The organism is Yoonia litorea (genome assembly GCF_900114675.1).
GTDB lineage: Bacteria > Pseudomonadota > Alphaproteobacteria > Rhodobacterales > Rhodobacteraceae > Yoonia > Yoonia litorea.
This window is the reverse complement of the sequence record NZ_FOZM01000002.1, coordinates 400671-515026: the sequence shown is the minus strand read 5'-3', so window position 1 is coordinate 515026 and position 114356 is coordinate 400671. Positions and strand designations below refer to the sequence as shown.

The window sequence follows — 114356 nt, the reverse complement described above, 5'->3', positions numbered from 1 at the left end:
ACTTATGACGGGGCGGCGTCGATCGGTGTGCGTCCGATGTTCGGCGAAAATGTCCCGAATTGCGAAACGTTCATTTTCGATTTCAAGGGCGACCTCTACGGCACCCATTTGTCCGTCGCATTAGTCGAATTTCTGAGGCCGGAAATGAAATTCGACAGCCTAGAGGCATTGATTACCCAGATGGACGCGGACTGCGATGAGGCCTGCGATATCCTGACCGATGTCCGCTGAAATCCCCCGTGAGGGTTTGAAGGACCGGTTTTGGGAAACCAAACCGATGGCCGATCTGACCCGTGCAGAGTGGGAAGCGCTTTGTGACGGCTGTGGCAAGTGCTGCCTGAACAAGCTGGAAGACGAGGAAGGCACCGTTGCCCTGACCCGTGTGTCCTGCCGGTTGCTCGACGGCAAGTCCTGCCTTTGCAGCAATTACGCGAACCGCCACAAATATGTGCCCGAATGCATCGTGATGACGCCCGAGACCATCGCGCAGCATATGTACTGGCTGCCGCGCACCTGCGGCTATCGCCTGATCTACGAGGGCCGCCCGCTTTATGACTGGCATCCGCTGATCTCGGGCGATCCAAACTCCGTCCATGAGGCCGGCGTCTCGATGCGCGGGATGACCGTTTCCGAGACTGACGTCGACGAAGACGACTGGGAAGATTTTATTATTCAGGAGCCGCTTTAATGTTCTTTGCCTCTGACAACGCCGGACCTGCCCATCCTTCGGTGATGGACGCGCTGGTGAAAGCCAACGAAGGCTACGCCATGGGGTATGGCGCTGATCCGATCATGGATGAGGTGCGTGAGAGCATTCGTGAGATTTTCGAAGCGCCAGATGCAGCGGTCTATCTGGTGATCAACGGCACATCGGCCAATTCCATCCTGCTCGGCACCATGTCACAGCCATGGCAGACAATTTTTTGCAGTGACTGCGCCCATATCCATGAGGACGAATGCAACGCGCCGGAATTCTATACAGGAGCGAAGCTGACGCTGGTACGAACTGTGGACGGCAAGATGAGCGCCGCCGACCTCAAAACGAAAATTCTGGCAGAAGAAAATCGGGGTGTGCATGGTCCGCAGCGCGGGCCGCTGTCGATCACGCAGGTGACTGAGAAGGGAACAATCTATCAATTGGACGAGCTGCGCGCGTTAACTGCGACCGCGCGAGAATTCGGTATCAAGACCCATCTCGACGGTGCGCGCTTTGCCAATGCACTCATGGCCCTTGATTGCACGCCTGCTGAAATGACTTGGAAAGCGGGTATCGACACTGTCAGCTTTGGCGGCACCAAGAACGGCGCAGTCGGCGTTGAGGCCTGTGTGATCTTTGATCCGGATCTGGCATGGGAATTCGAGTTGCGGCGAAAACGTGGTGGGCATCTGTTGTCCAAGCATCGCTATCTCTCGGCACAGATGCAGGCCTATCTGAAAGACGGGCTGTGGCTGGACATGGCGCGGGCGGCGAATGCGCGTTGTGCGCAACTGGCCGAAGGTCTGGCAGGGCACAACGGGGCACGGATGCTTTACCCTTCAGAGGCCAATATCATCTTCTTCGAGATGCCACGGTCTGAGCACAAACGGATGCTGGACGGGGGCGCGGTTTATTACGTGATGAACGGCGATCCTGAGACAGGCGACCCAGATGAACCGCTGACAGGGCGTCTTGTCACCGACTGGTCGGCAAGCGAAGAGGCCGTCAGCCAGTTCCTGTCTCTGCTGCGCGGATAATCCGCGCAATTTCTGGGATGAACCGGTCACGGATCGGCACCATGTGCCCTGCCCCCGCGACGACGTGATCGGCAGCATGTGGCAGGCGCGCGCAGAGGCTTGCGTGGATATCCGCGATAATCGGTTGTGTCTGGTCGCCCCGGATCAGGGTCACAGGCACGTTGACCTCTGACAGCCGCGCGGGCGAGGTGATGCCGTCGCTATCCTCTTCCAGATCGGCGCCCGTTGCGACGATCAGGTGGATGCGCTCTGTTAGGTAGGCCCTTTGCGCAGCCGGGATGCTGTCCCAGCGGGATGTGCTCCAGACGCTGTTGAAGATCTCGGCGGCGCGCGCTTCATCGCCTTGCAGCATGGCCATCACAAAGGGCCGGAACGTGCGCAGGTAGTCGCCATGCGCTGTGGTCCCTTTTGCTGCCGCAAAGAAGACAGGCTCGATCAGGGTAAGGCGGTTGACCAGATCGGGGCGCTCGACCGCAAGGCGCAGAGCTACGGTCGCCCCGAAAGAGTGCCCAATCACATGGGTCGGCCCATCACAGCAGGCTGCCGCCATCCGTGTCGCCAGCGCCTGATAGGGGGTGCGCCCGTCCCAATCGGGGCTTTGCCCGTGGCCGGGCAGATCCATCAGCTTACCACCGCCCAGCGCTGTGGCCAGCGGCAAGAGCAATTCATGCCGCGCCAGCATACAATGGATGAAAAGCCGCGACGCGTCACTGCCGAGCGTGACGTGGTGTACCTTTGGGGAATTCACTTCAGATGCGGCCAGCCAGATGCGCATCCAGATCGTCGATCCGGTCCTCGCCCCAGAAGACCTGTCCGCTATCAACCACGAAGAATGGCGCACCAAAGACACCGGCGCTGACCGCATCTTCCAGATTCTTGCCGAAGGTTTCGGCGCTGGTCAGCATGTCCTTGTCAGCCAGAGCAGGATCAAGACCACATTTCTCAAGCGCCGCACGCACCACATCGTCCTGACTGATATCCTTTTCTTCTGCCCAGATGGCGGAACCGATCGTCGCGACCAGTTCGGACACGTCGTGGCCTGCATTCTGGGCAGCGATTATGGCATAGGCAGACGGGGCACTATTTGTCGGCCAGAACATCGGCTTGGTGTTGAGTGGTTTGCCGAGCAGCTTGGCCCGCCGCTCCATGTCCTGCAGGCGATAGGCCTGTCGGTTGGGATGCCGGTCTTTTGGCGGCACGCCTCCTGTCCGTGAAAACAGCCCCATGATGTCGCAAGGTTTGTAGGTGATCGTTGCGCCATGCTTCTTGGCAACTTCGGATGGACGTGTGCCGCTTAGATAGGTGTATGGCGAGATCGTCGCGAAGTAGTAATCAATATGCGGCATTTGCCTCTCCTTAGGGCTGGTCATTCTTTGCGAGACGGTAAGCTTGTGCTACGCGGTGTCAACGCCACGAATCTGATGCCGTCCGTGTATCACGCCTTCTGCCAAAGGACCTTTCCATGCCCATCATCAACGAACCCAAGCTGATTGCCGGCAACGCCAACCAGCCACTTGCCAAGGCAATCGCGCGACGCATGTCGATGCACCGCGGAATGGACGTTGGCCTTTGCGATGCGCGGGTTGAACGGTTCAACGATGGCGAGGTTTTCGTCGAGGTTTTTGAAAACGTCCGTGGCGAGGACATGTTTATCGTTCAGCCCACATCTAATCCGGCAAATGACAACCTGATGGAACTGCTCATCATCGCGGACGCCCTGCGCCGCTCGTCTGCTGCGCGGATTACGGCAGTGATCCCTTACTTTGGCTATGCCCGCCAGGACCGACGCTCGAAAGCCCGCACGCCAATCACGGCAAAGCTTGTTTCCAACATGATCGTCGAAGCTGGTATCGAGCGCGTATTAACCCTGGATTTGCACGCAACGCAGATTCAGGGTTTTTTCGATATTCCGGTGGATAACCTTTACGCCTCCCCCATCTACGCGCTGGATGCGATGCACAACTTCCGGGGCAAAATGGACGACGTGATGGTCGTATCGCCTGACGTGGGCGGCGTGGCCCGTGCACGTGATTTGGCCCAGCGGATTGGCGCGCCGCTTTCTATTGTGGACAAACGTCGCGGGAAGCCCGGTGAAGTGGCCGAGATGACCGTGATCGGGGATGTGAAGGACAAGGTTTGCGTCATCGTCGACGACATTGTCGATACGGCCGGGACGCTCTGCAAGGCTGCGCAAGTTCTGATCGAAAACGGCGCGAAAGAAGCTCACGCCTACATCACCCACGGTGTCCTGTCTGGACCGGCTGTTGAGCGGGTTTCAAAATCCGTGATGAAATCGCTGGTCATCACCGATACCATTCAGGCGACAGACGCGGTGAAGGGCTGCAAGAACATTCGCATCGTGCCCACGGCACCAATGTTTGCACAGGCCATCCTGAATACATGGAATGGCACATCCGTGTCGTCGCTCTTTGATCACAAGACGCTCGGCCCGATTTACGAAGGCCTCTACGCCGCAGAGTAACCTTTTCAGCAGATCAGATTTGACCACCCCGACGCAATCGGGGTGGTTTGCATTGCTAGATGTAACTGGTTCCCGGGGTCAGAAGACCCCACAAGGCAGCCCTACCCCCGCTGTGGCGAGTAGCGGACGTTCTCGCGGTTGGGCATACGGTTGCGGATCATGTCCATCAACCCACCGTCGACATTGCTGGCCGCTTTGGGCTTTTGAGCTGGCTTTGGCTGCGCCGGCGCAGGGCGCCCTGGCTGCTTCTGCGCCTGCTCATAAAGTCCAGCCACAGCTGCGCCAGCAAGGAAGATCATCAGATCTTTCGGCTTTTCAAATTCGTAGAACTCCACCCAAAGCTCACCATCCTCACCCGTCCGAAGAAGCGGCGTCGCGTCCTCCGCGAATTCCGATCCCAGCGTAAGCTCATCCCAAGAATGAGGCAGACAGTCATAGCGCGTGAGATGATCTCTCAGCCCGTTCAGGACGACCATTGAAGTGTTGAGGTGATCGTAGGTAGACTTGGTGTCAGTCCCCAGATCATTACTACCTTCAAAGCTTTGCATCACAGATCGCGTTGTTTTGCGCTGTTCTTTGAGCTTGTTCAGGGCTTTGGATTTGAGAAGCTGGACCCGGCGGTTGCTTACTTCGATGATGCTAATAACCATAATAAATCAGCCATACTAATTAAATAAAAATACTCTTCCTTATTGATACGCTCTTGGCTGGCGGAAGTCTCGAAATTTCAAAATAGAGGCGCGCTTTTTGGTAAATTCGGGATTTTGCAGCATTTGCAACGAAACGATTTTAAACGAAATGAATCTCTTTCGCCAAAGCGGGAACAATCAAGTTAAACGCTAAATGAAGGGACGCGATAAGACGCGATCTTCGTTCTGCATCAGCCTGAGTCGAAGATAGGCTTGTCGCTCATTTGGCCGAGCGTCTTCTTGACCGGTGCTGACTAGAGCTCCCAGTCATCTTCATGCGGGAGCTCACCGATCGCCGTCCATGCAACCCTGATCCGCGCAACTCGTGTGTCGCTCCATGTTCGAAAGACGATTTCAAAGCCAGTCTCGGTGATGTTTTCAGCCTGAACATCTGCGCGGATGTTGGACTTATTCGAGATATCCCACATGGAAATGGACACCTGCACGTGGGGCGGTGTCTTGTAACGCTCTGAGAAGTTTACTGCTTCGCGAGATTGCCGCGGCCCGTCACCGCGCCACATCTGTCCGTCATCCTCAAAGTCGGAGAACATCACGGCCTCACCGTGATCTATACCAAGAACGCCACTCTTTACTTCACGCATGACACCAATGTGTCCCTAATACCCTTTGCGCTCAATTCGTCAGATATGTCCCAACAGATTCTGCAGCGCTTTAAGGTTTGATTAAAGAAATAAGTCTAATTGCTTTCAAATTGGTTAAGCCAAAGTGAGGAGCAAAAGCAATGGCTGTGCGTTTCATTTCAATTTTTACCCTCGTCTCCTGCATTTCGATCCTATCTGCCTGCGAGAGCGGCGGCTCGGGCGCAAACTCTGAAGGCACCGGCGGTGCGAGCGGTGCTGGAGGCGGAGGCAGCACTCAGAACCCGGACGATGGGACGGACGGCTCAACGCCTGACACAGGCAACGGCGGGGATGGATCGACTGGCGGATCAGGTGGAAGTGACAGTAGCGGGGGCACCACAGGCGGCAACACTTCTGACAGCGGCAATGGTGGAACAACCGATGGCGGCGGGGCCACTGACAGCGGCGGCAGTACAAGCGATGGCGGCAACACGGCCGGAGGCGGCACCACGGCGAATGACGGGGGTGGGACAGCCGGTGGAACAGGGGGCGGTGGCACAACAGACGACACGGGTGGCGGAACCACTGATGGCGATGACTCAGGTGATGGCGGCACTGATCCCGGTACCGGCGGTGTGGTGACGATACCGGCCTCTGCACTGTTCCTCGCGACTTCCGAAGAACGCCAGTTCTATGAAACAACGTTTCAGTCTGATGTCACCGCAATGGGCCCCGCCTCTGTCGCAGGTGGGCAGACCGCGCATGATAACCTTCCTGCAATCGGAACACTGACCTATGCCGGCTACATGGAACTGTTGGTGGGCGACGGGATTGCGAGTGCGAATGTTGCCGCCCCAGCCACCTTGGTACTGAAGCTTGAGGACTTATCCATTGACGGGTCTGCCACAGGCTTCATGGGCGTCACCGCAGACGAGAACCTGATCCAGCAGGTCGTCAACTACGACGGGACGATCCTGATCACAAATGGCAGTATCAGCGAAGGTCTGTGGGGAAACGCGGCCGTTAAGCTCGATATTGATGGTGCGTTAGACAGTGGTCTGAATGTGTTCACAGTCGATGGAACGCTGGTGGGCAGCCTCTACGGTGCCAATGCAGAAGGGCTACGTGTCCGCGGCACAAACACTGGCCTGGACGGCAGCATGATCACCACGGTGGACGGCAATACCGGAATTATTGGTGTCGGGACGATCAGCGCATTGTCACAGTGACAACATGCGAAAAGAAAGGGCCGGTTCTCACCGGCCCTTGTCTTGTGATCAGTTGTTGACCTGCTTGGACGGGTGGATCCCAATCCGGTCACCAACCGCGACCATGTCTGCCAGCAGCTTGGCTGCGTCATCGACTGGTCCAGGTTCGTTCTTGAATGTCTCTTGCGCACGACCGTAGGCAGCCTTTGCGTCCTCGACCATCTGGTCGAAGATTTCCTGTGTCATCTCGGACTGCGGAAGCGCTTGCTCCGCCAGAACCGAAACACCTTTGGCTGTGATCTCGGCGAAGCCGCCAGAAACGACGTAGGAGTCAGAACCACCGCTGTGAACCACGGTAAGCACGCCTGGGCGCAGCGTCGTGATCGTCGGTGCATGGTCAGCCATAGCTGTCATGTCACCGTCAGCGCCGGGGATCTGAACCTCGGTCGCCTCGACCGATGCCAAACGGCGCTCGGGCGAGACCAGATCGAATTGTAGGTTTGCCATTGGAGGCTCCTTACAGGTTTACTTAGGCTGCAGCTGCGGCCATCTTTTCGGCTTTCGCCTTCACTTCGTCGATGCCGCCAACCATGTAGAAGGCGCCTTCTGGCAGGTGGTCATACTCACCAGCCACAACAGCCTTGAACGAGGCAATCGTGTCTTCCAGAGGAACCTGAACACCTGGCGAACCGGTGAAGACCTGTGCAACGTCGAATGGCTGCGACAGGAAACGCTCGATCTTACGGGCACGGGCAACGGTCAGTTTGTCTTCTTCTGACAGTTCGTCCATGCCGAGGATCGCGATGATATCCTGAAGCGACTTGTAGCGCTGCAGCATGTTCTGCACGTCGGCAGCAACACGGTAGTGCTCTTCACCAACAATCGCAGGGTCAAGCAGACGCGACGTGGAGTCGAGCGGGTCCACAGCAGGGTAGATACCCTTTTCCGAAATCGCACGGTTCAGAACGGTTGTCGCATCGAGGTGCGCAAACGACGTCGCTGGCGCGGGGTCGGTCAAGTCGTCCGCAGGCACGTAGATCGCCTGAACGGAGGTGATCGAACCATTCTTTGTCGATGTAATGCGTTCCTGCATCGCACCCATGTCGGTGGCCAGCGTTGGCTGGTAACCCACAGCGGAAGGAATACGACCCAGAAGCGCTGACACCTCGGAACCGGCCTGTGTGAAGCGGAAGATGTTATCCACGAAGAACAGAACGTCTGTTCCGGACTGGTCGCGGAAAGATTCCGCCATTGTCAGACCAGACAGGGCCACACGCATACGTGCACCTGGAGGCTCGTTCATCTGACCGTAAACCAGCGCCACTTTGGACTTGGTCAGGTCTTCCGCGTCGATAACGCCGGATTCGATGAATTCGTAGTAAAGGTCGTTCCCTTCGCGGGTCCGCTCGCCCACACCGGCGAATACGGAGTAGCCGGAGTGCACTTTCGCGATGTTGTTGATCAGTTCCTGAATGAGAACTGTCTTACCAACACCAGCACCGCCGAACAGACCGATCTTACCACCCTTCGCATATGGCGCGAGGAGGTCGATAACCTTGATGCCTGTTACCAGCACTTCGGATGCGGTGGACTGCTGCTCAAATGTAGGCGCGTCAGCGTGGATGGAGCGGGATTCCTTGGCGCCGATCGGGCCTTTTTCGTCCACGGGCTCACCCACAACGTTCATGATGCGGCCAAGCGTTTCATCACCAACCGGAACCATGATCGGCCCGTCTGTGTCAGTGACTTCCTGACCGCGTACCAGACCTTCGGTGGAGTCCATCGCGATGGCGCGAACAGTGTTCTCACCAAGGTGCTGGGCAACTTCGAGAACGAGGTTCTTGCCGTTGTTGTCTGTGTTAAGGGCGTTCAAAATCTCGGGCAGGTGGTCGTCGAACTGCACGTCAACGACGGCGCCGATAACCTGCGTAATCTTGCCTTTTGCGTTTGCCATAGTGGTCTTCTCCGGGGTCTAGAGCGCTTCAGCGCCCGAAATGATTTCAATCAGCTCGTTGGTGATCACAGCCTGACGCGAGCGGTTGAACTCGATTGTCAGCTTGTCGATCATCTCACCGGCGTTGCGTGTTGCGTTATCCATAGCGGACTGGCGTGCACCCTGCTCGGATGCAGCATTTTCCAGCAGCGCGCTGAAAATGGCCGTTGCCACACCACGTGGAAGCAGGTCAGCGAGGATTTCCTCTTCGCCTGGTTCGTAATCATAAAGCGTGGCTTCAGCGTCTTCAGCCTGCTCGAACTTGGCAGGAATGATCTGCTGCGCTGTCGGATGCTGAGTTACGACGTTTTCGAACCGCGCATAGAAGATTGTCGCGACATCGAATTCGCCTTCATCAAAGCGGCTCAGAACGTCTTTCGCGATCTCCTGGGCATTGGCGTAACCAACACGTTTTACTTCAGAAAGATCAACGTGGCCAACGAAGTGATCACCAAGGTCGCGCTTGAGGGCCGAGCGACCCTTTTTGCCAACCGTGAGGATTTTCACTGTCTTACCTTCGCTCAGCAGTTTCTGAGCGTGGGTCCGCGCCAGCTTGGCGATGTTGCTGTTAAAGCCGCCGCAGAGACCGCGCTCTGCTGTCATGACGACCAGAAGTTGCACCTGATCGCTGCCAGTGCCGGCGAGCAATTTAGGTGCGCTGTCTGATCCGCCAACAGAAGCCGCAAGCCCTGCCATCACAGCGTTGAACCGCTCTGTGTAGGGGCGCGAGGCCTCGGCTGCATCCTGGGCGCGGCGCAGTTTTGCTGCCGCGACCATCTGCATGGCTTTCGTGATCTTGCGGGTCGATTTGACCGACTCGATCCTGTTTTTCAGGTCCTTAAGACTAGGCAAAGCAAAGTCTCCTTTGTCTCAAAGAATTAGGCGAAGTCTTTGGCGAATGCTTCGATAGCCGCTTTGACTTTCTCTTCAGCCTCACCTTTGATCTTCGGATCTTCTTTGGTGATGAAGTCCAGCACGTCTTTTGCGTTTGTGCGCATGTGCTTCAGCAAGCCTGCCTCAAAACGACCGACATCCTTCACCGCAATCTTGTCGAGGAAACCGTTGGTGCCTGCGTAGATCACGCAAACGATCTCTGCGTTTGTCAGCGGGGAATACTGAGGCTGCTTCATCAGCTCTGTCAGACGTGCGCCACGGTTCAGCAGCTGCTGTGTTGCGGCGTCGAGGTCGGAACCGAACTGCGCAAACGCTGCCATTTCGCGGTACTGTGCCAGTTCCAGCTTCACCGGACCGGCGACCGACTTCATCGCATTTGTCTGGGCAGACGAACCAACGCGGGAAACGGACAGACCGGTGTTCACCGCAGGACGGATACCTTGGTAGAAGAGTTCTGTTTCAAGGAAAATCTGGCCGTCGGTGATCGAGATCACGTTGGTCGGAATAAACGCAGAAACGTCACCACCTTGTGTTTCGATGATTGGCAGCGCTGTCAGCGAGCCCGCACCGTTATCTTCGTTCAGCTTTGCGGAACGCTCCAGCAGGCGGGAGTGAAGATAGAAAACGTCACCTGGGTATGCTTCGCGGCCTGGTGGGCGGCGGAGCAGCAGTGACATCTGACGGTAGGACACAGCCTGTTTGGAAAGATCATCGTAAATGATCAGCGCGTGGCGGCCATTGTCACGGAAATGCTCTGCCATTGCGGTCGCAGCGTATGGTGCAAGGAACTGCATCGGCGCTGGATCGGACGCGGTCGCAGCCACAACGATGGAATATTCAATCGCGCCGGATTCTTCGAGCTTCTTCACAAGCTGTGCAACTGTCGAACGCTTCTGACCAACAGCAACGTAAACACAGTAAAGCTTGTCATATTCTTTTTCAGCAGCGTCGTTATAGGACTTCTGGTTCAGCATCGTGTCCAGAGCAACGGCTGTCTTACCCGTCTGGCGGTCTCCAATGATCAGCTCGCGCTGGCCGCGGCCAATCGGGATCATCGCGTCAACCGACTTCAGGCCTGTCGCCATTGGTTCGTGAACCGACTTACGCGGGATGATGCCCGGCGCCTTTGAGTCAGCGACAGCGCGCTGTGAAGCGTTGATTGGACCCTTGCCATCAAGCGGGTTGCCCAGACCGTCGACAACGCGACCCAGCAGTTCGTCACCAACAGGCACGTCCACGATGGACTTGGTGCGCTTGACGGTGTCGCCTTCTTTAATGTCACGGTCAGAACCAAAGATAACAACACCAACGTTGTCAGCTTCGAGGTTCAGAGCCATCCCGCGGATACCGCCGGGGAATTCGACCATTTCACCAGCCTGCACATTGTCGAGGCCGTATACGCGCGCGATACCGTCGCCGACGCTCAGTACGCGGCCAACTTCGGCCACTTCGGCTTCTTGACCGAAGTTCTTGATCTGGTCCTTCAGGATCGCAGAAATTTCAGACGCTTGGATCGCCATTTATCCGACCTCTTTCATAGTGTTCTGGAGTGCGTTGAGCTTGGAAGCGATCGATGTGTCGATCATCTTTGAGCCCACTTTGACAATTAGACCGCCGATGATGCTTTCATCGACGGTTTCTTTGATAGTGACAGCTTTGCCCACCTGGGCCTTGAGAGTCTCAGAAAGCTTTTCGGTTTGTGCCTTGGTCAGCTTCTTGGCGGTTGTCACTTCCGCCGTCACCTCACCACGTTCCTCGGCCAGTCGGTCCTGAAGAACAGCCACAAGCTGTGGCAGAACAAACAAACGGCGCTTGCTTGCCAGCAGCGCCAATACATTGCTTGTTGTCTCTGAGAGTTCCATTTGCTTTGCGATTGCGCTGATCGCGGCACCCTGCTCTTCGCGGCTGTATAGCGGTGAATGCAAGAGAGTGCGGAGGTCTGCGCTTTCGGCCATCGCCGCTTCCAGCGCGGCAACATCTGATTCGAGCGCCTTGATCGCCTTGCCTTCTTTGGCGAGGTCGAACACGGCGGTTGCATAGCGCGAGGCGATGCCTGTCGAAATACCAGCAGTTTCGGACACGTGTAGCCTTCCGATATCTTGGGCCCTGACCCACAAAACCTGACCGTGTCAGGCAGCGGGTGAGCAACTTCTTTTGCCCTCACGGATGCGAGAGCGGCAAAATCAGGCGCGATGTAGCAGAGGTCCCATATGGTCGCAAGCTCTCTGGATGAAGATTCCGCGACAGATCAGCGCAACGCATCAACAGTCAGAGGATTTAGCGGGTTTTTCGGGCACTCCGCTGGCTTGGTGATGCTGGATATGCGGTGCAGACGTTTTAATGGCGTCCACGCTTGATCGGCTCAATCTTGAGCCGATTCTTGCGGTTGCAGAGTTTCGGATACTCTCAGCGTGCATGTCGCGCATGCGCCGCCACTGTATCGTCGCGTTCGGACGACGGAGCTGTAAAGTGACCGCGCCCTAAACGGACGCGGGTCTTGATTTCTTATGTCAGGATTCGACGATTGCGCAGTTTTCGCGTCGGACTACCCTATGGCGCCAACGCCGCCAGCGGCTGCCAACTCCCTCCAGAGTATACCTTGAGTGTCAGGTCAGACTTGCACCAAGCGGTCCATCCTTCTGCAGGGTTTACGAACAGCCATCCCCCACCGCGCCAGGATGCAATCATTCCGTCCCGCCCGGCCCAAACACCTGTTGCGCCAACACCGATGCCCCATGATTGACCTTCTTGAGGGCTTGGCGGTGCAATAGCCGCTTGATCACTTTCCAAAGTGAGCTGGACGATCAGGTCCAAAAGCTCCAGCGCCTCGTTGTGGGTGACGTGTTTCTGCGCCTGTGCTGGCATCATGACAGGTAAGGAGAGTTTAGCGGTGACGTCGGTCATCTGAGATTTCTTTCGTAGGGGATCATCGACCAATACGTTGCAAGCCCTCGCCTTTCTTTCGCCTTACCGCAGCGCACGTCGGTTAACTGATCATCAATGCTCCAATGGCCGTTGGGAACGGGTATTTTTTAAAAGGAGCTTATCTATCACGCCCAAGCCGATTGCACCTATCCCTGTCGCCTCTTAGACAGGCATGACGTTATCAGGGATCACACCATGCGCGTCTTGGTCACCGGCGGCGCCGGATATATCGGCACCCACACATTGCTTGAACTCATGGCCCAAGGTCATGAGACATTTGTGTACGACAACCTCTCCAACGCGCACCCTAAGGCGCTTGAACGCGTGCAGTCCCTGTCGAACCGGCAGGTCAACAGCGTCCCTGGTGACGTCCGCGACACCGAGAGCCTCGATTCCGTGATGCAGGATTTCCGTCCGGAAGCTGTCATTCATTTCGCGGGCCTTAAGGCCGTCGGCGAAAGTGAAGAGAAGCCCTTGCTCTATTATGACGTAAATGTGCGCGGCACGGTTAGTCTTTTGCAGTCGATGGACAAAGTTGGCTGCCACAACATCATCTTTTCGTCCTCAGCAACTGTTTACGGCGAGCCTGACCAAATGCTCTGTGATGAAGATCATCCAACACGACCCGCATCAGTCTATGGCCGGACAAAGCTGATCGCAGAACAGATTCTCACCGATTGGAGCGGGACCCATCCGGAGAACTCAGCAGTGCTGCTGCGGTACTTTAATCCGGTCGGCGCGCATCCCTCTGGCGAGATCGGCGAAGATCCGAATGACGTTCCCAACAACTTGATGCCTTTCATCGCACAGGTGGCTGTTGGCAAACGTGCTGCGTTGCAGATATTCGGTGACGACTACGATACGCCTGACGGAACCGGTCTTCGGGATTACATTCATGTGACAGATCTGGCGCGTGCGCATGTTGCAGCCGTTGACTATGCTGATAGTCATTCTGGCGCACGCCCTTTCAATATCGGGACCGGTCAGAGTTATAGCGTAAAAGACATGGTCGCTGCCTTCGAGAAGGCATGCGGCAAGCAACTGCCGACGCAGATTGCCCCCCGTCGCAAAGGTGATATCGCAGCCATCACCGCCGATCCCGCGCGTGCGCAACGCGAATTGCATTGGCAGGCCGAGCACTCGCTGGATGACATGGCTGCCAGCACTTGGAAATGGCAGTCCAAGAACCCGAATGGATACGGCGACTGAATCTGAGTGCGCCACCGGCGCAGTTTGATCGCTAAAATCGTCAGTAAATCTGGTGCATTGATTCCATGATGCTTAACGGCCTGTTTGTAGGCTGGTGCCCATCCAGACTTCGGGGGCCTTTATGTCACGGATCAAGGTCGTTGCCTTTGCTGTAGGTGACAACAGTCACGCGCATTCGCGCATCACTGATTTGCACGTTCTCCAAGACCCTGGATCATGGCAGGTCATCAGCACGACGCGGTACGACGGTGTGTTGCAGCTGTGGGTGCCCGACGACAACACGCTCACCGTGGGCGCCACGATGTCATACAGGGGGCATTTGGCTGCGGGTGGTATTGGGACACTGACAGCGCTTGGCGACGACCTTATTGTGGGCGGCGGACCAGATGGTCAGTTGCAGATCGTGACAGTGAACGGTGACAACTTGGAAGCGGCATCGTGGCTAAACACACTGCCATCTGACTTCGGAAGTCTCAAAACCACTGCCGTGCATGAAAATGCGCAGACAGTTTCGGTTTACGGTAGTCTTGCCGGTCTGCCAGGCATTGCGGAGATCATTTTCAGTCCTGCAGGCGCTTTAATTGGACACGGTCTACATGCTGATCCGGTCGAACCTTCCTTGGCGACTATTGCAGCTATGACAGTGATAGCATCAGAGGCTGGCGCTTATTTGCTTACGGCTCATGCGACAGAGAACCCGTTGGTTCTTCGGAGGATTGAGGCCGACGGCGGTTTGTCTGACCCGCAGTCTATCGGACCAGAAGACGGCCTTTGGATCAGCGCGGCTTCTGTGATGGAAAGTGTAAGCGTGAATGGGCGGCACTATGTTGTTGTGGGTGCGGCGGGAACAGACAGCCTGAGTGTGGTTGAGGTTTCGGCGGATGGGCGGATGCTGGTGAGGGATCACATCATCGACAGTCGTGATACGCGATTTGGGGGCGTTACAGCACTTGATGTCATTGAGGCCGGTGGCAAGACTTACGTCATTGCAGGAGGCGCCGATGACGGAATTTCAATTTTCGTGCTTTTGTCCGGAGGCTTCTTAGTTCATCGCGCGTCTATTGAAGATACAGTTGACATCAGTCTTGCAAATGTCAGCGCCATTGCATCGCATGCATCTGGCGACGGCAGCGTTGATCTTTTCGTTGCGAGTAGTGTCAATCCAGGTCTCACCCGACTGCATTTTGACGGTGGCGGCGCAGGGCTGACTGCCATCGGGGTGCCGCAAGGTGGAAACATAACCGGAACGACAGGATTTGACATTTTGCAGGGCCTGGAGGGTGACGATGTCATTAATGCGGGTCATGGCGACGATATATTACAGGACGGGGGTGGGTCAGATCTTTTGAAGGGTGGCGCGGGTGCTGATGTCTTTATTCTGATGGCTGATAATCGCACTGACCGGATTACAGACTTCCAGCCCGGACAAGACAAACTCGACCTATCGCACTGGCCGCTTCTGCGTGACATCGCGCAACTTACGATCAGCTTGCGAGAGACCGGTATGGAAATCCGATATGGCTCCGAAATCCTGATCGTGGAGAGCGCTGATGGCCAGCCGATCGACTATCGCACCTTATCCACGTCGGACCTGATCGGCGCGTCGCGATTGAGCACTATCCTCACCCCGGGATATGCCGGACCGCCTCGCCCGCCAGTTCAGCCAGATCAGCCTGATCTCCCTTACGCGGCTTTCGATCCTGGCCTGCCTTTCGGCCTTCTAACCGCAGGATTGAGCAGTCAGCTGCGCGCAATGATGTCAGACCCGAGCGCTGCTACCGCTTCCGAGGTGAGCCAACTGCTGATCGGAGGAACCGGAACCGACATGTTGACAGGGGGCCTGCGAGACGATGTTCTGCTTGGCCGAAACGGAGACGATACGCTTTCGGGGGGTGAGGGTGCTGACGTCCTCAGCGGCGGTCGCGGAAATGACCACCTTGAAGGTGCTGCAGGTGATGATCAGTTGTTCGGCGGTCAGGGCGCAGACACATTCATTTTCAATGCGGGCACAGACACCATTGCCGACTTTGAAGTCGGGACTGACCAAATGATCCTGGCAGCGCGCCTCTGGTCCGGCCTCACATCGGCAGCCGACGTTCTTTTGTTCTACGGTGAGACCACGTCAGATGGCTTTCAAATCAACTTCGACACCGGCGACCGGCTTGTGCTTTTGGGCATCGGCGAGGCGCTAGACCTCGCCGATGATATCATTCTCTTCTGACGATCAGTTCAGCGTGCTTGTCACGCTATTGGTCAAACCCAAAGCTGCCAAAAACGGTCCAAGCGCGCTTTCAGTCCCGTAGATCAGGTCACCATCCTGAAGTGGGAAATCACCTGCCGAAAACAGCCCATCGGCAGAAGTCAGATCAATCAGGAAGACAACACGCTCCCGCGGCGGCCCAGTCAATCCGTCGCCAAGCTGACTTGCATGGTAGTTCCGCAGGATCAGGACACCTTCAGGGTTGGCCGTGCCGGCATTTACGCCGCCCATAAATGCAATCGCCTCAAGAGCAGTAAAATGGGCTGACGGGAAATCGAAGATCGACTGTGACCCGGTCGCACCGAGGGTTATGAACTGCCGCTCGTCATCCACCACGAAAATCCGGTCGCCACCGCGAACGGCAATATTCAGGCTTGGCGTTTGCAAAAGCTGGTCGAACCCGATCCCAAATGTCCTTCCGTCCCTGACAAGTCGGACCTGCGGAGAGTTGAAAGTCGGGTCAGGACCACCTGCGAGTGAGAAAAGCTCGAGGATCGAAAAGTCGCGTTGCGGCAAGGGGTAGAGCCCTGGTGCTGTGACGCCAGCGGCAAGGTTGGCCGTATTTGCGCGGCCAGCCTCAACGACAAGCTGAACCTGCGCTGACGGCACTGTCATCACCAGCTCTTCTTCAATCCGCTGGCGTGCCGTCGAAGGCGCCATCCCCGCAACGCGCAATTCCCCAATGAACGGCACGAAAATCCGTCCTGCAGGATCAACCTCTGTCGGTTGGATTGGCGTCACACCCGCAGCGCCAAAAATGGAGTTTTCTTCAGCGTCCCAAATTGTAAGCTGCACCGTATCGCCTGGCGCAATAATCAGTGACGATGGTTGTCTTTGGGCCGTTGGCCAAGGCAGATTGGCAAGACCCGATATTCCCCAGTTCCGCAAAACAGGCAGCGTTTCGCGGTTCACCTCGTAGTAGGCAAAGTCATAAAGTTCGCCATCAGCGCCAAGTGGTGCGAATGGATTGGAAGCGGCAAGCACTTCAGATTGGAAACCCGCCCCACGCGGAAGGCCGCACGCCGCAAGCGCCAAACACGCGAGCACGGCAAAAGCTCGTTTTGCTAGCAATGAATTTTCCCCCAAGCAACTGGAGGCAAATTACAGCCTTCCGCAATATCTACAAGGCGTCTCGCCCGATGAATCGCCGCATCAGGGGGCGGCGATCCAAGTCAGAAGTCGATTGCCAGCCCCTTCTTCTCCCAGTCACCGTAACGGACAGGTTCTGGCCCATCGCGCCCACCAAGTTCGGGCGGCAATGCGGCTTCTTGTGCCTTTTTGCGTCTCTCTTCGGCCTCGGCCAGAGCGCGTTGCGCTGCTGGTGGCAATTCTTTGGTGTCATCAGTCACGAAGGCGGGCTCCTTGTGGTGGTTTCAGTTGTGATATACCTGCCGCCCATCAAGCTTCAAGAGAGTGTCATATGACTCAGACGGGCCTGCCTGCCAGACGCACGGCGCATTATTTGCTTATGCAGATCATCGAAGAGGGACGCCTTTTGGCAGAGTTGGTCGGCGCTGGAGCGCTCTCGCGACTTGAAGCAGAGGATCGCGCCCGCGCGCAACGGCTGGCAAACGATACCCTCAGAGGTCTGGATCGGGCGGACCGGATGCTCAAACCATTCCTCAAGAAATCTCCGCCCCTCTTCGTGATGAATGCTTTGCGCCTAGGCACAGTCGAACTGGGAGAGGGCGAAGCAGCGCACGGAGTCGTCAACGCCTACGTTGAAATCGTTGCCCGCAACAAACGCACGCAGGCGATGAAAGGCCTCGTCAACGCAGTCCTGCGAAAAATGGCAAGTGCAGGACCTGAGGAATGGAGCAAACGACCAGTCCCGCTAACGCCCGGCTGGTTGCGGCAGCCTCTTGTTTCGGCTTGGGGGCGTGATGCGGTTTCAGCGATGGAGTCAGCCCATTTTGCGGGCGCACCGCTGGACTTGACCGCAAAGGGCGACGCGAAAGCTGTGGCAAACGCCGTCGGGGGACAGGTCTTGCCGAGTGGGTCGATCCGCATCCAGGATGCAGGACAGGTGACCCAGATCGCTGGCTACGCAACCGGCGACTGGTGGGTGCAGGACGCGGCGGCAGCGATCCCTGTCAAAGCGTTGGGCGGTGTGAAAGGACTCAAGGTGCTTGATCTCTGTGCAGCACCCGGTGGCAAAACAATGCAACTGGCAGCCGGCGGCGCAGAGGTAACCGCTGTGGATCTTTCGGCAAAACGCATGGAAAGGGTCGAGGAAAACCTGACTCGTGTAGGGCTGACGGCGCGCACGGTTGTCAGCGACGCCTTTGATTTTGCCGAAGATGGTTTTGATGTGGTCCTGCTCGATGCACCATGTTCGGCAACCGGGACAATTCGCCGACATCCTGACCTGCCCTATGCGAAGGACGGCTCCGAGTTCGGCACGCTCATTGCGCAGCAAGAAGCGCTCATTGATCATGCATTGAATCTCATCAAACCCGGCGGACGCCTTGTTTTTTGCACGTGTTCGCTTTTGCCAGATGAAGGTGAAGTGCAGATCGAAGAGGCATTGCAGCGCCACCCCAAATTGAAGGTTCTTACCGAGGCCCTCGACCTTCCCGGGATCGACAAGAGCTGGAAGACAACAGAAGGCGGGCTGCGGCTGCGACCAGATTATTGGTCAGAGCTTGGCGGCATGGACGGGTTCTACATCGCGGTCATTGAAAAGCCCGCGTGACTTGGCGCAGCCCCTTTTCTATGGTCACCTGCAACGGAAAGTGTGACCAGTAGAATTGAGGCTGTCTGTTTGGCCAAGTTGAACAAGCTTCGAACAGGTGCCGCTCGCTTTATGCACCGCCGCCACGCGCGGCGCGCAGCGCGACGCGATATCTCGACGTCCTTCGTGACGTTACCACTTCCGCGAACAATTGGCGTTGTGGCACGCGGGAAGCAGCTGATCGAAGGTAATTTCCTTTTCTCAGGCCTGCTGGTGGAGGGACCAGAACAGTCAATCTGGCAGATTGCCCAAAATAATCCGCTCGTCAGCGATGAAATCCACGGCTGCGCGTGGCTCGATGATCTAGCTGCTGTCGGTGACGATGCTGCCAGGCAAAAGGCGCAGTCTTGGGTTGCGGACTGGATCGCAGCCTATGGTGGTGGCGATGGGCCGGGTTGGACGCCTGGCATTACAGGCCGCCGCTTGATCCGATGGATCAATCATGGTGCGTTCCTGCTGCGCGGTCAGGGAAAAGATTTCAGTACCAAGTTCTATCGCACCTTAGGCCAGCAAACAGTGTTTGTCTCACAGCGCTGGGTCGCAGCACACCCTGGCCTCCGCCGGTTCGAGGCACTATCAGGCGCAATCTATGGCGGCCTGTCGCTCAAGAACATGGACCAGTCGATCGACACCCTTGTCGCGGCACTCGCGATCGAATGCGACACCCGTATCGGCGACGACGGGAGTATCGAAAGCCGTAATCCGGAAGAACTTCTCGAGGTTCTCAGTCTTTTGATCTGGACCCGCGATGCGCTCCAATCTGCAGAACGTACCGTTCCGCAGTCTGTTTCAAGCGCCATAACACGCATCGCACCAGCGATGCGCGCTCTACGTCACGCAGACGGTGGGTTGGCGCGGTTTCACGGCGGAGGGCGTGGCATTGATGGGCGATTGGATGAGGCGCTAGCCTATTCCGGCGTGCGTTCCACCCCCTCCACCGCACCGCTTATGGGGTATGCTCGCCTGACAAGCGGCCGCACGACGGTCATCGTCGATGCAGCCGCACCACCGTCGGGACCGAGTTCTATCTATGCGCATGCAAGTACACTGGCGCTTGAGCTGACATCAGGACGGCGACCAGTGATTGTCAGTTGCGGATCCGGTGCGCGATTTGGTCAAAACTGGCTGCGCGCAAGTCGCGCAACACCAAGCCATTCGACCGTGATGATCGAAGGGGTCTCATCGTCGCATCTTGCCGATCGGCCGCACGAGACAGGCGCAAAAGAAGAATTGGTCGAAATCCCGCGCCAAGTTCGCTGCGACCACATGCAAACAGAAAGTGGCAGAAAACTCGAGCTCTCTCACAACGGCTATCAACCCGATTTCGGGCTTACCCATGGACGCACTCTTGAACTCTCGGTGGATGGGCGCACGCTGATTGGCGAAGACTATCTGATGACCTTGGGCGACAGCGACAAAGCAATCTTCGGCAAGGCGCTCAAATCAGCGGTTGATCGCGGCATCCCTTACACGGTCCGTTTTCATTTGCATCCTGATGTTGATGTGGACGTCAATACTGAAGGATCCGCTGCAGCGCTGCGGCTGAAGTCGGGAGAAGTTTGGGTGTTTTCGCATGACGGAACTGCGAAACTTTCACTTTCTGCCTCGGTTTATCTCGAAAATGGCCGATTGAAGCCCCGTGCGACACAACAGGTGGTTTTATCCGGCCACGCTTTGGCCTATGCGACACGCGTTCGCTGGTCTTTGGCCAAGGCGCAGGATACGCCAAGTTTCGTGCGCGATTTTCCCAAAGGCGATCGGATGGACCTGACTGATTAGCCTTCTAGGAGCCATTATGACCAACCTCGCCCCACTACGCCGCGCACTTTTGTCTGTTTCCGACAAAACCGGATTGATTGAACTGGGCAAGGGGCTCGCGGCGCATGGCGTCGAGTTACTTTCAACCGGCGGATCAGCAAAAGCGCTACGTGACGCGGGACTAAAGGTCAAAGATGTGTCTGATGTCACGGGCTTTCCTGAGATGATGGACGGGCGGGTCAAAACACTGCATCCAGTCGTGCATGGCGGAATTCTTGGCCGCCGCGATCTGGAGACACACGTCGCTGCCATGGATGAGCATCAGATTCACCCAATCGACCTTGTGGTGGTGAACCTTTACCCGTTCGAAGAAACCGTCGCCAAGGGCGCCGATTTCGAAACCTGCATCGAGAACATCGATATTGGTGGGCCGGCCATGATCCGCTCGGCCGCTAAGAACCATGCCTACGTTTGTGTTGTTACAGATGTAGAGGACTACGACCGCGTCCTGAATGAACTTGATGAAAACGACGGGCAAACGACCCTTGCCTTGCGACAGCGGCTTGCGCAAACCGCTTACGCCCGAACAGCTGCCTATGATACCGCGGTCAGCACTTGGATGGCTGCTGCCATTGCTGACGAGACACCACGCCGACGCTCGTTCTCCGGTACTTTCAAACAAGTCATGCGCTACGGTGAAAACAGCCACCAGTCGGCGGCATTCTATACCGATGGCACCAATCGCCCGGGCGTGGCGACTGCGGTTCAGCATCAGGGCAAGGACCTGTCCTACAACAACATCAACGATACAGACGCTGCCTTTGAACTTGTGGCCGAATTCGATCCTGCTGACGGACCAGCCGTCGCAATCATCAAACACGCGAACCCCTGCGGTGTTGCGCGCGGCGCAACCCTTCTTGAGACTTATCAGAACGCATTCGATTGCGATCGGACCAGTGCATTCGGTGGCATCGTCGCCATGAACTGGCCTCTGGATGAAGAAACAGCAAAAGCTATCGCAGAGATCTTCACCGAAGTTGTGATTGCGCCGGGAGCCTCAGACGAGGCAAAAGCCGTTTTCGCTGCAAAAAAGAATCTACGACTGTTAACGACCGAGGGGCTACCTGACGTCAAAGCGCCAATCACGACCTATCGCCAGGTTGCCGGAGGTATGCTCGTTCAGGACAAAGACACCGGATACGTCGGTATGGACGATCTTAGGGTCGTGACGAAGAAATCTCCGACATCAGCACAAATGGATGACCTGCTGTTCGCTTGGAAGGTGGCAAAACATGTCAAATCCAATGCGATCGTCTATGTCAAAGACAAGGCAACGGTCGGTGTCGGCGCAGGCCAAATGTCGCGTCTGGACAGCGCACTGATCGCAGCACGCAAGGCAGAGCGGATGGCAGAAGCGATGGGCTTGTCAGAGCCATTGACCAAAGGATCGGCCGTTGCATCTGATGCGTTTTTTCCTTTCGCAGACGGTCTCATGGAAGCAGCGGCAGCCGGTGCTACATGTGTGATCCAACCGGGTGGTTCCATGCGCGATGAAGAGGTCATTGCAGCGGCCGATGAGGCCGGCATCGCAATGGTCTTCACCGGTATGCGCCACTTCCGGCACTAAGGATACGTCATGCGCCTGATGACTTGGACAGCGATCTGGATCTTCTTTCTTGATCAGGTGATCAAGTTCCATGTGCTGTTCAATGTCTTTGGCCTGCAATGGCAGGATGTGCGCGTTCCGACTGGCCAACTGCCATATCCGCCACCAGTCGAGGTATTCCCTCCGTTTCTTGTTTTAACAATGGCGTGGAACCGCGGGGTCAATTTCGGTCTCTTTGCGGAATTTGATATGCGCTGGGTACTGATCGGCGTCGCTTTTGCCATTTCAATCGCAGTGGTCTGGTGGCTTAGACGGTCGGGCGGCAGCAAGTGGGTCTATCTCTCCGGAGGGCTTTTGATCGGCGGGGCGATGGGAAATGTCATTGACCGTATTTTCTACGGGGCGGTTGCCGACTTTCTGAACATGTCTTGTTGCGGTATCTCAAACCCCTATGCGTTCAACGTCGCGGACATCTCGATCTTTCTTGGCGCAATTGGTCTTGCCTTTCTCTCAGACGACAAAAAGAAAGCGGCGTGACTGGGCATGGCGCTTGCGCTAAGGAAGGGACAAAGCAGAGGGATGGTTGATGCGTAGGCGGGTTCTTTCAGTTTTAGCCCTGATCTTGATGGCGGCCTGTGGTGGCCCGGGTCCTGATTTTGCCAATCCTTTGGCGATTGAAGGGGGTGGACCAGACGCGACTGACCTTCGATTAAATGATCCTTTGGTCATTCCACCGACAAACACCCTTCCACAACCGACTCCGGGTGGCGCCAATCTGGCGGACCCCGGTTAGACTACACCGCACCTCACAAGCGCGTATGATGCCTTGAACCGCTTTGGCGGAGCGGTACTTATTACCGCAAAGAGTTTTCAGACGGATCGCCATGAAACATGTTCTCGCCGCCCTTGCCCTGATCTTTGTTCCGCTTTCTCTGCAAGCCGAGGAAGTAACGACGTATATGCTTGATAACGGGATGGAGGTTGTTGTCATCGAAGACAACCGCGCGCCGGTCGTTGTGCACATGGTGTGGTACAAGGCTGGGTCTGCCGATGAATCCGAAGGTGTGTCAGGCGTGGCGCATTTTCTTGAACACCTGTTGTTCAAAGCGACCGAGACATTGGAAGCTGGCGAGTTCTCGGCAACCGTGGCCGCCAATGGTGGCAGCGACAACGCCTTTACCAGCTATGACTACACCGCCTATTTCCAGCGCGTCGCGGCAGATCGGCTAGAGCTGATGATGCAGATGGAAAGTGACCGGATGAATAACATCCGCCTGACCGAAGAAGATATTCTGACCGAGCGGCAGGTGATCCTTGAAGAACGCAACCAACGGACCGAAAACGAGCCGAATGCATTGGCAAGGGAGCAATTTGCAGCCGCTCTCTATCAAAACCACCGCTACGGCGTGCCAATCATTGGCTGGAAGCATGAGATGGAAGAGCTCGACATGGACGATGTCATGGCGTTTTACGATCTCTACTACTCGCCAAATAATGCAGTTCTGGTTGTTGCGGGCGACGTCGTGCCTGAAGACGTTCTGGCTTTGGCCGAAAAATACTATGGCGTGATTCCGGCCGAGGCGCAGCTTCCGCCCCGGGAACGCCCAGAAGAACCACCCCACCGCGCCGAACGACGTTTGACCTATGTCGATCCCCGGGTCAGCCAGCCTTACCTGATCAGGAATTACCTCGCACCCGAGCGCGACGCTGGCGCACAACAGGAGGCTGCAGCGCTTGTCTATCTCGCAGAACTGCTCGGGGGCTCACCTTTCACTTCAGCTTTGGGGCAAGCACTGCAGTTTGAAACAGATACGGCAATCTGGACCAGTGCTTCATATCGTGGCTCCAGTCTTGATGAGACGGTATTCTCTTTTGCGGTTGTTCCATCGGAAGGTGTGAGCTTGTCGGAAGCCGAGGCCGCAATGGATGAAGTCATCGCGAACTGGTTGGCGGATGAAATTGACCCGGAACGCCTCGAAAGCATTCGCACCCAGCTCAGAGCGTCGGAAGTGTATGCAAAGGACGACACGCAGGGCCTCGCCAGACGCTATGGCGCTGCATTGACCCAAGGTCTGACCGTTGAGGACGTTCAGGCGTGGCCAGATATCCTGCAATCGGTGACTGCCGAAGATATCAAGGCTGTCGCTGAAAAGGTCTTTGACCGCCGTCGGTCCGTGACAGGTTGGGTTGTATCGTCGCAAGAGGAGGCCAACTGATGCTGCGCTTTGTCCTGATTATCTGTTTTTTGCTCGTCGGAACGACGGCGCGCGCTGAAATCGACATCAAGCAAGTGACCTCGCCTGGCGGCATCGATGCTTGGGTTGTCGAAGAAAACGCGATCCCATTTGTGGCTATGGAGATCAGATTCCGTGGTGGTGCCGCGCTTGATCTTCCGGGCAAACGCGGCGCGACAAATCTGATGATGGCGCTTTTGGAAGAAGGCGCAGCAGACCTCACAGCGCAGGAATTCCAAGCAGAACGTGAGCGGCTTGCCGCAAGTTTCAGTTTTCGAGCTTTTGATGATACCTTGTCGATCTCTGCACGGTTCCTGACCGAAAACAAAGAAGAGGCGTTAGAGCTGCTGCGAAAGGCAATTATCGAACCGACCTTCGATCAAGATGCCATCGACCGCGTCAGAGCGCAGATTTTGTCAGGGATCGCGAGCGATGAAAAAGATCCTAATCGGATTGCGAGCGCCGCATTTAATGCAGCGGCTTTTGAGGACCATCCCTACGGATCGTCACTTGATGGGACCGTAGAAAGCGTCAATGCGCTGACGCGGGATGATTTGGTCATTGCGCATCAGAATGCACTCACACGCGACAGACTCTATGTGTCCGTTGTCGGCGATACGACCTCCGAGACCATTGGCGCGATTTTGGACGCACTACTCGGTGAACTCCCTGCAGTCGGTGTACCCGATCCTTCCTATGTCCCGTTCGGCCTCTCCGGAGGTATCACCGTCATTGACTTTGAGACGCCTCAGTCAGTTGCACTTTTCGGGCACAGAGGCATTAAGCGCGATGACGACGACTTCTTCGCGGCCTTCATTATCAACCAAGTCCTCGGAGCAGGTGGCTTTGAATCGCGCCTGATGACGGAGGTGCGCGAAAAGCGTGGCCTTACATATGGCATCAGCACCTTCCTTGTGCCGAAGTTCCATTCGGAGATGGTTATCGGTTCGGTGGCTTCGTCCAATGAAACGATTGCCGAAGCGATTGATGTTATCCGCGCTGAATGGTCCCGCATGGCCGAAACAGGGATGACGGCTGATGAATTGGAGACAGCGAAGAAGTATCTGACCGGAGAGTATCCGCTGCGTTTTGACGGCAACGCAGAGATCGCCAAAATCATGGTTGGGATGCAGATGGTCGGCCTTCCGCCTGACTATGTTGTCAATCGCAATGACTATGTCGAAGCGGTCACACTCGACGATATCAAGCGCGTCGCTGCGGAGCTGCTGCATCCAGATGAGCTTCACTTCGTGGTGGTCGGACAACCCGTCGGGTTGGAAAGCACAGAGTAGGTCAACACTTACTTTTCCTGCTCGCAGAATCGCGAGCAGCCATGCTACAAATTGTGGCATGGCTATCGCTGACCCCCAGATAAAGCGCCGACCCGTCATCAGGCAGCTTGATGAGGCCGCAATCAACCGGATTGCGGCTGGCGAAGTTCTTGAACGTCCGGCATCTGCCGTCAAAGAGCTTGTCGAAAACAGCATAGATGCGGGTGCAAAGCGGATCGAAATCGTGATTGCTGACGGCGGCAAGACTTTGGTCAGGGTCACAGATGACGGCTGCGGTATGGGTCCCGACGACCTGCCGCTGGCGCTCTCGCGTCATGCAACTTCGAAAATAGATGGCTCTGATTTGTTGAACATCAGGTCATTTGGCTTCCGTGGCGAAGCCTTGCCTTCACTTGGCGCGGTCGGGCGGCTGACAATCACGTCACGTAGTGCGGGCCAGGATGCGGCTATGGTGAAAGTTGCGGGCGGCGAGGCTCATCCCGTGCGGCCAGCCGCTCTTTCGGCCGGGACTGTTATTGAGCTGCGGGATATGTTTTTTGCAACGCCTGCGCGCCTCAAGTTTTTAAGAACGGATCGCGCAGAGGCACAGGCGGTCACTGATGTGGTCAAACGTCTGGCGATGGCGGAACCGTTTGTATCGTTCATCCTTCGGGATGCATCAGGGGGAGAGCCAAGAACGGTATTCCGCGCTGATGCCGAAACCGGCGATCTGTTTGGCGCACTGCATGGTCGGCTCAAAACTGTTCTGGGCAAGGACTTCGCCGATAATGCCCTCCGAATTGATGCCGAACGTGATGGTTTTCATTTGTCCGGCTTCGCGGCACTCCCGACCTATTCTCGTGGGGCTGCCGTGGCACAGTATCTTTTTGTCAACGGGCGACCTGTCCGCGACAAAACACTGCTTGGCGCTCTCAGGGCAGCCTACATGGATGTCTTGTCGCGTGATCGTCATCCTGTCGCTGCGCTCTTTGTTGATTGTGATCCCACACTTGTTGACGTGAACGTCCATCCCGCAAAGTCCGAAGTCAGGTTCCGCGATCCCGGCACAGTGCGCGGATTGATGATTTCAGCGATCAGGCACGCTTTGGCCGAAGCCGGGCATCGTGCGTCAACGACCGTCGCAAATGCAACCTTGGGCGCACTTCGGCCAGAGCCAGTCTCAGCGCCACGCGTCTACCAAATGGATCGCCCGAGCTTCAGCGCAAGGTCGATGACTTTTCAGGCGCAGGCACCCGGTTTTGGCGAAACCACATCGGCGCGCATCGAACCGATTGTAGCAACCTCTGAAGAGCCAGACGACTTGCCGCTTGGCGCGGCGCGCGCGCAAGTGCATGAAAACTACATTATTGCCCAGACCAGGAACGGGATGGTGATCGTCGATCAGCATGCCGCCCACGAACGGCTGGTCTATGAAAAACTCAAGGCGCAGATGGCCGAAAACGGGGTTGCAGCGCAGGCGCTTCTCATTCCCGAGATTGTTGAACTGACTGAGGCTGAGGCCACCGCAATTCTGGGCATAGCCGCCGAGCTTTCCGGTATGGGTCTGACGATTGAGCCGTTCGGCGGTGGTGCAATCGCGGTGCGTGAAACACCCGCAATATTGGGCGAAGTCAACGCTGCTGCGATCATCCGCGATATCGTCGATGAGTTATTGGACCAAGGCGATAGCGCAACGGTGCGTTCGCGCATTGACGCAATCCTCAGTCGCGTTGCCTGCCATGGCTCAATCAGGTCTGGTCGCCGCATGCAGGCCGCAGAAATGAACGCACTGTTACGCGAAATGGAAGCAACACCTTTGTCGGGCCAGTGCAACCACGGACGCCCGACCTATGTCGAACTCAAGTTGGCCGATATTGAACGGCTTTTCGGTCGGACATGATCAGTTTTGGCAGCTACCAGTTTGATCTCAGCGATCCACAGGTCCTTATCGCCGGTTTCGCGGTTTTCTTGCTCTGTGCGATCTTTCTTGTGCTGATGATCACGTTGAAACGTGCCGGACGATCAGCCGACGCGGTACAACTGGTTTCCTCGCAAATGGGCCGCCTTTCGCAGGATGTGCTAGCGCTAGGACAAGGTCAGCAGCAACTCGCGGGTAATATTCAGACAGTCAGTGATGCACAGGCGAATGCGCAGGTGCAGATGGTGCAGACGATGGAAACGCGGCTCGCCGAAGTCCAAGCGCAGATGGCTGAACGTCTGGCGGAGAATGCTTTGCGCTCTGCCAGATCGCTATCCGAAATGCAGGAGCGCATGAAAGACACACTCGCCGGATCCTCTGAAAAGACCACAAAGAGCCTGACTGAGTTGCAGGAGCGTCTTGCCACGATCGACAAGGCGCAAACAAATATCGAAAAACTGTCCGGCGATGTGCTCAGCCTACAGGATATCCTCTCCAACAAGCAGCGGAGGGGCATGTTCGGCGAAATCCAACTCACCGATATTGTGTCCAAAGCTTTGCCGAGTGACAGCTATGCCTTGCAGGCGACGCTCTCAAACGGGCGCCGCGCCGACTGCTTGGTGCATCTGCCAAATCCGCCCGGTCCCATTGTTATCGACGCCAAATTTCCTTTCGAAGCCTACGAAGCATTTGCAGCTGCCGACTCCGCACAACAACAGCAGACCGCCTTACGTGATCTGGGGGCTGCCGTGCGTAAGCACATCAAGGACATCGCAGAGCGCTATATCATCGAAGGCGAGACAGCGGATGGAGCCATCATGTTCCTGCCGTCCGAAGCCGTCTATGCTGAACTCCACGCGCGCCTGCCAGAGGTGGTGCGCGGCGGTTTTGATGCGCGGGTCTGGATCGTTTCTCCGACGACGTGCATGGCGACACTGAACACGATGCGCGCGATTCTCAAAGATGCGCGGATGCGCGAACAGGCTGGAGAAATCCGAAAAGCGCTCAGGCTGTTGCATCGTGATGTGGAAATTATTGGTGAAAAGGCCGGAAAGCTGGAGACGCATCTGAGGCAGGCCGGTGATGATGTTGCTGGCGTTCTTACTGCAGCAACACGTGCTGGAAAACGTGCTGATCGGCTCGACAATTTTGACTTCGAAGAATTGTCACCAGACCAGCACGAGGCGCCAACCCTTCTGACATCGAAAGGTTAGCCTATGGCAAAGAGGGTGTTTCTGACTGCAGGCGCGGGCGGGATCGGACGCGTTATCGCTGATAGTTTTCTGGCCGAAGGCGCTCAGGTCTGGACATGCGATGCTGATGAAAGCGCGGTTGATCGCCTGCCGGAAGGAATTTCAGGCGCAACCGTCAATGTCACTCTACCAGACCAACTTGATGAGTGGCTCAAAGCCGGCATAGCAAAACTCGGCGGCTGCGATGTCCTCATTAACAACGCGGGAATTGCCGGGCAGGCAGCACCAGTCGAAGAACTTGACCTTGATGAATGGCGCACCTGTCTTGCGGTGAACCTCGACGCGCAGATGCTCACGTGTAAGGCCATTGCACCGCACATGAAAAGGCAGAGACGTGGCGCGATTATCAATCTGTCGTCAACCTCCGGGCTATTCGGGGTCCCGTTCCGTGCGCCCTACGTCGCAGCAAAGTGGGCGGTTATCGGACTGACAAAGACACTTGCCGCCGAACTGGGGCCACATGGCATTCGCTGCAACGCTGTCTGCCCTGGAGCAGTGGAAGGTGACCGGATGGATCGCGTACTCAAAGCCGAGGCTGATGCGAGAGGCACAACGGTCGAAGATGTCTATCACGATTACGCTGGCGGTACATCCATGCGTCGTTTTGCGACACCTGATGAAATCGCACGCCTTTGCCAGTTTCTCGCTTCAGATGCGGCTGCATTTATTTCCGGACAGGCCATCGCTGTGGATGGCAATACAGAGACATATCACTCTGTTTGAAGAGGTCTGGTAGGGCAAAAAAGAAAAACGCCCCTGTAAAGGGGCGCTAGTGAGTTTCACGAGGAATGAATTTAGATTCCGATAAATCGCTGTGCGATGCGCGGAACGATACCGTTAAACCGCAAAGGTGCATCTGTGGCGGCCAAGCAAATGCAGTCAGCACCCTGCTCTGCCACCGGCGTGTGATGCAACTCTTCGTTCGCGACTTCGACATCACCTGCACCAAAACGATCTTGCTCATCAACAAAGGCACCTTGCAAAACCAAGGTCAGCTCTGTCCCGTTGTGGCCATGGTCCGGCACAGCAGTCCCGCCGGGTATCCGCAACAAACGCACGGTTGCATCAGCAGACGTATCTAATACCAGTTGGCTGACGCCGCCGCCAATCTTGCGCCATTTCAAGCTGTCGATGTCACCGTCAACGTAATCCTGCAGCGGCTGCGGGATGATCGAACCAACAGACTTTCTGACAGGCCGATCTTGGTCAGCAAAACCCTGGTCAATCAGCGCGAGCGTCGCTGCAAGGGACGCCTCAGCAACTTCGACCGGATCCGAACTGACCATCACTTCGCCACCGATTGCGTCGTACTCCGCCAAGGCCGCGCGGCAGTCGTCACACATGGAAATATGCGTCGCAACGACCACATTGAATGCCTCTGGGAGGGTGCCTGCCGCATAGCCCATTAGCAGCGGTTCAGTCAGGTGATGTTTTATCTTGCTCATTCTCGCATTCACTTCATCGCGTGGCGCAGCCTATCCAGCGCCAATCTGATCCTTGATTTTATAGTCCCAAGTGGCAAACCAGTCTCTGCGGCAATTTCGCTATGACTAAGATCGCCAAAATAGGCCCGTTCGATTAGTTTTCTCTGTTCGACCGGCAAAGTTGCCAAAGCGCGGCCAAGTTGTTCGGTTTCTTGTTGAAGCCCCATCGCGTCGACCTGATCAGGCTCAGCTTCGGGACCCCACGGCAGTTCTTCCGGTTCAGGCCTGCGCTGTTTCCGCAGCATGTCGATCTTGCGATTACGCGCGATCGTAAAAATCCATGTTGATACGCTCGCCTTTGTCGGGTCGAACATATGTGCTTTGTTCCAGAGGGTCGCCATGACCTCCTGTGTGCATTCTTCTGCCAGATCCGGGCTGGCCCCCGATTTCATCAAGAAAGACTTCACGCGCGGTGCGAAATATCCAAACAGCTCAGCAAAAGCTGCCCGATCTTTTCCGTCTCTTACCGCTATGACCTGAGCGACCCAAGCCATGCGTTTTGCTGCCAAATCGGCTACCACCTGCGTCTTCTCCAAAGCGGGTGCGTCAGTCGCACGACTCGCAGCATACTTCGCTGCGAGAGGCTCTGCATCCGCTTTCGGTGAAGAAGCTTTCTCCATGTACATACCTTTATTACGTCGTTGTATCGGGATTGGATCAGTTGCAGATCATTTTTCTTATGATCCAGCTAAGTTGTGGTGCCGTAAGAAGAAAGGTAACGTGACATCACCACACAGGAGCATCGCGAATGCCATTCGAGACAGGGACGACCGTACCCCGAAAAATAGCGGTTATCGGGGCGGGAATCTCTGGCATGGGTGCAGCACACGCGCTCGCGAAAGACCATCAGGTCGTTCTGTTCGAGGCCGAAAAACGCCTTGGGGGCCATGCTCGAACCAAGATGGCAGGTCGCAATGGCGACCAGACAGTCGATACCGGCTTTATCGTCTTCAACTATGCCAATTACCCGAACCTGACAAAGCTGTTTGAGCATCTCAGTGTTCCAGTGACAAAAAGCAACATGAGTTTTGGCGCGTCATTCGCGGGCGGCAAGCTGGAATATGCTTTGACCAGCGCAGACGCGCTATTTGCCCAGCGCCGGAACATCGCCAACCCTAAATTTCTGCGAATGATTGCGGATATTTTGAAGTTCAACGCTAAGGGCCTCGAAGCAGCAAAGAACGACGAGAGGCTGACGATTGGCGGACTTCTGAAAGAATTGAATCTCGGCAATTATTTCCGCGATCATTATTTGCTCCCGTTTTCAGGCGCGATCTGGTCGACCCCAAAAGAGCAGATCATGGATTTCCCCGCCTATGCGATGATGAAGTTCTTTGACAATCACGCATTGCTAAGCGCGTCCGGCCAGCATCAGTGGTACACCGTTGATGGCGGCTCGCAGCAGTACGTGTCCCGCTTAGGCGAAGACATGATCCAGCGGGGTGTGAATATCCGTTTGGGGGCTGGCATCAACACTGTAAGGCGAAACTCCACAGGGGCCGAGGTGAAAGCCGATGGCGCAGACTGGGAACAGTTCGACGAAGTGGTATTTGCCACCCATTCAGATGACACTCTTGCGATGCTGTCTGACGCAACCGGGGCTGAAAAATCTGTTCTGGGGGCGATCCGGTACCAGCCAAACAAGATCGTACTTCACTCCGATACGTCGATCATGCCGCAAAGACGGCAAGTCTGGTCCTCTTGGATCTACACCGAAGATGCCGACCGCACCGACACTGAAATCAATCTGACCTATTGGATGAACTCGCTACAACCTTGGCTGAAGGGTGAGGACATCATGGTCACTCTTAACACCAAGCGGCCCATCAAAGAAGAATTGATCTGGGATGAAGTCACCTTGCGCCATCCGGTTTATGATCTGGACGCCATCGCGGCCCAGAAAGCAGCTGTAGCAATGAATGGCTCGAACAAAACGTGGTTTTGCGGTGCTTGGATGAAAAACGGTTTCCATGAAGATGGTCTTTCCAGCGCATTGGACGTGGTGCACTCCCTCAATGCGCTTGAGCATGCAAGGGTGGCCGCAGAGTGACCGGAGCGGTCCACCATATCGCAGCCGAGACCTATCACGGGCGGCGTGGACCGACGAAGAACGCGTTTCGCTACTCGATCGACTACGTGCTGATGGACGCAGAGGCAGAGGTGGCAACCCCTGCCCTCTTTTCGCGCAACAAGGGCAACCTGATGTCGCTGAAAGACAGCGATCACGGTGGCCCGCCAAAGAGTGGTGTGGGTGCGGCCTGGGTGCGTGACGTGCTGGCGCAATACCAGATCACCGATACAGACCGGATCGAACTGCTCGCCCAGCCGCGTGTCCTTGGCCACGTATTCAATCCTGTGTCGTTCTGGCTTTGCTATGACAAGCAAAACATCCTGCGAACGGTCATTGCCGAGGTGACGAACACCTTTGGCGACCGCCATTCCTATCTTTGCCGGCACGAGGACGGGCGTCCGATTACGAAAGACGAAACGATTTCGGCGCAAAAGCTGATGCACGTGTCGCCTTTCCAACCGATTGCGGGCGGTTACACCTTCCGATTTGATATTCAGGAAGACAGAATTGGTATCTGGATCGATTACAGCCGTGGTGAAGGCGGTCTGATTGCGACGCTTACCGGCCCAAGAAAACAAATAACCAATGCCGCCATCTTGCGTGCAGCATTGCGGCGACCGTTCGGGTCGCGACGCGTCCTTGCACTGATACACTGGCAAGCCCTGAAGCTTTGGTTCAAAGGTGCTACGTTTCGCTCGCAGCCCGCGCCGCCCAGCCAAGAGGTAAGCCGTTGAGGGCGCTGCAAGAGCGTCTGCCAGCATATTCAATCTTTGCCGCTGTGCTGGCCGGTGCGGGCCTCCCAATCTACATCTACGCGCCGAAATACTATGCCGATACTTTTGGCGTAAGCTTGACGGCCTTGGGGACACTTCTTTTCGCACTGCGGCTCTTCGATATGATCCAGGATCCCGTACTGGGCTGGATCAGCGAAAGGCTGGCAAAACGGAAGAAAGTTACCATCACGCTGGTCGCTGGGATCATGGCGGCTTCGATGATTGGCCTCTTTGGCATGGTGCCGCCGATCGACCCGCTGTGGTGGTTCGGCATAACCGTGACGGGGCTGTTCACGGCTTTCAGCTTTCTCACCATCAATTTTTACGCACAAGGAATCCGCAAGGCGGGTGATGCGCCTCAAGGTCACGTGAGACTGGCCGCATGGCGCGAAAGCGGTGCGTTGTTGGGGGTTTGCGTGGCGGCAGTCATACCCACTGTTCTTATCGGTGTCGTTGCGGACCCGTTTGCCGCTTTTGCCTTTGGATTTGCAGCGCTCACAGCGGTTGCGGCTTTCTTCATGTGGCCGGAGTGGCAAGGGCGTGTTGATCAAGAACCGACACCGATCCGCACGATTGTCAGCGACCCGACAGCACGAAAGTTGCTCGTTCTGGCGCTGGTGAACGCGACGCCTCTTGCCGTCTCATCGACACTCTTTCTGTTCTACGTTGAAAGCAAGCTCGGTGCGCCTGGATGGGAAGGTGCGCTTCTCGTCCTCTTCTTTCTGGCTGCCGCCGTCTCATCCCCCGTGTGGTCAGCGCTCGCCAAGCGCTTTCATCCAAAGCCAATTCTGATCGCCGCCATGTGTCTCGCCGTTGCGTCGTTTGGCTATACGCTGACTTTATCGCCGGGCGATGTGATCCCCTTTGCTGTGATCTGCGTATTAAGTGGTGCAACGATCGGAGCAGACCTCACCTTGCTGCCTGCGATGTTTGCAAAACGCATGGCTGCCATCTCGCCCAATGGAGGGCAGGGATTCGGGCTATGGAATTTGGTGAACAAGTTCACGCTTGCTTTCGCCGCGGTAGTCTTGCTGCCGCTTCTGGAACGGTCTGGCTTTGAGGCAGGAGCGACTGAGCTACCGCCTGAGGCAATCACGATGTTGACGGTGCTTTATGCACTTGTCCCATCGGTTTTGAAAATGCTGGCAATCGGCCTTCTGATTGCCACGAAAATTGAGGACTAAACGATGTCGTTTATGACCTACATCCTGATTGGCGCTGCCCTGATGCTGATCGCGTTCTTTCTGAAGGAAAGATATGTCTCGTTTTGGGCGCAAAAGTCTGACGACTATGCTGACGGGCCCATTTTTGACATCCGCGAGCATTTCAACGGCCCTATCATCTGCGAAGGTGTCATTTACGGGCCCACGGGCAAGGTCACGTCCCGCTTCGTCGCGGATTTCGAAGCAAGTTGGGATGGCAATGTCGGCACCATGACCGAGAAGTTCTATTACGACAGCGGTTCAGTTCAGGATCGGGTCTGGACTCTGACGCTCGGCAACGACGGCAGGATCAAAGCCGAGGCACCGGATCTGGTCGGCGCGGGGTCGGGCCAACAAAAAGGGTCCGCTGTCCTCCTCAACTATCGGATCAAGCTTACCGAGGACGCCGGCGGCCATGCACTCGACGTGACCGACTGGATGTATTTGATGTCGAACGGATCAATAATGAACCGAAGCCAGTTTCGGAAGTTTGGTATCAAGGTGGCAGAACTTGTCGCCACTATGAGACCAAAAGAGAAAGCATACGCAGGAGAGTGATGTGAGAGATTGGCAGGGAAAACGCTATTGGCTTGTTGGTGCGAGTGAAGGACTGGGACGCGAAGTTGCTTTCTCGCTCAGCCGATTGGGCGCAGAGGTCGTTGTTTCTGCCCGCTCCGAGGATCGTCTTAAGGAACTCGTCGAAGAGCTGCCCGGTAAAGCGTCCTACATTCCTGTTGATGTCGCCAACCTTGAAGCCGTCGAGGCCGCTGCAAAAGAGGCAGGAGAGCTTGACGGTGTAGTGTATCTGGCCGGTGTTTATTGGCCGATGAAGTCTCAGAAATGGGACAATGAAAAGGTCGACATGATGGGGGAGGTCAACTTCCTCGGCGCGTCGCGCGTCGTCGGCTCAGTCATCCACAGCATGGTTGAAAAAAACGCAGGCCATATCGTGCTTGTAGGCTCCCTGTCTGGTTTCAGGGGTTTGCCCGGCGCGATCGGGTATTCTTCATCGAAAGCCGGAATGATGGCCCTCGCTGAATCCATGCAAGCCGATCTTCACAAGACAGACATTGACGTACAGCTCATCAATCCGGGCTTCATCAAAACGAGGCTGACAGACAAGAACGATTTTCACATGCCTTTCATCATGTCACCTGAAGAGGCCGCCAAAGAAGTCGTCGAACATATGAACAGCGATGGCTTCAAGAAAAGCTTTCCGATGCTGTTTTCCTGGGTGTTTCGCGGGTCTCAGTTCTTGCCTGACTGGATTTACTTCCGCCTGTTTGGCGCAAAGTAAAGCAATCACACTTGCTCTAGATCAATGTAGCAATCGGAAATTGGCGGCATTCCTACCTTTAGGAGGATGCCCCGATGTTACCGATATCTGCCGACAAAATCGCCGAAGTGATCATACTGGCGCGCGAAATCGACCGCGCCGAACGTGAATTTTATGGGTTCGTCGAACAGCTAACCGAGGACGAGCAATATGGTCTTGTGGCCGTCTTCTGGATTGGCCGCGGAAGCTTTGATCCAGAAGATCTCGCCGAAGCGGTCGCAACTGCCGAACGCGAGGCGACAACCCCGACAGCAGAGTATCTCTTGGGCTCCCCGCATCTGGCCGACCACCTCGAAGCGGGGCTTGAGGCGCTTGGGATCGACGCGGGCGCTGAAGAAGACGCGCTTTACCGGCCCGCTTAGTCCCAGTTGACCGTGGGACCAATCGGGATGATGCCAAGCGGATTGCGCTTCTCGCTCGCGCTGAAGTAGCCGCGTTTATAGATTTCAAAGCGAACTGTATCTGCAACACCTGGGAGGCGGTAGATGCGCTTAGCGTAGGGCCAAAGGTTTGGGTAGTCAGAAAGCTTCTTGAGATTGCACCGAAAGGCGTAGTGATAGGCCACGTCAAATCGGGCAAGCGTCGGAAAGAGACGGATATCAGCCTCTGTCAAAGCCTCGCCAGCCAGCCAGTCATGCTTAGCCAGATGTGCATCAATCTTGTCGAGTGTTTCGAACACCTGATAGGCAGCTTTCTGATAAGCTTCCTGCGTCGAGGCAAAACCCGCCCGGTAGACACCATTGTTGACCGTGTCGTAGATCAGCGCGTTCCAGTCATCGATTTCAGTCTGATGCGCCCGTGGGTAAAGGTCGGGTCCGTCAAAAGACTGCCCAAGCATCCGCACAATATCCGCGCTCTCGTTGCTCACCATGCGGTTTGTATGCTTGTCCCAAAGAACAGGGACTGTAAGACGACCCGTATATCGCATCGGGTCCGCGCTATAGACCTCGTGTACGGCGCGGACGCCGAGCAGCGGATCCGAGAACTCTCCGTCCTGATCATAAACCCAACCCTGATCTGTCCGGTTCGGTTTGGCATAAGACACCGTGATGTCCTCTAGCCCCATGATTGCACGCGTCAGCAGCGTTCGATGCGCCCAAGGGCAATTCCACGCCACAAAGAGATGGTAACGCGATGCATCAGCTGTAAATTCGCCCTCTCCGATCCAATGGCGAACAGTGCTTCTGCTGCGCTCCCATTGCCCATCAGGAAGCGTCTTGGTGACGTCATCACCCACATGATAAACGCCATCGACCATATACCCCATTACGCGGTTGCCCTCCGGTACCAGTCCTGTGCGCCCGCCCAGACACCTTCATCAATCGCATCAAGTGTCAGAAGATACGGCAGGAGCTGGTCTGCGAAGTCCGCGCTGCTCTCGGCTGGCAGCATAGAAGGCAGGTTATCAATTGCCGTCACATCGAGTAGAGGTCGTTCTGCCACGCGAAGCGCAGGTTCGTCCCAAGTTGTCGTGCGATCATAGACCTTGATCGGCGAAAAATCACTGTCAGGATCGCAAGCGATGTCTCCGATGACGGTCAGCGCCTTTTCTGTGGCCTTGGCACTCGCCGCAACAAACACCGGCGTTCCAGGCCGCGCCAGGATGCAATTCAAGAATATGTCATGGTTGAGAACTTCCGGGAATGGTCCACCGCTGGCGGTTTCTTGCATATCCCAGCGGGTCGTTGACACACCCATAGACTGACAGAGGTCTGCCGCCCCTGTGCCGACCCGACCGAGCGCGCCGATAATCAGTGCCGTCGGCCGTTGCGTTCCGGCGTTTACAAGTGCCTGTTGCAGTTCCATCAGCATGTGGTTCGCGCTGCGGTAAGCTTTGACCGGGCCGGCAAGCTTGCCTTCCTGCTGTGCCACCCAGCACATCAGCGCAACTGCGGCACCCGCATAACCGGCCCAATAGCCAAATGCTGCAACCCTGCGAGCATCGCTATCCGTCAGATACTCAAGGTCCAGAAGCATGCCGCCGCCTTCCTTGAAACGTTCCAGCAGGATTTGGCCTGACGGTTGCCCCTTGTAGGCATGACCGAACATGATGTGCCTGTGCCGCAATGGCGATCCATCTTCGGGCAATTCCTTCAATCCAAAGATAATCGCATCGTCGGGTGCTTCGCTCCAAGAGAATTCAGGCGCGATCTCACACCCTGCATCAGCATAGGCCGAGACAGGAATAATGCGCTGGCCGCTCTCTTCGACAGTGACCTGATAGCCTGCAGCAATCAGCTTGGCCGCGCCCTCCGGTGTCAGCCCCACCCTCTCTTCATTTGGACGGCTCTCAGAGCGGACCCATAGGTGCGTCATCACAACATGCCTTTCTCGTAGGCCGCCTGAACGGACGGATAGGTATTCATGCGATGTTGAAATGCGACAAGACGCGGGTAGTTCTCAATCTGCACCCCATCGCCTTTCATCCAAGACAGGACAACATAGAGATACGGATCAGAGACTACATCGAACGCGCCTGCATCGAATGGGTATTGGGGAAGGTTCTCCTCAAGGTGTGCGGCACAGTCCGACATCCGCTGCGGTACCATCCGCCGCATATCCTCGAACGATGCTTCCTCGCTCGCCCATCGGCTGCCACGTAGCTTATGTGCATGGTGCGGATGAACAGTCCCATTGAGATAAGACATGAGCTCACGCATCGTGCCCGCAGCATAAGGGTCGTCGGGCACCATATCCGGCGCAACGTATTCAAGAATAGCGGGTGTTTCTGTCAGTATTCCGCTTGGTGTCTCCAAAGCAGGAACGCGCCCTTTCGGATTGATCTGCAAATAATCGTAAGAAGTCTGTTCGGATTTCGTGAAATCCACGCGGATGGTCTCGTAATCCTTGCCGATGTGTTCGAGCAAAATGGCCGTCGCAACAGACACGGTATTGGGGGCGTAGTGTAGCTTGAGCACGTCTGACCTCCTCATACTAATAGTGAGTTCTGGCGTGTTCCCTTGAAGGATCATCCAGATGTGGGATTGCATTAAAGCCCGCAAGGATCGGCCCTTGCGGGATAACATGAACACGATGCACAGACGTATTCATGATCGGTAGCAAGACATGCGCCATTCGCTTTGGGTCGAGGTTTAGAAGATGGCGCACGATCATCCCAATGACTCCCCCTGAGGTAATGCAAAGTACGCGAACACCGGGCTTGGCAGCTTCTTTGAGTACCGAAACGACCCTTTCCTCGAATGATGCAAAAGTCTCAACGCCTTTGATCTCGGCACGGTGCCATGCCTCAAGGACCTGCGGAACATGCGCGGCAAATTCATCCGGGCCGGGAAACGGGACACCATGGCGATCCTGAAGCGCTTGACCGAGATTGAAATAGTCCATTTCGTTCAACCGCGGATCGATTTCAGGTTCGCTATAGCCAACCCCCGAGGCTGTTTCGCGATGCCGGCGCAAGCTGCCTGACAAGACTTTGTCAAACGGCTTTTCGCGGTCGCGCAAATAATCACCGAGCCACACTGCCTGACGATGACCAAGGTCCGAGAGGCGATCATAGCTGGCCTCATCGGTGGCAGATGAGTTGGCCTGCCCGTGCCGGATCAAAATAACTTCGCCCATCAGCCCTCCTGAGCACCAAGGGTTACGGGGTCTGCAGATGCTTGGCAACGGGGTTTCGCGCAAGCAGACGCCTGCAAAAAGTCCACTTTTCGATCACAGCCAAGAGCGGTGGTTGAAACATTCGAATTTTTCTTCTGCACCGCAAGATCAAGCACGTGATCAGTAGAAATAAATTTGATCCGGTTCTGAGAGCCTATCTGATTTTGCTCGCACCAAACATTTCTATTTTTGTTCACCTACGCACAGAAAGCCACCTGTAGTACGACTATCCTGTTTTCAAGCACCGAAGCCGATCACAATCATCACCATTTTTGTGAAGTCGTTCAGCCTTTTCTGAGCCTCGCTGACCGCCAATCTTCAAATCATCGAAAGGCGTAAAACGCTGGCCGAACAAAATCTTAGACAGGCAATTTCTGCCAAATGACTGTGAAAGGAACTCACCATGTCCATTAAATCCCTTGCTGTTATCGCAGCCACTATCGCCGCTACTGCAACAACCGCATCCGCAGACAGCTTCTTCGGCTTCAAAGGTGCACTTGATCCCGACTCCGCCTTGGAACTTGGCCTCGTCCGCTCTGCAAATGACGGTATCGTAGAAATCTACGACTTCCACCGCGGTGAACTCGGCCAGCTTCTCGGCGCTGAAATGGTGACAGCTGGCGCGAATGCCGACGTCCGCGTGGATGTTGGCGTGGCACCCATCAACGACGTTATCGCGCTGCTGAAGGTGGACGGTGAAGTTGTTGCCGAACAGCGCTACTTTGTCGAAGAATAAGCTTTCTGATGAATGGTCTCTGACCGAAGGCTGGTGCGACAACGCGCCAGCCTTTTTTGTGTCTCTTAAGGTTCGGGTGCCTTGCCTCCCAGACTCACCCGTGGGACTGTCGCGCCGAGCAGTCTAAAAACAAACAGGCACGGCAGTGACGTCACAGTCTCTTCTCAGAGATATCTTCGGCTTTGAAGAATTCCGCCCCGGACAGGAAGACATCGTTAATGCGGTGATCGAGGGAAAAAACACTCTGGCGATCATGCCGACTGGTGGCGGGAAGTCTTTGTGCTTTCAGTTGCCTGCACTGGTCAGAGATGGCGTCACAGTTGTCATCTCGCCTCTCATTGCATTGATGCGCGACCAAGTACGCGGACTGACAGAAGCGGGCGTGAGCGCAGGCGCACTGACGTCTGGCAATACGCAGGAAGAGACAGACGCGGCCTGGGCTGGTCTTGAGGCCGGGACACTCAAGCTGCTCTACATGGCACCCGAAAGGCTCGCTTCAGGCGGCACGATGAACATGCTGCGGCGTGCGGGCGTAGGCCTTATTGCCGTGGATGAGGCGCACTGCGTAAGCCAATGGGGCCACGACTTCCGCCCCGACTATCTGCGCATTGGCGAGCTGCGGCGGACACTAGATGTTCCCCTAGCTGCATTTACAGCGACAGCAGACGCGGAGACCCAAGCCGAGATCATAGACAAGCTGTTCGATGGGCAGCAGCCAGCGACATTTCTCAGAGGCTTTGACAGACCCAACATCCATCTGGCCTTTGCGGTCAAGGACAGCCCGCGCCAGCAGATCCTGAATTTTGCCGCCGCCCGCAAGGGGCAGTCCGGCATCGTCTATTGCGGCACCCGCGCCAAGACCGAAACGCTCGCCCGCGCATTGGCCGAAGCGGGTCACACGACCTGCCACTACCACGGTGGGATGGAGGCCGAGGATCGCCGCATCGTCGAGCGCCGCTTCCAACAGGAGGACGGGCTGATTGTCTGTGCCACAGTCGCTTTTGGCATGGGCATCGACAAACCAGATATCCGCTGGGTCGCCCATGCCGATCTGCCGAAGTCGATCGAAGCCTATTATCAGGAAATCGGCCGCGCTGGTCGCGATGGTGACGCTGCCGAAACACTGACCCTCTTCGGCCCCGACGACATCCGCTTTCGCCGCCAGCAGATCGACGAAGGGCTGGCACCACCGGAACGCCGCGCCGCCGATCACGGGCGTCTGAATGCGCTTCTTGGACTGGCTGAGGCTTTGCACTGCCGCAGACAGACACTGCTTGGTTATTTTGGCGAGGATCAGATGCCTTGCGGTAACTGTGATCTTTGCGACAAACCGGCAGAGGTCTTTGACGGAACGACTGCCGTCCGCATGGCCCTGTCAGCGGCGCTACGCACCGACGAATGGTTCGGTGCGGGGCATCTGATCGACATACTTTTGGGAAATACGACTGACAAGATAGCCGCAAGGGGCCATGACAGCCTGCCGACCTTTGGGGTTGGACGCGAGTATGACAAACGCCAATGGCAGGCGATTTTCCGTCAGATGATGGGACATGACTTGCTGCGCCCTGACCGTGAACGGCACGGCGCTTTGCGGATGACCGAAAAGGCGCGCCCGATTCTGCGCGGTGAGGCGACGATTGATCTGCGCCGCGATACGATCCGCGCCGCAAAGGGCAGCGGCCCGAAGGTGCGGATGATGGTCAGCGAAGAAGACGCGCCGCTGCTTTCGGCGCTCAAGGCCAAACGCCGCGCGCTGGCCGAACAGGCGGGTGTCCCTGCCTATATCATCTTCAACGACCGCACCCTGATCGAAATGGCAGAGAGGCGCCCCACTACGCTGGACGAGATGGCCCATGTCGGCGGCGTCGGCGCGAAGAAACTGGAAAACTACGGCCGCGCCTTTCTGGAGGTCATCGCAGGCGAGGTTGCCGAAGTGCATCCCATGCGCCGTAAGCTTGCAGGCCGGACCGAGGGCGAGGTCTACGACCGCCTGATGGCCGCACAGGCCGCTCTGTCGCGCGGCCCGCATGGTGTGGACAAACCGATGAGTTGTTCTGCATCCTTGCTGGCAAAGGTCGCGCAGATGCGGAACGCGGATATGGATAACCTCACGCGGCTGATCGGCGATAAATACGCCGAACGCTTTGGCAAGGCATTTCTTGAGGTTTTGGAGGCAACTTAGATGGCACAAACAACAGGGCTCAACCACCTTGGCCTGACCGTGAAGGATCTGGATCAGACCACCGCATTCTTTGTGGATGTCCTCGGCTGGGAGGAAACGGCGCGCGATCCCGGCTACCCCCGCACAACCGTCACCGATGGCAGTGTCAGACTTACGCTCTGGCAAGCTGACAAGGATGCGCGGGCATTTGATCGCCGCAATAATATTGGACTGCATCACCTTGCATTGAGTGTACCTGAAGAGAAAACGCTGAACCGGCTGGCGGACAAACTGCGCGGAATGACGGATGTGGAGATTGAATTCATGCCGGAGTTCATGGGCAGAGGTCCGCGCAAGCACATGATCTTCCGCGAACCGGGCGGATTGCGGCTGGAAATGGTCTGGTCTGGTGAATGACCAACGGCCTCAGCCATATCACTTTTATCGTCGCAGACCTCGACCGCATGGAAGAGGTGCTGACAACGGTCCTCGGTGCCCGCAAAATCTACGACAGTGGGGATCAGACGTTCTCGCTGTCGCAGGAACGCTTCTTTGACATCGGCGGCGTCTGGGTGGCCACGATGCGGGGCGAGCCTCTGCCGTCCCGCAGCTATAACCACGTTGCCTTCCAGATCGATGATGCGGAGTATGACGGCTGCCTTGCGCGGATCAGATCGTTGGGACTGGATGTGCGTGAAGGGCGCGCGCGCGTCGCTGGCGAAGGCCGGTCCATCTATTTTCATGACCATGACAACCACCTTTTCGAACTGCACAGCGGAACGTTGGAAGAGCGCCTTGCCCGCTACGCACAAGGGCGGCTTGACCCTGAGAGCGGCACTGACTAGCAAGCGCCCATTCTGGACAAGGGCAAGGCAATGGCACGCAAACGTAAAGGGCGCGATATTTCGGGCTGGCTGGTGGTGGACAAGCCTGCGGGCATGACCTCGACCGCTGTTGTTGGCAAGGTGCGCTGGGCTCTGGATGCCAAGAAGGCGGGCCATGCAGGCACGCTCGACCCTGAGGCAACAGGAGTCCTCGCAGTGGCCTTGGGAGAGGCAACCAAGACAGTGCCCTTCATCACCGATGCGCTGAAAGCCTATGAGTTCACCGTCCGGCTGGGTCAGGCCACGAACACCGACGACGCCGAAGGCGAGGTGATCGCATCCTCCGATCTGCGCCCGTCAGACGATGAGATCAAAGCAGCTTTGAGCGGATTTGTCGGCGATATCATGCAAGTGCCGCCACAGTTTTCTGCGGTGAAGGTCGATGGACAGCGCGCCTACAAAAAGGCCCGCGATGGCGAAGAGATGGAGCTTGCGGCTCGCCCGCTCTGGGTCGAGGAACTGCTGCTGATCGAACGGCCTGACGCCGATCATGTCGTGCTGGAAATGACCTGCGGCAAGGGTGGCTATGTTCGTTCCATCGCGCGCGATCTGGGTGAGGCATTGGGGTGCAAGGCCCACGTGAAGTCCCTGCGCCGTATCTGGTCAGGCCCGTTTCAGGCGAGTGATGGCCTGTCGGTCACGCAGATTGATGCCATGGCGCGGACACCCGACCTTGATGCCCATATCCAGCCGCTTGAGGTCGGGCTGGCCGATCTGGCCGAGGTCCGCTGCCTTGCGGAGAGTGTTGCGCGTCTGCGCAATGGCAACCCCGCCTCTGTCATCGCCAGCGATGTGGAGTTCGGCGAAGAGGTCTGGGCGTCTTTTGAGGGCAAGGCGATTGCGGTCGGCATCTACAAGAGTGGCGAATTGCACCCCACGCGTGTCTTTGTCGATCACGGCGCGTGATCACCCGTACCCATATCAAAGACGACGCGCCCTCGACGGCGGTCTATTCCGATTGCGAAAACTACCGCTACGCGTTGACCCGTACTTGGGACCCGAACGGTAGGCGCGTCTTGTTCATCATGCTGAACCCTTCCAAGGCGACCGAGGTCCAGAACGACCCGACGGTCGAGCGTTGTGAACGTCGCGCACGGGCACTGGGCTTTGGCGCATTCCGCGTGACCAACATCTTCGCGTGGCGCGAGACGGACCCTCACAAAATGCGCAAGGTCGCTGACCCTGTTGGACCGGAAAACGATGATCAGATCATGGACGGTTTGGAATGGGCCGATCAGGTCATCGCGGCATGGGGCACGCATGGTGCGCATCTGGGGCGGGGTCCTGCACTGGAAAACACCCTTCGGCAGGCCGGCAAGCCGCTTTACACGCTTGGATTGAGTAAGCACGGACATCCCAAACACCCCCTCTTCATCAGCTACAGCCAGAAACCGCTTCTTTGGCCCGAGACCCCAAATGAGCCGTTAACCATCTGATAAGATTTGCGGCGATGCTTGGGTGCACACCTGCTAGATTTTCGCCCAAGGGTCGGGGGCGACTCGAAACTCACAGGTGGTGTTATGCTTACAATCCTCGGTTTGATGGGGGCCGCTGTTGCGACCTTCTTGCTGATTGATACAGAGGACGAAGCAGGTGAAGTGCCGCCTCTTGAAGAGGGCACAGCTCATACGCCTGAGATCCTTGTGATCCCGCTCGACAAGATTCTCGCATCGCATGACGACGACATCGTGGTTTTTTCCGGCGATGCCGATGACACTGTGATTACCGGTGGCGGCGACGACCATCTGGAAGGTGAGGAAGGTGACGATCATCTGATCGCTGGCGCTGGCCATGACACGCTCGAAGGCGGGCGCGGTGATGACATTCTGGAAGGCGGCGCAGGAGATGACGCGCTGAATGGGCATCTTGGGGATGACGTTCTGTTGGGTGGAACAGGCGATGATGCGCTCAATGGCGGAGACGGCGCAGACTACCTCGATGGCGGTAAAGGTGACGACTGGCTCCTGGGGTCTTTTGGTAGCGACGCTCTTGTGGGTGGCGGTGGTGCTGACACGCTGCATGGCGGGATGGGCGACGACACGGTCTTTGATCGTGGTGATGCTGAACGCGACTATTTGAACGGCGGCGAAGGGGACGACACGCTGAAAGGGGACAAGGGCGACGTGCTGAACGGTGGCATGGGCTCAGACGTCTTTTCTTTGATGGACACTGCAAAAGTAACAGTCGAAGACTTTGATCCAGCAAAGGACACAATTGAGGTCGCCTATCATGGCGAAGCACCCACCCTTCTCGCCCATCAGACAGAGGAGGGACTTTGCCTGCTCGCCGATGGCGAGGTGATCGCGATTTTCAAAAACCTCGATACCCTCGACCTTGATCAGGTGAGGCTTATCGCCGCCTAAGAAACCCCTTTCCTTTTTGACCGATTCCCCCTAAACGCACGCATCCGCGCAGGGAATCCCTTGCCGGACCCTCCACGGGCCTTTCTGGACGACATCCCGGATTGCGCCATCAACCTTTAGAAACAAGGAGACCCCGATGTCGATTACTGCTGAAGAAAAAGCCCGCATCCTGAAGGAATTTGCGACCAAGGAAGGCGACACCGGTTCGCCAGAGGTTCAGGTCGCGATCCTGTCCAGCCGCATCGCAACGCTGACAGAGCACTTCAAGACGCACAAGAAAGACAACCACGGCCGCCGTGGTCTGCTCAAGATGGTTGCCCAGCGCCGCAAGCTGCTGGACTACACCAAGTCCAAAGATGAAGAGCGCTATAAGGCACTCATCGAAAAACTGGGCCTGCGCCGCTAAAAGCAAGTCGATTTAGTTTCAGAAACGCCCGCCAAATTGGTGGGCGTTTTTCGTTGCACCGGTTGCGTGGGCGACGCCACGTCCTGCTGGCATCAGCAGTTTGCGCGGCCCTAGTGTGTTGCATGTAAACGTTGCAAACGAAGTGGAAGCGGTCATGCAAGTTACAAGAACAGCAAAGGTTCTTGGAAGCACTATCCTCATTGTGGTGATCGCTGCAGCGCTCTACTTGCGGTTCCTTTCACCTGATCTCCTCAGGGTCGCGACGAACTATTCGGCGAAGATTGTGTGCTCAAGCGTTTTCATTTCGGGGCGTGACGCTGACGACGTTCTCAAAATTGATGTTCAGGCACCGGGCCACCCAATTTTGCGCTATGTGACTGTCGACGTTGACCAAGAAGAAAACACTGTATCTGCGCAGATGTTTGGATTTGCAGCGCCGGCGGTCGCGCAACACCGCACGGGCCTTGGCTGCACCAACAGGCATCACGTGGCCCTCAGCGACGCCACAGTACCAGCAATGCAATCGTCGGGATCGGGGATCTGGCCTGAGGGTCAGGAGGTTGTGCCACGACAAAACCCCGAAATCGAAAGTGTGCTTTCTGACGAAGATCTGCTGGGCCAAGGCTATCGGGCGGTCGTGATCGTCCAAAACGGCCGTATTATCGGCGAGACTTATGCAGACGGCTTTTCCGCTCAAACGCCGTTGCTGGGCTGGTCCATGACGAAAACGGTGACGGCAGCCCTGATCGGCACTTTGATCCAATCTGGGGAGTTGTCGTTGGACGATGACCTGACTGAGGTCTTCAACAATTGGCAAGAAGACAATCGTGCTGAGATCACCGTGTCTGACATGCTTGCGATGACAAGCGGGCTTACATGGAACGAGGGCTACGGCAGCGTGTCGGATGTCACACGGATGTTGTATCTCACAGATGACATGGCCGAGTTTGCTGCCACTAACCCCACTGAAGCCGCGCCAAACAGTTTTTTCAATTATTCGTCTGGTACTTCAACGATGCTGTCTCGCGTATGGCAGGACAAACTGGGCGAGGCTGCGCTTCTCTATCCGCAAACGATACTGTTCGCCCCGCTGGGAATGACATCAGCAACGCTAGAAACCGATGCATCGGACACCTTCGTCGGATCAAGCTACATGTATGCAACAGCCAGAGACTGGGCGCGCTTTGGTCTGTTCTTGCTGCAGGATGGCGTCTGGGACGGGCAAAGGATTTTGCCCGAAGGCTACGTCGATTGGATGTTTGAGCCGGTCGAAACTTCGGAAGGTCTATACGCGCGCGGGCATCTTTGGCGCGAAGCCTCCGGCGATCGTCCCCCGTTTGAAGACGCCGTCTGGCTGCGGGGCCACGATGGGCAGTCGATGGCGATATTCCCGTCGAGAGACCTCGTGATCGTGCGCCTCGGTTTAACGCCGTCCCGCGTCGGATACTCGTCGCTCCCGCTGGCAAAGGCCGTGATTTCCGCGCTTGGCGATACCTAGACACCGCAGCGCAATTGCCAGCGACTGCACGCGATGAACTATCACTTTTCAAATTGCATAATCTGCGTTATGGCCCGCGCATCTTGAAAGAAGCGGCGCCCGCATCCCAGCGCCTAAGCAAGATACCGGGATGAGGGGGAATACGCCCCCTACGCAAAAGGCCAACCGTGGCCAACTAGGAAAACATAATGTTCAACGAAGTGAAAAAATCAATTCAGTGGGGCGAGGACAAGCTGACACTGGAAACAGGCAAGGTTGCGCGTCAGGCAGACGGCACCGTGATTGCCACCCTTGGTGAAACCTCTGTCATGGCAAACGTGACATTCGCCAAGCAACAAAAGCCGGGGCAGGATTTCTTTCCGCTAACCGTGCACTACCAAGAGAAATACTATGCTGCCGGTAAAGTACCCGGTGGCTTCTTCAAGCGCGAAGCACGTCCAACCGAAAAAGAGACGCTGACTGCGCGCTTGATCGACCGTCCAATCCGTCCGCTTTTCGTGCCTGGCTTCAAAAACGAAGTTCTGGTCATGTGCACGGTGCTGAGCCACGACATGGTCAACGATCCTGACATGGTCGCGATGATTGCGGCCTCCGCTGCGCTGACAATCTCTGGCGCACCATTTATGGGTCCGATTGCAGCCTGCCGCGTTGGTTTCGAGGATGGCGAATACATCCTGAACCCTGAAATCGACGACATGCACAATCTGCGCATGAACCCAGAGCAACGTCTGGACCTTGTTGTCGCCGGCACAAAAGACGCCGTGATGATGGTGGAGTCGGAAGCCTACGAACTGACTGAGGACGAAATGCTGGGTGCGGTGACATTCGCCCACGAGCAGATCCAGCCTGTCATCGACCTGATCATCGATCTGGCCGAAGAAGCCGCGAAAGAGCCGTTCCAGTTCGAAGCACCCGACTATTCCGACCTCTATGAGGCCGTGAAAGCCGCTGGTGAAGACAAAATGCGCGCCGCTTATGCGATCACCGACAAGCAGGAACGCACAACCACCGTTGCTGCCGTCAAGGCCGAGATCATCGAAGGTCTGACCGAAGAACAGCAGGAAGATGCGAACCTCGGCCCCGCGCTGAAAAAGCTGGAATCCTCTGTTCTGCGTGGCGATGTGGTCAAAAACGGCCGCCGTATCGACGGCCGTGCACTGGATGAGATCCGTCCGATCGTATCCGAGACCGGCATCCTGCCACGGACCCACGGTTCGGCCCTGTTCACACGCGGCGAGACCCAAGGTCTGGTTGTGACCACATTGGGCACCGGCGACGACGAGCAGATGATCGACGCGCTGACCGGCATGTATAAGGCCAACTTCATGCTGCACTACAACTTCCCGCCATATTCGGTTGGTGAAGTTGGCCGCGTGGGTTCGCCCGGTCGTCGTGAAATCGGTCACGGCAAGCTGGCATGGCGTGCGCTGCAGGCTGTTCTGCCTGCGCCAACCGACTTCCCCTACACCATCCGCGTGGTCTCCGAGATCACCGAATCCAACGGCTCAAGCTCGATGGCTTCTGTCTGCGGCGGCTCGCTGTCGATGATGGACGCCGGTGTGCCTCTGAAAGCACCGGTTGCAGGTGTGGCCATGGGTCTGGTGATGGAAGAAGACGGCTCTTACGCTGTTCTGTCCGACATTCTGGGTGACGAAGATCACCTGGGCGACATGGACTTCAAAGTGGCCGGTACCGAAAACGGTATCACCTCGCTGCAGATGGACATCAAGATCGCAGGCATTACGCCAGAGATCATGAAGAAAGCTCTGGAACAGGCGAAAGCCGGCCGTTTGCATATCCTGAACGAGATGGGCAAAGCCCTGACAGGCGCAAACGAATTCAGCGTCCACGCGCCCAAGATCGAAACAATGCAGATCCCAACCGACAAGATCCGTGAAGTGATCGGTTCGGGCGGTAAGGTCATCCGTGAGATCGTGGAAACATCCGGTGCCAAGGTCGATATCAACGACGACGGCGTAATCAAGCTGGCCTCGAACGACGCCGAAGCGATCAAGAAGGCCTATGACATGATCCACTCGATCGTGGCAGAGCCGGAAGAAGGCGTGATTTATAAAGGGACGGTCGTGAAGGTCGTAGACTTTGGTGCCTTCGTGAACTTCTTTGGTAAGCGTGACGGTCTGGTCCATGTGTCCCAGATTGAGAACCGCCGCCTGAACCACCCTTCGGATGTTCTGAAGGAAGGTCAGGAAGTCTACGTCAAGCTCTTGGGGTTCGATGATCGCGGCAAAGTCCGTCTGGCCATGAAAATGGTCGATCAGGAGTCAGGCGAAGAAATCAAGAAAGAGGAAGCGTCCGAGTAAGACGCCCCCGCATTTCCCAAAAAACTGGGCCCGTCAGCATCGCTGGCGGGCCCTTTTTCTTTTCCGGTGCTGAAGGTCAGTCCTTCAGCTTGGTCTTCCGCAGGTATGGCAGCACGGTCTCGAAATCGCCAAACTTCTCCTTCGCATCCGCGTCGCTGACGGTTGCCGGGATGATCACATCATCACCGACATTCCAGTTTGCCGGTGTCGCCACCCCGCGGCCAGTCGATGTCTGCAGCCCATCCAGCGCCCGCAGTACTTCGGCAAAATTGCGGCCCACGGTCATCGGATAGGTCATCGACAGCTTCAACTGCTTGTCCGGCCCGATGATGAAGACCGAGCGCACGGTGGCACTATCGGCAGGCGTGCGGCCATCGGGCAGATAGGCCTCTGCAGGCAACATGTCGAAAGCTTTGGACACCTCAAGACCCGCATCCGCGATGATCGGGAAACCGGCAGGCGCGCCGCCGACAGTTTCAATATCCGCTTTCCACTTCTTATGATCCTCAACGCCGTCGACACTGACACCGATCACCTTGGTCCCGCGCTTTGCCCATTCATCGGCAAGCTGGGCCACAGCACCGAATTCGGTCGTGCAGACAGGTGTGAAATCCTTGGGGTGGGAAAACAGAATTGCCCAATCATCGCCGATCCACTCGTGCAGGGAAAACGTGCCCTGATCGGTCTCTACGGTCAGATCGGGGATTGTGTCGTTGATACGCAGTGACATCTCATGTCCTCTCTTGTTTTGCTCTTGCCGTAATATAAGTCGATGTGACACTCATCGCTATGAACAGCCGTTCTGAAATGACGGCGCGAGCCGGAACAGGCTGACTTAATCAGGGAGACGAAGCATGATCGAGAAACGGGACTTCTACATCAACGGCGCTTGGGTGCCCCCTGTTGTCGCGCATGACCACAACGTGATTGATCCCTCGACAGAGGATGTCTGCGCCATCATCTCACTCGGCGATCAGGCCGACACAGACGCCGCCGTTGCTGCCGCGACCGCCGCCTTTCCCTCATGGGCCGCCACACCGCCGGAAAAGCGTGCCGACTACGTCAAAGGCATCCTTGCCCAATACGAGGCAAGGGTCGAGGAGATGGCCGAGGCGATCAGCATTGAGATGGGCGCGCCCATCGATATGGCGCGCTCCAGTCAAGCACCTTGCCTGCCATGGCATCTGGAAAACGCGCTCGAGGCATTCAAGGAAATCGAATGGATCCGCCCGCTTGGCCCACATGCACCAAACGACCGGATCGCAATGGAGCCGATCGGCGTGGTCGGTCTGATCACTCCTTGGAATTGGCCGATGAATCAGGTGACGCTCAAGGTGATACCTGCACTATTGGCGGGCTGCACGATGGTTCTGAAACCATCGGAAGAGGCGCCCCTGTCATCACTGCTCTTTGCTGAGTTTGTGCATGACGCTGGCGTACCTGCAGGCGTCTTCAACCTTGTCAACGGTGACGGCCCCGGCGTCGGCAATCAGCTGTCCACGCATCCTGATGTCGCAATGATCAGCTTCACTGGCTCAACACGTGCGGGCAAAGCAATCTCAGCCGCTGCCGCTGAAACCCTGAAGCGCGTCACGCTGGAGTTGGGCGGTAAAGGTGCCAACGTGATTTTTGCAGATGCCGATGAGAAGGCCGTCAAGCGCGGTGTGCTGCATTGCATGCAGAACTCGGGTCAGTCCTGCAACGCGCCGACCCGCATGCTGGTGGAGCGTTCGATTTACGATGAAACGGTTGAGAAAGCCGCCGAGATTGCCAAGAACGTCAAAGTCGGCCCTGCTTCAGAGCCGGGCCGTCATATCGGCCCCGTCGTGAACAAGACCCAGTGGACCAAAATCCAGGAAATGATTGAAGTCGGCATCAACGAAGGCGCACGCCTCGTCGCCGGTGGCCCCGGTTTGCCTGAGGGGATGAACAAAGGTTACTACGTGCGCCCCACCGTCTTTGCTGATGTCAGCAACGATATGCGCATCGCGCAGGAAGAAATCTTTGGTCCGGTTCTGTCGATCATTCCGTTTGAGGACGAAGCCGATGCCATCAAAATTGCCAATGACACGCCTTATGGCCTGACCAACTATGTCCAGACACAGGACGGTCCGCGCCGGAACCGCATGGCGCTGGCGCTCAAGGCAGGCATGATCGAGATGAACGGCAAGGACCGCGGTGCCGGCTCGCCTTTCGGCGGCATGAAGATGTCAGGCCGCGCCCGCGAAGGTGGGGTCTGGGGCATCGAAGAGTTCCTTGAGGTCAAAGCTATATCAGACTGGGCAGCAGAATAGCCCCATGTGCACAGGCGCACCAAATGGGTGCGTCTGTGGCGGTTTAGTGCAGTCGCGAAAATGATATCTATCCTATCAAAGAAATAGGAGAGCGATATGCTGAACCAAATCAAAGGCCTTCATCACGTCACATCGCTGGCCAGTGACGCCCGCAACAACAATGTGTTTTTCACCAACGTACTCGGTCTACGCCGGGTCAAGAAAACCGTAAATTTCGACGCACCCGACGTCTATCACCTTTACTATGGTGACGAGGTCGGCTCGCCAGGCACTGTCATGACCTACTTTCCCTTCCCCCGCGCCGGCCGCGGTGCCAAGGGCGTTGGCGAGGTCGGACGTACCGCGTTCAGCATCCCAACAGGCACATCACAGGCCTGGCTGGATCGACTTGCCACGTTTGAGGTCGACGGGATCGCGCAGGATGAACGCTTCGGCGAAAAGCGTGTCTTGTTTGATGGACCGGATGGCGATCAGTTTGCATTGGTCGAAAGCGATGATGATCGCACACCTTGGACAGGCAACGGCGTGAGCAAGGAAATCGGCATCCGCGGGTTTCACTCGACAGACATGCGTCTCAAAGATAGTGGTGCCAGCGCCGAGTTGTTGACGTTCATGGGATACGAGAAACTCGATACCAAAGACAATGTCACCCGCTTCGTTATGCCAGACGGCAACGATGCCAAAACGATCGATATCGAGGAGCTTCCAGGCGCTGGCTTTGCCGCCCAAGGCGCAGGCTCGGTGCATCATATTGCCTTTGCAGTTGAAAACCGCGCACGTCAGTTGGAAGTCCGTGAAGCGCTGCTCGACACGGGCTATCAGGTGACACCCGTCATCGACCGTGACTACTTCTATGCGATCTACTTCCGCACCCCCGGCGGTGTACTGTTCGAAGTGGCAACAAACGAACCGGGCTTTGACCGCGACGAGGACACCGCGCATCTGGGCGAGGCGCTGAAGCTGCCCAGCCAGCATGAGCACCTGCGCGCCAAGCTGGAAAGCTACCTTCAGCCGCTGGAGGGGTAAGATGTCCTATGTGGCAAAACGCACGAAAGGAACAGCGGGTGCACCGCTGTTCCTGACCTTCCACGGGACCGGCGGAAACGAGAGCCAGTTCCACGCCTTCGCGGAAAGCCTTGTGCCGGGCGCGCATGTCACCTCGGCGCGCGGTGACGTGTCAGAACATGGCGCGCTCCGCTATTTCAAGCGGACAGGCGAAGGCGTCTATGACATGGATGACCTTGCCATGCGCACCGAAGCAATGGCGGACTTCATTCGTGCCGAAAGGAAGGATGCAGGCGCGACCCGAGTGATCGGTTTGGGCTATTCGAACGGTGCAAACATCCTCGCAGCGGTTGCGTTGTCATATCCTGATCTGGTTGATGATCTGGTCATGATGCACCCTCTGATCCCGTGGTCACCGTCGCCCCAGGCGGGGCTCAAAGACCGCCGCGTCCTGATCACTGCAGGCGAGCGCGATCCGATTTGCCCTGCGCCACTGACAAAGGCGCTTGAGGACTACTTGATCAGTCAAGGGGCGCAGGTGTCGACACACTGGCATCCTGGCGGGCATGAAATCGTTGACAGCGAAATCGGCGCGATCCAGACCTTCCTCTCCTGAGCCGCATCATTTTGCAAAAAATACTCCCGCCGGAGGCATCCGACAGATGCCTCCGGCGTTTTGTTTCATCAGAAGGGTGCCTTTGCCGTCACCCGCATCCCCTGCCCGCCATCGGGGTGACGGAACTGGAGTGTCTCAGAATGAAGCATCAGACGAGGATGGTCGCGTGCCGCACCGGTGGCATAGAACGGGTCGCCCAATATCGGATGCCCAAGTGCCAGCATATGCACGCGTAGCTGATGTGACCGTCCGGTCTTTGGCATCAACCGCACGCGGGTCTCGCCGCCCTTCGCGCGCACAACGCGCCAATCGGTGACGGCAGGCTTGCCATTCTCACGGTCCACCATCTGCTTGGGCCGATTCGGCCAGTCTACGATCAGAGGTAGGTCCACCGTTCCGGTCCTTTCCGCAATCTCGCCCCAGACGCGGGCGACGTAGGTTTTCTTTGTCTGACGTTTTTCGAATTGCAGCCCCAGATGCCGCTGCGCATGAGGGGTCAGCGCAAAGATCATCACGCCAGACGTGTCGCGGTCCAGTCGGTGCACCAAAAGGGCTGTCGGAAACGCAACCTGCACACGCGCCATTAGGCAGTCGGCCAGATGCGGGCCTTTGCCAGGGACTGACAGCAGTCCAGAGGGCTTATCGACCAAGAGCACCTCATGGTCTTCGTGGAGAAGACTCAGTGGCTCTTGTGGCGGAGTGTAATCGTCGCTCACCCGTAGACCCGCTCGCCGAAAATGGCAGAACCCACACGGATATGTGTCGCCCCGAGCCCAATCGCGCGTTCAAAGTCGCCGCTCATCCCCATGGACAACCCCTCTAAGCCGTTGCGCGCGGCAATCTTGGCGAGCAGCGCAAAGTGAAGGCTTGGTTCCTCGTCTACAGGAGGAATACACATCAAACCTCGCAAGGGAAGATCAAGCGCGCGGACTTCAGAGATAAAGGCATCCGCCTCGGCGGGCAGAACGCCCGATTTCTGCGGCTCCTCTCCTGTATTCACCTGAACGAAGAGGTCGGGACAATGCCCAAGGTCTTGCGCATGGCGTGCAATTGCTTTGGCGAGTTTAGGACGGTCGACCGTGTGAATCGCGTCGGCCAATTGCATTGCCTGTTTCACCTTGTTGGTCTGCAGAGGCCCGATCAGATGCAAAGTGATTCCATCGTATTGCTCACGAAAGTCCGGCCACTTGCCAGCAGCCTCCTGAACCTTGTTCTCACCAAAGATTCGGTGCCCTTCTTCAAGGACGGCCGCGACTCGCTCGTTTGGCTGGACTTTCGAAACAGCAATCAAGCTGACATCTGCCGGATTTCGACCCGCGCCTTCACAGACTGCGTTGATTTTGGCCTGAATTTCGCCAAGCGACATAGAAGGTACCTCGAAATAAGGGCTCACACTGTGTTGCAGGCTGAAATAGGGCGATTTTCAAGCAAAGTCATGGGAGAAAGTTTGTGTGTCCTTAGTGCATCATTTTTCCGGAAGCGCTTTGGAGACGGGCTAATTCACTTGAGACTTTCGTCCGATAGGCGCAGTTACACCGCAATGCTAGGACAACTGGCATTCTTGGGAATGCATAACCACGAGGGAAAATATCGATGAAAAGCATCCTTCTTACAACAACAGCTATCGTCGCTTTCGCAGGCGCAGCTGCTGCTGACGGCCACGCAGGCATCAGCTTCTCCGGCTCCGCTACTCTGGGCTACAACACTTCCGATGAAGGTCCAGCTGGCGATAACGACGGCTTCTACGGTGACATGGAACTCGACGTATCCATGGTTGCAGCTCTGGACAACGGCATCACAGTCACAGCGACTGCTGATGTTGACGATCTGGACGTCGAAGACGCTGGCTACAACGGCGTAACTTTGGAAATCGCTTCCGAAATGGCGTCTTTGACATTCGGCGACACAAACTCTTCGGCTGACACTCACTGGTCCGGCGTTGACGGCGACTCAGTTGGTGATTTCCGCGGTACAACTGAGCACCTCGACAACTTTGACGCAGTTCTTCGCGGCGAAGCAACATTCGGCGGCGTCACAGGGTCGGTCTCTTACGGCGTAAACACTCAATCTGGCGACGACTCGCTCAATGCTCTGCAGGTTGCTGCTGTAGCTGACGTTGCAGGCTTCACAGTCATTGGTGCGTACGAAGAAGCTATCGACGAAACAGTTGAAGATTTCGCTGAGCAGTTCGGTGTATCTGTCTCCGGTGCAGTTGCTGGTTTCGATGTGACAGCTGCTTACTTGTCGCAGGACTTCGACGACACAACATCTTTGGGCGTCAGCGTATCTGCACCGTTCGGACCAGTTACAGTTGGTGGCTACTACTCGATGAACGAGTCTGACAACGCCGCTCGTGCACTCGACCAGTATGGCCTTGATGTATCATATGTTGACGGCCCTATTTCGGTTTCCGCCGAAATCGACATGGTTGAAGACGCAGACGATGCAGGTTGGTCGGTCGACGCGAATTATGACACAGGTCTGGGCGCAATCATCCACGCCGGTGTGAACAACAGCGTTCTAGACGATGAGCTCGACTACTACGTGGCTGGTACATATGACCTGGGTGGCGGCGCTACTCTGCTCGTGTCCTATGCGATCGATGAAGACGGTTCCGAAGGCGACGAGATCGGCGAAGACGAACTGCAGAACGGTACAACTGTAGAAGTATCCTTCTCCTTCTAATCGAAGCTGAAGTCACAAAGTTTGAGCGGTCCTTCGGGGCCGCTCTTTCTTTTTGTGCAGGTCGATTTCAAAGCGGCAGACTATAGCCATCCCTGACCCGCACCATTATGACTATCGCCGGACGAGGCCATCCTGTTTGAGAATTCGGAAAGACCGCTGACATGACCACATATTCGCCAGCTAAAATCGAGGCAAAATGGCAGGAGGCTTGGGCTGAAGCCCAGACTTTCAAGGCGACGCGCAGTGCCGATAAGCCCAAGTACTACGTGCTGGAAATGTTCCCCTACCCTTCGGGCCGGATCCACATGGGCCATGTGCGCAACTATACAATGGGTGACGTGATTGCGCGCTATAAGCTGGCGACGGGACACAACATTCTTCACCCCATGGGATGGGACGCCTTCGGGATGCCCGCTGAAAACGCCGCAATGGCCTCAGGCGGTCACCCCAAGGACTGGACCTACCAGAATATTGCCGACATGCGCGCGCAAATGAAACCTCTTGGCCTGTCGATTGACTGGTCGCGCGAGTTCGCGACCTGTGATCCTGAATACTACGGTCAGCAGCAGGCCTTGTTCATCGACTTTCTGGAAAAGGGCCTGATCTACCGCAAGAAGGCTGTCGTGAACTGGGACCCGGTCGATATGACCGTGCTGGCAAACGAGCAGGTGATTGACGGCAAGGGCTGGCGCTCTGGTGCCGAGGTTGAACGCCGCGAGTTGGTGCAGTGGTTCTTCAAGATCAGTGATTATTCCGAAGAACTGCTCGACGCCATTGACGGGTTGGACAACTGGCCTGCGAAGGTCAAGCTGATGCAAGCAAACTGGATCGGCAAATCGCGCGGGCTGCAGTTCAGCTTTCACCGCACCGATGGCGGTGAAATCGAAGTTTATACAACTCGCCCAGACACGCTGATGGGAGCATCCTTTGTCGGTATCTCGCCCGACCATCCGTTAGCCAAGGAACTGGAAGCCAAAGACGAAAAGGTTGCGGCATTCTGCGCCCAATGCCGTAAGGGCGGCACCACCGCAGAGGCAATCGAGAAGGCTGAGAAGCTGGGCTTTGATACCGGCCTGACCGTCAAACATCCGCTGGCGGGCCAGCCTGACCTGCCCGTCTATATCGCGAACTTCATTCTGATGGATTACGGCACAGGCGCAATCTTCGGTTGCCCAGCGCACGACCAGCGAGACCTTGATTTCGCGCGCAAGTATGGTTTGCCCGTGATCAGCACGTTTGCGCCCGCAAATGACGAAGGCATCACAATGCCCGAGGACGGGGGCGACGCCTATGTGCCGCCAAAGTCCGAAACGGTTATCTATATCCGTGGCTTTGCCGGCGAAACAGAGCAGACCGGAGACGATGGTATTGCCGCAGCCATCGCTTTTGCTGAAGAGAACGGTTTTGGTGAAGGCGTAACCAAGTATCGCTTGCGTGACTGGGGACTGAGCCGTCAGCGCTATTGGGGCTGCCCGATCCCGGTTGTGCACTGCGACGACTGCGGCGTGGTGCCTGAGAAGAAAGAGAACCTGCCCATCGAACTGCCCTATGACGTGTCATTCGACACCCCGGGCAACCCGTTGGACCGTCACCCAACATGGCGGGACTGTGCCTGCCCGTCCTGCGGCAAGCCTGCCAAGCGTGAGACCGATACGATGGACACATTCGTGGATTCGTCATGGTATTTTGCGCGCTTCACCGCCCCCAATGCCGAGACGCCGACCAGTATGGAAGATGCCCAGTACTGGATGAACGTCGACCAGTACATTGGCGGCATCGAGCATGCGATCCTGCACCTGCTTTACAGCCGCTTTTTTGCCCGCGCGATGCACATGACAGGCCACCTGCCCGCCAGCGCCTCAGAACCATTTGATGCGCTGTTTACGCAAGGCATGGTCACGCATGAAATCTATCAGACTCGCGACGACAAAGGCCGACCCGTCTACCACTTGCCGGAGGATGTCACTGACGGAAAGCTGGCAGATGGAACCGCCGTAGAGATCATTCCTTCGGCCAAAATGTCGAAGTCGAAGAAGAACGTGGTCGATCCTGACGACATTCTGGACAAATACGGTGCCGACACCGCGCGTTGGTTTGTTTTGTCCGACAGCCCGCCGGAACGCGATGTGGAGTGGACCGCCGCAGGTGCAGAAGCGACATTCAAGCATCTCAACCGCGTCTGGAACCTCTGCGACCGTATCAGCCAGATGGATGACAGCGCAGGAGAAGGTGACGAAGACTTGCTGCGTGCCATGCACAAGACAATCAACGATGTCACCTTGGCGATCGAGACTTTCGGGTTCAACGCAGCAATCGCAAAGCTCTACGCCTTTACGGCGACCTTGCAGAAATCTAAAGCTTCAAAAGCTGCCAAACGCGAAGGGATCATGACGCTGGCACAGCTGATGTCGCCGATGACACCGCATTTGTCAGAGGACATCTGGGCGCATCAGGGCGGCGAAGGACTGATCGCAAATGCGCCTTGGCCGGTCGCCGATGAGGCTATGTTGGTGGAAGATACCATCACCATGCCTGTCCAGATCAACGGTAAACGTCGCGCCGAAATTCAGGTCGCCGCAGATGCCCGTAAAGATGCAGTCGAAGAAATCGTGCTCGGACTTGATGTGGTTCAGAGTGCGCTTTCCGGAAGCGCCCCGAAGAAACTGATCGTTGTACCCGGACGGATTGTGAACATTGTCATCTGACCGCCACGCACGTCGCTTTTTCCTGGCAGGGCTTCTTGCCCTGGCGGGATGCGGTTTTGTGCCGGTCTATCAAGAGAACAGTGATCTCCGCGGCGCCTTCGTGTTCGAGAGCGATCCGTCAGTCCTGGGGTATCATATCAGCGCGCGCCTTGAAGAGCGGCTCGGCCGGACCGTGGTGCCGCAATACTTAGTGAAAGTCACGGCAGACAGCTCTGAACGTGCGGCTGCGATTACGGCTGAGGGTGATACAGCGCGGCTTAACATCGTCGGCGCGGCACGTTGGGTCATGTTTGATCTCTCAAATGACCGTCAGATTGATAACGGGCAAGTCGAGGCATTCACGTCCTACTCTGCGACTGGTTCGACCGTTGCGACCCAAACCACCCGAGACGACGCGCGTGAACGTCTGGCGACAATCCTTGCCGATATGATCACGACGCAGGTTCTTGCGCGGGCAAGCGAACTGCCCCGATGAAGCTGTCAGGACCCGCAGCCAAAGAGTATCTGCGCAAACCTGACGCTGCGCACACAGCCATTCTGATTTTCGGTGCAGACGCGATGCGTGTTGCAGATGCGCGGACACAGTCCATCAAATTTCTTGTTGGACCTCAGGGCGAAGAAGAGATGCGGCTGACACGGATCAATGCCGCCGACCTTAGAAAAGACCCGGCCCTGCTTGATGACGCAATCAAGGCGCAAGGGTTCTTTCCAGGGCATCGCGTCGCCTTCGTCGAGGACGCGACCGATGGTCTAGCCAAGACACTTGAGGCGGCGCTTGCAGATTGGCAGCCGGGCGACGCGCAAGTGATTATCACCGCCGGGCAACTCACCGCGAAGTCTGCGCTGCGAAAGGTCGTGGAAAACCACCGTAATGCTGTTTCAATCGGTCTTTACGATGATCCACCCAGCGGCGCTGACATTGAACTTGCGATCTCCGACGCAGGATTAGAGAGGCCATCTCAGGATGTCATGGATCAGCTTTTGTCGCTGGCCAATTCATTGGAGCCAGGGGACTTCCGGCAGACGCTTGAGAAGATCAGCCTCTACAAATTGAGTGACAACACGCCGTTGACGTTGGAAGACGTGGCCGCATGTGCACCGCAATCTGCTGATGCGGATGTTGACGATATTCTTGATGCCGTGACTGACGGTCAGCCCGATCAACTCGGTCCGCTTTTGCGCAATCTGACGGCACAGGGTGTATTGCCAGTCACACTTTGCATTCAGGCGACCCGGCATTTTCGGCGTCTGCATATGGTCGCATCTGATCCCAACGGTCCCGCGTCAGGTGTCGGACGGTTACGTCCGCCAGTTTTTGGGCCACGACGTGATAAGATCAGCAGACAGGCCGGGCGCTGGGGAAGAGATCGACTGGAAAGGGCTTTGACCGCACTGACAGACTTGGACTTGCAACTCAGATCGGCTCAAAGCGCTCCTCCAGCCGCATTGGCAGAGCGCACCTTCATTCGCCTGGCGATGATCGCAAGGCAGTAGGCCCTGTCACCCGATTTCGGCTAGAACGCGTCGATCTGAAGGTAACCTGCGTCAGGGGAGACGGCCTGCAAACTACGCAAGATGCGACCAGACTGATTGAGCCAGTAGACGTTAGTGAGAGACAGCCCATCGCTTGTACACCGCTCCTCGACGCGCGTGGTCGAGAGGCGTGCGCCCAGCCTGGTGATTTCGTCGCTTCCTTTTGCCTCAACACGGCATTGCAGAACGACGGACTGGATTTGGTCCTGATCAGATAGAAAATCATGGGTTCTGACATGATTGCCGCGACCGTTACGTAACGAGGCCAAGGTCGCTGATGCATCGGACCCCATTAGATCGCGTGGAAGGCCGCGCGTCGCCACGACGACCCCTTGATCCAATGTCACACTAATGCCTGTGCCACCGGCCCAGGTCACTCGCCCGTTGTTGTCGGCAGCCGCAACCATCGTGTCGGCTACCCCCAGATCACGCACATTCACGCGAACGTATCGGCCGGGGTTGGCCAGTATTTCTTCGGCGCTGACTTGCAAACCAGTTCTTGAGGTTGCGTCATCTTGTGTCATCCCCAGCATCATGCCAGTCACCCTTGAGATGACCGATGAACCTTGTGGGTCGCTGCAGGCACTAAGAAGAGTCAGGGCTGCTGCTGTGATGGCCGCTACGGTCAGTCTCATCGCCAGAACCTCCCCCAAGTATCACTCAGGTCAGCTTGATGCGCGCCTCGCACGACGCTGTAGAGACGATCGCCAATCTCCAGCCTTGCGCCGCCATCTCCGGTCCGTGTCCCTAAAGTTGCACTGTAAGTTTCGCGGGTCGCGCGCCCGGTCAGAAAATCCTGTGGCAAGGTAATGGAAATGCCCTTGTTGTAAGACCCGGTTCCAAAATCATCATATGAAACGTCAGTCTGGGTCACGCTGGCGGCAATCCTGATCCCGTTTTCATATTCTCGCGCGACCTCCAGTGTCGCCCCCCAGTCCCCGGCGAGATAGCGGCCCACATCGAGCTGCGTGTGATACCCATTGCCAAAGTCGTAATAGGCGGAGAGATGACCGGTCGTGACCTGATAATCGTAGTCTTCAAAGCCGAGCAACAAATCCGTATCGCGCTGTGCGACGTAGCTAACCTCTGCGCCCAGACCTAAACGGCCATTAACCGGTTTCCAAAGCAACTCCGCTGAAACACCGCCAAACATCCTTTCCAGATAACCGACGCTGATGCGGCTGTAGAGGTTTTCGGCAGGTCGCCCAAAATGCGTGAGCGCAAGCCTTTGCAGAACGGGAACGCCATCGTCCCCATAAAAACCCCCGTCAGTGCGCACATTTTGAAGCTCCGGCGTATCGTCCGCCACGGGATCCTCTGCGTCATTTCTCAAAAGGCTCTGTTGGATCGAGCCACTCAGAACCAATTGCGGTGTAATCGCATAACTTGCGTCGAGCGATGCGCCAATGTCGACCGATGCGGTCCCACCGCTTGAGGAGGGAACAATGCGGAAATAGGGCGACAGCCCCCAAACCAATTCCGGATCGGCTGTTCCAATCGTGGTCAGGCCACCTGCGGTTTCCGCATCCTGAAAACTCGCTCTTGCAAGAAGTGTTCGTGCGGCGCCTGCTCTGTTCTCCAGTATCTCAATATCGCGGCGCGACACCCTCACTGCTGACAGGGGTATCCCTTGAGATACCTGCTCCATGAAAAATGTCTCAACCTGCGCGGGCATCACTTGCGTCAGGAGCCGCGCCGCGCGCCCCAGCGCCTGCGCATTGGACCGATAGCGCTCGTTCGAAAAGCGGATACGCGCGGTATCGTCTTCGATATCAATCGCCAAAAGCTGTAGTCCCTCCACTTCGAACGCGGGGGCCAGCGCGGCACCAATCGCAGTTGGGGGTAATTGCACACGAGCGGCTGGACTTCGCTCTGCTGCTGACCTCACTCTGACTGGCACAGGCGCACTTTCGATACCGCTCATGCCGGGGCGCTTGTTGGCGTTCAGGAAGAAGGATCCGGAAATCGCAAAGGCATCCCTGTTGAGCGCCGCAGCCGTGAACTGCATACCGTCACGGGGGCGGTAAGTAAGGCCAAAGCTGTACGGGCTTTCCGCATCTATCGCCGGGCTGTTGGCTGACTCTGGGTATGCCAATGAGGAATACTCTGCCACAAGACCCCAACGGTCGTTCCACTGATACTCGACACCGCCAAAGAATGCAGCATCTCCCGCGAACCAGAAATCATTCGCGAGTTGGCCGTCACTTTCGCTCACGTCAAATGCAGGGCGGATCGCGCGTGCCGAGATCGGGTTTTCAAATCCGTCACGCGTCCCCATCGCGCCCCATCCCACGCCCGCAGAAACCCGCAGGCCATCACCGATAGATTTTGTTGCGACGATGTATTCCGACTGTAGTTTCCCCGGCGTCAGAAAGTCGCGGAGGCCGACTGAAACTTCAGGAAGATAGGCGCTCTCTTCGACGAGTTTGATATGAAGGTCGAAGCCCCGTTCAAATTCATTCCGCAAAATGTCGGTGGCAGTTTCGTCATAGATATCCATCAAAGCGAGACGAAAACTACCGGAAATACGCTCGGTAAGCTGATAGCTCAAAACAGTCTGAAACAATCCGTCCCGATATGAAAGCGACGTCGCGATTGTCCCCTCGGACGGCGTCGAGGCGGTCGGCATCTCCAACAACCCGGGCGTTCCGTAGAGGCCAAAGGTCGGCGGAATGTCTTGCGCATTCGTCGGAGAAACCAATGAAACAGCGATCACCGATGCCGATGACAGTACCGAAATGCGCATGATGGCTGCTCCCCAATTATTACAACAAGGGATAACCCGTTGTCAGGTGGTTGGGAATGATGAATACTTTTGCGCAGGTATGTTATTGATTGCTAACGCTGCATTCATTTCTGATGTGGCATGGTTCCAAAATGATCGTTTCGCATTTTTGTAGGTTTATTGTTTTTCCCGATCCGCTGAACTCTTGCGAGTGGCTTCAGCACAGCCTTTCACCCTGGGCGGATCAGCTTGTTTCCCCAGTCGGGCGCGCCAATCACAAAACGCCATTCTTCAGAGGTATGACGCCGAAAGAGGCGGAACGTGCGTTTCACCGGTTGGATTTGGATTTTGGCGCGTACACCAAGATTGGCATTGTTCAGAACCCGTTCCGCCGCATGGCGGACCTTTACGACAGCCTATGCCTTCACGACCCCATCTGGCGTTTGAAACAACGGGCAGGGTTGGAGGTTCCGGATTTCGCGACTTGGCTGCACAGCGGACAACCATTCAGCCGCAGGGTTCTCTCGGGCCTGCAACCCCGGTGGCATCGTTTGGGAGCAATTTCGACTGAACGTTGGGCGTCTGGACGCATTGATGCCTTTGTCCGCGCGGAGTTTGCACAGGAAGACTTGCGACAGGCTTTCCGCCAGATGGGGATTATCCCCGCTGTCGGGTTTGGCGGCCACCAAAAGCAGCACCGCTTTGCAGAGATGCTTCGCTATGATCGCAATACAATGGCCATCATCCATCAGCGGTTCGCCAAGGATTTGCGACTCTATAGTGGTCTGACATCAGAACTGGACATGGCTGCCTAGTGCGAAGCGAGCGGCCGCTTGGCCTGCGCGCCGTCCGGTCGCGAGGCATCCGGTGATCAAGTAGCCTCCCGTTGGGGCCTCCCAGTCCAGCATCTCGCCGGCACAAAAAACACCTGGCCTATCGGTAATCATCAGGTGTCTGTCCAATGCGTTGAACCGAAGGCCGCCTGCGGTTGAAATCGCTTCATCCATTGGTCTTGGGCCGCTGTGAGTCACAGGCAGAGCCTTTATGAGAGAAGTGATGTCATCGGGAAATGGCCGTCCGAATTCCTGCAACAAACCGATGCGGACAGGATCGAGGCGCAGCACCTTCCTGAGATGGTTGGTCAAGCTGGCCTTCCCCCGCGGTTTCTTCATGGCTTTCCGCACGTCAGCTTCTGACCTGTCGGGCAACAGGTCTAGGTACAAGGTCGCACCTTCACGCATCGCGCGCGAAACACTGTAAATACCTCCCCCTTCAAGCCCCCGCTCCGAAATGACGAATTCACCGCGCGATTGGGTGTCCCCTGCTCTCAACGCAACAGATTTGACTGGCAATCCGAAAAAACGCGCCATGTGAGCGGACCAATCGACCTCAAAGCCCATATTGGCCGGCGCGAAATCCGAGACTGAGTGCGGCAGATGTTGAACCCATGCGCCATCCGACCCCAAACGCGCCCAGCTTGCCCCGCCCAGCGCCAAAACAGTGATCTTGGGTTTGCAGGTGATGGTTCCATCCGGGGATTCAAACATCAGGCGCTCGTCGTCCCAACCTTGCCAGCGCCAACGCGTTTTCATTTGAACGCCAAAGCCGTCGAGCCGCGCAAGCCATGCCCTTAGCAAAGGTGATGCCTTCATGACTTTCGGAAAGACCCGTCCGGTAGAACCGACAAACAAACTCTGACCAAGCCCTTCGGCCCACTTCATCACATCGTCCGGTCCAAACTCGGCCAGCGATGCCGATAGTGCCTCGGGCAAATCATCGCCATAGGCCATAAAAAACTGATCGACAGCCTCATGCTTGGTCAGGTTCAAACCGGACTTGCCTGCCATAAGAAACTTTCGACCGACCGATGGCATCGCATCCGCCAGGATCACGCTGACACCAGCTTGTCCCAACATTTCTGCGGCCATCAAACCTGCAGGACCCGCACCGATGACGACTGCATCAGTCACAACTGGACAGGACCCTTCACCTCGATCACGCGATGCGGATAGGGGATCTCGATGTCATTCTCTTTAAGGGCATTCCAAATCAGGAAAAGCACGTCAGAGGCATATTTGTTCGGACCGTCGTCGATCCCGTTGACCCAGAATTCGACACCAAAGTCGATCCCGCTGTCACCGAAACCGCGTAATTCGCAGTCTGGACCCTCCGGTTCTTGCAAGACCCCGGGGTGCTTTGCCACGGCGGCCTCGATGATATCCGGCACGCGATTGATGTCGGTGTCGTAGCTGACAGAGAACGGCACTTCGAGGCGATTGGCCGAACCCGAGTCAGAATAATTGACGACGCGTGTGGTGATGAAATCTTCGTTCGGCACCACGATCCATCGCCCGTCATAGGTTTCCAGAATAGTAGCGCGTGCGAGCATTTTGATGATCGTACCTGCTTCGCCACCATCAAGCTCGACATAATCGCCGACTGTGGCCTGACCTTCGACCATAAGAATGACGCCGGAGATGAAGTTCGAGGCAATCTTCTGTAGGCCGAAGCCCAAGCCGACGCCGACCGCACCACCAATAATCGCGAGCGACGACAGGCTGATGCCCATCACGTTCATGAGAATAAGGAAGGCGATACCAAAAATCGCAACTTCGGAGGCTCGTGTCGCAAGCTGCCTGATCGCAGGACGCATCGGCTGCTGCTCGATATATGCCGACGATTGCGAATTCGACCACTGTCCCAGCCAGAAAAGCAAGCTTCCGGCAACGATACCGCGTACAATCGCAAGTGCAGAAAAGCTGATGTTCCCCAAGTTGACGACCGCCCCATCTAGGGCCGCAACCACAGCATCCAAGAAGCCAACCGCATAGAGAGCCGCCGCGGGTACAAGAATGTAGCGTGCCAAAGTCCGTAAAAACGGGTCTCTGAGGATATCATTGGCCAATGCCCTTGCGGCGAGGAAAAGGAAGATACGTTTACCAAAGGCAATGACCGCACCAGACCCAAAGAGTGATCGCGTGACGGCCTCCCCAATTGCCGTGAAGCCGTAAGCAAGCAGTGGTAAGAGAAGCGGTAGAAATATGAGAATGAAACGCCGTGCCTGTGCGAAGACACTGTTGCTTCCCTCTGCCGGCGTCAGCAGCTTCGTCAGACGCGGCGCCATGATCCGGTTGACGAGGCGGGCAAGTAGATACGCACAGATCAGAAGGGCGAATTGCGACCACGCCGCAGGTGAGATCAACCACTCTTGCGCAGTATTCAACCCGCGTTCGTAGGCTGCCTGTGCCTGCTCAATCAGCGAAACCGAGTCCATGCACGCCCCCTGAAATTTCCTGTGAGATTCTTATTGCCCGCTGTGGGTGGCCACACAAGCTTAGTCGATCATTCGCTTGATTCCGGCGACATGATCCGCCGACGCAGCACAAACATCTGCGCCCAACGCCAAGGCTGTTTCAGTCAACGTGTCCGGTTCCACAATACGATCGACGAGACCCCAATCATACGCTTCATCAGCCGTGACCTTCTGTCCTGCCATCAGGATCAACTTCGCACGCGCTGGCCCAACCAGTGACTTCAGCCTCCGGGGGTCAGATGGCTGCGGCAGAAAACCAAGCTTCATCACAGGATAGAAGAATTTGGCTGTTGGAACGGCGATGCGCACATCGCAGGCAAGCACCATACCGAATGCACCGCCAGCAACCGTCCCGTTGAGGGCCGCGACCGACAACCCCGGCAGCCCTGCGATGGCAGACGACAACCTTTCCCAGACCGGATCGGTTGCCAGTCCAGCACGCGCTGCGTCCAGATCAGCACCTGCGCTGAAAACACGTCCGACACCGGTCAGAATAAAGACCTTAGCTGCCTGAGCAGCTTCGGCTGCGTCAGCCAGATCGTGCAACATCTCTGTTGTCAGAGCACCAGCCTTGTCTGGCCGGTTGATGGTTGCAGTCCAGATGTCGCCGTCTTTGGCAACCTCGATCATATCAGACCGACCCTGCGTCTGATGTCCTCGTCCCTTAGACTTACATCGTCGCCTAGGAACTCGTCAGCGTCCGACGTGCACATCCACAAAAGTGCCTTTGCGGGCCATTCAGGCGGGATATGCACGGACCAATCCAGTTTGCTTACGGGCCCGACGCCAGAGGCTTTGATTTCACGCTGCATCTCTGTTGCGACAGTGCCTGGTGATAACCCGAGAACCCGAACACCTTTGTCGCGGACCTCCTTGTCCCCGGCACGGGTCAGCATGTAGGCCCCTGCCTTTGAGCTACAATAGGCCGACCACCCTTCAACGGGGCCATGTGCGGCGCCACTGGAAATGTTGATAATCGTGCCGCTGCCTTGCGCGATCATGTCAGGCAAAACCGCGTGCATCCCGTACATCACGCCCTTCAAATTGATATCAATGGTCTTGCCCCAATCCTCAAGGTCAGCGTCTTGCATCGGGCCCATGGCTGTCACCACGCCCGCATTGTTGATCAGTACATCCAGACTGCCAAAGGTCTGTATCGTCTTTTCAACCGCCGCATGCACCTCGATATGGCTCGAGACGTCACATGGAATCGCGATAGCCGACTGACCGATCTCTCCTGCGATTGTCGCGATTTTGTCTGTTGAGCGCGCGACGAGCGCTACATTTGCGCCTGCCTCGGCAAAAGCCCGCGCAGCCGCCTCCCCGATCCCGCGGCTTGCGCCGGTGATCAATACAGTTTTCCCACGCAAATCTTCGTTTTTCATACTGCTTCCTTTCGAACGGGGTTGTGGACGTCGTCTTATGAATAGAACATAAACCTCAACCCAGGCATTCTATCCCCGCAAGGCGGGACCGGAAAGATAATAAGGAAGGTATTGTTATGGCGCATTCAAAGACACTGAAGAGCGCGGTCTGCATCGCGGCACTTTTCGCAGGCAACGCCGCAGCCGCAGATGTCACGGCCGCGGAAGTTTGGCAAAATCTGAAGTCGCAGTTTGAGGTCTATGGCGAAGACGGGCTGTCCATCGGCGCTGAAGAAACATCAAGCGGCACTGTGACGGTCCGCGATATCGCCGTCACCTTTGCCGATGAAGAAGTGTCGGTTACGGCAGAGGTCGGCGATATGTTCTTTAATGAACAGGCAGACGGTACTGTCCGCGTCACCATGGAAGAGACTTATCCCATGGTGATCACCGGCGACGATGGTGTCGTGATCACACTCGATGTCGTACAGAACAATTTTGTTCTGGTGGTAAGCGGCACAACTGACGCCATGAATTACGCCGTGTCTGCCGATACCTACGGCATTGCTTTCCGCGATGCGATTGATGGCGGAGTGACATACACCGGCGACGCGAGCTTTATGGCAAATACCGTTACGGGCTCTTACGTCGTCAACGACGGCGAACTGCGGGAGGTTATCTCTGACATCTCCGTTGCGACGGTCGATATCCTTGTAGATTTCCAACTGCCAGGCGGTGAAGGCGAATACGTCACAGGTGCCGCCAAGATCAACGGTTTGTCGTCTCAGGGGGAGGCAACCGTGCCAAGCGAAACGGACTTCGAAAACCCTGACATGATCTTCATGGATGGCTTTGGATTCAACGCAGGCTACACAATCGAAAGTGCCGACTACGTCTTCGACATCAACGCAGAAGGTGATCAGGCTGCAGGGTCGGTCTCGACTGGGCCGGTTTCCCTAAGCGCAGAGATGGACGCACAAACGGTCGCTTATGCCAGCAATACACGCGATATCGCTGTTAGCATGCAGACGAGCGACTTTCCTCTGCCGATTGCACTTTCCGTTGATGAATATGGTGTTGGTTTTCAGATGCCGATTGGTGTCACAGATGAACCGGCACCGTTTGGTTTGCAATTCGATCTCGTCGACCTTGAGATCAGCGAAATGCTTTGGAACATTTTCGATCCGAACGCGGTTCTGCCACGCGATCCGGCCACGCTCCAGATTGCTTTGAACGGAACGGCGCGCGCTTTGATCGATTTCTTGGACCCTGCGAACGCCGATGCAATGGAAAGCACCGAGATTCCGTTCGAACCATATTCGATTTCACTTGATAACCTACGGATTTCTGCAGCAGGTGCCTTGATCACCGGAAGCGGCGCGTTCGATTTTGACAATAGCGATCTGGAGACCTTCGCGCCGATGCCGCGACCTGAAGGCAGCGCGACCATCGAAATCGAGGGTTTGAACGGACTTCTCGATAATCTGGTGACAATGGGTCTGGTGCCGCAAGATCAGATTATGGGACCACGGATGATGATGGGCATGTTTGCCCGCTCAACAGGTGACGACCAGATGGAAATCGAAGTCGAAGTCGCACCAAACGGCCAAGTCAATGTGAATGGAAACCGCGTTCGCTGATTGACCAGCAAAACATGCAAAAAGGGCGCGAGACATTTGCTCGCGCCTTTCGCGTTTCTGGCGTCCGACCTTGCGGCCCGACCCGGGCCACACTAGGTCTTTGCCAAGAAAAGGACGCCAGATGACACAATCACTCTCTGAACTTTCCGCGCAAATCCTCGACGCAGCACGTAAAGCAGGCGCTGATGCTGCCGACGCGATTGCAGTTAATGGAACCTCTCAGTCGATCACTGTTCGCGCGGGTGCATTGGAACATGCCGAACGGTCAGAAGGTGTCGAAATCGGACTTCGCGTGCTTGTCGGTCAACGCCAAGCGTGTGTTTCCGCCTCTGACACAAAGCCTGAAACGCTTGCACAAATGGCGGAGCGTGCCGTGGCCATGGCCAAAGAAGCGCCAGACGATCCCCACGCAGGACTGGCAAGCGCAGATCAGCTTGCCAAAGATACCGCAACGGAGCGGCTTGAACTCTACGATCCAAGTGACGAACCCGACCCTGCGGCGCTGCAAGAAGATGCGCTTCGTGCAGAAGCAGCTGCCTTACGAAACAAAGACGTCAGTCAGGTTCAGTCGGCTTCGGCAGGATATTCCCGCCGCCGGATCCATTTGGCCGCAACGAATGGTTTTTCCGCCGGATATGCACGGTCTGATCGCGGCCTGTCCTGTGTGGCGATCAGCGGTACCGGCACAGGGATGGAACGCGACTATGACTACGATAGCCGCGTCTTTCAGTCTGATCTGCGTGATGCAGAAGAGATCGGCACACGCGCAGCTGCGCGCGCTGCCGAAAGGATGGGCGCCAGACGTCCAAAGACAGGAGCGTATCCGGTCCTGTTCGATGAGCGGATCGCAAACTCCCTGATTGGACATCTGATGCAAGCCACCAACGGCATGATGATTGCTCGCGGGTCAAGCTGGTTGCGCGATGCGATCGGTGAACAGGTCCTTCCTGCCAGCATGTCCATCGTAGAGCAGCCTCACCGTTCGCGTGTCACGGGTTCGCGTCTCTTTGATGCCGAAGGTCTTCCAACAAGTGAACGCGCGATTGTCGAGAACGGCGTGCTCAAAGGGTGGACCCTTGATCTTGCGACCGCACGCAAATTGGGCATGGAAAGCACCGCCAACGCGGCAAGGGGCACCAGCGCACCACCGTCGCCAAGCCTCACAAATGTCACGGTGACAGGGGGTATGAAAACGCGCGACGCGTTGATCCGCGAAATGGGCACTGGCCTCTTGGTCACGTCGATGATTGGCTCAACCATTAATCCCAACACCGGCGACTATTCGCGTGGTGCTGCGGGGTTCTGGGTCGAGAACGGCGAGATCGCCTATCCCGTCAATGAGTGCACGGTTGCAGGCAACCTTCGCAACATGCTGAAAACACTCATACCGGCGAACGATGCGCAACAGCATCTGTCGCGTGTGGTTCCGTCATTGCTGGTCGAGGGATTGACGCTTGCCGGAGAGTGACGTCGCACTCTTGGCGGCGGCGGCACGCGAAGCAGGCCAAATTGCCAAGAGCTATTTCCAGCGCGACCCTGATGTCACCGACAAGCCTGACGGCGCAGGTCCCGTTACCGTCGCCGACCTGGCGGTGAACAGGATGCTGGAAGCGGAGTTGCGCGCCGCGCGCCCCGACTATGGTTGGCTGTCAGAGGAGTCGGAAGATACCGCCGTCAGGTTGGAACAGCAGCGGCTGTTCATCATTGATCCAATCGACGGCACACGGGCGTTCATCAATGGTACCAAGGACTGGGCGCATTCGCTTGCCGTCGTCGAAAACGGCAGACCGATTGCCGCCGCAGTCTACTTGCCGATGCGAGATCTGATGTTCACTGCACAGCTTGGTCAAGGTGCAGAGGTCAACGGATTTGCCATAGAAATTGCCGGACTGGACGCTATTTCTTCGGCGACCCTGCTCGGTGCCAAGCCCAATTTTGACGCGCGTTTCTGGGTCGGTGGCACGCCACCACCAGTAAAAAGGGCGTTTCGATCATCTCTGGCGTACCGCCTTTGCCTTGTCGCAGAGGGCCGTTTTGACGGAATGATCACGCTGCGACCAAGCTGGGAATGGGATATCGCAGCAGGTGCGCTCATCGCCGCCGAAGCAGGTGCAACCGTCAGCGATCAATTCGGCGCGGAGCTGCGCTTCAATAATCGTCATCCACAAGTTCCGGGTGTGATTGTGGGCGCGCAATCGCTCCATTCAGAGTTGATCTCACGCCTTGAGACAGGTCAGACGAAATCATAGACTGCCTTCCAAACTCATAGCCATAAAAGGTTTCACAATGACACAGCGGCTTCACCTCGTTTTTGGTGGCGAACTCATCGATCCAAGCAAGAACGCATTCAAGGATGTTGACGCGATCGACATTGTCGGGATGTTTCCAAATTACGATGCTGCCTACAATGCCTGGAAGGCCGCAGCACAGCGGACCGTCGATAATGCGCATATGCGCTACTACATCGCACACATCCACCGGCTTCGGGACGAAGAAACCGAAGCCTCGCCAACGGAAGAGCTGGACAACTAAGGCAAGATAGATGGCGAGTTCGCTCACCATTGCTGCATATCTGGCGGGACTGGGGGCACAACACCGTCCGACGGGGACGGTCGCGCCACCTCCTCGCCCTGACGGAACAGTCTTATGGGTGCGGTGCAGCAGCCGTGACCAGTTGAACGCGGTCTCGTCTCTCAACAGAAAATTGACCCTTGAAGGCGATCCCCTGCATCTGGTGACGACTGTGCCGGAACTGACGCGTCGGGATGCGCATCGTGCATTACCACAACCGGTTGGGCGCGCCGAGACGAAGGAGTTTCTCGATTACTGGCGGCCCAAAATGTCCATTTGGGTCGGGGGCGATCTTGATACCAGACTTTTGGCTGAACTTCGGGATGCAGGGGTGCGCAACATGATGGTCGACGCGACAGCTGAGGGGCTGGACAAGATCGTCGGCCGCTGGGTGCCTGGCGCTCTACGCTCACTGCTTACGCAATTCGAAGCAATTCTGGCACTCGATCATGCCAATGCCGAAAAACTTGTTCGCGCCGGCGCAAACAAGGACTCGACGATTGTCACCGGCGCAATGGAAGACTGCGGACCGGTGCTGCCCTATAGTGAAACCGAACGATCAGAGGTCTTGCAAATTCTGGGCACCAGACCCGTTTGGCTGGCCGCAAATGCTCACCCTGACGAAGCACTGGCGCTGGCACACGCCCAGCGCGAGGCCAGTAGACGCGCACACAGGTTGGTCATGATCGCTGTTCCTCGCCTGCAACAGCATACGGAGCCCCTGCACAATGCTTTCAAAGCGGCGGGAATGAACGTCGCGCTCCGGTCCGAAGTTGACCAGCTTAATGACGCGACACAAATCTATCTTGTAGATACCGAAGAAGAGCTGGGACTGTGGTATCGAATTGCCCCAGTCAGCTACATCGGCGGCACTCTGCAAGGCACAGGCTGCAGCGACCCATTCGAAGCCACGACACTTGGTTCCGCGGTCGTCTATGGGCCGCAGGTGGCGCCATATCAAAAGAATGCGAACCGCCTGAATGCTGCTGGGGGTGCAGTCCTGATCAGGGCTGCAGATGATCTGGGTCCAGCGATTGAGATGCTGTTGTCACCTGACAAGGCTGCAGCACAGGCTCACACTGCCTGGGATGTTGTCACGCAGGGCGCCAACGTGACCAACCGGATCGCAACTTACATCCAGTTGCGCCTTGAAGAATTGGCAGTCTGATGCGCGCACCACCGTATTGGTTCACGCCACCGGAGAAACCCGCATGGCAAGCGCGTCTTTTGGCACCGCTTGGCGCTCTTTACGGGGCTGCGACTGCCAGACGGGTGGCCCAGCCGCCAAAATACAAGGCATCCGTTCCAGTCATCTGCGTGGGCAATCTCAATGCTGGCGGCACAGGAAAGACACCGACGGCAATTGCCCTGATTGAACGGCTCATTGCGCGTGGACATACGCCTCACGTCGTCTCGCGCGGCTATGGGGGCACCTTGCAGGGGCCTACCCGCGTTGATGAGCGTGCCCACAAAGCCGATCAAACCGGTGATGAACCACTGCTGCTTGCTGCATTTGCGCCGACATGGGTGGCAAAGGATCGCGTGGCCGGCGTGAAGGCTGCCGAAGCAGCAGGCGCGGATGTCGTGATCTTCGACGATGGGTTTCAGAACCCAGACGTGGGCAAAGATCTGTCTATCGTCGTCGTTGATGCCTTGCGGGGTTTCGGCAATGGCCGTGTCATCCCTGCAGGCCCATTGAGAGAGACGGTTACCCGAGGGCTAGCCCGTGCTGATCTGCTGCTGACCATAGGACCACCCGACGCACAGGACCGGTTTTTTGCAGAATGGCAAACCGACTTGCCACATCTTCAAGGCCACCTCGCACCTCTGCCGACCGGAATGCCGTGGCGCGACCTGAAGCTGCTGGCCTTCGCAGGCATCGGCCACCCTGAAAAGTTCTTTATCACCTTGCGCGACATGGGTGCGACCGTCGTCCGTGCTGAAGCATTGGGCGATCACCAGCCTTTGACGGATGCCCTGATGAAACGCCTTGAAATCGAAGCTCAGGCGAAACTGGCACAGCTTGTGACCACAGAAAAAGATGCCGTTCGCCTGCCGGAAAGTTTTCGAATGAAAGTTTTGACACTGCCTGTCAGATTACAACTGGCGGATTGGTCGCCGGTGGATGCAGCCTTCGACAAGCTTGGACTTTAGCCGAGCAAATCCTGATCTTGGCCCAATCTTGGCGAAGGTTTCGGGGTCTCCAATTCACCGTCCGAAAAGGTAATGGGAAGACGCACCGAAGGAACGCCATCAAGATCAATCTGCATACCGCGTGCAACGATTTGCGGATCAGCAAAGGTCTCTGACAAATCATTGATCGGTCCAGCAGGCACGCCATGCGCTTCGCAAGCGGCCAGAAGGTCCGATTTGGTCCGCCGCCTTGTCTGTTCCGTCAGCAGCCCCGTGAGCGTGTCTCTGTTCTGCAAGCGCGCCGCATTTGTTGCGTAGTCTTCATGCAGCGCCAGATGATCGACCCCAAGCAATTGGCAGAATTGGCGATACTGTCGATCGTTGCCACTCGCCACGATAATATGGCCGTCGGCGCAATCAAAAACCTGATAGGGAACGATATTGGGATGCGCATTCCCGAGGCGTCGCGGTGCCTCACCTGTTGCTAGGTAATTCATTGCCTGATTGGCCATAACCGCAGTTGCGACGTCAAATAGCGCCATATCGATCTGTTGACCGCGGCCGGTGATTGCGCGCTGGTGCACGGCGGCAAGAATACCGGTACAGGCATAGATTCCGGTGAAGATGTCCGTGACGGCAACGCCAACCTTTTGCGGTTGTCCGTCCGGATCTCCAGTGACTGACATCAAGCCAGACATACCCTGAATGATGTAGTCATAGCCTGCACGTTTTGCATAAGGGCCGGTTTGTCCAAACCCCGTCACGGAACAGTAAATCAAACGCGGATTGAGCCTCGCCAATGACGCATAATCGAGACCATACTTCGCCAATCCGCCGACCTTGAAATTTTCGATTAGAATATCGGCATCAGCGACCAGATCACGCACCTGCGCCTGCCCTTTTGGGGTCCGGAAGTCGATCACGACTGACTTTTTGCCACGGTTGCAGCAATGAAAGTAAGCCGCGCTTTCAGCCCCGTCATGTTTAATGAATGGCGGCCCCCACTGACGGGTATCGTCGCCCCCGGGGCTTTCGATCTTGATGACTTCTGCACCAAGATCAGCGAGTGTCTGACCGGCAAGCGGGCCCGCGAGGACCCGCGCCAATTCGATTACCTTCAGGCCCGCAAGAGGCTGCATATTCAACTCTTGGACGTTGCGAACGGCCGGATTAGCCGAGCTTCTCGTCCAGAATAGCAGCGAAATCCTCGTATGCCATGTTCGAGTACTTCTCGCCGTCAATCACGAAGGATGGGGTCGAGTTCACGCCATCGTTCTCGGCATTTTCCTGATACCATGCAAAAAGCGCTTCGGCCTTGGCAGCATCACTCAGGCAAGCATCCAGTTGCGCATCTTCCATGCCCGCAGTCTTCGCAAGCCGGCGGAGATCAGCAATGATACCTGACGGATCACCACTCGCGAGCCAGGCGCGCTGCTCTTGGTAAAGCAGGTCTGTGAACGCAAAGAAGAAGTTCTGATCATCGGCACAGCGCGCAATCATCGAGGCCCAAAGACCCGGACGATCGAAATAGACTTCGCGATAAACAAAACGGACGCGGCCGGTATCAATGTAGTTGGCCTTCAGTTCCTTGAACTGATTTGCGTGGAAACTGGCGCAGTGCGGGCAGGTGTATGATGCATACTCGATCACTTCGACCGGCGCATCGGGGTCGCCCAACACCATTTCCACAACGACCGGAGCCTCTGCATCGGCGGACTGCGCCATCGCTGCGCCTGGTAGCAAACCACTGGCCGGGTCGGGACGTGTGATTGTCCAACCAGCACCAAGTGCAACCAAGGCGCCACCACCGGCGGCCAAAAGAGTTCTGCGTTTCATCATCTACCTCTGATCAGAGTTCAGTTTCTCTTGTTCAATACGTTCGCACCCAGTGCGATAAGCGCCGCGCGTAGCGCATCGCTTTCTACGCCCCTAGATAAGTCTTTCGCCTGCAATTGCATCGCCTCACTCGGGGCTTTTTGCCGCTTTACCGCGGGTTTGAACGTAACGTGACCGTCCGAAAAACCTGTAGGGGCCGTTTGCGTGATACGGACGCGCGAAATAGCGCGGTAGCCATAGCAGGCGTTTACCTTCTCGCGAATCTGCTCTTTTTGCATTTCGACCATGGGCGCGTGCGATCCGGTGGTCAGAAGGGTCAAAGTCGCGCCCATGCCTCCCTTGCTGTAGGTCACGTTTACAGGGGTCGCTACATCGGCAACTGCGCTGCCAACAACTTCTGCCCAATGCGTAAGAAGGCGGGACACAGCAAAACCCCGCTCTTCGCTCGCCTTGCGAATGCGGTCTTGCATCAACGTCGACGCGCGGGAAAATCCGCGCGTGGTGCTGGAATGGCGTGGCGCTTTCATGTCTAAGCCCTACTCTAAGCAAACGGCCACGCCAAGTCAGCGGGCGAGCTTGAAAGGGTAATAAAGATTGCGTGACCTGAGTGCCGACCTTCTGGAATGGTATGACCGACATGCCCGTGTCATGCCCTGGCGTGTCGGTCCGCAGGACCGGAAGGCAGGCATCAAACCCGATCCATATGCTGTCTGGCTATCTGAGGTCATGTTGCAACAGACGACGGTTGCCGCTGTGCGCGATTACCATCGGAATTTCCTATCAATTTGGCCAACGGTCCAAGATCTAGCTGCTGCAGATGATGCGGCCGTCATGGCCGCATGGGCAGGTTTGGGCTACTACGCCCGCGCTCGCAATCTTCTGAAATGCGCGCGTACCGTCGTGTCTGATTGGGGCGGTGCGTTTCCAGACACCTACGAGGGGCTTTTGACACTGCCGGGCGTCGGACCCTACACAGCAGCGGCGGTGGCAGCGATTGCCTTTGACCGCGCCGAAACCGTCGTTGACGGCAATGTCGAACGTGTAATGGCGCGAATGCACGACATTCACACACCTTTACCAGCGTCCAAGCCACAATTGACCCAGCTCGCCAGCGATCTGACACCGAACACCCGTCCGGGCGACTATGCTCAAGCTGTCATGGATCTTGGCGCGACAATCTGCACACCGCGAAGTCCGGCGTGCGGCATCTGCCCTTGGCGGGAGCCCTGCAAGGCGCGTGCCGCTGGAACTGCAGCAATGCTTCCGAAAAAGACGCCCAAAAAGAAGACACCGACGCGCTTTGGTATAGCGTATGTCGCACAACGCGAAGACGGGGCTTGGCTGCTGGAAACTCGCCCCGAGACAGGATTGTTAGGAGGCATGCTGGGCTGGCCGACAACAGAGTGGACCGATGCGCCCCAAGCCGATCCACCGCTGATCGCAGACTGGAAAACGCTTTCCGAAGAGGCGCGCCATACATTCACACACTTTCACCTGCGTTTGTCGATCCAGTACGCAAGAGTCGCGACTGACGCCGTGCCGATGCGCGGCGACTTCGTGCCAGCGTCCACATTTTCGCCAGCGTCGCTTCCCACAGCGATGCGGAAGGTGTTCGATCTTGTAGATGCGACGTTACGAGACAATTGAGTCCGCCCGCTGACCGCTGATAAAATGTGGTAACTGCGAGAGGACCCCAAAATGACAGCCCTTCCCGGCACTCCGAGCATTGCGCGATTTAGCACGGCGGCACCATTCTGGCTCTCGCTTGGGCTGATCCCAATTGCGATTGTCGCCGCAGTCTATGGTGGATGGACGATCGCATTGTTGCCGATGTCAACTTGGCTGCTGTTCAGCACACTCGACGCCATCGTTGGTCGCGCGTTTGAGAACCAGGACACCGAGACGCCGGACGCTCAGTTATTCTGGTATCGGCTGATTACGATCCTCTGGGCACCACTGCAGTTGATGACGATCTTCGGTATCCTTTTCTACGTCTCGAACTCCGGACACCTGTCGCGTCTCGAAGAATGGGCGTTGTTTGCAGGGTTAGGCATTCTGTCGGGGACGGTAGGTATCGTCTATGCGCATGAGTTGATGCATCAGAAACCAAAGCTTGAGCGTTGGCTTGCGGACATTCTGATGACATCCGTCCTCTACGGTCATTTCCGCTCAGAGCATCTGCATGTGCATCATCGCTATGTCGGCACTCCGCGCGACCCTGTCACAGCGCGGTTCGGCGAAAACTTCTATCGCTTCTTTCTTCGGGTCTTGTGGACGCAACCGATTTCTGCATTCCGCGCCGAAAGTGCAATGTTGGCACGAAAGGGTCTGAGCAGCCTGCACCGCAGCAATCCATTCTGGTTGTATCTTGGTATGCAAGCGGGATTTCTCGTGCTTGCCGCCGCGATTGGGGGCTGGTGGGGCGTGTTCTTATTCGCAACACAAGCATTCTGGGCGATCTTTCAGCTGGAACTCGTCAACTACGTCGAACACTACGGTCTGACGAGAAAGCACCTCGGAGATGGCAAATACGAACATGTCAAACCGCGGCACTCGTGGAACGCCTCTCAGAAGGCATCAAATTGGCTTCTCATCAACCTGCAACGACATTCGGATCATCATTATAAGCCAAACCGCCGTTTTCCACTTTTGCAGACATATGCTGAAGACGAAGCGCCACAGCTGCCGCTTGGCTATCCAGTCATGACATGGATCGCGCTTTTCCCGCCACTCTGGAAGAAGGTGATGAATCCGCGCGTAAAAGAATGGCGCGCGCGGTTCTATCCTGAAATCAAGGATTGGACGCCTTACAAACGGGCTACCAACCCCTTGCCGCGCTAAGGTATCGGGTTTGATGGCGCGCCCGTGATTGGCGACCGGCGCAATCAAGCTATGTCCTCTTCCAGACACATGCTGCGGCATGACCTTGAAAGGAGTGGACATGACGAAATTGACACGACGCACACTACTGAAGGCCGGGGCGGCAATGCCTGTGGCTGGACTGGCTGCCACATCGGCCAAAGCCGAGGCACCAATGCTCGGGCAGAGCTTTGCGCAGCACCGCCGTTTCATGATCGGTGATTTTGAAGTGACGACAATTCTCGGCGGAAGTGCACCCCGTGATAATCCTCAGGGTATTTTCGGCATGAATGTCTCGGAAGAAGAGTTCGCTGAGGTGAGCCGCGCGAATTTTCTCTCTCCTGAGGCGACACAATTCTTCTTCACACCCACTGTCGTGAACACCGGATCGGAACTTGTGCTTTTCGATACTGGACTGAATGCCGGTGGGACCACCGGCGCTTTGGAAGCGGCAGGATACAGCGCAGACCAGATCGACGTCGTGGTTCTGACACACATGCACGGGGACCACATCGGCGGTTTGATGAATGATGGCGCACCGACCTTTTCGAACGCCCGCTACGTAACCGGTCAGGCTGAATATGATCATTGGGCGGCCGCCGGAAACGAGGGTTTCGACATGAATGTCCGACCGCTTGCCGATCAGATGACGTTCATCGGCGACGGCAATGATGTCGTATCAGGGATCACCGGAATGGCCGCTTTCGGGCACACACCCGGTCACATGGTCTATCGTCTCGATAGTGCTGGCGAAGGTCTTGTGATTTTTGCAGACCTCGCCAACCATCCAGTTTGGTCACTTGCCCGCCCGAGTTGGGAGGTGCGTTTTGATGCTGACAAGGAAGCGGCCGCAGCCAGCCGTCGAAATGTCCTTGGCATGATCGCTGCGGATCGTATCCCGGCAATCGGCTATCACATGCCCTTCCCGGCTGTCGGCTATGTGGACACTGGCGCCGGCGATGCCGAGTTCCAGTGGGTTCCCGAAGCCGGTCAATTGATGGGCTGAACCGGCAAAGAAAAAGCCCCGCTATCACACAGGATAGCGGGGTTTGAAAGTTAGTGCATACGGTCGCCCCCACCTTGGAAACGAGTGCCGCAGGCACCGGCGGTATCAACGTTGGTTAAGCACTCGCTGGTTCTTCCGATGACGCATGGTACCCTTTGGCCCGCCAGACCAATCCGGGATAGTTCCGTCAACGTTTGCGAAGATCAGCGCTGGTTAGTGCTTTGCCATCTCTGAGCGGATCTGCTGGCGCAGCAGATCAATAGGCACTTTCTGCCCGTCGCGTTTAAATTGCCAATAGGTCCAGCCGTTACAGCTTGGCGCACCTTCCAGATGCGCGCCGACCTGATGGATTGATCCTTTGATGTCATCGCCGATCAACGTGCCATCGGCACGGACCTTTGCTTTGTGACGACCGTTCATACTCCAGAGTTCTTCGCCGGGGCGCAGCAACCCACGCTCGACAAGAACACCAAATGCAACACGTGGCTCGGCCCGCTTCGATGTTGAAACTTCCAGCGCCTCTTTGTCGAACTTGCGGGTATTCTTGATCCGCTTTTCGGCTACCTTTCGGTAGCTTTCTTCGCGCTCAATGCCGATGAAGTCACGGCCAAGCATCTTGGCAACCGCACCTGTGGTGCCCGTGCCAAAGAACGGATCCAGGATCACATCACCGGGATTGGTCGTCGCCACCAGAACGCGATGCAAAAGCGATTGCGGCTTCTGGGTCGGATGGGCCTTCTCACCATTCTCGTCCTTCAGGCGCTCATGTCCGGTGCAAATTGGCAGAACCCAATCCGAGCGCATCTGTACGCCTTCGTTCAAAGCCTTCAGGGCCTCATAGTTGAATGTGTATTTGCTCGCTTCTTCTTTGGAAGCCCAGATCATGGTCTCATGGGCGTTGGTAAAGCGTTTGCCGCGGAAGTTTGGCATGGGATTTGACTTGCGCCACACCACATCATTGAGAATCCAGAAGCCCTGGTTTTGCAGTTCCGCGCCCATGCGGAAGACATTGTGATAGCTCCCGATCACCCAAATTGCGCCATTCGGTTTCAAAAGGCGACGCGCGGCTTTCAGCCAGGCCCTTGTGAACTGGTCATAGACTTTGAAGCTGTCGAACTGGTCCCACGCGTCATCGACCGCATCCACCTTGGAATTGTCTGGACGGTGCAGGTCACCCTTGAGCTGCAGATTGTAAGGGGGATCAGCGAAGATCAGGTCCACAGAACCAGCCGGAAGACTGTTCATCACCTCGATGCAATCGCCATCAAGAATCGTGTTCAGCGGGAGCGCTTGCGCACTCTTCGTCTTTGTTTTGATCGTCATAACTTGCCTCTAAGCCCGGCGGGTGTCCCGCTCTTTTGCTTCGTCTAATTTGAGTCAGAGAGGATTCGCTGTCAAAAACTTTATTGAATCAGTGACTTACGTTTTTGTCTTGATACAAGATATTGTGTACGGGCTTAAATGAACGTCTATGATGTGGGCTGACACCAAACTCTTGAAGGCCCAATTTATGCTGGGTTGTTGGGTATCCGGCGTTCTTTTCCCAGCCGTAGTGAGGGTACTGTTGCGCCAACGCCACCATGTGTTCATCCCGCCACAGTTTTGCGACAACAGAAGCCGCCGCAATCGAGAGCGAACGTGCGTCACCTTTCACAATTGTCTCGCAGGCTGTTGTCAGATCGCGCGGGACCATATTGCCGTCAATCAGGACGTGATCAGGCACCAACTTGAGGCCAGCGACAGCACGCACCATGGCAATATGGGAGGCACGCAAGATGTTATACTCATCAATCTCTGAGACAGTCGCCTGCGCGATAGAGACATCGGCGCACTCCATGAGCTGCGCATAAAGGCTGGCCCGCCTCTTGGCAGACAGCTTCTTACTGTCGTTCAAACCGTCGGGAATGTTGGCAGGATCAAGGACCACTGCAGCCGCAACAACCGGACCGGCCAAGGGGCCCCGCCCCACCTCATCCACGCCTGCAACGCAAGATAGGCCCCGGCGATGAGCAGCGTCCTCAAAACTGAAGTCAGGCTTTGACATGACTTCTCTGAACAGAAGCACGGAGAGAGATGCAAGAAAAAAGGGGCAGAGAGCCATGTCCAACCTCTCTGCCCCTGCTCGGGTAGATGCCATGCGCCCTGCTCGGCGGCTTTCCGGCATCACTCCCCCCGAAGTGGCGCGGCAACTGGGGCAAGCAGCCGCGCGAAAAGACGCGCTTAATGGCGCCTGTTGGTGCGATAACCGTGCTCACGCAGGCAGAACGGATCATAGCCAGAGCGCGGACCGTGATCTGAGTAGACGCGCACTTCGCATCGTTGAGGCAGGCGTTCTGCGAAACGGTAGTTGCGTTCCAAGCAACGCTGCCCAAACAGGCGCAGGTTTCCAAAACGGGTTTCAACAGTCCTTAGGCACTGTGAAGGCAAAACATCCGCATGACGCTCGCCCCGTGGCCGCGGACGGTTGAGGTCTGCCCAATCATGTCTGCCAGAGTTCGCTGAGCGAGACGTCCGCTCATCTGCTTGAGTTCGGTCTTCGCGACGCTGATTGTTTTCGATGGCCGCGTTCACGGCGGCGATTGCGGCAAGACCAAGCAACAGTTTGCCAATATCCTCACGATCAAAACCTTCGGCAGATGCTGGAACGACAGTTGCAAGACTGAAGGACATTGCCGTGATTGCTGCTGTTATTTTGTTCCACATTTCTCATTCCTCCAATCGGTCAATCGGTACACCCGTCGCGGGTGCTTTCGACGAAATTGAAGGCTCCGACCCTTGCCAGGCAATATCGGGGGATGGTTATGCGATGGCAGCCGCGGTATTATCAGGCGTTATTGAATAGCAGATGACGGCGGAGCAAATATCGTGGCATGAAACAGCTTTCTTTCTCTCTCATGGTCTTGATGCTTTCTGCTGGCGTTGCGCAGGCAGAGTGCTATGCCGACTACAAAGCCAAGCGCGATGATCCCCTCAGACTGCATTATGGGGTGACCGAAGTGCGCGGCGATTGTTCAGTCTCTTCTGCTGAACAACAGCTTGAGGAAACACTGACCAGCAATGGTTGGCAGCTCCTCAACGTATTAGGTGTATTCGACGACAGTGGACTCGATGAGAGAAAGGATAGCGCAGGTGAATACTTCCTCCGCTTCTGAAGCGCGCGAAATCGGAAACAAGATCGTTGTCGCAGGCATTGCGGCAATCGTCACCATTCTGGCGATTGCGGCAGTCCTGCTATTCATCAACCTGCCAGATGCAAACGCCTTCAACGCGAGGGTTGAGCAGCTCTTTGTCGAGAATGACAACCTGACAAGTAATGCAGAGATCAAACTGCTCGAAATCCTTGCAGGGTCAGGCACCGCTTTCTCTGATACGCTGGCGTCCTACAGGTTTGTGATTTTTGTGCTGCTGGTGTTTGCCACAGCTCTACTGATTGCGGCCGTCGCTTTTCTCGTCATGCTCATTGCATTGAACCGGCGGATGAGCCGAATTGAACGCCAGGGCATCGAGGTGAACTCGCTTACAATCAGCCGTGATCAGAAGGCCGTCTATCTCAACGACTTCGAATTCAAGCTGACGGACGCGGCAATCGAGACGATCTCGGTCCTTGCAGAAGCGCGGATGGATGATGAAGTTCTGACTGGTGCAGAGATTGAGGCTGTCATTTCCGGCCGCAGCGCGGCGGACTGTGAAGAAGCCGCTGGTGCAACACGGATCAAGCGCCTGCGCGACACACTCGGCAATCAGATGATGAGTGAACTTCTGGTCAAGAACATCGCCCGCAAGGGATATGTTCTTGCAATCGACAAAGACGTCATACGGATGATCTAAGCGCGCTGTCCCTGTAGCTTTCTTAGCGCCGCAAAGTATCGCCGTGGGCAAGCGTCGGCTCGAGCGTGATCACGGGTCCGTCGGCAACAGCCTCACCCTTGTTCAACGCGGCAATCATTTCTGCTGCCTTGATGCCGATTTCACGTCTGCACGCATCCATCGTGGCCAGCTGTCGTGGCAATCCGTCCAGCAGTTCGACGCCGTTGAATGCTGCAATGCCAACGCGCCCTGGTATGTCGATGCCCTGTTCAAGCAGATAGAGCATCCCGCCAGCACCGATCATATCGTTTGAATAATAGAGAAAATCGAGGTCGGGTGTCCGTTCGATCATTTTTGCCGTCATCTCGCGCCCCTTGGCCAAGGCGGAGCCGCCGGAATAGAATTCCTGATCGGCAATTTCGATCCCGGCTTTGGCAAGTGTCCGTGTGAACCCTTCGAACCGTTTACGCGCACGGTGGTCCAAGGGCATTTTTGTGCCCATGAAACCTATTCGCTTGTAGCCTGCGGCAATGATTTCCTCTGCCATCTTGCGACCCGCACGCCGGTGCGAAATACCGACACAGTGGTCGATCGGCTCGCCGTCAGTATCCATGATCTCGACAACAGGGATGCCCGCTCTTTTCAACATCGCTTGTGAGGCTTCCGAATGCTCCAGGCCCGCAATTATGACGCCTGAGGGCCGCCAAGACAGCATCTCGAACAGAACTGTTTCTTCCTTTTCGGGCAAATAATCGGTCACGCCGACGACAGGTTGCAATTCCGTGCCCTCAAGGGTCTGCGAGATACCTGAGAGCACTTCAGGGAATACCATATTGCCAAGTGACGGGATGATCACCGCAACAAGATTGACCCGCTGTGATGCTAATGCGCCAGCGATCTTGTTTGGAACATAGCCGAGACGCTTGGCTGCATCCTGTACTTTTTGCCGCGTTGCCGCGCTTACATCGCCTTTGTTGCGGAGTACGCGGCTGACAGTCATTTCACTGACACCTGACGCTTCAGAGACATCGCGCAAGGTCAGCGGGCGGTTAATGGGGTTCGTCAAGTCGTCGGTTCCATTCAGCTTTTTTACCTTCTTAGCTGGTAGCGCTCACGAAATCTAGCCGACTGTAGACGTTGACCCGCGTCACAAAGGCAGGCACTAACCCTCAAGAAGGCCCCGTGGCTCAACTGGATAGAGCAGCCCCCTCCTAAGGGGCAGGTTGCAGGTTCGAATCCTGCCGGGGTCACCAGCCTTACTGATTTAATTGAAGAAATTGCCAACACACCCAAAGGTGTGCGGAAGGGTGTGCGGAACCTGATGTAAGGTGGTCGGAAACGCGAGTTTCGATGACCGCCGGTCAAACTGTCGATATCTTTCATCGGGGAGGATTTCGGGCGGCTTTAGGGCCTTGGGTGCAGAGATCATCAAGAACGGGTCAAGAGGCCCCTCTACAACATTTAGTAGTCATAGAGCCAATTACGACTATATAGGCCGATAGGTGGCCTTGTTCGGGCGTCGTATCGGCTCTGCGATCTAGAAATGATCAAGAAGCCCGGTCCTGCCGGATGAACACTTCGATTGTGATCGCAGTCCAGTTTCGGGGTGGCCAGCTTTTCGGTTGGCCGCCCACAAAGCTGATCGTTAAATCAGGTTGTTCTTTGTAACTGCAACGAACGCTTCCGTTTCCGAATGCGGCTGAGCAAACCGGTTGATTCAGGAACGGAGGTGGTGTCCTTCACTTCGTGCGGAGGCCACGATGCGTCAGTTTTGATGTTGCGGCGATCCGCAAGAATGATCAGCTTGGTCTCGGTCTTGTGGTTCCTACGCACGAAACGGTCGCCCCGTTGTGCGTTGTGACGATACCAGTTCCAAGCAGCCAGTCTTTGGGCAACCAACCCCTCGACATCATTCCCCAGGGCGAAGTCCAACGGCAAACGCATCTCCTTCATCAACTGGGACAGGCTGAACCATTTTCCATCTCCGTAGCCAGACAGCGCCACAATCATTGCGCTTTCCAGTTGCCGCATGGGTTTTCCATACTTTGACTTCAATTCGTGTGGGTGCATCACTGTTCCTCCCCGCTTTTGCTGAAATCACGAAGTGTGGATTTTGCCACTGCTGCAATTGCCAAGTCACGACGCTTCGCAGCACGTGTGTATACCTCTGTGACCTTTGGAGTGGTATGACCAAGGGCAGCCATAAGTTGGTATTCCGTGGCACCATTTTCCGCGAGGTTGATGCCGACGGTCTTCCGCATACCGTGTGCTGACAACTGCTCAGTGATGCCAGCTTCCCGCCGCCACTGCGCGATGTTGGAACAGAACGCTTTGGCGCTGTGGGGCTTGCCATGGGTGGTGACTAGGAACGTTTCTTTTCCAGTCTCAGTGGCATCAATCGCTTCCAGAAGATCGGCTGTCATTGGCACCGTAACCGCCACGCTCTTGGTCTTTTGTGGCTTGAAATGAAGGTATCGAACACCGCCGATTTCAACGATGTTTTTGGGTCCGAGCTTCACCAGATCACTGATGCGGGGTGCAACTCGCATCAGGAGCATCATGGTAAGGTGAGCTTTGGTCCCCAATTTGTGGTGCTTGAAGTAGCGTTTCAGATCATCCTCTGACCACGGGGCGAAGCCATCAGTTGCCACCTCTTTCTTCGCGATCAATGCGGCTGGGCTTGGGCGCAGGCCCCACCTGCTTGCCGCATAAGCGAACAGGTGTTTTAGGGAGCGCAAGGCGTTGTTGTAGGCGTTGGCAGTCTCACTCCACATGTCCAAAACCTGGATCAAATGGGCATCAGTGATTGTATGCAAAGGCACATCACCGAATTCGTCAGCGAACCTGCGTGTGAAGCGGGCATAATGTGCCGAAGTGCTGGACGACAGAGCACCTTGCGTAACCAGCCTGTCCAAGTGGCGTTCATGTAGTCGAGTCAGTTCCCGCACAAGTTCGGGCCGTTCACCCTCCCGTTGACGGTTTATGGACGCCTGATCGAGTTCCTCGATGCGGTCGCCCCCACTCACCAGGAAGTCGTAACGCGCTTCGAACGCTGCGTCGCCTGGTTCACCTTTGATGGTGATGCGCCGACCATCTGGGAGACGGTGGAACATATAGCGGATGTTGCCGTGCCGATTGGTGGTTTGGAGAAGGTGCTCACGAATACGGGGCATATCAGCGTCCCCCCCGAATGGTGGCGATGCGCCCTGCCAGAACTGCGTCCATGGACTTGCCGCCACTGCGGCCATGGTCCGCGATACGCTGCAACCGCTCATCGACGACGGAACGCTTCCATCGTTTCAATCGAGGACTGGGGGCGGTTGTTGCTGGCGGAAGAACCCCTTGGTCAATGAGCTTGCGCACTGACGCCTCGGACATGTCCAGGTATTCAGCAAGGGTCGCGATGCCCATCAGTTCCGGCCAGCGAACCTTCACGGATTTCGCAGGCGCAAACTCAATCAGATCAGTGGTGGGGGGATTGATGACGGTATGAGGGAAAAAGTGTGTATTGATCATGGTCGATAAACCTCGCCTTGAGGTCTCGACCGTGGTTACACCCGTCTTCGAGAGCAGTTTCGATAATTGTCCTTCGTGGACACTTTCAACATTGGAATCCCTATGACTTTTTTCAACACGGCGAAGCGAACTTAATTGGAAAGATTGGATAGTATATTGAAAATACTAATAATAAATCGCGCCCACTGGTTTGAGTGAGTGGTCGAAACACGCGCTCGTGGGTTGGAACGCGTTAGTCTTGGAGCTATTCGCTCACCGACAGTCAAGGCTTCAGACTAATGGGGAGCTATCCCTGGAGCCCAACCAGATGCGACAAGATGGTCATACGCAATACCGATTTGGCGGGGAGTGAACCGCTTCTTCCGGTCGTTCCAAGCGTGGGTCTGTTGAACGACCTCATCCTTGCTGGTGACATTCTCATGTTGAATCAGCCAGTGCACAGTGGCCAAGAGTTCAAGACCGTAGGGGGTCTCAAAGCCCTGGACCATTTCGCTGACACGCTCGAAACGTTCCTGGGCATCGTCATCTGACTTTACGAATGCTCTGGCTTCCTGAATCGCACCAGGCACTAATTCAATCTGCTTGTTTGGCGCGTCACCACCATCAGCGTAGCCAGATACCATGTGACCTTCGATGGCATGTAGCACGTGTCTTAGGTTGTCAGCGTAAGGGCCATAGACATGCTTCTTATAATTCAGCCGAAGCGGCTGCCCTGCTTCCTGCATGAAATACATCAGCTTGTGCAATTCGATGAGCGTGATGAACGGATCAAGCAGACCTGCAAGATACCGATCAACCAGCGTCACCAAGGTGGCGCGACCAACTGTCATCGCCGGCGCTTCCTTGGTTCGAGCCATCACGGCAGCGTCTGGTGCTTGACCTGGCTCATACACCACGATGTCGATGTCCAGTTCATCCAGGGCTCTCTCGATCCTGTCGCGCACATCAGCCCAATTCAGCCCTCCCAAGCCCGCACCTAGCGGAGGGATTGCGATGGACTTGATCCCGTATGCCTGGATGTCTTCTCGCAGTGCAGCTAGGCCTGACTCGATGTCTTCTATTCGGCTCTTTCCACGCCAGTGTCGCTTGGTCGGAAAATTAACAATGAAGCGCGGACCCAGCATTGCGTCGCGTTCGGTGATAAACATTTTTCCAGGAACGACTTCGCCCCTGTCACAAGCTGCACGATACTTCTCGTAATTCTTGGGAAACGTCTTCTTGAACTGAAGCGCGATCCCACGCCCCATCACGCCCACACAGTTGACGGTGTTTACGATGGCATCAACGTCAGCGCGAAGGACATCGCCCGTCGTATATCGAATCATCGTGTGCCTCCCTTACTTTTCAATAATACCAATTTCTTCGGACCCCAATCTTCGGCTTGTGCGTTAGTCCTGAGATCAATCGCGTCACGTGCTCACCCTGGACCTGCGAGAAGACTCCGATGCCCAGAACACACTCCCACGGGAATGCGTGTTCGACGAGGAACTCCGCTTGCTTGCCTTCCTTGATGTCCCTGCTGACCCCGTTACCGCCCCATTGCGTGGCTTTGACAGCATCCCAGTTCACTTCACCTAACTGTCCGAGATCGGACCGATCTTCGAAGTAACCTGACCCTGCATTTGACAGCGTAAAGGCCCAGCGTTTGTTGTTCTGCTCTGCCCATTGAACAGTTGCCGGAACATCGGCGACCAGGTGCACGATGTTCTGTTGTCCGCCTTGGTAAGTTACGCCTTCATGATTTCCGCGATGGAGCAGATACAGCATAACTGACCTGGGGCAGAAGTAGAACGGGACGCAGGAGCCCACAGTCAGCCCTGGATGGGACGTAAGCAATGATGTCAGGCGGCGATCCTTGATACTCTGCATCCCTACTGTTGTGCCTGGTGAACCGCGCCGACGTGTCTCGGCGTCAGACCAAAGAAAGCCATCAGCGATGATCGAAGGGAGACGGTCCACATGCACGATGTGGAAGATACGAACCTTATCCGGCACCTCGCTCATGATCCGGTCACTCGGTGATTGTTGCCATCCAAGGCAATCAGGCGCTCATACTCTTCAACCGAACAAACGACGGCGACTGCACGGCCATGTTTTTGAATGACCACAGGTTCTAGCCTGGCGTCGTCGATCATCTTGCCGAACTGGTTCTTCGCGTCTTTGGCCGAAATGTTCTTCATGTGTTCACATAAAGCCATTCTAGCTACTTTGTCCACTACTCAGGAAATGAACCTATGCAGCCTGGTATCGAGAGGCGGTTCTCTGCCAGCGGTCAAGGCTACCTGCAACCGCAACAGTAACAAACAGAAATGGTCCCGGTTGCATCAGAAACACTGGTTGCGAATTGTCCCGCTTCACACCGATCACAACACTCTGGCTCGTTATGAATCTGCAAACCGTTTTCACACATCGCGCAGAATGCTGTCAGTTCACCTGTTTGGTAGGCTGTTGCTTCAGGATCGATCCCTGTTTTCCTTGCGATGGAATCAACGCAGTTGGGGCAGAAGCCTTTCAGTTTGCTCTTGGACACCCCAACGACCTTCTTGAAAGTTTCGTTGTCCAACAGGGCACGGGTGCTTGGTAGTTCAATCATCACCGTAGTTTCGACTGACGAATACCTTCCGTCATGAAAGAAACGTTGGGCACTGTTCCCATCAAACTCAACTCGTCGGTTCAGCCATCGCCCATCAGGCCACAATGCAAGGAACTGCTGACACAAGAAGTCGATCAGCAGTGATGGCGATAGCCCGCCCTTGTGTAAACCAAGATGCGCGACTTGATTGCGGCGTTTGCGTAGTTCTCCATATTGTTGGATGTAGCTGTCGGGCAGTTCGAAATCGGTCATTGTCCGGACGGCCCTTGGTAGATCGACAGCATCCAAAGTTCGTAGACCTGTGAAATCCAGATCAGCGTCCGTCATCTTCAAGGGAACTTCACTGTTAAGAAGGAGGAGATAGGGGCTCACCGCACAGATGATCGATTTCAACCGAATTTCTGCCGCTTGTTGAATGACCGCACAGATAGCTCCCATTTCAGCTTGGGCGCTATCAACGTATTCGGTCCACTCTTCGGAGAAATCGTGTTTGCCAGCTACTTCTTCAATTGGAACAGCATACACTGAGCAAAAGTCCAGATGAAGGTCTACTGTTCGCTCCCAACCATCGAAGAATAGACGAAGCGCCGTGTTTTCGAGTTGCTCAGACTCTGGGACATTCACAAACATTAAGGGCCACCTCTTGGAGTCTGATTATCGGCTCCCTGCCATTTATCGTAAACGGTCGTTTCCAAGCATCTCAAAACCCACAGCGTGATACCTGCTCGCCGGCCTGGAAAACACGTACTCGGCAATTCTCAAAACACCATCTCGATACCAATCGCTCGCCTCTTTAGACCAATGATGACTTTTGAGAAGGAGGGATGATGAAAGTTGGCTATGCAAGGGTGAGCACGGATGTGCAAACAAATGATGCCCAGATCGAGGCACTGACTGCGGCAGGGTGTGGACGCATTTTTACCGAGACGGCATCAGGCGCGAAAAGAGATCGCCCAGTGTTGGCAGAAGCACTGGCTTACCTACGGCCAAGTGCGGGTGATACACTAGTCGTGTATAAGTTGGACCGAGTGGCTAGAAGCCTTCCTCATCTCATCGAGATCATGGAAAAGTTGAAAGCCTCGGATATCGCATTTGAAAGTCTGACAGAGGCTATCGACACCAATACGTCCGGCGGACGGCTGCTCTTTCATGTGGTCGCAGCAATCGCGGAGTTCGAGAGAGACTTGATCAGAGAACGGACATCAGCAGGTCTCAAGGCAGCAAGGGCGAAGGGTCGGATCGGTGGTCGGCCCAGACGGATGACAAACGAGAAGATCGCGGCGGTACGCGGACTTCTCGCTGATGGCGTTGCGGCTAAGGACGCCGCAACTGCGGTCGGTGTATCTGTGCCAACATTGTATCGATGGCTACCGAGTGGCTCTCGATAATGAGGTGCAAAACAAATCTACCGACGACAGACCCGCGTGAATGCGGCAATCATTGCGAGCCTTCACCAAACTGAGTATTCAAGTCCCAACCTTCGGGCAACAGCGAGCATCAATTGCATGCTTTGCCGCACGCTTTCTCGTTTGAGTGTCTACGAGAACGTAGCTAACTGTAACGCATGAAGGCCGGTTCAAGCGTTACACTTTGCGCAGTTTGCGATTCCCCCATAGCGGCAGGATCGTCTCGATCTGATCGACGGTTCTGTTCCAACAAATGCCGCCAACGTAACTATCGTCGCCGACGGACGGTGAAGGAAAGACCAGTCGAGGCTTTGGTCCGTGGCAACAACGCAGACCTTATCAGAGAGGTCGCTCGCCTTTATGCCCCTGACCCAAGTGTCAGCATCGCTGATGTGACATTTGGCCGTGGCACATTCTGGAAACGGACACCCCATTTGAACGTGACAGGCTCCGATCTGCATACTGTTCCTGCACGGCCCTACGATTTTCGTGATCTGCCATATGCCGATAACTCATTCGACATTGTTGTTTTTGATCCACCTTACATCGCTTGGCCGGGTAACCACATGTCGGACGAGAGATATCGCAACGCTGAGACCACCAAGGGCTTCAGTCCGAATGATATCCGCGAACTGTATCGCGCTGGATTGAGAGAATGTCAGCGTGTTGCCCGCCGCCAACTCTGGGTGAAGTGCAAAGATGGGGTAAGTGGACCGAAGCAGTGCTGGCTTCACGTTCACATCCTGCAAGATGCGGAGGGCATGGGTCTTGTTGGGCGTGATTTGTTCATCCTAGACGCTACGAGCCGCATTCCACATGGCAACTGGAAAACGCAGAAGCACGCACGAAAGCCGATGTCCTACCTCTGGGTGTTCGATGTCAGGCCTAACGTTCAGATACTGTAGGCTATGTTTCAGTCTCACCATTGATATCGAAGGACGCGGCACTGATGTCACTTCGACCACAGCAACAGCCGTTATTTCACTGGTGTGATACTCTATATAGTAACCGTATAGATTCCACTTACCCTTCTACCCAGAAGGGCATTACAGCATGATGGCAACTGCATGTGTGAACGGATCGACATCGGGGATATCTGTCCTGTTATACCAGTCTTCATCGAACCTAAGCTTGCGCGTCCTTCGGATAGGAACCCGATGCTTCTTCTCGGGGTCAATTGATTGATCATGAGGTCCCGTGTCTCGATGCACTTCAATGCGATGTGCGCCATTGATCATGTCAAAGTCCTCAGCACGCCTAAAGTATGCCATTTCGGATTCCGAATACCACTTCTGAGCATGGGCCGTTTCAACCGAATAAAGCAGTCTATCAGGTCCAAGTCGGTCCACAAACAACGCCCACTGTCGAATGGCTGCTTTGCGATCAAAACCCTTTGGGACTGCTTTGCGCGTGTCTAGAGTCGGACCGTGGAATGCGTTCTGGACCGACCTGAACGACCTGGGACTCCCGTTCTTTCTGGTGCCTGACGTATTGAAGAGCGTTTGTTCAAACTTGAAGAGATATGACACGAGTTCGGCCAAGCTTTCAGTGATGGCCTTTTCCTTATGGAGCGGGGCAAAATCAACCCTACGGTCATTGCGGCTAGGCCAGGTTTTCCGACACAGCGCCTCAAATTCTCTGCGGTATGGCGCACGTCCGATAAAGTGGCCCGTCAGGACCCAACCACCATGGCTGGCGACGCCCCATGACAACTCTTGTGACAAGGCTGACAATAGCTTCATGTCTCGAAGCTGCTCTGGTGATCTCAGGTCTGGCTCAAAAGCACCGGCGAGCACCAGTCCCCGTCTTTGCATGGTCATGGCCTTTTGGACGTCGGCCAATTGCTGTCGTGTATCCTCGATCAGGACTTCCAGGCTTTCGAGGTTGTCGGCGAAGCCAAAAACAATAGTCGCGAAGAATAGCTCGTCGCGCACGTCTTCAAAGCAGTATCGTAATGCTAGAGCAGACAGAATGCGTATCGCTTCCTCATGTCGCCAAATCGGACAAAGCATACAGGGTTCATTGCGTTCAACGAAATCACCTGACATCCGATCAAACAGGTCCTGAGCCTCTGGTGAATGCCGGTCTTCACTCAAGGCTCGCAGCACCATCTTGGCTCCCTTCAACTCTTTTGCCAGGTAAGGGCTGCTCATAATGTTGAGATAGTCAGACAGCACCAGCGACTTAAACTCGTCGGTAAATGGGCCTTTCGTGCCCAACACATTCTGGATTCTGCCTTTCTGGGCATCCATACGTTTTTGGCCAATCGCATTGCCGCGTGTGGAGAAAGCATTGTCGTATTTCGCAAGTGTCTTGCTGGACACAGTGATCCTCATCTCGGTGTGCGATCACAGCAGCGTGGTCGCATATCTTCAAGGTAGGGCCATTCATTCAATGAATCGAGTGCAAGGTCGGACATATGGATCAGAACCGACAACAGTCTGACTGACAGAGGTCAAATGATAAATAAGTGCAGGGGGATATCGCGATGTTGAAACGTTACTCAATCCGCAAGTTAGACGAAGAGGCCATAGCGATACTGTCCGAGATTAGGACGATGGAGCGCAGAGAGATTGGCGCAATTATCGAGGACTGCATTCTCAACTATTGGCACGATGTAATAGAGGCTGAGGATGAAGATGAAGTCGATGGCGCTAGTGCGTGATCCGCTTGTTCGCAACAACCGGGCTGCTGAACAACAAGGTCATGCCTGAAGTTTGCCCTGCATGAAAATCTGCATGAATGAAGCAAGATTGGTGGTACGGGGCACTCGGCGTGTGCGACCTGTCTCTTTTTCCAAGTGCTTCTCTGCGTGGTCGAACACCTGATCAAGTTGACCTAGCCTGCCAGCGAGGCCTGGACTGCCATCGATTTTTCTCCACGCGTCTTTGATGAACGGCCAGAGCATCGCTTCATAGGTAAAGTCCGCGACTGTCATCCGTTCTTCGTTGCCCCAGATCATGGGAAGCTGTGACAGAAATTTCAGCAGATCATCATCTGCCACTTCCGCAAAGAACGCTTCCGCATCCCGCGCGATGTCTGTGCCTTCCTTGTCAATTGCATACATAGCCATCGTACCGCGCCTCCAAATTTCATTGTGCACTGGTATTTAGCGGATGCGATCAACAGAATGCCCTACTGGCCTTGAGCTAGGCACTGTAGATTGGGGATGAACAACTACTTCAGCGGCTGCGTTGGTTGTGATCATTCGCAGTCGGATTGTGTAGATTGCCTTGATATTGAGGCGAGCCTTACCCTTGGCGATGCGCTTCGCATTCCTCCGCCACAGGCCCTCAAGGATTCGCTGTTTCTGCTGCTGAACGTCTTCTTTCACTCGGGATCATTCAGTTTTTCTTCCCGCACGATGTTGCTCACGTCTTTCCAGAACTTCTGATCCGCCTCGCCCACCACCTTATTTGCGGTGCGCATATCGATCCGTAGTTCATGGCGTGTCGATGCATTTAGGCCAAAACCGATCAGCATTCCGCCCACGATCATCAGGAAGATTGCCAAGCCCAGAAGGGCAGGAATAAACAGCCCAATTGCGAGTAGCACGCCGGAAATCACCAGAAGCAGTGAAGCAAAAGCCTGTCGCCCATTCTGAACAGAGGTTGCCAAAGTCATCGTGTTGCCGACGGCTTCAACCTTTGTGTCCCGATCCAACTTTCGAATGTGGTCGATCGCTTTCCTCAACTGCGGGTGCAGCCATGCGTTGGCATGCCCGCACTGCGGACAAGTCTTGGCATCGGTGCTGATGTCCGAGCCGCAAGCCTCGCACGGGATCAGGCTCGTTTCTTTTTTCGCCTTAACTATGTCAGCCTCACCATCGTTCACATCGCACACATCAAATGGTTGGGTCTGCCATCGATGGTGAAGTCGAGGCTCGTCATCATGACCTGACCAAATGGAAATTTCTCCTGCCGCTGGATTTCAACCTCATTGGCGTTTTCGACGGCCCTGTGGAGGCTGCGAAGATCACCGTAGGCCAGTTGCCCTCGACCAGCCTCTGCAACTGCCTCGTTGCAGCGAGCGACAACGGCGCGGTCGCCGCCAGAGAACAACCAGAAGACCAATGCGATCACCCCAATGATCATCACCAGTCCGAGAGCGGTATCTTGGGTGGTCGCCTCGTCACCTGTCTTTCCTGGCTGATCATTTTCCATCGTCGTCACTTTCGGGTTGCGTGCCTCGGGCGGGCTTGGCGATGTGGTGGCAGGGTTCCTTGCAATACAGGCCAGCAAGGTCATTCGGTGTCACAAGGCCGCCGGTTGCTTTGTGGATACGACCAAGCAAAGACTTCCTTGGCATCACATGACCATCAGCAACCCGACTGATCGTCGCCGTGGTGGTCCCGACCGCATTGGCAAAGCTGGCCATAGTCATCTGGTTCGAAGAGAGAAAGTCATTGAGCTTCATATATTGCGATTTACGATAAACGTAAGTGATTCGCTACATCAATTCGTTGGTGGGCAAGAGTATCTGTTACGTTTACTGTAACTTGAAAGAAGACATGCATTCGGTAGCTGAGCAGTGGCGATCCACAACACCCTTAGGCAGGCACGTGAACAATCGGGGCTTACGTTGGAGCAAGCTGCCGAGTGCATTGGTATTTCTGGTGCGAGCTTCTCGCGGATGGAAAATGGTCTTTCAAAAGTTACGACGGATCGCTTGGAGATGCTGGCTGAACTCTATCAAGTCTCAGCCTCTGCTCTCATCGAGGGTAGCATCGTGACGCGCCCCTCGACGGTTGACCTCGAGCGGATGAGGGCCGTTGTCGAGACAGTGCAAGCTGTCGTCAATCGGCTCAGGGTCCGACCGTCCCCTGAGAAGATGGGAATGGCGGTGGCCGAACTATACCGGCTTGAGATCGATCATATCGTGAGCGATCCCAAGTCCGCATTCGATCCCAAACGGCATGTCGGCATAATCGAGACGATGTTTGTAAGGTGATATCGCATGAAAACTATGAGCCGAAACGAGATATGAAGTTGTGAACCATCAAGAAAAAACATCGTTTATCTGGTCTATCGCAGACCTGCTCCGGGGCGATTACAAGCAATCTGAATACGGGCGTGTCATATTGCCTTTCACCGTTCTCCGCCGTCTCGATTGTATTCAATCGATGACGAAGGATCAGGTTCTCAAACGTGCTAAGATGATACCGAACACTGCCGATCCTGAAATGAGGGAGCAGGCTTTGAAATCAGCCTCAGGTCACGGCTTTTTCAACACATCACCATTTGATTTCCCAAAGCTGCTTCAAGACGCAGATGGTCTCGCCGACAACTTGAAGGCATACGTGAACGCATTCTCGAATGACATCCGGGAAACGGTTGGCATTCACTTCAAGTTCTTCGACCAGGTGCAGAGGCTGGAGGATGCAGACCTTTTGTTCCGTATAGTTGAGCGGTTCGCAAATATCGACCTATCACCTGATCGCGTCAGTAACATGCAAATGGGATACGTGTTCGAAGAACTGATCCGGCGGTTTTCAGAGCAGTCGAACGAGACGGCAGGGGAGCACTTTACACCTCGTGAAGTCATCCGCCTGATGGTGGACCTATTGTTTACTGAGGATGGGGATGCACTGACCCAACCAGGGGTCATTAAGACGCTCTACGATCCGGCCTGTGGGACCGGGGGAATGCTGTCTGTCGCTGAAGACTACCTGCGTGATATGGCCCCGGACGCGAAGCTAATCGTGTTCGGCCAGGAACTGAACGGGGAGTCCTACGCGACCTGCAAGTCAGACATGCTGATCAAAGGTCAACGCGCCGAGAACATCGCCCAGGGCAATACCTTCACCACCGATGCACATGTGGGTCGCAGCTTCGACTACATGCTCTCCAACCCGCCGTTCGGGGTCGAGTGGAAGAAAGTCGAGAAGACCATTCGTGAAGAAGCGGACCGGGGTTTCTCTGGCCGCTTCGGGGCGGGCCTACCGAGGGTAAGCGACGGGTCGCTGCTCTTCCTCCAGCACATGATCTCAAAGTTCCACGACGATGCGTCGTCAAAGCTCGCTATCGTGCTAAACGGGTCACCTCTCTTCACGGGCGGGGCCGGGTCTGGGGAGTCTGAAATCCGGCGTTGGGTGATTGAGCAGGATTGGCTGGAAGCCATCGTCGCAATGCCGGACAATCTTTTCTACAACACTGGCATCAGCACCTACATCTGGATCGTCACCAACCGCAAGCCCGCTCGCCGCAAGGGCAAGGTGCAACTGATCGACGCCTCCGCCATGTGGACCAAGATGCGCCGCTCTCTGGGCGAAAAACGCAAAGAGATCGCAGAGGCTGACATCCACCGCATCGCCCAAATCTTCGGGGATATGGAAGTTTCGGACATTTCCAAAGTCTTCGACAACTCCGACTTCGGCTATAACCGGATTACCGTCGAACGCCCCCTGCGGCTGAACTTCGCCATCACTCCAGATCGCATCGCAGTCGTTGAGGCGGCAAAACCGTTCCAGAACCTGGCCACGTCCAAGAAGAAAGGCGCGGCAAAGGAGCAAGAGATCGTAGATGGAGAGCGACTTCAGGCCGATATCCTGTCCACGCTTCGGGGGATGGAAGCGGATGAGGTTTGGATCAACAGAGAGGCGTTCACAACCCATCTCAAGGCCGCGTTTAAGGCTACAGGGGTCAGCCTACCCGCCGCCACCTTCAAAGCCGTCCTGATGGGGCTGAGCGAGCGAGACCCAGATGCCGACATCTGCCGTGACCGGAACGGGAACCCAGAGCCCGATGCCGAACTTCGGGACAACGAGAACGTGCCACTGAAGGAAGACATTGACGCATATTTCGAACGCGAAGTTCTCCCCCACGTGCCAGACGCTTGGATCGACCATTCAAAGACGAAGGTTGGCTATGAGATTCCTTTCAATCGTCATTTCTATCGCTACGAGCCGCCGCGCTCACTGGCCGAGATCGACGCCGAATTGCAGGTACTCGGACGAGAGATTCAGGACCTGCTGAACGAAGTGATCACATGAGTCTCCGCATCACGAAAATCGACATTCGGAACTTCCGCTCGGTCCGGAACCTGTCGCTATCACCAAGCAAGCTCGCCGTCTTGGTGGGCAAGAACGACTCCGGTAAGTCCAATGTTCTCCGGGCACTCAATCTCTTCTTCAACGGCAAGACGATGCCCGCCGATGATCTCGAGTTCGATACTGACCACAACGTGTTCAACCAGCCGAACCGCCGCGCCAAGGAAATTTCGATCAAGCTGGAAATCGCAATGCCCGAATCCTACCGGGAGACCAATGGTGACTTTGTGGTATGGGAGCGTCGCTGGCGATCCGAGGGGCGGGTCTTCGATGAATATTCTGGACGCCGGAAGGTTGCGGGCCCTAGGGGTGGTGCCAGCCTAGAAACAGTAGACATTCCAGACCGATCCAACGTTCATGCCCTCCTTCGCAACATCAATTATGTCTATGTTCCTGCAATCAAAGACTTGGAATATTTCTCCGAACTTCGGGCCAGCATCTATGACATAATCGCTGAGGTTGCTGACCGAGAGTTCCGGAATTCAAGCCAAGACTTCGAGCAGTCGATCTCGGACCAGCTTCAAGACCTTACAACTCAGATTACGGCATCGCTGGGCTTTCGATCCCGGCTGGCTCTACCCAAGGACCTAAGCCACATTTTCGAGAGTCTCGATTTTCTCAGCGAAGGACAGGACATCTCGCTGGACTCTCGTGGTGACGGGATCAAGGCCCGCCACATCCCGTTGATCCTCAAGTTCATGGCTGACAAGAAACGGCGGCTCCAAGTCCGGGGCTCTGCACCGCACACATTCATCTGGGGATACGAAGAACCGGAGAACAATCTGGAACTTTCCAGTTGTGTGGAACTGGCCGACCAATTCTGGGGCTTCGTGGATAATGGTGTATCCCAGATTTTCCTGACCACTCATTCTCCGGTATTCTATAACCTGCACCGGAAGCAGGAAGAAGGTGGGGATCGGATCACATGCCATCACATCTTCAGGGAGGTGGACGCGGAAGGAACGAAGGAGGCGACCGAACTCGGTGACCTTGATGATAGGATGGGCACTACCGCTTTGTTCGCTCCGATGGTTACTGAGCTAGAGGATAGGGTCCGTCGCCAGGAACAGGCCCGGGCAGAAGTCGAGCAGCTAGCCCAGGCAAACCGGCGCAAGCTTTTTGTCGAGGGGCCGTCGGACAAGCTGATCGTTGATAAGGCACTTGCTGTGTTTGCCCCAGATCGTGTGGGCGAGATCGATGTAGAGACCCGAGAGAGTGCCGGGATCAACTACGTGATCGATATGCTTCGGTCATGGCGTAGCCGCGCAAAGCACCATCCAGAGCTCCCAAGAGCAGCAGGGTTGCTCGACCTCGATCCCGAAGCAAAGACCGCCTCCAAGCTGTGGAATGAAGTGCCAGACAACATCAAGTCTGCAAAGTGCTTCAAACTACCCACACCGCCCCACATTGTTCCGATTTTCCAAGCCGGTCTTCATATGCCAGTGGTGCTTGAGTGCTTATATGATCGGCAAGCTTGGGAATGGGCGGAAGGACGAGGACACTTGAAGCCCCGGCATCTACCTGGGGTCATTCCAGCCGAACTGAATCAACGCATCGTCGCTGGTGAAACCACCTTGGACGACAACCTTGATGATGATTGGGCGATCTTCGTCAAGCGGGAGTTTGAGCAGGGGGGCAAACGGCCCATGGCTCAACACTACGCCAACAAAGAAGATGACGATTTCCGAGGCCGCATGCCGTTCATGGAGAACCTGATCAACGAGATCGTTGGTTACTTGTTCCCAGAGCAAGAGCAACCTGCCGTAGCAGCAGACGATGCGCAGCCTGGCGATGGTGAGCACGCATGATCTTTGATCTCCCAATCTCTTCGCATCGTCTTCTCTGGTGCGACCGCCAATCCTCCGGCCTGCCATTCGCTCCCAAGGAGGCGTTCAAGAAGGCCGATCTGGATGAACGGCAGGACCTCTACACGCAGCTTGCCAATGAATGCTGGTCGCCCAAGCGTCTGATGGAGGTGTGAAGATGAACGCAGTATCACCCGCATTCCCTTGGGCAACTGTCGGCGGTCCAAATGGCTGGCAAAACCTCAATGCCCGAAGACTGTTCAAAGAAGTCGTTGTTCGGTCTCATGGTGATGAACCGTTGGCTTCGGCCACACAGGAACGGGGCATCGTTGCAAGAGATGATTTGGATATTCAGGTCTGGAACCCAGAGTCAGACACTTCGAATTACAAACGTATTGAGCCAGGTCAGTTTGTGATCAGCCTGCGTTCTTTCCAAGGAGGGTTCGAGATCAGTCGAATAACCGGAATCCTAAGCCCCGCTTACACAACTCTTCACCCATTGCGTCCTGACCTGAACGAGTTCTACCGCTGGTTCTTTAAGTCGGTTCCTTTCATAAGCGCCGTGAACTCGGTCGCGTCTGGCATCCGGCAAGGTAAGGCGATCAAGTTCGAGGACTTTGCCAGTCTATCTCTGCCCGTTCCACCATCGAAAGATGCAGGGATTATCTCGGCATATCTGGATCGGGAGACGGGGCGGATTGATGCGTTGGTGGAACGGTTGGAGCGGCTCATCGCGCTGCTGACCGAGAAGCGTCAGGCCGTCATCTCCGAGGCCGTCACCAAGGGCCTCAACCCCGACGCCCCGATGAAAGACAGCGGCATCGACTGGCTCGGCGAGGTTCCGGCTCATTGGGAGGTGAAGCGGCTCAAGCACATCGTCGTCCCAAAGGGTGTGCAAATTGGACCTTTCGGACAATTCCTTAGAGAACATACCGTCGATGCTTCGACGACAAAACTTATCGGTCAGGAGAACGTCCTCTCCAACGATTTTGCGAAAGGCGACCGCTGGATCAACGATGATCAGTATGAAGGAGTGCCGCGATATTGGGTTGTTGAAGGTGATATCTTATTCACCCGAAAGGGCAGCATCGGAAAATGCAGCGTAGTCCCGCCGATGATGGGTCGTGCCATCATCGACTCTGACACAATAAGAGTGCGTCTTGATGAAACCATTGCAGCGACAGCGTTTGTGAGACTGGCGCTGACACAGAGCACTATGTCCGAGGTTCAGACCCGATTGAACGCACGTGGTGCTATTCTGAGCGGTGTAAACTCGGAGACTTTAGGAAACATGGTCTTGTGCCTGCCACCGTTGGCAGAGCAAGTCGATCTGATGACCGAACTAAACTCTCAGCTTCAGGAGTTCGCTTCGGCCATCGGGCGTGTAGAGAAGATGATCACAGCTTCAAAGGAACGCCGCTCCGCCCTGATCTCCGCAGCCGTCACAGGGCAAATCCCCGTCGCCGAGATGATCCCCGACACTCAGCCGGAGGACGCGGCATGAACATCCATACCGAACGCACATTCCAGGACATCATCAAGGCCAGCCTCTGCGCGAAAGGAGGCTACACTGAAGGCGACCGCACCACCTTCAACGCCGAACGCGGTCTCTTCCCGCCCTCGATCTTCCAGTTCATCCAGGCCACCCAGCCCGACACCTGGGACGCCCTGCAACGCGCCTATGGCCCCAAGGTCGAGGCCCGTGTCCTCGAACGGATCATGGAGACCAAGGCCAAGGACGGAACGCTGCATCTGCTCCGCCAGGGCTTCCGCGATGTGACCGTGGGCCAGGTCAAGCTGGCTTACTTCCAGCCCAACACCGGCCTGAATCCAGACACCGCCGCACGCTACGCCGCCAACATCCTCGAAGTAACTGATGAAGTGCACCAGTCCACTCGTGACACCGCCGACCGTCTGGACCTCGTGCTGTCCCTCAACGGCATCCCCGTTGCCACGGCGGAGTTGAAGAACAGTTTCACGGGACAGACCGTCGAGAACGCGGTGAAGCAGTACAAGTTCGACCGATCTCCGAAGGATGCCGTGCTGGCCTTCAAGTCCGGTGCCCTGGTGCATTTCGCCGTGGATGCATCAGACGTGTTCATGACGACCAAACTGGCAGGCAAGGCCACTTTCTTCCTGCCGTTCAACCGTGGTCGCGATGGTGGGGCGGGCAACCCCGATCACCCCTCCGGCCACCGCACCGCCTATCTGTGGGAGGATGTCTGGGCCAAAGATCGGTGGCTCGACATCATTCAGCGGTTCATGTTCCTCGACCGAAAGGAAGAGAAGGACGACAAGGGCAAGCTGAAGGTCAAAGAGACGATGATCTTCCCCCGCTATCACCAGCTTGATGCAGTAACTGCACTAATCGCCGACGCACGGGCGCAAGGGGCGGGCCAGAACTACCTGATCCAGCATTCGGCGGGTTCGGGGAAGTCCAACTCCATCGCGTGGCTGTCGCACCGTCTGGCGGGCCTGCACGACGCTCAGGACAAACGGGTCTTTGACAGTGTGATCGTGATCACCGACCGCCGTGTGCTGGACGCCCAATTGCAGGAGACGGTGTTCGGCATCGACCACAAGTCCGGCCAGGTGGAACGGATCGATCCAGCAAAGGGATCGAAATCACCCCAGCTTGCCAAGGCGCTGAACGAGGGAAAGCAGATCATCGTCTGCACCCTCCAGAGCTTCTCCGCCGTTTATGGCAGTGATGCTCACGATGTGCTCGACCAATCTGGCAAACGCTTTGCTGTGATTGTGGACGAAGCCCACGGCAGTCAGCACGGCAGCGCCGCAGAAGATGTGCGCAAGGTGCTTGGGTCAGAGGGCAAGGAAGCTGTTGAACTGGCCGACGGCGATGTGGACCCGCTGATCGTCAACGCGATACGGCAGAAGGGTAGGCAGCCCAACCTCAGCTTCTTCGCCTTCACGGCCACGCCCAAAAAGCGGACGGTCGAGACGTTCGGCCACTATCCTCCGGGAGCGAACGAACCAGCCCCATTCCACATTTACTCGATGCGTCAAGCTATCGAGGAAGGTTTTATACATGATGTGCTGAAGGGCTACACGACCTACAAGGCGTTCTACCGCCTTGAGAAGACCATTGAAGACGATCCGGAGCTAGAAAAGAAGAAGGCTCAGAAGGCCATCGCCCGGTTCATGTCATTGCACCCGCATAACCTTGCACAGAAGACTGAGGTGATGGTGGAACACTACCGCACCCATGTCCGTCACAGGTTGGGCGGACGTGCCAAAGCGATGGTTGTGACATCCAGCCGCCTTCATGCTGTCCGCTACCACCAGGCGTTCCAGAAATACATCAACGCGAAAGGGTATGATCTTGGAGTCCTCGTCGCATTCTCAGGCTCTGTGCCGGACCCAGATATTCCCGGGCAGGAGTATACAGAACCAGGTATGAACGGGATCAAAGAAACCGAATTGCCAGAGAAGTTTGGTAAAGCAGATCAGCACTTCCTGATCGTCGCAGAGAAGTATCAGACGGGCTTCGATCAGCCGCTTCTGCATACGATGTATGTGGACAAAAGGCTGCAAGACCTGGCAGCGGTTCAGACGCTTTCCCGCCTCAACCGGACAACATCAGGGAAGGACGACACCTTCGTCCTCGACTTCGTAAACGAAGCGGACGAGATCAAGGAAGCCTTCAAGCCGTATTTCGAGACTGCCGAGATTGATGAACCAACCGATCCCAACCAGATTTATGTTCTGCATTCTACGCTGGTAAACACGCAGGTGTTTTGGGCGCAGGAACTCGATGCCTTCGCACAGGCATTCTACGATCCCAAGCGGAGGCCGAGTGACCAGGGCAAGCTCTACGCCGCCACAGACCCGGCTGTGGAACGCTTCAGCGCCAAGTTGGATGAAGATGAGCAAGAGACCTTCAGAAAGACCCTAACGCAATTCCTGAGGCTCTACGCTGCTATTACGCAGATGGTTCGGCTCGAAGACATCGAACTGGAGAAGCTTTATACATTCGGTCGTCTGTTGAGAGCCCGTTTGCCAAGGAGGGAGGGCGGTGGTGCCCTTGCAATCGATGGCGATGTTGGCTTGGAATACTATCGCCTAAAGAAGACCAGCGAAGGAGATGCGTCACTGGTTCAGGGTGACGCGGTGCCTTTGTCAGGAACGACGAGCGTCGGGACCAGCACGGCGGGTGACCCAGAAGTAGCGCATTTGTCCGAAATTCTTGGCCAGGTAAATGACCGCTTCAATTTTGACTTCACGGATGCAGACAAGCTGGCTGTGGATCAGTGGGCCGCTGATATGATGGCTGATGCCTCGGTCGTCGCCCAGGCACGCTCTAATAGCTATGAGAACTTTACTATGGCCAATGCTGATGCCGTGATGGACAAGGCGTTTGCAAGGAATGAGCGAAACCCTGAAGTCTTGGCAAAACTGCTCGGTAATGCGGAGGCATGGGCGATGGTGCGGGATGCGGTGCTCAAAGCTGTCTATGACAGTGCTCAGCATCGCCACTAAGAAAGTAGCAGGTGCCCCGTTAGGGTATCGGCTAGCGAACCAAGACATGCCTGGCTCCCGCAAACCTTCGGGATTGTCGTTCAATTTCAAGAAGGCTGGACACCCTGCCGGGGTCGCCATTCGGATCCTTCAGTGCGTCATGACCCGCTGGCCAATATCATTCAGCATCGCATCAAGATCGAACGACAACTCAAGTTCGCCTAGCTTACCATCGATCAGGAGAAACGACATTCCGTGAACAAAGCTCCAGAGCTGGAATGCGCGTTTTTCGTCAATATCTTCGACGATCTCACTCCCCCGGTAAGCCGCAACTTCGGATTTGACCAAATCGTAAGTCGCCTCGCCCTTTTCGACCAGCGCATCATCCTGTCCATGGTCTGAGGAGAGCCCGAACATCAATCGAAAAACCGCAGGCTCGCGCTGTGCGAAGGTCACGTAAACCCGACCGAGTGCCGTAATGCGTGCGAGGCTCTGCCGTGGCAGCGGGGCAAGTGCCTCAATCATCTGGTTTTTCTGGCGCACCATTCCTGCATCAGCCACTGCACGCAGCAGCGCATCCTTGTCCTTGAAGTGCTTGTAGGGTGCTGCAGTCGAGACACCCGCAAGCCGGCTTGCTTCAGAGACAGAGAGATGTTCGGGGCCCTTTTGCTCTACCAGTTGGCGGGTCGCCTCAATCAATTGCGCACGCAAGTCACCGTGGTGGTAGCGCCCGGATTTGGTGTTTTCTTCGCGGTTATTCATGATCCGATAAGTTTCAGACTTCGTAAGACTTGTCAAAGTAAGAGGTACTAACATATGTTAGAGTCTCTAACATTTAGGGAGTCCTCCATGTCTGACGAACAGTCCTTTAATCTATTCCGCCGCGGCCTCCGCGCTTTTCTTCGGGCTGGTGCTACCCTCTTTGTCACAGCAATCGCGATGGGTCTGGTGCTCTGGGGGTCAAACACGTTGGCCCAACGCGCTGAAGCCGACACAATCACATCCATTGCCGAACCATTGCCCGTTCAGGTGCGGCCGATCGAAATGCGGCGTGGCTTTACGCTATCTCGGCAGTTTGTTGGACAAGTTGAAGCCTCCAAAAACGTCACATTGTCATTTGAACGCAGCGGTCAACTTGAGGCGATACTTGTCGTGGAGGGACAGCGTGTGTTTGAGGGCGATGTTCTCGCGCGGCTCGACACAGCCTTGCTAGAGGCAGAACAGCAACGGCTGGAGGCGTCGCAAGCTGCGACACGGGCGCAAGCAGATTTTGCCGAAAGCCGTCTGACACGCGCCGTGGCGCTACAGTCAGACGGATTTGCCAGCACTGAAGCTGTCGATCAGGCCCGCGCAAACCGTGACGAACTTATCGCGAGATTAGATGAAATAGCGGCGGCCCTTCATTCCGTTCAGATCAATCTGGAGAAATCCGAGATCACGGCCGCCTTCGACGGACGTATCGGCCTCACCAATGTTGATGGTCAGGAGGCGCTCGCTGCCGGCTCACCTGTTCTGACGTTGGTCCAGACAGACGCACCTGAAATTCGGGTGGGTCTGCCGCTGTCGGTCACAGAGCAGATGCTGCAAAGCGCAACGGTCCGTATCAGAGGTGATGAATTCGTCGCAGAGTTGCTCCAAATTCGGCCCGACATTGATCCGGTGACGCGCACGCGCACGGCGATCTTCGCTCTGCAGACTGATCAACCGATTGTAGTTGGCGAGACGGCAACACTGATCCTTGATCAGGCTGTCGCTGCAACTGGCACATGGGTGCCGCTTGATGCTCTGCAGGAGGGCCAGGGTGGTGCATGGTCGATCCTGACTGTTGACGACGAGATCGTCAGACACGCTCTTGTCGAAGTCCTGCATACCGAGCCTTCTCGCGCATTCGTTCGCGGCACCTTTGCAGCGGATGCCTTGCTTATAGAAACCGGAGCACACCGTGTCGTGCCGGGTCAACGCGTCCGCGTCCTCCAGTCACAGGGATAATCCGATGTTTGGCCTCACATACCGCCAGCCACGTCTGGTCGCGCTCATTCTCCTTGTTCTGATCTCTGCCGGATTTTCATCATTTTTGTCGATTGGCCGGCAAGAAGATCCAACCATTACCAATCTTTTTGCAACAGTCACGACGAGCTTCGCTGGCGCAGACCCCGCGAGGGTCGAGGCATTGGTCACAAGTGAGATTGAAGAGGAACTGCGCGAGATCGCCGAGGTCGACACGATCTCGTCGGTTTCGCGGACAGGCGTGTCTGTCGTCTCAATCGAACTCATTGAGACGCTTGATGAGGTTACAATCGAGCAAGTCTGGTCAGAAGCCCGCGATGCCATCGAAGATGCAAGGCGCGCATTCCCGGAAGGTGTGCAGCCACCGGATTTCAATGCCGAAGGGATTTCGGCGTATTCAGCCGTTATCGCTGTTTCTGCAGATCATGACGCTGTGCCTCTCACGCTTTTGGATGCCCATGCTGATACACTTGCTGATCGTCTGCGATCTATTCCCCAGACAAGGGCTGTTGATCTGTTCGGCGTACCCGAAGAAGAAATAACAGTCGAAATCAATCCGGCTGCTGCCGCGTCACTCGGTCTGAGCGTCGCCGAAATCGCGCAACGAATTGCATCTGCCGATGGCAAGGTTCAGGCAGGTGAACTGAGCGGGCAAACATCTGACCTCACCATCAATATCTCTGGCGAGATCACGTCGCTCGAACGGGTGGCGCAGATCATCCTGCGCGAAGAAGATCAAAGCGCCACGGTTACGGTCGGTGACATCGCGACGGTCGAACGCGGGCCGCGGGCACCGAGCGATGAACTTGCATATGCAAACGGACGCCCGGCTGTTCTGGTTGCCGTCTTGGCACAAGACGGCGTGCAGATTGATCGCTGGATGGGGTTTGTGCGCGACGAATTGCAGGCGGGCGCAGTGACAGTGCCGCAAGGCCTGAGCGAAGTCCTGCTTTTTGACCAAAGCACCTACACTGCTGAACGCCTCACCGAGGTTGGGACCAACATGGCAATCGGTGTCGGTTTGGTCGTGCTTGTCCTGCTCGTCACTTTGGGATTACGCGCTGCCGCAATCGTCGCACTGGTCCTGCCGGTTGTCTCGCTTGCGACACTGGCAACGATGAACATGATTGGTCTGCCGATCCACCAGATGTCGGTGACAGGATTGATCGTTGCTCTGGGTTTGTTGGTCGACGCGGCAATCGTGATGGTCGATGAAGTCCGCCAAAGGCTTGCGCGCGGTATGCAGCGCGAGGACGCTGTGAGCGATGCAGTCAAAAGACTTGCCGCACCCCTTCTGGCTTCGACCGTTACAACCGCATTGTCGTTCACTCCGATGATATTGCTGCCGGGGGCCGCGGGCGATTTCGTCGGTGCGATCGCGATAGCAGTGGTTGTGATGCTGATCTGGTCTTTGCTGATAGCACTGACAGTGACCCCTGCTTTTGCAGGCTGGTTTATTCATCCGCAGGGACAAGGCGGTCTGCATATTCCCGCTGTCGGCCGTCTTTTCGCCAGATCCATCCAATGGTCTGTCAACAATCCCTTGCGGTCTATTGCCTTGGCACTTGTTCTCCCATTGACCGGATTCCTCGCCTTCCCGACACTAAAGGCGCAGTTTTTCCCGGGTGTAGAACGCGACCAGTTTTACATCGAGGTCGAGATGCCAGCAGGCTCTTCAATCCTTGAAACATCCGCGTTGGCCCGTGCGATGGACGCAGACCTCGCGGCATTGGACGGTATTGATCAGGTCTACTGGTCGGTCGGGCAATCAGGACCAGCCTTTTACTACAATATTACCGGTGGCCGTTCGGAAGATCCGTCTTACGCCGTTGCAATGGTGAAGACCCGAACAGCCGAGGACGCTGCTGCCTTGACAGAGACGCTCCAAGCGACGTTTGACGCGAAATATCCCCAAGCAAGCATCATTGTCAGGGCGCTTGTGCAGGGGCCGCCTGTCGCAGCCCCCGTCGAAGTGCGGCTTGTCGGACCAGATCTCGACGTGCTGCGCGACTATGGTGATCGTGCACGATCACTGATTGCCGACGTTCCGATTGTCACGCAAGTCCGGACACAGGTTTCAGGTGGTGCTCCACAGGTGCGCTTCGAAATCGATGAAACAGCGGCCAGACTCTTGGGGATGGATGTCACTGATATCGCCCAACAGCTTGATCATGCCATGGTCGGGCTGATCGGCGGCAGTCTTGTTGAAGGCACCGACCAACTTCCTGTCAGAGTCCGGTTCGATCAATCTGCCTACACCGATCTAGCATCGCTTTCCGATCTACCTGTTCTGCTGCCCAATGCCGCAATGGTCTCGGCTACCGGTGCATTCCCGGCGGTACCACTCTCTGAGCTGGCTGTGCCGGTCCTTGAGCCATCGGCAAGTGTCATCAACAGGCGAAACGGTGAGCGTGTGAACACGGTACAGGCCTTCATCGTGCCAGACGTTCTGCCTGAAGAGGCACTGCAATCCGTGCTTGCCGCGTTCGAAAGCGCTGAGTTCACTTTGCCACCGGGATACCGGATCGAATTGGGTGGCGATAGCGATGCAAGGTCAAGCACCGTCGGCAATCTACTCGCATCAATCGGGCTGATCGTAACACTAACGATTGCCACGATTGCGCTTACCTTCAATTCATTCCGCCTGACTGCCATTGCGCTTGTGGTCTGCGTGCTGTCTGCCGGACTGTCGATGTTGTCGCTTGCGGTGATGCAGTTTCCTTTCGGGATCAACGCAATCATTGGTGTTATTGGATCAATCGGTGTGTCGATCAATGCCGCAATCATTATCCTGACTGGCCTTAAAGCGGACCCTGACGCCGTGGCGGGCGACACACAGGCCATGGCCGATGTCGTCAGCCGGTCAAGCCGTCACATCGTCTCGACCACGATCACGACGTTTGGTGGGTTCCTGCCTCTTATCTTGGGTGGTGGAGGTTTCTGGCCGCCCTTCGCGGTCGCCATCGCAGGAGGGGTGCTTTTGTCAGCGGTTGTGTCTTTCTACTTTACGCCACCGATGTTTCGATTGCTCTACGCGCCGCGTCGCAAGGCACTTGAAATGCGGGAAGCGCCACCGGAACCTGCGCTCAGGCTCGCAGCGGAGTAACCGGCACCTTGGAAAGCAGGATGGCGACCCAGCTTTGAACCATGTAAGACCTGCTCTAGCCAGTCATGGGGCCTGAACAGGAGTAAGAGATGATCTTGGGACATATCGGCGTGCGAAAAGGCTCTAAAGGTGTGCCGCGCAAGAACTTCCGATCACTGCTGGGGCGCCCGCTTCTTGACTGGTCTCTCGATATTTTGCTGGCCCATCCCCGCATCGATGCAGTCGTCGTCTCAACCGACGATCAGGAAATGTACGATCACGCAATCGCCAAAGGAACCTTGCCAATCGGATTGCGCCCGGACCATCTGGCGACCGACCGCGCTGCCAAATGGCCGGTCTGGCAACATGCCCACGAGGCATCGGCCGAGCTACTTGGCGAGGCCCAGACCGCGTTCGTTGATCTCGATGTGACCTGTCCTCTGCGCGAACCTGCAGATGTTGATCGCGCGCTGGATCTCTTCTTCGCAGAGCATCCGGACATGGTGATGTCATGCACAGAGGCGCGGAAGAACCCTTATTTCAATTTGGTAGAGCCCGACGAAACCGGGGCATTGCACGTCTCGAAACCGCTCCCTGACGGGGTGGTGGCGCGCCAACAGGCTCCTATTGTCTACGAACACGTGGGCGGCGTCTATGTTGTGTCACCGTCTTATCTGCGCACAGCCACGAGCCTTTATGACGGCAGAGTGATTCCCTACATCATGCCGCCAGAGCGATCCCTTGATATCGACAGCGAGTTTGACTGGACTGTTGTCGAAGCCCTGCTGAAGCATCGGCAATCAAGCTGACAAGCTGCTGGTTAAACGCTGATGCCAAATGCCCTTAGCGCAGCAAGGGTCTTGGCCACGCTCCCACCGTGGGACGCCAGAAACGCCGAGATATCCCCCTGTGGCAGGGGCTCTGTCAGGGCAGCAGGCAAGTTCGACGCGCTGACCTGTCTGGCGACCTTCGCGTCGAGCGCCTCTTCGGCGGGGTAGGTAATTGTCCAGATTTCCGGTCCGACGATGACAGGTTTGGACAAAGCCAAGGGTTCGATGATGTTATGCGATCCTTTAGGAACAAACCCGCCACCGATCACTGCCATGTCGCATAGCGCGAGATAGAAGTACATCTCGCCCATACTGTCACCCAGAAGCACATCCCAATCTGTCGGCATTGCTCCGATCGGGGTAAGGTCAGCATCCAGTGTTTCAGAACGCCTGATGAAGTTCAGACCCGCCGCTTCAAGCATTTGGGCAGTCTCGCCAAAACGCTCCGGCGCACGCGGCACATAGATGGCGCGCACACCGGACTCTTTGATTGCAGCAATAAACGTCTTGTCTTCGCCCTCAACAACGCTGGTGAATGCAACGATGGGGCGGGCGTCCAGTGGCCCGCGCAAAGTCAGGGCCGCACCAACTTGATCTTCATTGATCGGCATTTCGAAGCGCATTTCGCCGGTAACAGCAACATTCGATTGGCCCAGTGATCGAAATCGGTCGGCCTGCATCGTGTTCTTGACCATCACTCCTGCAAAGCCAGACACTAGATCACGCCGCGAGATGATCTTTCCGGCATCTTTTTCGAAACTGCGTGTCGGGTACTGCCCGTTGCAAAGAAACAGCGGGACCGACTGCGCCGCACAGGCCGCTATCATGCCCGGCCAGATTTCCACCTCCATGACCAAGCCGAATTTTGGTCTGAAAGCATCAAAGAACCTGCGATAGGCACGCGGATAGTCGAATGGCATCCAAACCGGCACAAGCTGACCACGTTGCACTTCCTCGGCAAACAGCCGTTGCGCGGCGCGGCGACCGGCTGGTGTTATATGTGTTGTGACAATGTAGTTGCCGTCATTGAGCAAGCTGCGGATAAGCGGTTCTGCAGATTTCAACTCACCAAAGCTCACCGCATGCACCCAGATGTGCACGTTCTGACGCGCTTGATGAACTCCGAACCTTTCGCGGACATTCTTAAAATAGTCTGGGTCTTTGCGCCCACGAAACCAGAGGTAGGCAAGGACGATGGGTAAACCAAGAAACCAGACAGCGCGCCAGACCCAAAGAAAAGCGCCCACTTTGGGGCGATCAAACGGTTTCATCGATCAGACCTTCCAAGCGCGCAAAGAGCGGCAACAGTTCTGCGGCGCGTTCCATGGCGCATGACTCTGCTTTGGCCCCCATGACGCCTAATTGGCGACTGGCCAAGAGGTCAGCAAGCTCAGTGGCTTCCGATACTTGCATCGCGCCACCGCATTTCTGGAGGGCGGCATAGTCGGGCGCAAAGTTCGCGAACTTGGGTCCATGAAAGACACCCCGGCCCAATCGCGCCGGTTCCCAAGGGTTGTGGCCTTCGACATCGCTGAATGTGCCACCCATCATGACAGCATCTGCCAATCGATACCAAAGCCCCAGTTTGCCGAAACCGTTTTCAACGTGAACGGCATTGCCCAGAGCTGCGGCAGCAGCCGCTACATCGGACGCACGATCAGGGAACCGAGGTACGATCACCAGAATTGCGTCTGGTTGTGTCTTGAGCAACTCTTCGTGCGCTGCCAATGCGACTGTTTCGTCTGCCAGGTGGCTTGATCCAAGCACCCAGATGAAACGACCTTTCTTCAATTCACCGCGAACCGCTTCATACTCAACCTGGTCAAAGGGCAACGGTGGCGCTGCGGGTTTGAGAGATCCATCGACTGTGACGTCAATTGAACCAAGCTGCCGGAGGTGCCGTGCTGTCACCTCATCTTGCGCCGATACAAACCGCAGGCGCGAAAGTGCTGCTCGAAACAGCCATTTTACCCGCCTACGGCTTTCGAAACTCTTCCGGTCCATCCGCGCGTTGATCAAGACTTGGGGCAACCCGCGCGAATGCGCCTCAAAGACAAATCCGGGCCAGATCTCTTGTTCAGCCCAAATCACGAGATCAGGCCGCCAATGATCGAGAAATCGTTTTACAAAGGTTGGGCTATCGAGAGGCAATAGCTGGTGCTGCGTACGCTTGGGCAGCTCTTGCGTGAAGACTTCGGCTGATCCGCGCGATGTGGACGTCACCAGAAAATATGCATCTGTTGTTTTGGACAAATGCGCGATGACGCTTCTGAGTGCCATCACCTCACCAAGACCGACGGCGTGCAACCAGATAAGCGCGCCGCTTGGACGTGTCGATGACGGTTCGGCAAGCTTCTCGCGCCAACGATCAGAAGAGTCCTTGCCGCGTGCAACACGTCGCTTGAGATACGCCGGGAGCAGCGGTCGCAAGGTGGTCGTCAATGCACGATAGCCTTGAACTGCCACCCAATCCCCCAAACCAATGGAAGGCGATGGGGGCATCGTCCTAGGCATCCTGAAATGTCTTCTGCATTCCACCTTGCCAGAATGAGGGTTCACGCAAGACGCTTACGAACCCTTGCGCCGCGTCACCTTTGCCGAAACCTGCATCACGCTCGTATCTTTTCAGCCATTCGCTTTCGATGAAGGCTTCGATCGTCTGTCTGTCGCTCGCCAGAACAGATGTGATGGATGGGCTTTTGCCCCGCTTTGTCTGTCGTGTCCCGACATCAAGCGACGGAACCCCGAGAAAAGGGGCTTCGCGCACGCCCATCGACGAATTCCCAACAATACAGGCCGCATTGCGCATCAATTCAGAGAAATGTGCAAACCGCATGGATGGGATCACGCGGAAATGAGATGCGGGCAGCCCTTCGATGACATGCAAGATCGCCTCGGAGCCGGGATCATTGTTCGGAAGAATGGTGACAAAATGCTTCCCGGATGACTGAAGTGCGCCAAAAAGCATTTCTGCCTGACGACCCATGTCTGAAGCCTCAGAGGTCACGGGGTGAAAGATCACAATGCCGAAGTCTTCGAACGGGATGTCATAGCGCGATTTGACCTCAGACAGTGGAACGCCTGATGACCGCGCATGAAAATCCAACTCCGGAGAGCCAATGACATGGATTGATCCTGCATCCTCCCCCAAGGCACGCAAGCGCGTCGCGGCGTCCTCTGACGACACGAAATGTGCGTACGACAGCTTTGAATTGCAGTGCCGGAATACCTCATCAATCGTGCCAGAGACTTCACCCCCCTCGACGTGTGCACAACGGATGTAATTGGTCGCGCACACCAAGGCACATGCCAGCGCTTCCACCCGATCTCCGTGGACAATCACCAGATCAGGCTGCGCCTCCGCAATGTAGTCGGAAAAACCGACAACTGTTTTCGCCAAAACGATATCCTGTGGATCGCCCTCGCGCTGGTTGAGGAATTCATGCACCGGTGCCCCGAAACGCAGGACCTCCAGCTTCGTCATCCCGTAGCGGTCCATCATGTGCATCCCGGTCACAAAGAAGCTGACAGCAAAGCCCGCGTCTTTCGCGGCGCGCGCCAGCGGCTCCAACTTGCCGTAGTCGGCACGCGTACCTGTCACGAATAACAAGGATTTGGACAAGTCTGCCCCTCGTTTCAGTTGCTCTTGGTCACCGTCATACACGCAAAACAGTCATCTGACAGGCAGAGGACCGAAATTCGTCAGGATTTCTCAAGATCGTCCCAGCTGAGTTGCTCATTCAAGCGGACATCCCGCTTAAGCCGCTGACCCAAGACCTGATCGAACTCATATCCTGCAATAGGGCCATTGCCGGGGCGGCGGGCCCAGATGTCAGCCTCACCAATGACGTGACCTGCGGGCAGGTCTTTATCAGCCACGATCGAGGCGCGCGCAA

At 56.1% G+C, this 114356-nt stretch carries 114 protein-coding genes and 1 tRNA gene (2 of these 115 cut by a window edge); 64 read left to right on the top strand and 51 right to left on the bottom strand.

The window, feature by feature from the left end; all coding sequences use genetic code 11:
- The 3 genes in view from BM316_RS12675 to BM316_RS12665 are tightly spaced (each overlapping or abutting the next) and all read left to right on the top strand, a layout consistent with a single transcriptional unit that may run on beyond the window.
- Positions 1 to 231: the end of a bifunctional riboflavin kinase/FAD synthetase gene (locus BM316_RS12675; RefSeq protein WP_090209120.1), read on the top strand. The gene continues 711 nt to the left of window position 1, outside the view; the window shows 231 of its 942 coding nt (coding positions 712-942); its start codon lies off the left edge, out of view; the stop codon is at positions 229 to 231.
- On the top strand, positions 221 to 688 hold the full coding sequence (locus BM316_RS12670; protein ID WP_090209117.1) for a YcgN family cysteine cluster protein: 468 nt from the start codon (positions 221 to 223) through the stop codon (positions 686 to 688). Before BM316_RS12675 ends, BM316_RS12670 begins: the two co-directional genes overlap by 11 nt.
- The gene (locus BM316_RS12665; RefSeq protein ID WP_090209115.1) at positions 688 to 1734 is read left to right on the top strand and encodes a threonine aldolase family protein; all 1047 of its coding nucleotides are present in this window, start codon (positions 688 to 690) and stop codon (positions 1732 to 1734) included. The genes BM316_RS12670 and BM316_RS12665 overlap by 1 nt, the downstream gene beginning before the upstream one ends.
- Here the strand turns inward: BM316_RS12665 and BM316_RS12660 are convergent.
- Together BM316_RS12660 and BM316_RS12655 are read right to left on the bottom strand one after the other, a co-directional pair.
- Positions 1703 to 2509 carry an alpha/beta fold hydrolase gene (locus BM316_RS12660; protein ID WP_090209112.1) on the bottom strand — a complete coding sequence of 269 codons (807 nt, stop codon included), beginning with the start codon at positions 2507 to 2509 and terminating at the stop codon, positions 1703 to 1705. The two genes, BM316_RS12665 and BM316_RS12660, sit on opposite strands and share 32 nt — an antisense overlap.
- Positions 2484 to 3080 carry a 2-hydroxychromene-2-carboxylate isomerase gene (locus BM316_RS12655; protein WP_090209109.1) on the bottom strand — a complete coding sequence of 199 codons (597 nt, stop codon included), beginning with the start codon at positions 3078 to 3080 and terminating at the stop codon, positions 2484 to 2486. Before BM316_RS12655 ends, BM316_RS12660 begins: the two co-directional genes overlap by 26 nt.
- A 116-nt stretch (positions 3081 to 3196) precedes the next feature.
- On the opposite strand from BM316_RS12655, the gene BM316_RS12650 reads away from it, so the two are divergent.
- Positions 3197 to 4216 (top strand): ribose-phosphate pyrophosphokinase, encoded by a 1020-nt coding sequence (locus BM316_RS12650; RefSeq protein ID WP_090209106.1) that lies wholly within the window; start codon positions 3197 to 3199, stop codon positions 4214 to 4216.
- A gap of 101 nt (positions 4217 to 4317) precedes the next feature.
- Here BM316_RS12650 and BM316_RS12645 read toward each other — a convergent pair whose 3' ends face one another.
- Positions 4318 to 4866: a hypothetical protein gene (locus tag BM316_RS12645; RefSeq protein WP_090209104.1), complete on the bottom strand. Its 549-nt coding sequence runs from the start codon at positions 4864 to 4866 to the stop codon at positions 4318 to 4320.
- Positions 4867 to 5159: 293 nt separating this feature from the next.
- Positions 5160 to 5507, bottom strand: coding sequence for an H-type lectin domain-containing protein (locus BM316_RS12640; protein ID WP_090209101.1), 348 nt, complete (start codon positions 5505 to 5507; stop codon positions 5160 to 5162).
- 140 nt (positions 5508 to 5647) lie between these two features.
- Here BM316_RS12640 and BM316_RS12635 point away from each other — a divergent pair, with 140 nt between their 5' ends.
- A complete protein-coding gene (locus tag BM316_RS12635; protein WP_090209098.1) occupies positions 5648 to 6715 on the top strand; it encodes a hypothetical protein in 1068 nt (355 codons plus the stop codon).
- Positions 6716 to 6763: 48 nt separating this feature from the next.
- Here BM316_RS12635 and BM316_RS12630 read toward each other — a convergent pair whose 3' ends face one another.
- From BM316_RS12630 to BM316_RS12605, 6 genes are all read right to left on the bottom strand, one after another.
- Complete coding sequence (locus BM316_RS12630) at positions 6764 to 7201, bottom strand: F0F1 ATP synthase subunit epsilon (protein WP_090209095.1); 438 nt, start codon at positions 7199 to 7201, stop codon at positions 6764 to 6766.
- Between the two features lie 22 nt (positions 7202 to 7223).
- On the bottom strand, positions 7224 to 8648 hold the full coding sequence (gene atpD / locus BM316_RS12625; RefSeq protein ID WP_090209092.1) for a F0F1 ATP synthase subunit beta: 1425 nt from the start codon (positions 8646 to 8648) through the stop codon (positions 7224 to 7226).
- 18 nt (positions 8649 to 8666) lie between these two features.
- Positions 8667 to 9539: a F0F1 ATP synthase subunit gamma gene (locus BM316_RS12620; protein WP_090209089.1), complete on the bottom strand. Its 873-nt coding sequence runs from the start codon at positions 9537 to 9539 to the stop codon at positions 8667 to 8669.
- A 26-nt stretch (positions 9540 to 9565) separates the two neighbouring features.
- Entirely contained in the window at positions 9566 to 11101 is a 1536-nt protein-coding gene (gene atpA, locus BM316_RS12615) for a F0F1 ATP synthase subunit alpha (RefSeq protein ID WP_090209086.1), read from the bottom strand.
- Positions 11102 to 11662 (bottom strand): F0F1 ATP synthase subunit delta, encoded by a 561-nt coding sequence (locus BM316_RS12610; protein ID WP_207493696.1) that lies wholly within the window; start codon positions 11660 to 11662, stop codon positions 11102 to 11104.
- Between the two features lie 469 nt (positions 11663 to 12131).
- Entirely contained in the window at positions 12132 to 12485 is a 354-nt protein-coding gene (locus BM316_RS12605) for a DUF2793 domain-containing protein (RefSeq protein WP_090209083.1), read from the bottom strand.
- 216 nt (positions 12486 to 12701) lie between these two features.
- Here BM316_RS12605 and galE point away from each other — a divergent pair, with 216 nt between their 5' ends.
- Together galE and BM316_RS16845 are read left to right on the top strand one after the other, a co-directional pair.
- On the top strand, positions 12702 to 13715 hold the full coding sequence (gene galE, locus BM316_RS12600; protein WP_090209080.1) for a UDP-glucose 4-epimerase GalE: 1014 nt from the start codon (positions 12702 to 12704) through the stop codon (positions 13713 to 13715).
- A gap of 121 nt (positions 13716 to 13836) precedes the next feature.
- On the top strand, positions 13837 to 15936 hold the full coding sequence (locus BM316_RS16845) for a calcium-binding protein (protein WP_110577550.1): 2100 nt from the start codon (positions 13837 to 13839) through the stop codon (positions 15934 to 15936).
- Between the two features lie 3 nt (positions 15937 to 15939).
- Here BM316_RS16845 and BM316_RS12585 read toward each other — a convergent pair whose 3' ends face one another.
- On the bottom strand, positions 15940 to 17046 hold the full coding sequence (locus tag BM316_RS12585; protein ID WP_090209501.1) for a polysaccharide biosynthesis/export family protein: 1107 nt from the start codon (positions 17044 to 17046) through the stop codon (positions 15940 to 15942).
- A gap of 101 nt (positions 17047 to 17147) precedes the next feature.
- On the bottom strand, positions 17148 to 17324 hold the full coding sequence (locus BM316_RS12580; protein WP_090209070.1) for a DUF1674 domain-containing protein: 177 nt from the start codon (positions 17322 to 17324) through the stop codon (positions 17148 to 17150).
- 71 nt (positions 17325 to 17395) lie between these two features.
- On the opposite strand from BM316_RS12580, the gene BM316_RS12575 reads away from it, so the two are divergent.
- The 10 genes from BM316_RS12575 to BM316_RS12535 all read left to right on the top strand — a co-directional run bounded on the left by BM316_RS12575 (position 17396) and on the right by BM316_RS12535 (position 29472).
- On the top strand, positions 17396 to 18670 hold the full coding sequence (locus tag BM316_RS12575; protein ID WP_090209067.1) for an RsmB/NOP family class I SAM-dependent RNA methyltransferase: 1275 nt from the start codon (positions 17396 to 17398) through the stop codon (positions 18668 to 18670).
- A gap of 78 nt (positions 18671 to 18748) precedes the next feature.
- Positions 18749 to 20488, top strand: a complete 1740-nt coding sequence (locus tag BM316_RS12570) for a heparinase II/III family protein (protein WP_311135667.1) — start codon at positions 18749 to 18751, stop codon at positions 20486 to 20488.
- A 16-nt stretch (positions 20489 to 20504) separates the two neighbouring features.
- Positions 20505 to 22094 carry a bifunctional phosphoribosylaminoimidazolecarboxamide formyltransferase/IMP cyclohydrolase gene (purH, locus tag BM316_RS12565; protein ID WP_090209061.1) on the top strand — a complete coding sequence of 530 codons (1590 nt, stop codon included), beginning with the start codon at positions 20505 to 20507 and terminating at the stop codon, positions 22092 to 22094.
- A gap of 9 nt (positions 22095 to 22103) precedes the next feature.
- Positions 22104 to 22610 carry a signal peptidase II gene (gene lspA, locus BM316_RS12560; RefSeq protein WP_090209058.1) on the top strand — a complete coding sequence of 169 codons (507 nt, stop codon included), beginning with the start codon at positions 22104 to 22106 and terminating at the stop codon, positions 22608 to 22610.
- 49 nt (positions 22611 to 22659) lie between these two features.
- A complete protein-coding gene (locus tag BM316_RS16895) occupies positions 22660 to 22866 on the top strand; it encodes a DUF3035 domain-containing protein (protein WP_110577549.1) in 207 nt (68 codons plus the stop codon).
- Between the two features lie 91 nt (positions 22867 to 22957).
- Positions 22958 to 24289, top strand: coding sequence for a M16 family metallopeptidase (locus BM316_RS12555; protein ID WP_090209055.1), 1332 nt, complete (start codon positions 22958 to 22960; stop codon positions 24287 to 24289).
- A complete protein-coding gene (locus tag BM316_RS12550) occupies positions 24289 to 25599 on the top strand; it encodes a M16 family metallopeptidase (protein ID WP_090209052.1) in 1311 nt (436 codons plus the stop codon). The genes BM316_RS12555 and BM316_RS12550 overlap by 1 nt, the downstream gene beginning before the upstream one ends.
- A 58-nt stretch (positions 25600 to 25657) precedes the next feature.
- Positions 25658 to 27478, top strand: coding sequence for a DNA mismatch repair endonuclease MutL (mutL, locus tag BM316_RS12545; protein WP_090209049.1), 1821 nt, complete (start codon positions 25658 to 25660; stop codon positions 27476 to 27478).
- Positions 27475 to 28710 (top strand): DNA recombination protein RmuC, encoded by a 1236-nt coding sequence (locus BM316_RS12540; RefSeq protein ID WP_090209048.1) that lies wholly within the window; start codon positions 27475 to 27477, stop codon positions 28708 to 28710. Before mutL ends, BM316_RS12540 begins: the two co-directional genes overlap by 4 nt.
- A 3-nt stretch (positions 28711 to 28713) precedes the next feature.
- On the top strand, positions 28714 to 29472 hold the full coding sequence (locus tag BM316_RS12535; protein ID WP_090209045.1) for an SDR family oxidoreductase: 759 nt from the start codon (positions 28714 to 28716) through the stop codon (positions 29470 to 29472).
- Positions 29473 to 29543: 71 nt separating this feature from the next.
- Here the strand turns inward: BM316_RS12535 and BM316_RS12530 are convergent, their stop codons facing one another.
- A complete protein-coding gene (locus BM316_RS12530) occupies positions 29544 to 30194 on the bottom strand; it encodes a ChrR family anti-sigma-E factor (protein ID WP_090209042.1) in 651 nt (216 codons plus the stop codon).
- A gap of 8 nt (positions 30195 to 30202) precedes the next feature.
- Positions 30203 to 30727, bottom strand: coding sequence for a sigma-70 family RNA polymerase sigma factor (locus BM316_RS12525; RefSeq protein ID WP_207493700.1), 525 nt, complete (start codon positions 30725 to 30727; stop codon positions 30203 to 30205).
- A 254-nt stretch (positions 30728 to 30981) separates the two neighbouring features.
- Between BM316_RS12525 and BM316_RS12520 the strand changes: the two genes are divergently transcribed.
- The 6 genes from BM316_RS12520 to BM316_RS12495 all read left to right on the top strand — a co-directional run bounded on the left by BM316_RS12520 (position 30982) and on the right by BM316_RS12495 (position 35977).
- Positions 30982 to 32283: an NAD(P)/FAD-dependent oxidoreductase gene (locus BM316_RS12520; protein ID WP_090209037.1), complete on the top strand. Its 1302-nt coding sequence runs from the start codon at positions 30982 to 30984 to the stop codon at positions 32281 to 32283.
- Entirely contained in the window at positions 32280 to 33038 is a 759-nt protein-coding gene (locus BM316_RS12515) for a DUF1365 domain-containing protein (protein WP_090209034.1), read from the top strand. The genes BM316_RS12520 and BM316_RS12515 overlap by 4 nt, the downstream gene beginning before the upstream one ends.
- Positions 33035 to 34261, top strand: a complete 1227-nt coding sequence (locus BM316_RS12510; RefSeq protein WP_090209031.1) for an MFS transporter — start codon at positions 33035 to 33037, stop codon at positions 34259 to 34261. Before BM316_RS12515 ends, BM316_RS12510 begins: the two co-directional genes overlap by 4 nt.
- 3 nt (positions 34262 to 34264) lie before the next feature.
- Positions 34265 to 34837, top strand: a complete 573-nt coding sequence (locus BM316_RS12505) for a DUF3833 domain-containing protein (RefSeq protein ID WP_090209028.1) — start codon at positions 34265 to 34267, stop codon at positions 34835 to 34837.
- Position 34838: 1 nt separating this feature from the next.
- The gene (locus BM316_RS12500) at positions 34839 to 35576 is read left to right on the top strand and encodes an SDR family NAD(P)-dependent oxidoreductase (RefSeq protein ID WP_090209025.1); all 738 of its coding nucleotides are present in this window, start codon (positions 34839 to 34841) and stop codon (positions 35574 to 35576) included.
- Positions 35577 to 35650: 74 nt separating this feature from the next.
- Positions 35651 to 35977: a DUF3775 domain-containing protein gene (locus BM316_RS12495; RefSeq protein WP_090209022.1), complete on the top strand. Its 327-nt coding sequence runs from the start codon at positions 35651 to 35653 to the stop codon at positions 35975 to 35977.
- Here the strand turns inward: BM316_RS12495 and BM316_RS12490 are convergent.
- The 4 genes from BM316_RS12490 to BM316_RS12475 are packed head-to-tail and all read right to left on the bottom strand — an operon-like array spanning position 35974 to position 39194.
- Entirely contained in the window at positions 35974 to 36882 is a 909-nt protein-coding gene (locus BM316_RS12490) for a glutathione S-transferase family protein (RefSeq protein WP_090209020.1), read from the bottom strand. The two genes, BM316_RS12495 and BM316_RS12490, sit on opposite strands and share 4 nt — an antisense overlap.
- A complete protein-coding gene (locus BM316_RS12485) occupies positions 36882 to 37931 on the bottom strand; it encodes a saccharopine dehydrogenase (RefSeq protein ID WP_207493695.1) in 1050 nt (349 codons plus the stop codon). The genes BM316_RS12490 and BM316_RS12485 overlap by 1 nt, the downstream gene beginning before the upstream one ends.
- The gene (locus BM316_RS12480; protein ID WP_242649896.1) at positions 37931 to 38533 is read right to left on the bottom strand and encodes a glutathione S-transferase family protein; all 603 of its coding nucleotides are present in this window, start codon (positions 38531 to 38533) and stop codon (positions 37931 to 37933) included. The genes BM316_RS12485 and BM316_RS12480 overlap by 1 nt, the downstream gene beginning before the upstream one ends.
- 16 nt (positions 38534 to 38549) lie before the next feature.
- Positions 38550 to 39194 (bottom strand): histidine phosphatase family protein, encoded by a 645-nt coding sequence (locus BM316_RS12475; protein WP_090209011.1) that lies wholly within the window; start codon positions 39192 to 39194, stop codon positions 38550 to 38552.
- 442 nt (positions 39195 to 39636) lie between these two features.
- Between BM316_RS12475 and BM316_RS12470 the strand changes: the two genes are divergently transcribed.
- The 10 genes from BM316_RS12470 (at position 39637) to pnp (ending at position 49602) form a co-directional block, all read left to right on the top strand.
- Positions 39637 to 39969, top strand: a complete 333-nt coding sequence (locus tag BM316_RS12470) for a hypothetical protein (RefSeq protein WP_090209010.1) — start codon at positions 39637 to 39639, stop codon at positions 39967 to 39969.
- Between the two features lie 145 nt (positions 39970 to 40114).
- Complete coding sequence (gene recQ / locus BM316_RS12465; RefSeq protein WP_090209008.1) at positions 40115 to 42151, top strand: DNA helicase RecQ; 2037 nt, start codon at positions 40115 to 40117, stop codon at positions 42149 to 42151.
- Positions 42152 to 42547, top strand: coding sequence for a VOC family protein (locus tag BM316_RS12460; RefSeq protein WP_090209005.1), 396 nt, complete (start codon positions 42152 to 42154; stop codon positions 42545 to 42547). It begins immediately after the preceding gene.
- The gene (gene fosX / locus BM316_RS12455; RefSeq protein ID WP_090209002.1) at positions 42544 to 42975 is read left to right on the top strand and encodes a FosX/FosE/FosI family fosfomycin resistance hydrolase; all 432 of its coding nucleotides are present in this window, start codon (positions 42544 to 42546) and stop codon (positions 42973 to 42975) included. The genes BM316_RS12460 and fosX overlap by 4 nt, the downstream gene beginning before the upstream one ends.
- Positions 42976 to 43005: 30 nt before the next feature.
- Positions 43006 to 43920 (top strand): tRNA pseudouridine(55) synthase TruB, encoded by a 915-nt coding sequence (gene truB / locus BM316_RS12450; protein WP_090208999.1) that lies wholly within the window; start codon positions 43006 to 43008, stop codon positions 43918 to 43920.
- Positions 43917 to 44450, top strand: a complete 534-nt coding sequence (locus BM316_RS12445; RefSeq protein ID WP_090208997.1) for a DUF1643 domain-containing protein — start codon at positions 43917 to 43919, stop codon at positions 44448 to 44450. The genes truB and BM316_RS12445 overlap by 4 nt, the downstream gene beginning before the upstream one ends.
- An 84-nt stretch (positions 44451 to 44534) precedes the next feature.
- Positions 44535 to 45377, top strand: coding sequence for a calcium-binding protein (locus tag BM316_RS12440; RefSeq protein ID WP_242649895.1), 843 nt, complete (start codon positions 44535 to 44537; stop codon positions 45375 to 45377).
- A 136-nt stretch (positions 45378 to 45513) separates the two neighbouring features.
- Positions 45514 to 45783, top strand: coding sequence for a 30S ribosomal protein S15 (gene rpsO, locus BM316_RS12435; RefSeq protein WP_090208993.1), 270 nt, complete (start codon positions 45514 to 45516; stop codon positions 45781 to 45783).
- Between the two features lie 154 nt (positions 45784 to 45937).
- Positions 45938 to 47281: a serine hydrolase domain-containing protein gene (locus tag BM316_RS12430; protein ID WP_090209498.1), complete on the top strand. Its 1344-nt coding sequence runs from the start codon at positions 45938 to 45940 to the stop codon at positions 47279 to 47281.
- A gap of 188 nt (positions 47282 to 47469) precedes the next feature.
- On the top strand, positions 47470 to 49602 hold the full coding sequence (gene pnp / locus BM316_RS12425) for a polyribonucleotide nucleotidyltransferase (protein ID WP_090208991.1): 2133 nt from the start codon (positions 47470 to 47472) through the stop codon (positions 49600 to 49602).
- Positions 49603 to 49678: 76 nt separating this feature from the next.
- Here the strand turns inward: pnp and BM316_RS12420 are convergent, their stop codons facing one another.
- The gene (locus BM316_RS12420; RefSeq protein ID WP_090208988.1) at positions 49679 to 50332 is read right to left on the bottom strand and encodes a peroxiredoxin; all 654 of its coding nucleotides are present in this window, start codon (positions 50330 to 50332) and stop codon (positions 49679 to 49681) included.
- Between the two features lie 124 nt (positions 50333 to 50456).
- Between BM316_RS12420 and BM316_RS12415 the strand changes: the two genes are divergently transcribed.
- From BM316_RS12415 to BM316_RS12405, 3 genes are all read left to right on the top strand, one after another.
- Positions 50457 to 51896: an aldehyde dehydrogenase family protein gene (locus BM316_RS12415; RefSeq protein ID WP_090208986.1), complete on the top strand. Its 1440-nt coding sequence runs from the start codon at positions 50457 to 50459 to the stop codon at positions 51894 to 51896.
- Positions 51897 to 51992: 96 nt separating this feature from the next.
- Positions 51993 to 52922, top strand: coding sequence for a VOC family protein (locus BM316_RS12410; RefSeq protein ID WP_090208983.1), 930 nt, complete (start codon positions 51993 to 51995; stop codon positions 52920 to 52922).
- 1 nt (position 52923) lies between these two features.
- A complete protein-coding gene (locus BM316_RS12405) occupies positions 52924 to 53517 on the top strand; it encodes an alpha/beta hydrolase (protein ID WP_090208980.1) in 594 nt (197 codons plus the stop codon).
- Between the two features lie 68 nt (positions 53518 to 53585).
- Here BM316_RS12405 and BM316_RS12400 read toward each other — a convergent pair whose 3' ends face one another.
- Entirely contained in the window at positions 53586 to 54233 is a 648-nt protein-coding gene (locus BM316_RS12400) for an RluA family pseudouridine synthase (RefSeq protein WP_090208975.1), read from the bottom strand.
- A complete protein-coding gene (locus tag BM316_RS12395) occupies positions 54230 to 54883 on the bottom strand; it encodes a YggS family pyridoxal phosphate-dependent enzyme (RefSeq protein WP_090208972.1) in 654 nt (217 codons plus the stop codon). The genes BM316_RS12400 and BM316_RS12395 overlap by 4 nt, the downstream gene beginning before the upstream one ends.
- A 227-nt stretch (positions 54884 to 55110) precedes the next feature.
- On the opposite strand from BM316_RS12395, the gene BM316_RS12390 reads away from it, so the two are divergent.
- The 4 genes from BM316_RS12390 (at position 55111) to holA (ending at position 60401) form a co-directional block, all read left to right on the top strand.
- Positions 55111 to 56202, top strand: coding sequence for a porin (locus BM316_RS12390; protein ID WP_090208970.1), 1092 nt, complete (start codon positions 55111 to 55113; stop codon positions 56200 to 56202).
- A gap of 161 nt (positions 56203 to 56363) precedes the next feature.
- The gene (leuS, locus tag BM316_RS12385) at positions 56364 to 58907 is read left to right on the top strand and encodes a leucine--tRNA ligase (RefSeq protein WP_090208968.1); all 2544 of its coding nucleotides are present in this window, start codon (positions 56364 to 56366) and stop codon (positions 58905 to 58907) included.
- Complete coding sequence (locus BM316_RS12380; RefSeq protein ID WP_242649894.1) at positions 58897 to 59382, top strand: hypothetical protein; 486 nt, start codon at positions 58897 to 58899, stop codon at positions 59380 to 59382. Before leuS ends, BM316_RS12380 begins: the two co-directional genes overlap by 11 nt.
- Entirely contained in the window at positions 59379 to 60401 is a 1023-nt protein-coding gene (holA, locus tag BM316_RS12375) for a DNA polymerase III subunit delta (RefSeq protein WP_090208965.1), read from the top strand. Before BM316_RS12380 ends, holA begins: the two co-directional genes overlap by 4 nt.
- Before the next feature lie 20 nt (positions 60402 to 60421).
- Here the strand turns inward: holA and BM316_RS12370 are convergent, their stop codons facing one another.
- Positions 60422 to 61075, bottom strand: a complete 654-nt coding sequence (locus BM316_RS12370) for a YjbF family lipoprotein (RefSeq protein WP_090208963.1) — start codon at positions 61073 to 61075, stop codon at positions 60422 to 60424.
- Positions 61072 to 63186 carry a YjbH domain-containing protein gene (locus BM316_RS12365; protein WP_090208960.1) on the bottom strand — a complete coding sequence of 705 codons (2115 nt, stop codon included), beginning with the start codon at positions 63184 to 63186 and terminating at the stop codon, positions 61072 to 61074. Before BM316_RS12365 ends, BM316_RS12370 begins: the two co-directional genes overlap by 4 nt.
- Positions 63187 to 63464: 278 nt before the next feature.
- Here BM316_RS12365 and BM316_RS12360 point away from each other — a divergent pair, with 278 nt between their 5' ends.
- Complete coding sequence (locus BM316_RS12360; RefSeq protein ID WP_131802588.1) at positions 63465 to 63980, top strand: hypothetical protein; 516 nt, start codon at positions 63465 to 63467, stop codon at positions 63978 to 63980.
- Here the strand turns inward: BM316_RS12360 and BM316_RS12355 are convergent.
- Genes BM316_RS12355 through BM316_RS12340 form a run of 4 tightly spaced genes read right to left on the bottom strand, consistent with a single transcriptional unit; the run spans position 63957 to position 67863 of the window.
- A complete protein-coding gene (locus BM316_RS12355) occupies positions 63957 to 65135 on the bottom strand; it encodes a TIGR03862 family flavoprotein (protein WP_090208953.1) in 1179 nt (392 codons plus the stop codon). The two genes, BM316_RS12360 and BM316_RS12355, sit on opposite strands and share 24 nt — an antisense overlap.
- On the bottom strand, positions 65132 to 66439 hold the full coding sequence (locus BM316_RS12350) for a mechanosensitive ion channel family protein (protein WP_090208950.1): 1308 nt from the start codon (positions 66437 to 66439) through the stop codon (positions 65132 to 65134). The genes BM316_RS12355 and BM316_RS12350 overlap by 4 nt, the downstream gene beginning before the upstream one ends.
- A gap of 60 nt (positions 66440 to 66499) precedes the next feature.
- Positions 66500 to 67108, bottom strand: a complete 609-nt coding sequence (locus BM316_RS12345; RefSeq protein ID WP_090208945.1) for an enoyl-CoA hydratase/isomerase family protein — start codon at positions 67106 to 67108, stop codon at positions 66500 to 66502.
- Positions 67105 to 67863, bottom strand: a complete 759-nt coding sequence (locus BM316_RS12340; protein ID WP_090208942.1) for an SDR family oxidoreductase — start codon at positions 67861 to 67863, stop codon at positions 67105 to 67107. The genes BM316_RS12345 and BM316_RS12340 overlap by 4 nt, the downstream gene beginning before the upstream one ends.
- A 116-nt stretch (positions 67864 to 67979) precedes the next feature.
- Between BM316_RS12340 and BM316_RS12335 the strand changes: the two genes are divergently transcribed.
- From BM316_RS12335 to lpxK, 6 genes are all read left to right on the top strand, one after another.
- On the top strand, positions 67980 to 69482 hold the full coding sequence (locus BM316_RS12335; protein WP_242649893.1) for a DUF2125 domain-containing protein: 1503 nt from the start codon (positions 67980 to 67982) through the stop codon (positions 69480 to 69482).
- Between the two features lie 121 nt (positions 69483 to 69603).
- Positions 69604 to 70950 carry a TldD/PmbA family protein gene (locus BM316_RS12330; RefSeq protein WP_090208939.1) on the top strand — a complete coding sequence of 449 codons (1347 nt, stop codon included), beginning with the start codon at positions 69604 to 69606 and terminating at the stop codon, positions 70948 to 70950.
- Positions 70937 to 71731 carry a 3'(2'),5'-bisphosphate nucleotidase CysQ gene (locus tag BM316_RS12325; RefSeq protein ID WP_090208936.1) on the top strand — a complete coding sequence of 265 codons (795 nt, stop codon included), beginning with the start codon at positions 70937 to 70939 and terminating at the stop codon, positions 71729 to 71731. The genes BM316_RS12330 and BM316_RS12325 overlap by 14 nt, the downstream gene beginning before the upstream one ends.
- Before the next feature lie 37 nt (positions 71732 to 71768).
- Positions 71769 to 72014 (top strand): DUF4170 domain-containing protein, encoded by a 246-nt coding sequence (locus tag BM316_RS12320; protein WP_090208934.1) that lies wholly within the window; start codon positions 71769 to 71771, stop codon positions 72012 to 72014.
- 10 nt (positions 72015 to 72024) lie between these two features.
- A complete protein-coding gene (locus tag BM316_RS12315) occupies positions 72025 to 73221 on the top strand; it encodes a 3-deoxy-D-manno-octulosonic acid transferase (RefSeq protein ID WP_090208931.1) in 1197 nt (398 codons plus the stop codon).
- Positions 73221 to 74207 (top strand): tetraacyldisaccharide 4'-kinase, encoded by a 987-nt coding sequence (gene lpxK / locus BM316_RS12310; protein WP_090208930.1) that lies wholly within the window; start codon positions 73221 to 73223, stop codon positions 74205 to 74207. The genes BM316_RS12315 and lpxK overlap by 1 nt, the downstream gene beginning before the upstream one ends.
- Here the strand turns inward: lpxK and BM316_RS12305 are convergent.
- The 3 genes from BM316_RS12305 to BM316_RS12295 are packed head-to-tail and all read right to left on the bottom strand — an operon-like array spanning position 74204 to position 76549.
- Positions 74204 to 75325, bottom strand: coding sequence for a CaiB/BaiF CoA transferase family protein (locus BM316_RS12305; protein WP_090208927.1), 1122 nt, complete (start codon positions 75323 to 75325; stop codon positions 74204 to 74206). The genes lpxK and BM316_RS12305 overlap by 4 nt on opposite strands.
- Positions 75326 to 75356: 31 nt before the next feature.
- On the bottom strand, positions 75357 to 76022 hold the full coding sequence (locus BM316_RS12300) for a DsbA family protein (protein WP_090209488.1): 666 nt from the start codon (positions 76020 to 76022) through the stop codon (positions 75357 to 75359).
- A gap of 20 nt (positions 76023 to 76042) precedes the next feature.
- Positions 76043 to 76549 (bottom strand): DUF721 domain-containing protein, encoded by a 507-nt coding sequence (locus BM316_RS12295; RefSeq protein WP_090208925.1) that lies wholly within the window; start codon positions 76547 to 76549, stop codon positions 76043 to 76045.
- 67 nt (positions 76550 to 76616) lie between these two features.
- Between BM316_RS12295 and mutY the strand changes: the two genes are divergently transcribed.
- The 3 genes from mutY (at position 76617) to BM316_RS12280 (ending at position 79887) form a co-directional block, all read left to right on the top strand.
- Positions 76617 to 77669 carry an A/G-specific adenine glycosylase gene (gene mutY, locus BM316_RS12290; RefSeq protein WP_090208922.1) on the top strand — a complete coding sequence of 351 codons (1053 nt, stop codon included), beginning with the start codon at positions 76617 to 76619 and terminating at the stop codon, positions 77667 to 77669.
- 51 nt (positions 77670 to 77720) lie between these two features.
- Positions 77721 to 78863, top strand: coding sequence for an alkane 1-monooxygenase (locus BM316_RS12285; protein WP_090208919.1), 1143 nt, complete (start codon positions 77721 to 77723; stop codon positions 78861 to 78863).
- Positions 78864 to 78963: 100 nt separating this feature from the next.
- On the top strand, positions 78964 to 79887 hold the full coding sequence (locus tag BM316_RS12280) for an MBL fold metallo-hydrolase (protein ID WP_090209485.1): 924 nt from the start codon (positions 78964 to 78966) through the stop codon (positions 79885 to 79887).
- Positions 79888 to 80100: 213 nt separating this feature from the next.
- Here BM316_RS12280 and BM316_RS12275 read toward each other — a convergent pair whose 3' ends face one another.
- The 3 genes from BM316_RS12275 to BM316_RS12265 all read right to left on the bottom strand — a co-directional run bounded on the left by BM316_RS12275 (position 80101) and on the right by BM316_RS12265 (position 82590).
- Positions 80101 to 81210, bottom strand: coding sequence for a site-specific DNA-methyltransferase (locus BM316_RS12275; RefSeq protein WP_090208917.1), 1110 nt, complete (start codon positions 81208 to 81210; stop codon positions 80101 to 80103).
- A gap of 88 nt (positions 81211 to 81298) precedes the next feature.
- A complete protein-coding gene (gene rnhB, locus BM316_RS12270) occupies positions 81299 to 81931 on the bottom strand; it encodes a ribonuclease HII (protein ID WP_090208914.1) in 633 nt (210 codons plus the stop codon).
- Between the two features lie 176 nt (positions 81932 to 82107).
- Entirely contained in the window at positions 82108 to 82590 is a 483-nt protein-coding gene (locus BM316_RS12265) for a hypothetical protein (protein WP_090208911.1), read from the bottom strand.
- A 167-nt stretch (positions 82591 to 82757) separates the two neighbouring features.
- Here BM316_RS12265 and BM316_RS12260 point away from each other — a divergent pair, with 167 nt between their 5' ends.
- Both BM316_RS12260 and BM316_RS12255 read left to right on the top strand, forming a co-directional pair.
- The gene (locus tag BM316_RS12260) at positions 82758 to 83039 is read left to right on the top strand and encodes a hypothetical protein (RefSeq protein ID WP_090208908.1); all 282 of its coding nucleotides are present in this window, start codon (positions 82758 to 82760) and stop codon (positions 83037 to 83039) included.
- Positions 82996 to 83715 carry a winged helix-turn-helix domain-containing protein gene (locus BM316_RS12255; protein WP_207493694.1) on the top strand — a complete coding sequence of 240 codons (720 nt, stop codon included), beginning with the start codon at positions 82996 to 82998 and terminating at the stop codon, positions 83713 to 83715. Before BM316_RS12260 ends, BM316_RS12255 begins: the two co-directional genes overlap by 44 nt.
- 22 nt (positions 83716 to 83737) lie before the next feature.
- Here the strand turns inward: BM316_RS12255 and BM316_RS12250 are convergent, their stop codons facing one another.
- Complete coding sequence (locus tag BM316_RS12250; RefSeq protein ID WP_090208904.1) at positions 83738 to 84760, bottom strand: LacI family DNA-binding transcriptional regulator; 1023 nt, start codon at positions 84758 to 84760, stop codon at positions 83738 to 83740.
- 110 nt (positions 84761 to 84870) lie between these two features.
- On the opposite strand from BM316_RS12250, the gene BM316_RS12245 reads away from it, so the two are divergent.
- Positions 84871 to 84947, top strand: a tRNA-Arg gene (locus tag BM316_RS12245).
- A gap of 397 nt (positions 84948 to 85344) precedes the next feature.
- Here BM316_RS12245 and BM316_RS12240 read toward each other — a convergent pair.
- From BM316_RS12240 to BM316_RS12215, 7 genes are all read right to left on the bottom strand, one after another.
- On the bottom strand, positions 85345 to 85725 hold the full coding sequence (locus BM316_RS12240; protein ID WP_131802587.1) for a hypothetical protein: 381 nt from the start codon (positions 85723 to 85725) through the stop codon (positions 85345 to 85347).
- 38 nt (positions 85726 to 85763) lie between these two features.
- Complete coding sequence (locus tag BM316_RS12235; RefSeq protein WP_165606589.1) at positions 85764 to 86942, bottom strand: tyrosine-type recombinase/integrase; 1179 nt, start codon at positions 86940 to 86942, stop codon at positions 85764 to 85766.
- Positions 86869 to 87210, bottom strand: coding sequence for a helix-turn-helix domain-containing protein (locus BM316_RS16600; RefSeq protein ID WP_131802586.1), 342 nt, complete (start codon positions 87208 to 87210; stop codon positions 86869 to 86871). The genes BM316_RS12235 and BM316_RS16600 overlap by 74 nt, the downstream gene beginning before the upstream one ends.
- Positions 87211 to 87485: 275 nt before the next feature.
- Complete coding sequence (gene darG, locus BM316_RS12230; RefSeq protein WP_090208895.1) at positions 87486 to 88535, bottom strand: type II toxin-antitoxin system antitoxin DNA ADP-ribosyl glycohydrolase DarG; 1050 nt, start codon at positions 88533 to 88535, stop codon at positions 87486 to 87488.
- Positions 88536 to 88554: 19 nt separating this feature from the next.
- Positions 88555 to 89214, bottom strand: a complete 660-nt coding sequence (darT, locus tag BM316_RS12225; RefSeq protein ID WP_090208894.1) for a type II toxin-antitoxin system toxin DNA ADP-ribosyl transferase DarT — start codon at positions 89212 to 89214, stop codon at positions 88555 to 88557.
- Positions 89211 to 89390, bottom strand: a complete 180-nt coding sequence (locus BM316_RS12220; RefSeq protein ID WP_090209480.1) for a type II toxin-antitoxin system Phd/YefM family antitoxin — start codon at positions 89388 to 89390, stop codon at positions 89211 to 89213. Before BM316_RS12220 ends, darT begins: the two co-directional genes overlap by 4 nt.
- Before the next feature lie 98 nt (positions 89391 to 89488).
- A complete protein-coding gene (locus BM316_RS12215; RefSeq protein WP_131802585.1) occupies positions 89489 to 90433 on the bottom strand; it encodes a hypothetical protein in 945 nt (314 codons plus the stop codon).
- A 194-nt stretch (positions 90434 to 90627) separates the two neighbouring features.
- Here BM316_RS12215 and BM316_RS12210 point away from each other — a divergent pair, with 194 nt between their 5' ends.
- Both BM316_RS12210 and BM316_RS12205 read left to right on the top strand, forming a co-directional pair.
- The gene (locus tag BM316_RS12210; protein WP_278246878.1) at positions 90628 to 91191 is read left to right on the top strand and encodes a recombinase family protein; all 564 of its coding nucleotides are present in this window, start codon (positions 90628 to 90630) and stop codon (positions 91189 to 91191) included.
- Positions 91192 to 91496: 305 nt separating this feature from the next.
- Positions 91497 to 92114, top strand: coding sequence for a class I SAM-dependent methyltransferase (locus BM316_RS12205; protein WP_090208889.1), 618 nt, complete (start codon positions 91497 to 91499; stop codon positions 92112 to 92114).
- Between the two features lie 141 nt (positions 92115 to 92255).
- On the opposite strand, the gene BM316_RS12200 is transcribed toward BM316_RS12205, so the two are convergent.
- From BM316_RS12200 to BM316_RS12180, 5 genes are all read right to left on the bottom strand, one after another.
- The gene (locus BM316_RS12200) at positions 92256 to 93533 is read right to left on the bottom strand and encodes a hypothetical protein (protein WP_131802584.1); all 1278 of its coding nucleotides are present in this window, start codon (positions 93531 to 93533) and stop codon (positions 92256 to 92258) included.
- A 380-nt stretch (positions 93534 to 93913) separates the two neighbouring features.
- The gene (locus tag BM316_RS12195) at positions 93914 to 94282 is read right to left on the bottom strand and encodes a hypothetical protein (RefSeq protein ID WP_131802583.1); all 369 of its coding nucleotides are present in this window, start codon (positions 94280 to 94282) and stop codon (positions 93914 to 93916) included.
- 257 nt (positions 94283 to 94539) lie between these two features.
- On the bottom strand, positions 94540 to 95043 hold the full coding sequence (locus BM316_RS16595; protein ID WP_165606588.1) for a zinc ribbon domain-containing protein: 504 nt from the start codon (positions 95041 to 95043) through the stop codon (positions 94540 to 94542).
- A complete protein-coding gene (locus tag BM316_RS12185) occupies positions 95040 to 95372 on the bottom strand; it encodes a hypothetical protein (protein WP_090208877.1) in 333 nt (110 codons plus the stop codon). The genes BM316_RS16595 and BM316_RS12185 overlap by 4 nt, the downstream gene beginning before the upstream one ends.
- A complete protein-coding gene (locus tag BM316_RS12180) occupies positions 95362 to 95625 on the bottom strand; it encodes a helix-turn-helix transcriptional regulator (protein WP_131802581.1) in 264 nt (87 codons plus the stop codon). Before BM316_RS12180 ends, BM316_RS12185 begins: the two co-directional genes overlap by 11 nt.
- A 114-nt stretch (positions 95626 to 95739) precedes the next feature.
- Here BM316_RS12180 and BM316_RS12175 point away from each other — a divergent pair, with 114 nt between their 5' ends.
- Genes BM316_RS12175 through BM316_RS12155 form a run of 6 tightly spaced genes read left to right on the top strand, consistent with a single transcriptional unit; the run spans position 95740 to position 104559 of the window.
- On the top strand, positions 95740 to 96159 hold the full coding sequence (locus BM316_RS12175; RefSeq protein ID WP_090208872.1) for a helix-turn-helix domain-containing protein: 420 nt from the start codon (positions 95740 to 95742) through the stop codon (positions 96157 to 96159).
- Positions 96160 to 96199: 40 nt separating this feature from the next.
- The gene (locus BM316_RS12170; RefSeq protein WP_090208869.1) at positions 96200 to 98200 is read left to right on the top strand and encodes a type I restriction-modification system subunit M; all 2001 of its coding nucleotides are present in this window, start codon (positions 96200 to 96202) and stop codon (positions 98198 to 98200) included.
- Positions 98197 to 100065 carry an ATP-dependent nuclease gene (locus BM316_RS12165; RefSeq protein ID WP_090208867.1) on the top strand — a complete coding sequence of 623 codons (1869 nt, stop codon included), beginning with the start codon at positions 98197 to 98199 and terminating at the stop codon, positions 100063 to 100065. Before BM316_RS12170 ends, BM316_RS12165 begins: the two co-directional genes overlap by 4 nt.
- The gene (locus tag BM316_RS16730; RefSeq protein ID WP_165606587.1) at positions 100062 to 100238 is read left to right on the top strand and encodes a hypothetical protein; all 177 of its coding nucleotides are present in this window, start codon (positions 100062 to 100064) and stop codon (positions 100236 to 100238) included. Before BM316_RS12165 ends, BM316_RS16730 begins: the two co-directional genes overlap by 4 nt.
- A 2-nt stretch (positions 100239 to 100240) precedes the next feature.
- Positions 100241 to 101566 carry a restriction endonuclease subunit S domain-containing protein gene (locus tag BM316_RS12160; RefSeq protein ID WP_090208864.1) on the top strand — a complete coding sequence of 442 codons (1326 nt, stop codon included), beginning with the start codon at positions 100241 to 100243 and terminating at the stop codon, positions 101564 to 101566.
- A complete protein-coding gene (locus tag BM316_RS12155; RefSeq protein ID WP_090208862.1) occupies positions 101563 to 104559 on the top strand; it encodes a type I restriction endonuclease subunit R in 2997 nt (998 codons plus the stop codon). Before BM316_RS12160 ends, BM316_RS12155 begins: the two co-directional genes overlap by 4 nt.
- Before the next feature lie 129 nt (positions 104560 to 104688).
- Here BM316_RS12155 and BM316_RS12150 read toward each other — a convergent pair whose 3' ends face one another.
- Positions 104689 to 105300 carry a TetR/AcrR family transcriptional regulator gene (locus BM316_RS12150; protein WP_242649892.1) on the bottom strand — a complete coding sequence of 204 codons (612 nt, stop codon included), beginning with the start codon at positions 105298 to 105300 and terminating at the stop codon, positions 104689 to 104691.
- 87 nt (positions 105301 to 105387) lie between these two features.
- On the opposite strand from BM316_RS12150, the gene BM316_RS12145 reads away from it, so the two are divergent.
- From BM316_RS12145 to BM316_RS12135, 3 genes are all read left to right on the top strand, one after another.
- Positions 105388 to 106527: an efflux RND transporter periplasmic adaptor subunit gene (locus tag BM316_RS12145; protein ID WP_090208856.1), complete on the top strand. Its 1140-nt coding sequence runs from the start codon at positions 105388 to 105390 to the stop codon at positions 106525 to 106527.
- A gap of 4 nt (positions 106528 to 106531) precedes the next feature.
- On the top strand, positions 106532 to 109651 hold the full coding sequence (locus tag BM316_RS12140; protein WP_090208853.1) for an efflux RND transporter permease subunit: 3120 nt from the start codon (positions 106532 to 106534) through the stop codon (positions 109649 to 109651).
- An 89-nt stretch (positions 109652 to 109740) separates the two neighbouring features.
- On the top strand, positions 109741 to 110439 hold the full coding sequence (locus BM316_RS12135) for an acylneuraminate cytidylyltransferase family protein (RefSeq protein ID WP_090208851.1): 699 nt from the start codon (positions 109741 to 109743) through the stop codon (positions 110437 to 110439).
- 11 nt (positions 110440 to 110450) lie between these two features.
- Here the strand turns inward: BM316_RS12135 and BM316_RS12130 are convergent, their stop codons facing one another.
- The 4 genes from BM316_RS12130 to BM316_RS12115 all read right to left on the bottom strand — a co-directional run.
- The gene (locus tag BM316_RS12130) at positions 110451 to 111731 is read right to left on the bottom strand and encodes a 3-deoxy-D-manno-octulosonic acid transferase (RefSeq protein ID WP_090208848.1); all 1281 of its coding nucleotides are present in this window, start codon (positions 111729 to 111731) and stop codon (positions 110451 to 110453) included.
- Positions 111718 to 112890 (bottom strand): 3-deoxy-D-manno-octulosonic acid transferase, encoded by a 1173-nt coding sequence (locus BM316_RS12125; protein WP_165606586.1) that lies wholly within the window; start codon positions 112888 to 112890, stop codon positions 111718 to 111720. Before BM316_RS12125 ends, BM316_RS12130 begins: the two co-directional genes overlap by 14 nt.
- 76 nt (positions 112891 to 112966) lie before the next feature.
- A complete protein-coding gene (neuC, locus tag BM316_RS12120) occupies positions 112967 to 114061 on the bottom strand; it encodes a UDP-N-acetylglucosamine 2-epimerase (protein ID WP_242649891.1) in 1095 nt (364 codons plus the stop codon).
- 101 nt (positions 114062 to 114162) lie between these two features.
- Positions 114163 to 114356 carry the 3' end of an N-acetylneuraminate synthase family protein gene (locus tag BM316_RS12115; RefSeq protein WP_207493693.1) on the bottom strand. It continues 853 nt past the right edge of the window, so the window shows 194 of its 1047 coding nt (coding positions 854-1047); the start codon falls outside the window, past its right edge; the stop codon is at positions 114163 to 114165.

What these genes read in the sequence shown, in the direction of transcription:
- BM316_RS12670 (WP_090209117.1), top strand. Translation starts at nt 221, where the DNA reads ATGTCCGCTGAAATCCCCCGTGAGGGTTTGAAGGACCGGTTTTGGGAA.
- BM316_RS12665 (WP_090209115.1), top strand. Translation starts at nt 688, where the DNA reads ATGTTCTTTGCCTCTGACAACGCCGGACCTGCCCATCCTTCGGTGATG.
- BM316_RS12660 (WP_090209112.1), bottom strand. Translation starts at nt 2,509, where the DNA reads ATGCGCATCTGGCTGGCCGCATCTGAAGTGAATTCCCCAAAGGTACAC.
- BM316_RS12655 (WP_090209109.1), bottom strand. Translation starts at nt 3,080, where the DNA reads ATGCCGCATATTGATTACTACTTCGCGACGATCTCGCCATACACCTAT.
- BM316_RS12650 (WP_090209106.1), top strand. Translation starts at nt 3,197, where the DNA reads ATGCCCATCATCAACGAACCCAAGCTGATTGCCGGCAACGCCAACCAG.
- BM316_RS12645 (WP_090209104.1), bottom strand. Translation starts at nt 4,866, where the DNA reads ATGGTTATTAGCATCATCGAAGTAAGCAACCGCCGGGTCCAGCTTCTC.
- BM316_RS12640 (WP_090209101.1), bottom strand. Translation starts at nt 5,507, where the DNA reads ATGCGTGAAGTAAAGAGTGGCGTTCTTGGTATAGATCACGGTGAGGCC.
- BM316_RS12635 (WP_090209098.1), top strand. Translation starts at nt 5,648, where the DNA reads ATGGCTGTGCGTTTCATTTCAATTTTTACCCTCGTCTCCTGCATTTCG.
- BM316_RS12630 (WP_090209095.1), bottom strand. Translation starts at nt 7,201, where the DNA reads ATGGCAAACCTACAATTCGATCTGGTCTCGCCCGAGCGCCGTTTGGCA.
- atpD (WP_090209092.1), bottom strand. Translation starts at nt 8,648, where the DNA reads ATGGCAAACGCAAAAGGCAAGATTACGCAGGTTATCGGCGCCGTCGTT.
- atpA (WP_090209086.1), bottom strand. Translation starts at nt 11,101, where the DNA reads ATGGCGATCCAAGCGTCTGAAATTTCTGCGATCCTGAAGGACCAGATC.
- BM316_RS12605 (WP_090209083.1), bottom strand. Translation starts at nt 12,485, where the DNA reads ATGACCGACGTCACCGCTAAACTCTCCTTACCTGTCATGATGCCAGCA.
- galE (WP_090209080.1), top strand. Translation starts at nt 12,702, where the DNA reads ATGCGCGTCTTGGTCACCGGCGGCGCCGGATATATCGGCACCCACACA.
- BM316_RS16845 (WP_110577550.1), top strand. Translation starts at nt 13,837, where the DNA reads ATGTCACGGATCAAGGTCGTTGCCTTTGCTGTAGGTGACAACAGTCAC.
- BM316_RS12575 (WP_090209067.1), top strand. Translation starts at nt 17,396, where the DNA reads ATGACTCAGACGGGCCTGCCTGCCAGACGCACGGCGCATTATTTGCTT.
- purH (WP_090209061.1), top strand. Translation starts at nt 20,505, where the DNA reads ATGACCAACCTCGCCCCACTACGCCGCGCACTTTTGTCTGTTTCCGAC.
- lspA (WP_090209058.1), top strand. Translation starts at nt 22,104, where the DNA reads ATGCGCCTGATGACTTGGACAGCGATCTGGATCTTCTTTCTTGATCAG.
- BM316_RS16895 (WP_110577549.1), top strand. Translation starts at nt 22,660, where the DNA reads ATGCGTAGGCGGGTTCTTTCAGTTTTAGCCCTGATCTTGATGGCGGCC.
- BM316_RS12555 (WP_090209055.1), top strand. Translation starts at nt 22,958, where the DNA reads ATGAAACATGTTCTCGCCGCCCTTGCCCTGATCTTTGTTCCGCTTTCT.
- BM316_RS12550 (WP_090209052.1), top strand. Translation starts at nt 24,289, where the DNA reads ATGCTGCGCTTTGTCCTGATTATCTGTTTTTTGCTCGTCGGAACGACG.
- mutL (WP_090209049.1), top strand. Translation starts at nt 25,658, where the DNA reads ATGGCTATCGCTGACCCCCAGATAAAGCGCCGACCCGTCATCAGGCAG.
- BM316_RS12540 (WP_090209048.1), top strand. Translation starts at nt 27,475, where the DNA reads ATGATCAGTTTTGGCAGCTACCAGTTTGATCTCAGCGATCCACAGGTC.
- BM316_RS12535 (WP_090209045.1), top strand. Translation starts at nt 28,714, where the DNA reads ATGGCAAAGAGGGTGTTTCTGACTGCAGGCGCGGGCGGGATCGGACGC.
- BM316_RS12530 (WP_090209042.1), bottom strand. Translation starts at nt 30,194, where the DNA reads ATGAGCAAGATAAAACATCACCTGACTGAACCGCTGCTAATGGGCTAT.
- BM316_RS12525 (WP_207493700.1), bottom strand. Translation starts at nt 30,727, where the DNA reads ATGGCTTGGGTCGCTCAGGTCATAGCGGTAAGAGACGGAAAAGATCGG.
- BM316_RS12520 (WP_090209037.1), top strand. Translation starts at nt 30,982, where the DNA reads ATGCCATTCGAGACAGGGACGACCGTACCCCGAAAAATAGCGGTTATC.
- BM316_RS12505 (WP_090209028.1), top strand. Translation starts at nt 34,265, where the DNA reads ATGTCGTTTATGACCTACATCCTGATTGGCGCTGCCCTGATGCTGATC.
- BM316_RS12495 (WP_090209022.1), top strand. Translation starts at nt 35,651, where the DNA reads ATGTTACCGATATCTGCCGACAAAATCGCCGAAGTGATCATACTGGCG.
- BM316_RS12490 (WP_090209020.1), bottom strand. Translation starts at nt 36,882, where the DNA reads ATGGGGTATATGGTCGATGGCGTTTATCATGTGGGTGATGACGTCACC.
- BM316_RS12485 (WP_207493695.1), bottom strand. Translation starts at nt 37,931, where the DNA reads ATGACGCACCTATGGGTCCGCTCTGAGAGCCGTCCAAATGAAGAGAGG.
- BM316_RS12475 (WP_090209011.1), bottom strand. Translation starts at nt 39,194, where the DNA reads ATGGGCGAAGTTATTTTGATCCGGCACGGGCAGGCCAACTCATCTGCC.
- BM316_RS12470 (WP_090209010.1), top strand. Translation starts at nt 39,637, where the DNA reads ATGTCCATTAAATCCCTTGCTGTTATCGCAGCCACTATCGCCGCTACT.
- BM316_RS12460 (WP_090209005.1), top strand. Translation starts at nt 42,152, where the DNA reads ATGGCACAAACAACAGGGCTCAACCACCTTGGCCTGACCGTGAAGGAT.
- fosX (WP_090209002.1), top strand. Translation starts at nt 42,544, where the DNA reads ATGACCAACGGCCTCAGCCATATCACTTTTATCGTCGCAGACCTCGAC.
- truB (WP_090208999.1), top strand. Translation starts at nt 43,006, where the DNA reads ATGGCACGCAAACGTAAAGGGCGCGATATTTCGGGCTGGCTGGTGGTG.
- BM316_RS12440 (WP_242649895.1), top strand. Translation starts at nt 44,535, where the DNA reads ATGCTTACAATCCTCGGTTTGATGGGGGCCGCTGTTGCGACCTTCTTG.
- rpsO (WP_090208993.1), top strand. Translation starts at nt 45,514, where the DNA reads ATGTCGATTACTGCTGAAGAAAAAGCCCGCATCCTGAAGGAATTTGCG.
- BM316_RS12430 (WP_090209498.1), top strand. Translation starts at nt 45,938, where the DNA reads ATGCAAGTTACAAGAACAGCAAAGGTTCTTGGAAGCACTATCCTCATT.
- pnp (WP_090208991.1), top strand. Translation starts at nt 47,470, where the DNA reads ATGTTCAACGAAGTGAAAAAATCAATTCAGTGGGGCGAGGACAAGCTG.
- BM316_RS12420 (WP_090208988.1), bottom strand. Translation starts at nt 50,332, where the DNA reads ATGTCACTGCGTATCAACGACACAATCCCCGATCTGACCGTAGAGACC.
- BM316_RS12415 (WP_090208986.1), top strand. Translation starts at nt 50,457, where the DNA reads ATGATCGAGAAACGGGACTTCTACATCAACGGCGCTTGGGTGCCCCCT.
- BM316_RS12410 (WP_090208983.1), top strand. Translation starts at nt 51,993, where the DNA reads ATGCTGAACCAAATCAAAGGCCTTCATCACGTCACATCGCTGGCCAGT.
- BM316_RS12405 (WP_090208980.1), top strand. Translation starts at nt 52,924, where the DNA reads ATGTCCTATGTGGCAAAACGCACGAAAGGAACAGCGGGTGCACCGCTG.
- BM316_RS12395 (WP_090208972.1), bottom strand. Translation starts at nt 54,883, where the DNA reads ATGTCGCTTGGCGAAATTCAGGCCAAAATCAACGCAGTCTGTGAAGGC.
- BM316_RS12390 (WP_090208970.1), top strand. Translation starts at nt 55,111, where the DNA reads ATGAAAAGCATCCTTCTTACAACAACAGCTATCGTCGCTTTCGCAGGC.
- leuS (WP_090208968.1), top strand. Translation starts at nt 56,364, where the DNA reads ATGACCACATATTCGCCAGCTAAAATCGAGGCAAAATGGCAGGAGGCT.
- holA (WP_090208965.1), top strand. Translation starts at nt 59,379, where the DNA reads ATGAAGCTGTCAGGACCCGCAGCCAAAGAGTATCTGCGCAAACCTGAC.
- BM316_RS12370 (WP_090208963.1), bottom strand. Translation starts at nt 61,075, where the DNA reads ATGAGACTGACCGTAGCGGCCATCACAGCAGCAGCCCTGACTCTTCTT.
- BM316_RS12365 (WP_090208960.1), bottom strand. Translation starts at nt 63,186, where the DNA reads ATGCGCATTTCGGTACTGTCATCGGCATCGGTGATCGCTGTTTCATTG.
- BM316_RS12360 (WP_131802588.1), top strand. Translation starts at nt 63,465, where the DNA reads ATGACGCCGAAAGAGGCGGAACGTGCGTTTCACCGGTTGGATTTGGAT.
- BM316_RS12350 (WP_090208950.1), bottom strand. Translation starts at nt 66,439, where the DNA reads ATGGACTCGGTTTCGCTGATTGAGCAGGCACAGGCAGCCTACGAACGC.
- BM316_RS12345 (WP_090208945.1), bottom strand. Translation starts at nt 67,108, where the DNA reads ATGATCGAGGTTGCCAAAGACGGCGACATCTGGACTGCAACCATCAAC.
- BM316_RS12340 (WP_090208942.1), bottom strand. Translation starts at nt 67,863, where the DNA reads ATGAAAAACGAAGATTTGCGTGGGAAAACTGTATTGATCACCGGCGCA.
- BM316_RS12335 (WP_242649893.1), top strand. Translation starts at nt 67,980, where the DNA reads ATGGCGCATTCAAAGACACTGAAGAGCGCGGTCTGCATCGCGGCACTT.
- BM316_RS12330 (WP_090208939.1), top strand. Translation starts at nt 69,604, where the DNA reads ATGACACAATCACTCTCTGAACTTTCCGCGCAAATCCTCGACGCAGCA.
- BM316_RS12320 (WP_090208934.1), top strand. Translation starts at nt 71,769, where the DNA reads ATGACACAGCGGCTTCACCTCGTTTTTGGTGGCGAACTCATCGATCCA.
- BM316_RS12315 (WP_090208931.1), top strand. Translation starts at nt 72,025, where the DNA reads ATGGCGAGTTCGCTCACCATTGCTGCATATCTGGCGGGACTGGGGGCA.
- lpxK (WP_090208930.1), top strand. Translation starts at nt 73,221, where the DNA reads ATGCGCGCACCACCGTATTGGTTCACGCCACCGGAGAAACCCGCATGG.
- BM316_RS12305 (WP_090208927.1), bottom strand. Translation starts at nt 75,325, where the DNA reads ATGCAGCCTCTTGCGGGCCTGAAGGTAATCGAATTGGCGCGGGTCCTC.
- BM316_RS12300 (WP_090209488.1), bottom strand. Translation starts at nt 76,022, where the DNA reads ATGAAACGCAGAACTCTTTTGGCCGCCGGTGGTGGCGCCTTGGTTGCA.
- BM316_RS12295 (WP_090208925.1), bottom strand. Translation starts at nt 76,549, where the DNA reads ATGAAAGCGCCACGCCATTCCAGCACCACGCGCGGATTTTCCCGCGCG.
- BM316_RS12285 (WP_090208919.1), top strand. Translation starts at nt 77,721, where the DNA reads ATGACAGCCCTTCCCGGCACTCCGAGCATTGCGCGATTTAGCACGGCG.
- BM316_RS12280 (WP_090209485.1), top strand. Translation starts at nt 78,964, where the DNA reads ATGACGAAATTGACACGACGCACACTACTGAAGGCCGGGGCGGCAATG.
- BM316_RS12275 (WP_090208917.1), bottom strand. Translation starts at nt 81,210, where the DNA reads ATGACGATCAAAACAAAGACGAAGAGTGCGCAAGCGCTCCCGCTGAAC.
- rnhB (WP_090208914.1), bottom strand. Translation starts at nt 81,931, where the DNA reads ATGTCAAAGCCTGACTTCAGTTTTGAGGACGCTGCTCATCGCCGGGGC.
- BM316_RS12265 (WP_090208911.1), bottom strand. Translation starts at nt 82,590, where the DNA reads ATGTGGAACAAAATAACAGCAGCAATCACGGCAATGTCCTTCAGTCTT.
- BM316_RS12260 (WP_090208908.1), top strand. Translation starts at nt 82,758, where the DNA reads ATGAAACAGCTTTCTTTCTCTCTCATGGTCTTGATGCTTTCTGCTGGC.
- BM316_RS12255 (WP_207493694.1), top strand. Translation starts at nt 82,996, where the DNA reads ATGAGAGAAAGGATAGCGCAGGTGAATACTTCCTCCGCTTCTGAAGCG.
- BM316_RS12240 (WP_131802587.1), bottom strand. Translation starts at nt 85,725, where the DNA reads ATGCGGCAACTGGAAAGCGCAATGATTGTGGCGCTGTCTGGCTACGGA.
- BM316_RS12235 (WP_165606589.1), bottom strand. Translation starts at nt 86,942, where the DNA reads ATGGCCGCAGTGGCGGCAAGTCCATGGACGCAGTTCTGGCAGGGCGCA.
- BM316_RS16600 (WP_131802586.1), bottom strand. Translation starts at nt 87,210, where the DNA reads ATGATCAATACACACTTTTTCCCTCATACCGTCATCAATCCCCCCACC.
- darG (WP_090208895.1), bottom strand. Translation starts at nt 88,535, where the DNA reads ATGATTCGATATACGACGGGCGATGTCCTTCGCGCTGACGTTGATGCC.
- darT (WP_090208894.1), bottom strand. Translation starts at nt 89,214, where the DNA reads ATGAGCGAGGTGCCGGATAAGGTTCGTATCTTCCACATCGTGCATGTG.
- BM316_RS12220 (WP_090209480.1), bottom strand. Translation starts at nt 89,390, where the DNA reads ATGAAGAACATTTCGGCCAAAGACGCGAAGAACCAGTTCGGCAAGATG.
- BM316_RS12215 (WP_131802585.1), bottom strand. Translation starts at nt 90,433, where the DNA reads ATGTTTGTGAATGTCCCAGAGTCTGAGCAACTCGAAAACACGGCGCTT.
- BM316_RS12210 (WP_278246878.1), top strand. Translation starts at nt 90,628, where the DNA reads ATGATGAAAGTTGGCTATGCAAGGGTGAGCACGGATGTGCAAACAAAT.
- BM316_RS12195 (WP_131802583.1), bottom strand. Translation starts at nt 94,282, where the DNA reads ATGGCTATGTATGCAATTGACAAGGAAGGCACAGACATCGCGCGGGAT.
- BM316_RS12185 (WP_090208877.1), bottom strand. Translation starts at nt 95,372, where the DNA reads ATGGAAAATGATCAGCCAGGAAAGACAGGTGACGAGGCGACCACCCAA.
- BM316_RS12180 (WP_131802581.1), bottom strand. Translation starts at nt 95,625, where the DNA reads ATGAAGCTCAATGACTTTCTCTCTTCGAACCAGATGACTATGGCCAGC.
- BM316_RS12165 (WP_090208867.1), top strand. Translation starts at nt 98,197, where the DNA reads ATGAGTCTCCGCATCACGAAAATCGACATTCGGAACTTCCGCTCGGTC.
- BM316_RS16730 (WP_165606587.1), top strand. Translation starts at nt 100,062, where the DNA reads ATGATCTTTGATCTCCCAATCTCTTCGCATCGTCTTCTCTGGTGCGAC.
- BM316_RS12160 (WP_090208864.1), top strand. Translation starts at nt 100,241, where the DNA reads ATGAACGCAGTATCACCCGCATTCCCTTGGGCAACTGTCGGCGGTCCA.
- BM316_RS12155 (WP_090208862.1), top strand. Translation starts at nt 101,563, where the DNA reads ATGAACATCCATACCGAACGCACATTCCAGGACATCATCAAGGCCAGC.
- BM316_RS12150 (WP_242649892.1), bottom strand. Translation starts at nt 105,300, where the DNA reads ATGAATAACCGCGAAGAAAACACCAAATCCGGGCGCTACCACCACGGT.
- BM316_RS12145 (WP_090208856.1), top strand. Translation starts at nt 105,388, where the DNA reads ATGTCTGACGAACAGTCCTTTAATCTATTCCGCCGCGGCCTCCGCGCT.
- BM316_RS12140 (WP_090208853.1), top strand. Translation starts at nt 106,532, where the DNA reads ATGTTTGGCCTCACATACCGCCAGCCACGTCTGGTCGCGCTCATTCTC.
- BM316_RS12135 (WP_090208851.1), top strand. Translation starts at nt 109,741, where the DNA reads ATGATCTTGGGACATATCGGCGTGCGAAAAGGCTCTAAAGGTGTGCCG.
- BM316_RS12130 (WP_090208848.1), bottom strand. Translation starts at nt 111,731, where the DNA reads ATGAAACCGTTTGATCGCCCCAAAGTGGGCGCTTTTCTTTGGGTCTGG.